Below are 115,343 nucleotides of genomic sequence, written 5' to 3' on the forward strand. Positions count from 1 at the left end.
GGCATTATCTGTCTGGATGGCGATGAGGCAACTGATCGATCAGACCTGCATCAACAAACGATCACCCTTATTCTCGACTTTTTGCGTTCTCTGAAAACAGCTTCCTGATTGGACCGAACGGTTGATCGGAGGTCGTTTGATGGGGTGCTCGTTGATCAGGATTTGGGTCCGCATCGCGATAGGCCCGCGGACCCATCCCGGTCACGCGACCAAATTCGCGGTTAAAGTTCGATTTGGTCTGAAACCCGCAGTCAAACATGATTTCGGTCACCGGCTTTGCGGTCGTTCGCAGCAGCATCTGCGCCTCTGCCACACGGTATTCGTTGACGACCTGTGACACATTGCGCCCGAACCGGCGGTTAATCGCCCCGGAAATCTGCCGGGCCGGGATCACCACCCGGCGCGCCAATCGATCGAGTGTCAGATCAGGATCGCGATACAGATGCTGCGCGCACATCACCTCATCGATTGCGGCAAGAATGGCATCATCCTCGGCGATGTCGTTGTTGTCTTGCGGGTCGTCTTTGTGCTGCGAAGGTGCGGGTTCAGTCATGCTGTCGGTCAGACGCGTGGTCTGCGGACTAAGCCGCTCCAACCGGACCATCAGCAACGCCAATACCACCAGAACAACCAACTGCGCAGAGCCGACGATTGTCGCGACGTTTGTGCCCTGGGTGATGCTGAAATCAAGGGCGATCAACCCGTCAACAAGCCCTGAGAAAATCAGCGCCCCGCCAACCACGGCAACAATGCCCCGAACCGATCCGACATCGCCCAGCCGTGCCTGCGCAAAACTGTCTTCGCCCCGGCTGGCCAGCACCATCAGTGCAATACCATATCCGGCGAATTGCACAGCAATCAGGAAATCAACCTGTATATGCCATTGCCGCCAGGTCAGGCTTGCGATGAAAATCGCCAGAACCGGGATAACATGCAGCCAACGCCATCTGGTTTGCGACCGCTCCTTCGAACCGAGTGCAGCAAAGCACATCCAGGCGATGGGCGGCAGCATGGCGGCAAACAACGGGCGCAGAAAACGGAAAACCAGCAGATCAAATTGCCAGCGCAGCCCGACCATGATCACCAGTGCCAGACTGGCGGCAACGAATATCCGCAGGCTTCGCCCAACCGGACCAGCCGGACCGCGCAGGGTCAGGCGCACCAGCAAAATCGCCAGCAACAAGGCAACAACAAAGGGCAACGGGATTTCAAACATAAGGCTGGGCACAATCTGGCAACGGGCAAACGTAACCTGATGTTTGTCCCGCGTGTCGCAGGGACGCGCAACAAAAAAGACCGCGATGACAGATCACCGCGGCCTTGGGTTTTTGTTCAAATCCCAAACGGGACGTCGATCACCGCAGCAGGAAACGGCCCAGATTGTTGTTGATCTGGCGTTCCATTTCGCGATCAAGATCCATCAAAAGGGCCGTGGTGGCGTCATAGACCGCCTGTTCGCGTTCGGAGACCGACATCGATTCCGAAAGTGTGCGTGACCGCTCCGCCATCGCCGTTACCTCACCCTTCTGCATGCCATTGGGGTCGAGCAGCTCAAGCTTGGCCGCGACCTTAAGGTCGATCTTGTCGGACTGATCGTCGGTAAAGACACCCTTGATGCCCTTGGTGGTTTTAAGCGCGTTCGAGGTCACCGAGGCCTCGGTCACGCTATAACGCAGCATGTCATTGGTGCCAGCCGTCTGGATACGATCATCGGGCCAGTTCATCGCCATGCGGCCCAGATTGAACGGCAGGGACGACTGGATCGATCCGTCCTCGTTATTTGACCAGGCCGCAACTTTTTCAATCGGACCGGCGGCAAAGACAATCGGATCAAGATGGCGCCATGTCACATCGGGATAGGTCGCAACCGGGCCGCTTGTGCAAGCCGCCATCAGCGCAAGTGCCGCCCCGGCAACAACGGCGCGCAGGCCCTTGATGGACATAACCGTCATGTCTTCGATCTCCTTTGATCAATCACACAGATAAAAAACAACGCCACCATGGCGTACAAATTCCATGGTGACGTTGCTTGATGATTAAGGCAAGGCTGTGACGAACAATTAAGCGCCGAAGCCCCTGAAGCCGCTACTAGATTTTCGGCGATGCCGCTTCGGGATCATCTGCCTTGAGCTGGCGCAGCTCCGCCTCGTTAAAGCCATAACGCGTGTTACAGAACTGGCAGGAAACACCAACCTCGCCGGTATCGGCTTCGCGCATCGACAAAAGCTCATCAAGCGGATAGGTCACAAGCGCGCCTTCGATCTTTTCGCGCGAGCAACGGCATTTGAACTGAAGCGGTGTTTGTTCAAACACGCGCGGTTCCTCGTCATGGAACAGGCGCCAGATCAGGCCATGGGCCGAAAGCGAAATATCAACCAGCTCGTTCTCGGTCGCACTGGCCATCAGGATGGTCGATCTGTTCCAGTCTTCAGATACCTTTTCGGCCTCTTCCGGGGTGCTCGCATCGCCCGATGCGCTGACCGGCATTTTTTGCAGGAACAGCCCGCCGACCCACCAGTCATCCGCGGTCTCGCCGCGATGCACTTCGAGCTTGAACGATGTTTCAAGCTGTTCGGACTGGCGGAAATAGGCCTCTGCACATTGCGCCAGCGTCTCGCCCTCAAGCGATACAATCCCCTGATAGCGTTCGTGCTCATCGCCCTGATCGACCGTGAAGGCAATATGGCCCCGGCCCATCAGTTTCAGGACCTGACCACGCAATGCATCCTCGCCGCCTTCTTCGGCTGCGATCATGGCGTTGAGGCGTTCTTCATCGACCCGAAGGCAGGCGCGCACATTGCCATCACTATCGACATCAACCACCAGCATGCTGATCGGCCCGTCGGAGCTGGTCTGAAGGGTAAACAGGCCTTCATATTTAAGCGACGAGGACAACAGCACGGCAAGACCGATGATCTCGGAAAGCAGATGGTTGGCAAGCGCAGGATAGGTGTGCTGCCCGATGATGGTCTGCACCGTCGGGCCCAGGCGCGTGAAGCGGCCACGGATGTTGGAATGATCCAGCGTGAAGGGCTGGCAAAAATCGACAGCAATCTGCATTTTCAGCTTCCGCGTTTTTACGTGTTGCGGGGCGTATAACAACTGCACCCCCGCATTGTCGAGGTGCCAAGGTAAAGACCCTGGACGAAAACACCTGACAGCATAGCAAAGGGCGGCCAATGCCGCCCTTCAAATTCGATATGGCTTATTTAGGGGCCATAACCCGGATGGCAAGCCTTACGACGGCAAACCATTCAGGCAATACAGCAAAACACCCTTTTGCGCATGCAGGCGGTTTTCCGCCTCGTCAAACACAACCGACTGTGGCCCGTCAATCACCGCGTCGGTGACTTCTTCGTTCCGGTGGGCTGGCAGACAATGCAGGAAGATCGCATCATCCTTGGCCTGTGCCATGGTGGTTTCATTGATCTGATAAGGCGAAAGAGCCTCCATCCGGGCGTCATAGTCTTCATCGCCCATCGAAACCCAGCAATCGGTGACCACAACATCGGCACCGGCCAACGCACTGTCCATATCGGTCAGACGCACTTTGCCGCCTTCGGCATTGGCGGTTTCAATCAGACCCTGATTGGGGCGATAGCCCGCCGGGCATGCCATATCGAGTGCAAAGCCGAATTTCGGCGATGCATGAATGAACGATGCCGAGACGTTATTGCCATCACCAACCCAGGCAAACTTGAGGCCTTCAAGCTTGCCCTTGTGTTCCTTGACCGTCATCAGATCGGCCATGATCTGGCACGGGTGGCTTTGATCGGTAAGCCCGTTGATCACCGGCACGGTGGCATATTGCGCCAACTCATGCAGTTTGGATTCATCGGTCGTCCGGATCATGATCGCATCAACAAAGCGCGACAAAACGCGCGCGGTATCGGCAATGGTTTCCCCACGGCCAAGCTGGCTGCTGTCAGCATCAAGCGTCACCACGTCGCCGCCAAGCTGGCGCATGCCAACTTCGAACGACACGCGCGTACGGGTCGATGGCTTTTCAAAAATCAAAGCCAAGGTCTTGCCCGCAAGCGGTTTTACCCCGAACGGGGCCTTCCCGGCCTTCTCGGAGTCGCCAAGGGCCAGAATATCCTTAAGCTCGCTTGCCGACATTTTGTCGAGATCGAGAAAATGGCGAATATCAGTCATAGTCAAATTTCCTTCCGCGCCCTTATTTGCGCATTATTTACCAAGGGCGGCAGCGGCTGCGTCAATGGCAACCAGCGCTTCGTCAACATGGGTTTTGGTGATGTTAAGCGGCGGAATGATACGCACCACATTGTCGCCTGCCGGCACGGTCAAAAGATTGAACTCGCGCAGTTTGGCAACAACATCAACATTGGCCGGTTTGGTTTTCATCCCCAACAGCAGGCCCATGCCACGCACTTCTTCGATAAAGCCCGGATGCTTGCGTGCAATCACCTCAAGGCCATCAACAATCAGGCGGCTCATTTCCAGAACATGGTCCATGAAACCGGGTTTCAGAACCTCATCCAGCACCGCATTGGCAGCCGCCGTTGCAAGCTGGTTACCGCCAAAGGTCGTGCCATGCATGCCGGGCGTAAAGGCAGCGGCTGCCTTTTCATTGGCAAGCAACGCCCCGATCGGGAAGCCACCGCCAAGTCCCTTGGCCGAGGAAATGATATCAGGCTCCATGTCCGACCATTGATAGGCAAACAGTTTGCCGGTTCGGCCAATACCGGTCTGAACTTCGTCAAACATCACCAGCATGCCAAACTCATCGGCCGCCTTGCGCACACCCTCAAGATAGCCTTCCGGCGCACGGCAAATGCCGCCTTCGCCCTGGATCGGCTCAAGGATAATGCCGCCGGTATTGGGCGTGATCGCATTGCGAAGTTCGTTCAGGTTGCCAAACGCCACACGATCAAAGCCATCGGGCATCGGCCCGAAACCTTCGCGATATTTCTCGCTATAACCCGCGGTCAGGGTGCCAAGGGTCCTTCCATGAAACGCATTGGTCGCAACCAGAATGCGGTTCTTTTCCGGATGGCCCGACACATACTGATACCGACGCAGCATCTTGATGCCCGCTTCGTTGGCCTCGGCACCCGAATTACAGAAAAACACCGTATCAGCAAAGCTGTTCTCAATCAGCCGCTTGGCCAGCTTTTCCTGCCCCGGCATCTGATACAGGTTCGAGGTATGCCAAAGCTTGCCAACCTGCTCAGTCAGTTTCGCCACCAGATGCGGGTGCGAATGACCAAGCGTATTGACCGCGATCCCCGACCCGAAATCAAGGAATCGTCGGCCGTCCTGCGCATAGAGATAAGGTCCTTCACCTTTCTCAAAGGCCAAATCGGCCCGCGCGTAGGTCGGCATGACGGGAGTAATCACTTTCTTATTCCTCAATTCGGGTAAAATTCACATTCCTGACCGATTGGTCAAGCTCCAGCGGACTGCTGGGAAGCCGAGGAGTATCAAGAGATTCACCGACCCTGTCAACGCCGCAAAAGCACGTACGACACTGATTTAAAAATGGTCATCAAAATGAAAAAGGACGGCATCCGCATCAGAATACCGTCCTTTGTGGTTTGGCAATCGGATCGGCGCTTAGGCCTTAAGCTTGTAGCCGGTTTTGATCATGCGATAGCACAGCAGCCAAAGGGCCGCATTGACCAGGGCAAGAACCACCACACCGGTCATGATCGTGCCATCGGAAATCCCGGTAAAGCCATAACGGAACCCGTCAATCATGTAGAAGAACGGGTTGAAATGCACCAGAACCTGACCGGCTTCAGGCAGGCTTTCCGCACTGTAAAACGTGCCCGACAGGAACGATAACGGGGTCACGACAAAGTTGGTCACGACTGCGATATGGTCAAACTTCTCGGCCCAGACACCACCAGCAATCCCCAGAAGCGACAGCATCAAGGATGCCGAAATCCCGAAATACAGGATCGCCCAGATGTTATGGATCGCGACATCGACAAAGAACGACATGAAGATCGCTGTGACCAGACCAACGATCATGCCACGCGTCACCGCGCCAAAGGCAAAACCGGCAACCATTTCGCCAGCCGACAGCGGCGGCATCAAAACATCGACGATATTGCCCTGTACCTTGGCAATCGTGATCGAGCTTGAGGAATTGGCAAAGGCGTTTTGCACCATGGTCATCATGATCAGACCAGGGGCAAGGAAGGTGGCAAACGGGATGCCATTGACCATTTCAACCGCACGGCCAAGGGCCAGCAGGAAAACAGCAAGAAACAGCAGGCTGGTGACAACCGGCGCACCGATGGTTTGCAAATGCACATTCAGGAACCGACGGACTTCTTTGGCATAAAGGGTCCAAAGTCCAAGCCAGTTCACAGCCCCCATATAGCGCGGGGCAAGAGCACGTTGCTCTGACTCGTTCATGGAATTTCCTTCGGAAAAATGCAGACAATTGCGCGTAAAATAGGGAGAGTGGGGGCATACTTGCAAGGGTGTGAATTCATTCATAGTGTCAGTCATGCACGACAAACATCGCCAAAGCCCGGAAACCAGCGACTCTGCGCGCGAAAAAAAGCCCGCCGGCAATGCGCGTTTTTCCAACCAGTCCGGCAAAAATTCGAAAACCCGCTCGCACGAACCCAAACGCCCGCGCAAGGTCACCCGCGACTATCTGATGAATTATGCCACCTGGTATCTCGAACGCTTTGCTGCGTCGCGCGCCCGGCTTGAAACATTGATGCGCGGTAAAATCCGCCTCTCGGTCGCCGAACATGGAACCGACCCGGACGAAGCCGTCGAGTGGATGAACTCCGTCCTTTCGGCCTGCGAAAAGGCCGGTTTCATCAATGACGATGCCTATGCCAAGGGCCGGGCGCGATCGCTGCTCAGGCGCGGCAAGGCGCTTCGCGTCATTGCTGCTGATCTGTCATCGCGCGGCATTGCCAGTGATCAGGTCGATGCCGCACTGACCGACCTTCGGGCCGAGGCCGATGACGCTGCCTATGAGGAAGTGCGCGGCACCGATCCCAACATTGCCGCCGCCGCCGCCTATGCCCGTCGTCGGCGTCTTGGCCCGTGGCGCCGCCCCGACATCCGCGACGAAAAACGCGAAAAGGATATGGCCGCCCTCGCCCGTCAGGGCTTTGGCTATGACACCGCCACCCGCATCATCAATAGCGAGATAGACGAGCTCGAAGACCTGCTCTCGATGATCGACGGGATTTGATTGCATCCCCAAAGACCGCTATCAATGAACAAATCCATTTTGATACGGAGACCCAACCATGATGGTCCGCATCTACCATAATCCGCGCTGCTCGAAATCGCGCCAGACTCTGGCCCTGATCGAAGAACAGGGCATCACACCCGACGTGATTGCCTATCTCGACACCCCGCCAACCCCGCAGGAACTCTCTGGCATCCTTGATATGCTCGGCATGAAACCCGAAGACATCCTGCGCAAGAAGGAAGCCAAAGAAGAAGGCATCGCCGATCTGCGTGGCGATGAGTTGATCGAGGCTCTCTGCGCCCATCCACGCGCCCTTGAACGCCCGATTGTGGTCAATGGCGACAAGGCCGTTCTCGGCCGTCCGCCGGAAAACGCATTGGAAATTCTGTAACGCGCCATCAACAGGTTCCCGCCTACGCGGGAACGACGGGATTTGGTTTATCGTCATGCCCGCGAAGGCGGGCATCCATGCCGTGCTAAAAAGCAAACAATCTCAAACGCCTGTGCCCACCCGGCACGGGCGTTTTGCGTAATTAATAAAAGTAGAACACCCCCAGACATATTATGTCTTACGCAGAAAAACATGCATGTGCCTGTGGGGAGGTTTTTGATGATTGCTGCTTTTGCCCTGATCCTTGTCTGCCAGCTGTTTGGCGAGGTGGTCTCGGAACTGTTTGATCTGCCGGTTCCCGGCCCGGTCATCGGTCTGGTGCTGCTGTTTATCGGCCTTCTGATCAAACGCAACCCGCCTAAGGTGCTGACAGATGCGGCCGACAATCTGCTGATCCATTTCTCCTTGCTGTTTGTTCCAGCCGGTGTCGGCGTTGTCACTCAGATTGATCGTCTTAAGGGCGACTGGCTGCCGATTGCCGCCGCCCTGATCATCTCAACCCTGCTCGCCATGGTGCTGACCGCCCTTTTGATGTCTAAACTGCTGCCCAAGGCCAAACCGGGCGAAAGTCTGGAGGACGGGCAATGAACGAGACCGATATCACCCAGCTTTGGGTTTACCTGTCGGCCAAACCGCTAACGGGTCTCACCATCACGCTTGTCGCCTATGCCATCGGCTTCTGGCTGTATCAGAAAAGCGACCGCAACCCGATCTGTAATCCGGTGGTCATCGCCATTGCCCTGATTGCCCTGTTGCTCAAAGTCACCGGCACGCCCTATGCCACCTATTTCGAAGGCGCGCAGTTCGTCCACTTCCTTTTGGGTCCGGCCACCGTGGCCCTTGCCGTACCGCTGTTTCGTCAGACCGAAACGCTGAAACGCGCGCTGCCAGTCATCGCATTCGGGGTCCTGTTCGGATCACTGGTTGCGAGTGCCAGCACGGTCATTCTGGCCTGGGCATTGGGCGCAAGCCCGGAAACACTGGCATCCCTGGCCCCGAAATCCGTCACCACCCCGGTCGCCATGGGGATTGCTGAAAATATCGGCGGTGTTCCGGCCCTGACCGCGGTTTGCGTGATTGCGACGGGCATTGTTGGCGCCACCCTTGGCCCGATGGTGATGAATATGGCCCGTCTTAAGGACTGGCGCGCACGCGGTTTTGCCATGGGGGTGGCATCACACGGCATCGGAACAGCGCGGGCCTTCCAGGTCAATGAAACCGCCGGGGCCTTTTCCGGCCTCGCCATGGGGCTCAATACCCTTGCCACCGCATTGACCATCCCGTTCCTGTGGCACTGGATATTCGGGTAAACAAAAAAGGGTGGGCATATGCCCACCCTTTTTCTATTTGGTTCCACGGCAGGTATCCCGCCGCAAACGTGATCCGATCAGCCTGCGCGCAATTGCGACAGGAAGTTCGACACGGTCTTTTGCAGACTGTCGATCTGCTTGGCCATCGCACCAACATTCTGATCAAGTTCACTGGCGGCTGCCCCACTGCTGGCGGCGGCTTCGTGAATCTCGTTGATGTTGGCGACAACCTCGCTCGAGCCGGACGATGCACTGGTCGCACTGTTGGCGATTTCATTGACGGCGGCGTTCTGTTCGCTCACTGCCGAAGAAATGCCTGATGCGATTTCGCTGATCGACGAAATCGTATGCGTGACCTTTTCAATTGCCTCGACTGTAACCCTGGTCTCGCCCTGAATCGCCCCGATCTGCTGGGCGATTTCATCGGTTGCCTTGGCAGTCTGGTTGGCAAGGTTTTTGACCTCTTGCGCCACAACCGCAAAGCCCTTGCCGGCTTCGCCAGCCCGGGCGGCCTCGATTGTCGCGTTGAGCGCCAAAAGGTTGGTCTGGGCCGCAATGTCGTTAATCAGGCTGACAACTTCACCGATGCGCTCGGCTGCTTCGGCCAGCCCGCCGACCATTTCGTTGGCACGCGATGCTTCACCAACGGCGGTTTCGGCAATCGCTGTTGATTCGCGGACCTGATCACCGATGCCGCTGATCGAGGCGGAAAGTTCTTCGGTCGCGGCTGCAACCGTTTGAACGCTCTGTGCCGAATCATTGGCGGCCTCAGACACCCGTTGGCTTTGGGTCAGAGAATGATTGGCCGACTCACGCATCAGTTCGGTGGATTTCTGCATGCCGGTCGACGACTGGCGTACAGATGCAACGATCTGACCGATGGATTGTTCAAGTTCATGGGCCAGACGGTTACGCTGTTCCAAACGTTCCTTTTCGGCACGTTTTTCGGCTTCCACCCGGGCGGCCTCGGCCTCACCCATTTTTTCAGCCGTTTCACGCCAACGCAAAAGACCATTGGCAATCACGCCAATCTCGTCCTTGCGATCGGTAAACGAAACTTCTTCGGAAAAGTCACGTTCGACAAAGCGGGAAATCGTCTGACCAAGATCACGCAGCGGTCCAAGCTGCCAGCGCAGCAACAGGAACAGCAAGACAGCAGACGCGATGGCAACAATAATACCGACAATCGCGATCCGCAGTTCGATCTCGGTCGCCACTTGGGCAACCTGTGCCTTCTCGATACCGACATACAGGATACCAAGCGTATCACCGGTCGGCGATTTGATCGGCGAATATTGCGTTACATATTGCGTTCCAAGAATAAGCGCCTCACCCCGGAACGTATTACCCGACATGATCGGCTGATAGGCCGCACTGCCCTTGCCAAGCATGGTGCCAACCGCACGCTGACCGTCCGGCTTGATAATGTTGGTCGAAACACGCACGAAGTCCTGCTCTGCCGGGACGAAGGCAAACACGGTTGCCGTCTGACCGGTGGCAGCCCCGATCGAGTCAATCATTTCGTGTGACGACAGGTCCGGGATTTCGGGAATGACGAGATCGGAGGTTTCACCATCCTCACTGATTTTCATGGAAAATTCGGGATAATTATCCTTGAAAATCATCGCAGCTACGCGAAGGTTCAGTTTCTGCGATTCAAGACTGTCACTTGCCACCTTGTCATCGATGCGCTGCATGATCAGCAAGCCCAGAAGCGCGATGCCCGCAATCAGGATCGCAACGGCGGCGAGAGCCACCTTGAAAATCAAACTTTTCGACATACTCACTCTCATTTCATCGTTGGTCACCGACGAGCCCCTCTAGCAACTAGATCGGCGGTTCAGCATCTTCCCGGGTCTTGGTCGCCTGGTTCAGCAGAGATATAAGATATACAATCCTATAAATTAAACTTTAGTATAGAGCAATACTATCGTACAGACTTTTCGCAACCTGAACGCGAGTCAGCCAACTAAAGATTAATTAATAGTGTAATTACAGTTCGTTACCGATAGGTGAACACCTACCCATAAGATGAACAACCATATCAATAAGCGTCATATGGGGAGTGGTAGACAGAAAACCGAAAAAAATTTCGCCTGTGCACCGTTTTTTTACAAGGCGGTCCAGGAAGGATGAAATGCGCACAGGTAATGCGCAAAGGTCAGGCTGAATATTCGTCTGCTGAATTTATCTCAGACGCTGAACGGATCTCGATCTGATCGGGTGTCAGTAATCGACCTTGACGAAATAAAGCCCGTCGGCCGGTGCGGTCGGGCCGCCGGCACTGCGATCCTTGGCCTCAAGGGCCGTTTTAACGTCAATTGGCTTCCAGGCGCCCTTGCCGACGAGAACAAGTGTGCCGACCATATTGCGCACCTGATGATGCAGGAAAGACCGGCTTTCGGTATGGACCCGAATTTCAAGCGGGTTTTCGATCCCGCGCGTGACTTCAAGCTTTTCCAGCGTCTTGATCGGACTTTTGGCCTGACATTCACTGGCCCGGAAGCTCGTGAAATCAAACGTCCCGATCAGGTGTTGGGCCGCTTCATTCATCGCATCAATATCAAGCGGCTTATAAACGCCCCAGGCCAACCCCGCCTCAAAGGTCAGGGGGGCGCGGCGATTGATGATGCGATACATGTAGTAGCGTTTCTTTGACGAGAAGCGCGCATGGAAGTCCTCGGTGACTTCCTCGCATTCCTTGATCGCCACCGGATCGGGTTTGAGGTGATGGTTGATCGCGTTCATCACCGCATCCGCCGGGTAGTATTTCGGCAGATCGAAATGCACCACCTGCCCCAGCGCATGAACGCCCGCATCGGTTCTGCCCGAAACATAGACACGCACAAATTCACCGACGAATTTTTCGATCGCGATCTCAAAGACCTTCTGAACCGAAATGACTTCGTCCTGATACTGCCAACCGTGATAGGGGCGGCCATCATATTCGACGGTACATTTATAGCGCTGCATGGGCTGCTTTATATCGTCTGATCCAAAAGAAAACGAGGGGCAAAAATGCCCCTCGCTTGCTTGTCCACAATTGCTTGCGGAAACTTACTTCATGCCGTCGCGGTCAAAACCAAGACGCAGACGAAGCGCATTCAGCTTAATAAAGCCTTCTGCATCGCGCTGGTTATAGACGGTGTCGGCTTCGAACGTGACATGCTCTTCAGAGTAGATCGAGTTCGGCGACTTACGGCCGGTGACGGTGACGTTGCCTTTGTACAGGTCAAGGCGCACAACGCCGTTCACGGTACGCTGGGTCTCGTCGATCAGGCGCTGCAGGGCCTGACGTTCCGGCGACCACCAATACCCGTTATAGATCATCTCGGCATAACGCGGCATCAGCTCGTCCTTGAGGTGACCTGCGTTACGGTCAAGGGTGATGCTTTCCATCGCACGATGTGCAACCGACAGGATGGTACCGCCCGGGGTTTCGTAAACGCCGCGCGACTTCATGCCGACATAACGGTTTTCGACCAGATCAAGACGACCAATGCCGTTCTTGCCAGCAACTTCGTTGAGTTTGGTCAGCAAAGTGGCCGGGCTCATGCGTTCGCCGTTGATTGCAACCGGGTTGCCCTGTTCGAACTCAACCTCGATCGTGGTGATCGCATCCGGTGCGTTCTGCGGGGAAACGGTGCGCTCGAACATGCCTTCGTTCGGCTTGACCCACGGATCTTCCAGTGCCTTGCCTTCGTAGGAGATGTGCAGAAGGTTCGCATCGGTCGAATAGGGCGGCTCGTCACCACCAAGCTTGTCAGCCGAAATCGGAATCTGGTGTTCGCGGGCAAAGTTCAGCAAAGCAGTACGCGAGTTCAGCTTCCATTCACGCCACGGTGCGATGACCTTGACGTTCGGCTTAAGCGCGTAATAACCCAGCTCGAAGCGGACCTGGTCGTTGCCTTTGCCGGTGGCACCGTGGGAAACGGCATCTGCACCGACTTCTTCGGCGATTTCGATCTGGCGCTTGGCAATCAGCGGACGTGCGATCGAGGTACCGAGCAGGTAAACGCCTTCATAAAGGGCATTGGCACGGAACATCGGGAATACGAAGTCGCGGACGAATTCTTCGCGCAGATCGTCGATGAAGATCTGTTTGACGCCGAACATCTCTGCCTTTTTGCGGGCCGGTTCCAGCTCTTCGCCCTGGCCGAGGTCGGCGGTGAAGGTCACGACTTCGCAGTTATATTCTTCGCGAAGCCATTTCAGGATGATGGAGGTATCCAGACCGCCTGAATAGGCAAGGACGACCTTTTTGACCTGATCGCTCATGGGAGTGACGCCTTTCTTCTTCCGATGTAATGCAGGTGGCGGCTTGGTTGGGCCGTCCATCCCTGTTGTCTATGCAACATTGTCGTTGCGTTCAGTCCCGAACGACCCATTGGACCGTTCGACGGCTCTTTGCGCAAATTGCAGGGCAGCTTGCGCAAAGAGCCCTAGACCTTGAGCGCGGAGTATAGGAAAACACTACTAAGGGGCAAGACCCAAGATGGGCTTGGCCCGAAAAAGGCACAAAAAGATCGCACTTTTTGCCTCTCTTTTGGAAAAATCCGCGCCGAATGCTCAAGAATACCGAAGAAACCGAGATCGATATGCCCAAAATCGGCCCGCTGCCGGTGCGATTGCGGCCAAGTGCGCGCGCGACGCGACTCAAATTGCGCATTGATCCGGCATTCGACGGTGTCGAAATCGTCGTCCCCAACGGGGTGTCGCGCAAAATGGCGATTTCGATGCTCCATCAGCATGGCGATTGGGTGGCGGCCCATATGAACCGCCTGCCCGAACGGGTGCAATTCATGCCTGGCGCGTGGATTCCCTTCATGGGCCATGATCACGCCATCCGTGCCGTGCCCGATGCAAAACGCGGAGTCTGGGTCGAGGCGGGCGTGATCTGGGTCTCCGGTCAGCCGGAACATACCAACCGCCGGGTGACCGATTTCCTTAAAAAACAGGCCAAGCTTGAAATCGCCCCGCGCGCCCATGCTTATGCCGAACAGATCAACAAAAAGGTCAATCGCATCTCGCTCAAAGACACCCGCACACGCTGGGGCAGTTGTTCATCGTCGGGCAATCTGTCGTTTAGCTGGCGACTGGTACTGGCCCCGGAAGATGTGCTGGATTACGTCGTCGCCCACGAAGTCGCGCACTTGCAGGAACTAAACCACTCCGCACGTTTCTGGGCCGTGGTCGATGATTTGTATGGCCCCTCGAAAAAGCAGCAACACTGGCTTAAGAAACATGGCGCGGCACTGCATCGCTATGGGGCTGGAAGCGCGTAAATATTGAAATGTGAGCAATCCTCACATTTACTCCTAAAGGACGTAAACCATGCTGATCCCATTGGAAACCTTGGCGATTTTCATCCCCACTGCTCTGGCGCTCAACATGACGCCGGGCAATGACATGCTGTTTTGTCTGGGTCAGGGCATCAAATCCGGGCCGATGGCGGGCAATGCGGCAAGCTTCGGGATTGCAACCGGTGCGCTGATCCATACAGCTTTGGCCGGGCTTGGACTGGCAGCCCTTGTTGCCGCCCATCCGGTGGCACTTGATGTGTTGCGCTGGGCCGGGATTGCCTATCTGGTGTGGCTGGCGATTGGCGCATTTCGCAGCACCGATCAGCGCCTGAAACCCGCACAAACCAAGCGATCCGGGGCTTTTACTGCCTGGCGGGACGGGATTGTGGTGAACTTGCTTAATCCCAAGATCATTGTCTTTGTGCTGGCGTTTATTCCGCAGTTTGTCGATGCGTCGCGCGGGTCGGTTTTGTTGCAGTTCCTGATTTTCGGGCTGATTTTGAATATTGGCGGGACGATTATCAATTGTCTGGTTGGCAGTTTTGCCGGGAAAATCGGCCAGGTTCTGTCGCGATCGGCGAAGATTGCGCGCGCCTTTCAGATCGCCACCGGCTGTATCTTTTTAGGCCTTGCAGCCAAGCTGGCCTTTGACCGGAAATAGTGAATAATCAGGGTCATTATTCAAATTCAGTGAATAATAGGCCGATTCCGGCGTATCGCCCCAAATAGGGCCAAATCAAATCCTCATACAATACAGCCGCTGGCGCGCAGATTTGGCAATTCGGCGCGCAGAAATGCGAGAAACCGTTTTTCCACCGCACTCAGTTCACGTGACGCGGTAAACAGTGCCACATCCCATTCGATGGTCGGGGTCAGGGTGCGGGCGACAACCTCGTTGGTGTCGACCAGAAGGGCTGCGAACGGATCACTGACCGAAATGCCGACATTGCGTTCAACCAGACGCGAGATCGTGCGGATCGTGCGGGCCTCGACCGCGATTTTGCGCGGCCAGCCGGCAATCTGGAAAATATAGTCGATCTTGGTGCGCAAGGGCGATCCGATGGAGAGTTCAACAAAGTCTTCACCGCGCAGCAAATCGATATCGATGGTTTCAAATTTTGCCAGCCGGTGATCGACCGGCATCAGACAGACGGCACGCGATTGCGCAAGTGGGGTGATCACCACATCCGGGTCTTGCAGATCAAGGGTAATGCCGATGCCAAGATCGCACTGCCGGGTGGCAATCATATCCAACATCCCTTCGAGGCCCGTATCGGTAATACTGATCGAAACCTTGGGATGGGCCTGTTTGAACTTGGCAACAACATCAAGCAGATAGGTATCAACATAGATCGGCTGGGCGGCGATGCGGATCGCACCCAACTGATCATTGGCAATCGCACGCGCCTGGGTTTCGACCTCGCGAAAGGCATTGAGTGATCGCAACACGGTGGCATGAAACTGCTGGGCCTCGGAAGTGGCGATCAGCTGGTTGCGTTTGCGGGTAAACAGTTCAAACCCGACCGATTTTTCAAAATTGTTCAACAGCCGGCTGACCATCGGTTGGCTGATATTCATCGCCTGCGCCGCGCCCGTCACAGAACCGTGGGTCATAAAGGCATTGAAGCTTTCGAGTTCGCGCAGTTTCATCGTGCTTTCCCAAATCCGGATTTCGGCCGCAGAACGCTGTTCAGTATGTAAATTAGTTATACTGGAATTAATTTTTTGCGTCACCGGTTATAGTTTGTCTATGCAAGAAGGCACAAAAACAAAAGACAGAGTGAAAACCAGTCTGAGCTTCGGCAATTCTGCCACCACCACCCAGGGAGACATGAAAATGTTTCACAAGCTTAAGAAAGCAGCCGGGATCGCAGCCGCAATCCTTGCAACCACATCCATGATTTCGACCGCGCAGGCAGACGCCTATCCTGAAAAAGCCATTACGCTGGTCGCACCTTATGGTGCCGGCGGTGCATCTGACCTGGCCGCCCGTGCGCTGGCAGAAACCGCAAGCAACTATACCGGCGGGCAGCCGGTTGTTGTCGTCAACAAGACCGGCAATGGCGGCATGAATGGCGCGCGCTTCGTTTCCGAAGCCGACCCGGATGGCTATACCCTTCTTTTGTCGCGTGTTGGCATGGCGCTTTATCCGGCTGTCTATACCGACAGCCCGGTTGGCTGGGATGCTTACACCTTCCTTGGCATGCTTGAAGCAACCCCGATGATTTTGGCTGTTAACGCCAATTCCGACATCCAGACCATCGACGAGCTGATTGCAAAAATCAAAGACAGCAACGGTGCCACCACCTATGCCGCATCCGGCCCCACCGCGATTGACGGCTTTACGGTTCAGGCATTGCTGTCTGACGTTGGTCTTGACCCGCTGACCGCATCCACCCTCGTGCCATATAAAGGCGGCTCTGCACTGGCCGCTGCCCTGCTTGGCGGTCACGTTGATTTCCTCGCCATTGCTGCTGGTTCGCTGATGCCCCACATCGAAGCCGGTAAAATGCGTCCGCTGATGGTCTATTCGCCGAAACGTATGGCTTCCCTGCCCGACGTCCCGACCGCGAAAGAACTGGGTTATGCCCAGGCCGGTCAGGTTGGCGGCTGGAGCGGTTTGTATGCGCCCAAAGGTCTTCCGGAAGATGTCGTCGCCAAATGGACCGAGATCCTTGGTCAGGTTGCGACCGACGAACAGTGGCTTGATCTTGCCGAGAAGCGTGGTTCGACCTCGATCATCGGCGATGAAGACCCGGCTGCCTACGTCAAAAGCCAGTTCGAGCTTTATAACGGCATGGCCAAGAAGTTCGGCTACATCCAGTAAGCGTTAGGGTCCTGACCCTACCAACGTCGTTTAGTTCAGACTTTTGATGCGAGACGGAACCATGAACCAAAATCGTGATTTCTATGCCGGGCTGGTGGCAACGGTCTTCTTTGCCGTCATCCTGTTCGTTCTGATCCCGATCTATGTGAAGGTTCCGTCTTTCATTCCGGGCTTTGCCCCGCCGCCCGATATGTGGCCACGGGTTGTAGCCATTGTCGGACTGGTGATGGGTGTTCTTGCGCTTGTTCTGGCATTCCCGAAAATGCGCGAAGCTGGCCGTGACCGGGTCGAAGGATTTGGCAACCGCATCCTTGGCAACAAGACCCATCTGCTGCGTTTTGCCGGCATCCTGATCGTGTTTGCCGCCTTTGTGTATGGCATGCCGCTGATCGGGTTTGTCCCGGCGACGGTGTTGTTGCTTGGCGTGCTGTTTGTCATGACGGGCAATTTCGAACGCAAGTTCTGGATGATCGGCCTTGCGGTCATTTTTCCGGTTCTTTTGTATCTGCTGTTTACCGAAGTCACGCATACGCCCTTCCCCAAGGGCAAGCTGTTGTCGGCGAACATTTCCCACCTGACCACCCTGATCTGATTGAGAGTTCATCGTTATGTGGAATGAATTGCTTTACGCCTTTCAGGAGGTGGCAACGTTACCGAATTTTCTGGCGATGTTTGCCGGGATCTGGGGCGGTGTGATCATTGGCGCGATCCCGGGCATGACCGGGACCATGGCCGTCACCCTGGCCCTGCCGTTTACGTTCTATCTGTCCCCGGTTACGAGCATTTTGCTGTTGGTTGCGCTGTACAAAGGCTCGACCTATGGCGGATCAATCTCGGCCATCCTGATCAAGACGCCGGGCACGGCATCGGCCGCCTGCACGGTGCTTGACGGTTATCCGCTGGCACGCGCTGGCAAGGGTGGCAAGGCGTTGAACATGGCGTTGATTTCAAGCTGCATCGGCGATTTCATTTCCAACATTTCGCTGTTCTTCCTCGCCATCCCGCTGGCGACATTTGCGCTGCGTGTTGGTCCGCCGGAATTCTTTATGCTGATGGCGTTTTCGCTCACCATTGTGGCGAGTATCTCGGGCCGGTCGCTGGTTCTGGGCATCATTTCGGCTTGCCTTGGCTTGCTTTTGGCGACCGTTGGCGAAGACATGTACGGATCGTTCCGCTTTGCGCTTTCCGAAGACATGAAATCGGGTCTTGGCATGGTGCCGGTTCTGATCGGTCTGTTTGCCCTGCCCGAACTGATCAAGATGATTGTGTTCCGCCCGGAAGATAATGCGGCAGCGATGAAGCTGGGTGATAACCGCCTGACCCTTGCCGAGTTTCGCGGATCAATCAAATCGATCTGTCGCGGGTCGATCATTGGGGTGATCCTGGGCGCGATCCCCGGCATCGGTCCGTCGACCGCAGCGTTCTTTTCCTATAGCGAAGCGCGCCGGACCTCGAAAAACGGGGACAAGTTCGGCGAAGGCGAGCTTGAAGGCATTGCCGCGTCCGAATCTGCCAATAACGGTGCGTGCGGTGCGACCATGATCCCGCTTCTGGCCCTTGGTGTGCCGGGTGATGTGATTACCGGTGTGATGCTGGGTGCGTTCATGATCCATGGCCTGACACCGGGACCGCTTCTGTTTCAGAACAATCTGGGCGATGTCTATGCGCTGTTTATCGGCATCCTGTTTAGTTCGGTCTTCCTGTTTGTCGCCGGCAAGGCGACGGCCGGTGCCTTTACCAAAATCTCGCGCATTCCCCAGACGCTGCTTTTGCCCTGCATTCTGATCCTGTGCGTTTATGGCATCTATTCCATCGGGGCGAGCCCGTTTGATGTCACCGTCCTTCTGGTGATGGGTGTGGTTGGCTTTGCCATGATGTTGCTCAATATCCCGGCAGCCCCGTTCCTGATCGCCTTTATCCTTGGCCCGATGTTTGAAGACAATATGCGCCGGTCGCTGGCGATTTCGCGCGGTGATCTTGGTGTCTTCTTCCAGTCATGGATTTCATGGGGCTTCTTTGCCCTGACCGTTCTGTTCGTCATTCTGACCATTCGCCGCGAATGGAAGAAATGGCGCGACAATCGCGATGCCACCAACGCATCCGCGCATTAAACCGAGTAACAAGAAGATAAAAATGTCCAAACCAAACATGTCCCGCCTTCATCATGCCATCGATCTGCTTGGCAAACTGGTGGCGTTCGACACGACGAGCAAAAACTCCAATCTCGGTCTGATCCATTTCGTCCGTGACTATCTGGCGGAATACGGCGTTGAGTCCACGCTGTTCCACGATGAAACCGGGCAGAAAGCCAACCTTCTGGCGACCATCGGCCCCAAAGGGGTGGCGGGTATTGCGCTTTCGGGTCATACCGATGTGGTACCAGCCCTTGAGACCACCTGGGAAAGCCCGGCATTCGAGCTGACCGAGCGTGATGGCAAGCTTTATGGGCGTGGTGCTGCGGACATGAAGGGCTTTTCGGCCTGTGCACTGGCGATGATCCCGGAACTGGTCAAGCGTGATCTTGAAATCCCGTTCCATCTTTGCCTGTCCTATGACGAGGAAGTCGGCTGCATCGGTGTCGGATCGATGGTCGACCATCTGGCCGCAATGGACACGCCGCCGCGTTTGGCCGTGATTGGCGAGCCGACCAACATGAAGGTGATTAACGGCCAGAAGGGCAAATATTCCATGCGGGTCGGTGTCACGGGTACGGCCGGACACAGTTCCTTTGCGCCCAATCACGTCAATGCCATCGAATATGCATCACGTGCGATTAATCTGATCGCCGAACAGGCCCGCGAATTCGAAGAAAACGGCCCGTTTGATGAAGATTTCACCGTGCCGCACAGCACGATGCTGACCACCACCATCAGCGGCGGGACCGCAACCAACGTCACCCCGGAATATTGCGAATTCACCTTTGAAATTCGCCATCTGCCCGAACATGACGCCGAAGCCGTGATTGCAGGTCTGCAAGCGACCATCATGGACACCCTTGATGCCGAGATGAAGGCCAAGGCAGATGACACCGGGTTTAGCTTCGAGAAGATCTTTTCCTATCCGGGCATGGGTGATTGCACCGATGCGGAAGCCTTTTCCTATGTCAGTAACATCATCCCGGAAATTTCCGGCAAGGTGTCATATGGCTCCGAAGGCGGCGTATTTGAAAAGCAGGGCAACATCCCGTCGATCATTTGCGGCCCGGGCAGCATCCGTCAGGCGCACAAGCCCAACGAGTTCATTGAAATTTCGCAGATCGAGGAATGCCTGGAGTTCCTCGAAGCGCTCACAGATCAGGCTGCTGCAGCCTGATCTCACCATGACGACGCGCCACCCCGCACCGTCGGTTGGTACCCCGCAGTAGAATGTCTCCCAACCCGATGCTGCACCAACGGGGTTCTGACAGGTGAGAAACTCCCGGCCACATCCCCCCCCGGATGTGGTCATAGCAAGCCAACTTGAAGACCGGCTCGTGAAAGCGATGCCGGTCTTTTTTTGTGAATGTCATCACAACAAAAACAGCAGGCAACAATGATGCTGCTTGGCGTAGCCGAAGCCTAGAAAACGGGGAACCGCAGGAATTATCTGAGCAAAACTTTCTGTTGAAAACGGTGACGAATTAATGAGCGCCGTGTAAACAAAAAACCAAGACAGGCATCAACCTGAAGTTGCTTATTGTATAAATATAAATTAGTATTTGGTTCATAAGGCTAATCACATGAACGCCTAACGGGAGACTTTTTGAGCAGTGAAGTGTGCTTTCGCTGACCTTCATTGCGGTGCAACTCAATCACATCTTTGGGGAATGCCAATGATAAGAGTTCTGTTCTTTTTACTTTGCTTCCTATCAACATTGCCAGTTTCAGCGCAGACGTGGATTGGTACAGCCCCCTGCGGCGTCCCGATGGCACTAGCTCCAAACCCTCAGGGAGCGTCGGCAACGATAGCGTGGGGGCAGCCCGTCATCATTATTGACCCAAACCAACTAGGCAATCCGCTCTGGGAAGAATTTTTGATGGCACACGAATGTGCCCACCACGTGATTGGGCACACGCTTCCGACCGGGATGTGGTGGCGTTCTATGGCGGTCTGGGCGACCGCTGCACAGGAACTCCAAGCAGACTGCTGGGCAGCTCAACGAGTTTCAGCGCAGGCGGCTAGGTTAGCAGCAAACTATTTTGCTCAAGCACAAGGACCAATGCCATCAGGACCAGGTTACCCTACTGGATTTCAGAGGGCCCAGAACATCATACAGTGCGCGGGGTTATGACGAACAATAATGGATGACATTATCAAGCGCCAATTGGCAATTGAGGAGCGTCTTGATCAGATACAGCAAGAGCAAGAACGAGAAAAAGGATTGATCTCCCGGTTATCAAAGGCCGGTGGTTTGATTGCGCTCATTCTCTCAATTGCTGCTGGTGCATACAGCCTTTACGACATCGCGTTTTTATCCGACAGAAAAGCCCTTTCCCAAGACCTGATCAGACTTGATAGTATTGCGAAAGATCTCGTTCAGGCTAACAAAGATGCCATCAACTTGAATTTAAGCGGCCAGTCTGAAGCGGCTATGACCTTGAACTTAATGAAGATATCAATGACGGACCGGGCAAAGGAGATTATTGATCTCCGAAAAGAACACATTAGCGCACCAATACTGACCACAATCGCCCTCGAGTTAATCAACAATGGTGACTATACCACCGGGGTACAATACTTAGAAATCGCGTCTAATAAGTTCAAAAATCCATTTCTTAAATTGGAGACTAACCGACAGAAAGCGTATGGGTTTTACTCTTCAATGCTACCTCTCGAGATTGAAAAGGGTCGTAAACTATTTTCTGATACTTTGGAACAAAGCAAAGCCTTGAAAGGCACACAAGCATTCTGGGTTCAATCAAATTCTATCCGCGACTGGGTGCAAGCAGAAGCGATGATTGGCGAATGCGAAATGGCGCGTGAGGCTGCAGAGAACTTCAGACCGCTATTGCTTAATCAAACTTCACACAGAGAGGCAGCTTCCGGCTTAATCACCGCTTTGAAAACGGTAGATCTTGATGGATTGTGTCCACGAACTTCATTTAGGGATTTGCATAACCTCATTGACGTGAGGTTACAGTCTGCCATTCATAATTGACAGTACAAAGCGGATGTTTATCTGGTTCGCATAAAGAATGCCATCTACGTAAACCTAAACAACTATTATTGCTTGGTGTTGCCCGAACTGTAGCCGGCGGTGAAGTCGCGCCAGCTGTCGTCTTCGCCGATCTTTTTGGAGCGCGCGAGGGCGGCTTTGCCAAGCGATCGGACCGGGATGTTTTGGTGGGCGTGCAGCATGAAGTCGCGCCAGAGGGCGGCCGGAAGGGCACCGCCGGTGACCTGTTCATCCATCGGGCTGCCATCGTCATTGCCCATCCAGATTCCGGCGACCAGATCGGAGCTGTAACCGATGAACCAAGCATCGCGATAATCCGATGTCGTACCGGTCTTGCCCGCCGACGGGCGGTCGATGATGGCGTTGCGCCCTGTCCCCTTGGACACCACGGCGGCCAGCATGTTGTTCATTTCCCCGGCATGCAGCGGGTTCATCAAACGGACCGGGAAGTCGTCAGAGCGTTCATAGAGCACTTCGCCACCCTTGCCGGTGATCTTGCTGACCGCGTGCGGGAAGACGGCAAAGCCGCCATTGGCAACAATCGCGTAGGCACCGGTGAGCTCGAGCATCGAGACTTCGCTGGTGCCAAGGGCCAGGCTTGGTTCCGGTTTGAGTTCGGAAGACACACCCATGTCACGCGCCTTTTGAATGACTTTATCAAGGCCGACTTCAAGCGAGAGCTGGACCGCGATCGAGTTGTTCGAGGTTGCCACCGCATCGCGGATCGACATGGTGCCGTGGTGCTTGCGATCGAAGTTGCGCGGCTCCCAGCCATCAATGACGATCGGCCCGTCGCGCATCCAGTCGTTCGAGCCAAAGCCGTTTTCAAGCCCGGCGAGATAGACAAACAGCTTGAACACCGAGCCCGGCTGACGGCGGGCCTGTGTCACACGGTTATACTGGCTTTCATAGTAATCACGCCCGCCGACCATGGCACGCACGGCCCCGTCCGGCGTCATCGCCAGAAGGGCGGCCTGCCCGACATGGTGTTCCTTGGCCCCGTTACTGGCGAGCGCACGCAGAAGGTTTTCTTCGGCGATGGCCTGAAGACGGGAATCAAGCGTGGTATAAACCAGAAGATCCTGATCGACATAGCCGACATAATCTTTCACACGATCAAGCACCCAATCGGTGAAATAGCGCACCCCCGGTCCTGCCTGTGCAGCACGTGCGGTGCGCACCCGGGTCTGTTTGGCGCGTTCGGCGCGTGCCTTGGTCAGCGCACCGGTTGATGCCATGGCCTCTAACACGACATTGGCGCGTTCGGCCGCAAGTTTCGGATCGACCATCGGGTTATAGCGACTTGGTGCCTTGGGCAGGCCAGCCAGTACGGCGGCCTCGTAAAGGTTCAGACGCCTAGGGTCGGTGCCGAAATAATGGCGCGCAGCGGCATCAATGCCATAGACGCCCGAGCCGAAATAGATGCGGTTGAGATACAGCGAGAGGATTTGTTGCTTATCGAATTTGAATTCCAGCCAGATGGCCAGAAGCACTTCTTCGATCTTGCGGCCAAAGGAGCGTTCGGGGGACAGGAACAGGTTTTTGGCCAGCTGCTGGGTGATGGTGCTGCCGCCCTCGGCAATGCGGCCAGCGGTCAGGTTGGTCCAGGCCGCGCGCATGATGCCGACGACATCAATCCCGAAATGGTCATAAAACCGGCGGTCTTCGATGGAAACGAATGCCTGACCGACATAGTCGGGAAGGTTGCGGACCTCGACCGGGTTGCCATAGCGGTTGCCATAGGCCGCGAGGTTTTGGCCATCAATACTGATCACACGGATGGACGGTTTGCGTTCGCTTGCGACATCAAAGCTGACCTTATCGGGCAGACCATAGCCGTAATAGGCAACAACCCCGCCGCCCAGAACCATGACCCAGATCGAGCCCAGCACGATGAATTTGGCAATGGCTTCGGGCCCCGGAATCATATCGCCCAGGCGGGCAAAAAGACTGCCGCCTTTCTTGCCCGAACTGCTGACGCGCTTTTTCGGCTTTTTGGAACCTGTCGCGCCTTTACGGACGCTCTTTTTCCTTTTGAATTCTCTTTGGGCCACAAAAGCACCTATCGGTCTGGTCCGGGCCGTGCACACGCCAACCTGCCCGTCATATCCGCACAACCCCAAAGTGCGTCTGACAGGCGATAGCGCCGCATTTTCCGGCGAATTTCAATTTTTATGTCCCAACCGAGGAGGGAGTCCCCCGTCTCCCCGTTTTGCGACGGTTTTATCCGTTATTGTCCGTTTGCACTGTCAACTTGACCCATTTTCCACAGATCCTTGACGCCATCGCCTGCGCGACGGCGTTCAGATGATGCACGGACCATGGAACGGATGGGTAAACCATCATGCGCTTCCAGCATAAATAACCGCCACAAAGACGCAAGTTCTACCTCGCCGCGGACATCCATCTGTGACCGATTGTCATTCCCCGCCCAGACGGTTGTGATCAGATCGGACGAGAACCCGACATACCATGCATCGGTGCGGCCACCGGCCACCGTGCCGTAACCGGCAAACGGACGATCCAGACGCACTTGCGGGTCGGTGACACTGGCAAACAAAACGTAGGACGCCTGAATCCCCTCGTCGGTCAGGCGTTTTTCCTGCACTTCCTCGACCCGTTGATAAACCGGGGGTGTGCTATTATCGCCCGTATAGGACACCCGATTGATCAGGGTCATCTGGGGTGGTTTGCCGGAATTTTGCGGCAGGGCGTGAATTGCGGTGACGTCGCTGATCGTCACCGGATCAAGGCCGACGACGGTTCTGATATCGCTCGATAGCGGGCTTTTGATGCCGATATTGTGGGCATATTGGCGGACATTCAACAGACCAAAGTGATCAGCAAGGTTGGTTGGCACCGTGTTGACATCACGCACAAATGCCTCGCGCAGTGATATCATGCCCATATAGTCGTGATCCGGGTTGATCGGACGCCAGCCGCCGACCGCCATGCGGTTATCGCGCACCCATTGGGCCGGATCGCTGTTTTCATTGAGCGCATAGTAATAAGTCGCGATCTTGATCATCCGCCCGGGCGAATGCCGAACGTCGGTGACGCGGTTACGCTGGAACGGTGAATATTTCAGACCGCCGATCAGGGCGCGAATGCGGCCTTCGGGGCTGATGGACAGCAATCCCGTCTGCGACGCGCCGCGCGGCTTGAAACGCAGTTCGGCGATTTCCGGTACAATTTCCTGCGCCAGATTTTGAATTTTCCAGTCGATGCTGGTGAGCACATCAATGTCGCGGCTGCTGTAACCGACAATATCGGCGACTTCTTCGAGCACCATATCGACGACATAGCCCGACAGGACGTTTTCCTCGTACTGCACATCGAGTTTCGGTTCGAGCAAGGTCAGGGCCGACACGCGATCCGCCTCGATAAACTTGTATTGTGCGAGACGGGCCAAAATCTTGTTGGCTTCTTCGGCGGTTTCGCGCGGATAAAACAGCGGATTGAAGGTTTCCGGGTCGCTGATGGCGGCGGCCAGAACGGCGGCCTGATGCAGGGTCATGCGTTCGGCAGGCCCGCCATACCAAAGACGCGATGCCGCCGAGATGCCAAAGATACCGCGCCCGACATAGGCGCGTTCAAGGTAGCTTCGCAAAATGGTTTTCTTGTTGAAGCTCCATTCCAGCCAGAGGGCAACAAGAAATTCCTGAATATGGCGGCCGGGGCCGCTGTCCTTGGTTTTGAAAAAGCTGCGCGCGACCTTCATCGTGATGGTTGAGCCAGGCGCATTTTCGGTGCTGAACATGCGCGCAACATCCGCACCCGAAACCCCGAGATGATCAAAAAACGTCGGGTCGGTGGCGGCGACAAAGACGTTCTGAACCCGTTCGGGCAAGGTGGTCAGCGAGACATCCTGGCTATAGTGGCCCTTGATGGTTTCAAGCAGCGCACCGTCATACCCCAGAATACGGACTTCGGGGCTGCGGACCATGTTGCGGCTGAGATCAAGGTTGGACTTGATGGTAAACAGGCTGCCGAAGATGGCAAGGAACAGCAGGGAGAAGCTCAGGCCGAACACGATCATGCGTTTGCGGCGCTGACGTTTGCGGATCTCGCGCAGTTCCTTTTCGGCGATGCGTTTCATCGCTGCGTTGGCCGCTGTCCTGCCGCCTTGTTCGTTGTCGTCGTTTTCTTCTGCCACGCCGAATATCCGTTATTGCTCGCGGTTTTTGCTTATTCTCTGACAGTAAAGCGCCAAGCCGTTAATAAAGTACTTTAAATCGCCAGATTTATCATACGAACGTATGGTAACGCCGCTGCTAAGAGATGTGATGGCCGGGACCATATCCGAACGTGCGGCGGGTGACTGTGATCAATGATATGGCGATGCAGATTTTGCTTGCCAACTTGCGCCCATATCTCAATATGTCCGGGTGGGCAGGCGATGGCGTCGCCAGCGTGAAAACGATCAGAAGCACGCGCCCAATCCATCACCAACCATATCCTGAACGCCGGGATCTTGCTTTGTCGTTGTCATGACAGGGGGAGGTCTTTGTCCCTTTGCATGCGCAACGCGTAAAAAAGGGAACGCGCTTATGGATCGCCCGGAATTTTACCGTTTTCACCAAGGTGACCGCGTGCTGCCGTTTGAGGCAGCCGAATATGACGCCCGTCTTGCGGGCTTGCGCAAGATCATGAATGACACCGGTGTTGAGGCCTGTGTTTTCACCTCCATGCATAACATCGCCTATTATTCAGGCTTCCTCTATTGCGCCTTTGGCCGGCCTTACGGGCTTGTCGTCACCGCATCTGAAAGTGTCACGATCAGTGCCGGGATTGATGCCGCCCAACCTTGGCGGCGCTGTCATGGCGATAACATCACCTATACCGATTGGGCGCGTAACAATTACTGGCGCGCCATTCTTTCGGTGACCGGGCCGGGCAAGGTGATTGGTTATGAGGGCGATCACTTGACGCTCTTGCAAAAGGCGCTTCTGGATGAGTTCCTGAAACCCGCCAGCAGCAAGGACATCGCGCCGGCCACCATGCGCCAGCGCATGCATAAGTCGCCTGCCGAGATTGCCCTGATCCGGCATGGGGCGCAGGTCGCCGATGTCGGTGGCTATGCCATCCGGGACGCGATCAGGGAAGGTGTGCGTGAAATTGATGTCGCCATGGCCGGGCGCGATGCGATGGAACTTGAAATCGCCAAGCGGTTCCCGCATGCGGAATATCGCGATACCTGGGTCTGGTTCCAGTCAGGGATCAATACCGACGGGGCGCACAACCCGGTGACGGCACGCAAGCTTAAGCGTGGCGATATCCTGTCGCTTAACACGTTTCCGATGATTTCGGGTTATTACACAGCGCTTGAACGCACGCTGTTTGTCGGCGAGGTCGATGAGGCCAGCCTGAAAATCTGGGAGGCCAATGTCGCGGCCCATGAATTTGGCATGAGTTTGCTGAAACCCGGTGCGTCCTGTGCGCAGGTGACAGAGCAGATCAACGCCTTCTTTGCCGAGCGGGATTTGCTGCAATATCGCACCTTTGGCTATGGCCACAGCTTTGGCGTGCTGTCGCATTATTATGGCCGGGAAGCGGGGCTTGAGCTGCGCGAAGATATCGACACGGTGCTTGAGCCTGGCATGGTGATCAGCATGGAGCCGATGCTAACCATCGCCGAGAGCAATCCGGGGGCGGGCGGATACCGCGAGCACGACATTCTGGTGATCACCGAAGACGGCAATGAGAACATCACCGGATACCCGTATGGTCCGGACTTCAATGTGGTTGGTTAGGATAGCGTGTTTCAAGAAATGGGCCCGATAACGGGCCCATTTCCGGATTGAGTGCGCATCGGACAGGGAGACTGGATGGGCAACCCGTGCGCACCCAATACAGTCACGGTGGGCCAATCACGATGGATTGGCACTTAAAACCGTGACATTCGCGCGGGCGAGATTGAGGGGTGCGAAATCGTGATTTGGCGGCGTGTGCCCCATGGGACCAAGGGCTTCAGGGTCCAGATCGGACAATAGGGGCTGTCTGCTGTCCTTTTCGGACACCACCGGCTGCTGGCCGTAAAGCTGCCAGTCGATACCAAGATCGGGATCGTTCCAGGCGATCCCGCGATCATGGTCGGGGCTGTAATAGTTCGATGCCTTGTACATGACATGGGTGTCGGGCTTGAGCGTTTTGAAGCCGTGCGCGAAGCCCTCGGGGATCCAGAGCTGGTACCAGTTTTCCGCACTGAGTTCGATCTTGATGTGCTGACCAAAGGTCGCAGAGCGCGGGCGGATATCGACCGCGACATCAAGGATCGCACCTTGTGTCACGCGGATCAGTTTGCCCTGGGCATAGGGGCAGGTCTGGAAATGCAGGCCGCGGATGGTGTTGATCGGAACGCTGATCGAATGGTTTTCCTGCACCAGATCAATATCGCCCACCACCTCGCAAAAATCGTCATAGCGAAAGGTTTCGGCAAAAACACCGCGTTTGTCCCGATGTCGGTTGGGCACAAACAAAACCGGACCTTCGATATCAAACGCGGTAAATTCGACAGGCATTGTTCATTACTCCTTGATCGAGATCGGAACACGGATCAGTTGGCGCGGCACACGCCAGCGATCCTTGTAGGGTTTCGGGACAAGACGGACGAAAACCAGGCTGGCTTCGTCATCAACCGTGCCAAACAGACGGTCTGTGCTGTCTTCGTCGATGATCGACGGATAGGCCGAGAAGGTTTCGCCTTCTGCCGCGTCGCGTTGCAAAGGCTGGCGATAGAGCAGTTTGGGTTCCGACCAGTTTTTGAGATCCGTCGAGGACGAATAGAAGAAGCCGGCAATGTCGGGTTCGCCCTTTTTGCGGATGCGATGGAGGTAAACCGTGATGAAGCTGTTTGATCCTTCGTGGCGAACCAGACCGCGGATGGAGGAAACACCCACCGGCCCGACGCGCGCACATTCGGTTTCGCGTGCCGACCATCCCTGATCGGTCAGGGTTGCGGCCAGCTCGAAACTTGAGCCGTTCCAGACATCCCACCGTTTGGGATCATCAATCGGGGCGCGCACCAGACAATTGCGCGATTCTTCCCAGTTATCGGCACGACGCCAGACAATGGCGTAATAGTAATTCTGCCAGGAGATGATGTTGGTCACCGTCACGTAACTTGGCGCGCGTTTGCGATCATCGCGATAGGGTTCCGGCGGCGGGAACGGTGCGTGATGGGGCGGGTTGCCCAGATAGTCAAAGGTCTTGCCACCGTCACTGGATTTCAGTGTCACCAGACCATTGATCCAGCAATCGGTGCGTTTTGTCCGGCCCTTGCACGGCATGTCATGGCGATAGGGCATGAAACTGGCACTGCCCAGGGCATAAACATCGCGCCCGTCGCGGGTATAGATCGCCTGAAGCCATGTGCGATCATCAAGCAATTCGGGTACGGCTTTGCCCGCGGCCTTGAACCGGCTGTCGCAATCGGGTTTCAGACTGTTAAAGCCATAACCGACAAAGGCCCGGTTCTGAAAGTTGGGCGCAAACAGGACCATTTGGCCCTGATTATTGCGAAAGGCACGTGCTGGTGAATCGGGCAGATGATGGTTGTCACATCCGGTGACGTCGCTATCAAAGATGACGGTTTCGGTGCCAGAGACAGTTACCTCGGCCGCCCGTAAATCCGGGTTCCAGCCAAACATGCCACCGACCGACAAGCCGATCAGGAATGCCGAGAGACCTGTGATGCGTTTTGAGAAACGAAGTGTGCCCAAGGTTTCACCCGCCAGGTTTGCAATCAAATGAGAAAGTGTGGTGCGTGGCGTTACTGGGGGTTACGCCACGCACCAGACAGCAAGGTCACGCCGCCTCTGCGACGTATGGGGCCGGGGTACTGCCCAGACGGTGTGCCATGCTGTTTTCTTCAAGGAAGTTTTTCAGATCGCCAAAACGCTTCTGATAGGTCTGCTCAAACAGATCGAAATCGGCATTATCCCAAGCTTCCTCGAACGAGAATTTGTCCATGTAGCGACCATCCACGAACGGAATGCCAAGTGTGCGGACAAATTCGCGGGTGCGCGTGTCATAGGTGACATAAAGGGCCGGAACTTCGTTGGCCAAGGCCAGCAAATTGCCATGCAGGCGATAGCCGGTCACGGCATCAAGGTTCTGTTCGGCCCGTTCAAAATCAGCGACACTTTCAAACACCGAAAGCGATGATTTATAAAGGTCCAGTAACGGATCCCTGGGGCCATAGAACCACTTTTCCGCAGTCAGTTTTTTGACAGCCTCGTCCATCACAGTCGCGTCATTTTCGACCTGTTTGGATCGCGCGTAATAGATCTGCTTTTCTTCAAGCTCGCCGGCACACAGGATTTCCGTGTCATAGCGTTCAGCCAGTGTGCGCAACATAAAGCGTTGCTGGGTCTGGAAACCGTGCGTCTTGCGCCGAAGCGTAAAGCCCAGCCTTTTGATCGATGCGGCATCAACCCGGCGCAATTTCAGTTCCGGTTTGCAATGGCGGAACGCCGTCGGGCAGCCAAAGATGCGGACATTTTTGATCCCGATCGAATTCAGCGCCTTTTTTGACAGATTGCCGCGCACGCCGATGGATGCCGAGCGATCTGCAACCAGGTTCAAGAAACGCCGGGTCGATTCATTGACATAGTTTTCGGAATTGTCGGGAACCTGAACACCGATGCCAAAGGCAATCACGGGGACCTTGGTTTTTTCAAGAACCGCTGTGATCGGGTCCCATTGACCGTTGGTGTTGATATAGTTCGATCCGCGCAAAAAGATGTAATCCAGCCGATTGATCTGTTCGATCTGGGTTTCCGAAATATTGCCGTCTGAGGGCACATAGATCGGAAAAAGTTCGGAATAATCGAGAATGCGCAGCGAGGAATCATAGACAAAGCAGTCACCGATATTGGTGAACAGCGTCTTTGCCTTTTCCGGCGCATTATAGGTGTGGGTGACAACACCAAGATTGCCCTCAAGACGGCCAGCGGGCATCAATACGCCAATACGGGGCTTGCGCCCCCCGGTGGGGAGTTCGGGTGCCATTTTATGCTCCTGCGTGTTTGGTTCGTGTCATTTTTGACGTTGTGTCGAACCGTTGCTCGTGTGTGGAAGTGCAGGTCTTGCGAGGTGTGTTTAAGCCGCACTGACCTCGCGGGATTTAAGGCTTTGTTCCCAATCAAGGGCATGGCGCACGATGGCATCCAAGTCATCATGAACCGGGGTCCAGCCGAGTTTTTGGCGAATACGATCAGCCGCCGCAATCAGGGCTGCCGGATCACCGGGGCGACGGTCGGCAAGTTCGACTTCGAAATCAACGCCAGACACCTTTTTGACCGCACCGATCACTTCGCGCACCGAGAAACCGCGCCCATAACCGCAATTCATCACGTCGCTTTCGCCGCCGCGTTCAAGATATTCAAGGGCCAGAACATGGGCATTGGCGAGGTCTGAGACATGGATGTAATCGCGAATGCAGGTGCCATCGGGGGTTTCGTAATCTTCGCCGTAAATGGCCATTTGCGGACGCGTCCCGGTTGCCGCCTGGCTTGCGATCTTGATCAGATGGGTTGCCTTGCGCGAAGTCTGGCCGGAACGGCCTTTGGGATCGGCACCGGCAACATTAAAGTAACGCAGCGCGACATAGCGCAAGTCATGGGCGATGGCGGCATCGGCCAACATCTTTTCGGTCATCATTTTTGATGTGCCATAGGGTGAGATCGGCTTGAGGGCGAAGTCCTCGTTGATCGGGGTGGCTTTTGGTTCGCCGTAGACGCCCGCAGTCGAGGAAAAGATGAAATGCTTTACGCCGCTATCCACGGCAACTTGCAAGAGCGCACGCGAATTGACCGTGTTGTTGCGGTAATATTCCAGCGGATAGATGACCGAGTCCGGTACAATGATCGACCCGGCAAAATGCATGATCGCCGTCACATCATGTTCGGCGATGACGCGACGCACCAGATCTTCGTCGCCACAATCACCTTCAACGAACGCCGCCCCGGTTGGCACTGCCCAGCGATGCCCCTGACTTAGATTGTCCAGCACGACGACATCGCGCCCGCCATCGAGAAGTGCCAGTGCCGCGTGACTGCCGATATACCCTGCGCCACCTGTTACAAGTACAGTCATTGCCGTGTCTCCTTGTTGATGTTGCCTGTTTTGGTTCAGGCTGCTTTGGAAGGCACGGCCGCCCGGCGATCCCGATCCGGGTCGCCAGAACGGCCATACCGGGTGGGATCACGCGACCTTTCGCTGAGGCTGCGTATCAGCTTTCATGACATCGACCATTTTGTGATCGATGTTGTTTTCGGTCAGGAACTGCGCCATTTCGCGATAGGTCTGGAACCAGGCGCGGTTGAACTTGTCGAACAGATCCTGATTCCAGTAATCCTCGAGCACGAATTCCTTTTCCGAGAACACGTCATAGGACGGGATCTGATAGGTTTCGGCGAATTCGACCGTGCGGCTGTCATAGGTGAAGTAAATCGACGGAACACCGTTGGACAGCGCCATCAGATTGCCGTGCAGGCGATAGCCCAGCACGCAATCCTTGGTCCGGACCAGATCTTCGTAATCGGATACGACATCGGAATAGAACAGCTTCTCGCGATAGAGGCGTTCCATCGTGTCATCGAGATACCAGTTCTTGACCCAGTCGTTGTTTTTGAGCGCCTGCATGGCTTCTTCGCGCTGGGCGTTGCTGCCAAAGACGAGCTTTTTCTCTTCGGGTTCGCCCTGGGCCATCAGGGTCATGTCATCGAACCGGTCTGCGAGATGTTTGACCAGATCACGATGGAAGGTGAGATAGCGTTTGATGTCCTGTGCATAGGCCGGTGAAACTTCACGGCGCAGCGTAATGCCGACATTTTTCACGCTATCGAGCGATGGCAGCTTGATGCGCATGTCGGGATTGTTTTGCCTAAACGCGGTCGGGCAGCCGACAATGCGGACATTGGTGATGCCAAGATCCCAAAGAACCTGTGCGGTATAGGCCCCGCGCACCCCGATGGAGGTGGTGGAATCGGCCATCATCCGCAGGACCGTTTTGGTCTGTTCGGACAGTTCGATCTTGCCTTTGACCGGGGCCTGCGCACCGATGCCAAAGCCCAACACGGGAAGCTTCAGACGTTTGAGAACGTCGATGGTATTGCGCCAGTCCATATCGGAATGGATGTAGTTCGACCCGCGCAGGAAGACATAGTCATATTCCTCGCGAAGGCGGTCGATGTCTTCCATCTTGGGATCGGCAATCGGCAAGACACCAAGCTTGTCGTAATTCATCAGTTTGAGCGATGAATCGAAGACAAAGGCATCCCCGATATTGTGGTAGTGATTGATGCTCTTTTGAACATCCTGATAGTTGTACCATCGGACGCAGTCGTGGTCGTAGACTTCGCCGGACGGGATCATTACGAGAACGCGCGCCATGTTGTCTCTCCTTGGTTGATCACGTTTTTGTTCTGAATTCATGCCGTGCTTGCCACGGTTTGCGGGCTCGCAGCCTTTGCAGACATACGGCGCGTTTCCAGAACCTCCCGATACTGCGCGAGATGTTGCTCGGCGCATTCCTGATAGGTCGTCACGCTTGGTATTCCCTCGCGCATCCGATCCCAGATCTTGTTGTCGCTGAGAACTTCGATCATCCGATCCGCAAGGTCTTCGGCACTTCCGACCCGGAAATGCAGACCATTGACACCGTCGGTGATTTTTTCGGCCATGCCGCCAATGTTGGAACAGATCATCGGACGCCCGTGGAAGAAGGCTTCCTGGATCACGACTGGCGAGTTTTCCCACCAGATCGAGGGGATGATCGTCCAGTCGGCGAGTTCCATCAGCTTGGGCATTTCGGTATTCTGATAGGCCCCGTAAAAGCGGACGCGTTCGCCGGCCTTTTCGATCAGGTCATGGACCTTGTCCTGATATTCCTTGGGTTGGCGATCAAGGTTGCCGCCAAAGATCATCAGCCGCGCATCATCGCCCCAGATTTCATCAGGCACACGCCCGACCGCATCGAGAAGGATGTCAGCGCCCTTGAACATTGTGAGCTGCCCGAAGAAGGCAAAGCGCGACCGGCGGGGCTGGGTTTTGGAAAGCGGGCGATCCTTGGCCCGTTCATTGATGTCGAGACCGTTTTCGATCACCGACATTTTTTCGGCCTTCATGCCCCAGTCAATGAAGCGATTGGCGAGAAATTCACTGGGCGAGACATAGTGATCGGCCAGTTCCAGCATCGCCTTGATGAAGCGTTCACGCCGCAGGAACGACGCCGGCGAGATATTGGGGAAACAGCCATTGCAATCAATCGGACTTGCCCGGTTGCACAGCTTGGTTCCGCCGCTTTTGATCATCTGCCCGTGATTGTGGCAGATCGTCAAAAACTCGTGGAAAGTAAAGAAGATCGCAGTTTCGGGCAGGGCTTCGCGAATGGCATAGATGGTTTCGAGCCCAAGGCCGAGATAGTGGTGGAAATGCACGACATCGGGTTCGTAATCCTTCACAAAGCGCAGGAAATCACGATCAATTTCATCCGTGCTGCCGTTGGACAGCAGGAAGTGATCATAGTTTTCCGCGTGATAAAGGATTTCGTTTTCCTTTTGCCGCAGGCTCATCAGGGCCGAGGCGCCGTGTCGCGGCACGGGATTGCCAACGCGGGCGAGATAAAAGCTTTCGACCCCGTCAAGTTTGTTCAACCCTTTATGCAGGTTGTAGGAGGCCACTTCGGCCCCGCCCAGCGAGATGCTGGGATGGCCGTGCGAAATAACGAGGACGCGTAAATCAGTCGACGGCATTGTTGTGGCTCCGCAAGTTTGAAACGACCAATGACCAGCGGCGATCAAACGCCCAGCGGTCAAGACGATTGGATAGTTCCTCCCAGGCAGGGGCTTTGCTTATGGATTGTTCGCTGCCCAGTACTTCGACATCGGGGATCCAGTAGGATGGCGTCCCCGCCATGCGCAGCTTGAGTGCAAGGTCGAGGCTTTTCTCCGCCGGACCGATATAGCCACGGGTAAAGCCGTCACTGTCCTTGAAGGCCTTGCGCGGCAGAATGCAGCATTCCAACGTACCGGCACTGACTTCGCTGGGTTGGGCATCGGCAAGAACCGCGCAAGGGTAGCCGACATAGCGATCCGAAAGGTACTGCCCGCCATTGGCATTACTGTTGATCCAGGTTCCGGCCCACCGGACAGAATCGTCTTCAAACAGGATGGTCGGCGATACGAGAACCTTGTTGCCGCGTTTGATATAGGCGGCATGCAATTGATCAAACCAGCCATCATCGCGCGGCAGAATGTGTGCCGACACCAGCCCGACTGTTTCGGAATTGGTGGCATCCACACCGACTTCGAGCGCATCGCAATAGTCTTCGACCCCTTCGGCGAAAACGATCCGGGTGTTGAGTTTGTAAAAGGCGGCAAGGCGCAAGATTTCGCTGCCAACCTGATCAAAGCTTTCGACCGGCCCGGCAATGACAATCGGCAGATGGCGGGTGACACTATCAAGGCCCAGCAGGGCAATGGTGACGCCGATATCATTGATCGTGTCATCGACACCGACCACAAGGGTCACCGGCGCGTCTTCGTCAAAGTCGCCGATATCATGGATATCCACCGCATAGGGACGCTGTGCCGTCATGGCCTGTAACATCGGGCCGAACTGACGTTCGATACTGTTCGAGGCCGTGACCGACCGCGGATCAAGCGAGGGCAGAACCCGTGAAAGGGCCTGACGGGCCGATGCACGCGTCGGGTTCAGCGGGCAATAGGCCGGAAAGGCATCGGTGATGCCCAGTTCAAGATAGGTCGCCTGATCGGATGGCGGGGTGACATCCAACGGGCAAAACACCAAAAAGCCGTGATTATTCCGGGCCGGGTTCATGCCAGAGAACATCGGATCATTGGCAAAGGCATCGGTCACATCGGCGCGTGACTGGCGCGTCCAGTGATCGTCAATACGGACGACTTCACCGCCAACCCGCAGTGACACATCCTTGACCGCACGGTCGGGATCAAGCATCCAGCCGGAAATCAACACCCCGCTTCCTTCGATCAGAAGAGAGAAATCAATCCCGATGCGGACCGGGCGATCCAGTTCGGATACCGTGTCGCGGCCATCAAAACGATGTGCGGCCATTTTAAGGGTATGCAGGATTTTTTCCGGTGCCCGCACACGATCAAGGACCGAACGAATATGGGCCGGGACATCGGGCGGTGCGACCAGAACACGGTGCTGATACACCTCGATCGAATACCAGGTGTCGCGGCCGCGGAAGTAAACCCGTTTTAGTTTTTTCGGATTGATCGGCTTATCGCCCAGCATCAGGCCGGTTACACCGGATGCCTCGTCGCCCAGGTCATCGCGCTGGAAATCGGCACTGGTCAGTTCCGCCAGTATCGGAGAATCCGCCATGGCAATGACGCGGGTGCGCCCGGTGGGGAAGCCACTTGACCAGCCCTGAATATAGACATCACCCTCTTCGAGCCCGCCCAGTACTTCGATAAAGCCGTTGCTGCGTGCGGCACTTTGCACAAGTGCGGCCACCTTGCTGAGGCGTTTTTTATCCGGATCGCCGGCCAGCAGGGCTTCGATCAGGCCATCGATCACGGTGGCAAAGGCCGGACCGGATTGATCGGCAACAGAGGACAGAACCGCCTCAATGCGTTGCTGACGATTGTCGATGCGGTATTCACGCGGTTTGCCAGCCCCGCGAAACAGGGCCGTTTTCAAACGACGTGCGGACACATCCTTCATCGGCAAGAGGGCCACAAAGCCATAGGCGTTGTCGGGTTCCGCATCGTGGCGGCGCCATGAAATGATGGATGCCTGGACTTTGGCGTCAGACTGGCTGTTGAGGTAAATATCAATCGTTGCCGGCAGGGCATTCCCCACCCCGACCATCAAAGCCAGACCTTCATCGACCAAGGCGGCGACGACGGTTCTGCCATCCAGTGGCATTCCATGCTGTTCGGTCATGCCCGGGCCTCCTTGTGTTTACGCGTGTGTTTCAAAGCGAATGATTGCCGTGCCATGGCGATCACCAGACAAAGGCGCCGATTGCCAACCCGGTGGTCACGCCAATCAGGCAGGACAGGATCAGCAACGGGGTTTTGAGATCATTGGTGTGGCGTGCGGTCAGGGCTGAAAGCCGTTCGTCAAAGCCACCGAGTGACTTGTCAAAGCGCACCAGAAAGACTTCGAGTTCATCGACCCGGCTTGAAAGTTCTTCCTGACCGTTTCGCACCAGTTTCACGCCGGCCTCGATGCCGTCATCGGCGGACGCCAGTTCATCCATCCGTTTGGACGCACTGACCAGACGTTTGGCGGCTTCGCGCTGACCGTTTTGCAAGATGTGCTGTGCGGCCAGCAGGCGGTCCAGACGATCCAGAATTTTGCCAAGCGGCGCGTTCAGCGCCGTGTGGGCTTCCTGTTCGCTTTGGGATGGGATGCGCAGCGTGATTTCTTCCTTGGTGCCGGGCATGACGGCACAGACCGTCAGACTTTCGACACTGGCAACCGCGGCGTCGGGCAATTCGACCTCGAATGCGTGCTTTCCATCGCCGATACCGTTGCGGCGCAAATCGACACGTTCGTTTTCGGCGGTTTCGCGCAGCAGGGCATGACCGTTCAGGCGAACGACCACCTCGATCCGGGCATCCGGGCTTTGCGGCGACCAGACCCAGCCATAGAGGCGGTTCTGATCAATGGCATCAACCCGCCCTTCGAGGGTCGGTGCGGTTTGTTCGGCATCTTGCGCACCTGTTGGCGCCGGGGTCGGTGGCGTGGTTTCTTCCATCGTCTGTTTTTCGGCAACAGCCATAGTGGCCTCCTTGTTAAACGTCAGGCGGCAACAAAATCAGGGCGAACCATGCGGCGGATCATCGCCAGATATTGCTCGGCAACATCATCAATCCCGGCCGGGGGCCGGACATGGCCCGACAGTTTTTTCCAGAGTTTCGGATTGGTTGCGCAGTCCTTCATGACGCGCGCCAGTTCGGCCGGATCATCGGGGCGGACGTGAATGCCGTCATGGCCATGGCGGACCATTTCGGCCATGCCACCAATTGAACTGGTGATCACCGGGCGGCCATGCTGGAAGGCTTCCTGAATGACCAAAGGCGCATTTTCCCACCAGATCGAGGGCACAACGACCCAGTCGACCCGTGCCATCAGATCGGGAATATCTTCGCGTTGATAGGCGCCGATATGGCTTACCTGCGGGCCGCTTTGTTCGACCAGATCGGCAATGCGACTGGTGAACTGATCGGTCTGATACAGGGCCGCACCATGAATGCGCAGATTGAAATCGACCGCGTCCGAGGCAAGGATTCGCCCGGCTTCAAGCAGGACATCCGCGCCCTTCCACGGGTTGAGGTTGCCGAAATAGCCAAAGACATTGGGCATGCCGGCCGCCCCGATATCGCGTTTGGGCGCAGCGGGGACAGTCGGGCGACCATTGTTGATTACCGAAATCCTGTCGGGGCTGATGCCCCATTCGATATAGCGATCACGAAGGAACGCACTGGGCGAGATGAAATGATCAACCGCGCGCAGATGGTTGCGCAGATTGACCGCCCGCATCGCATGTTGATCGGGGGTAAAGCCATCAAGCCCGGACAGACGTCCAGTGGCATCGGCCCTGGTATATCGGGTTTTGGTCCCGCGATGGATCATCAGGCCGTCATTGGGGCAGATCTGATAATAGTCATGCAGGGTCATCACGATCTTGCAGTTCGGCAGAACACGACGGATCAGCATCGGCAATTCGATGCCCCACAGGACCAGATGATGGATATGCACCACATCCGGCGCCCAGCTTTTCAAAAGACGCGCGAAATCCGGGGCCACCGCATAAAGATCGGTCTGGGACATGTTGAAGCGGTCAAAATGCCCGGCCCAGAACAGCATTTCATCGCCGGCATCATTGATCGCCTGAAAACTTGTGCCCGGGCGGCGTTCGCGGTGAACATCGTTGGTCGCCCCGATGAAAAGCGCATCGCATTCCGCACGCTTGTAGGCATGAAACAGATCATGGGCGAAAATTTCAGTCCCACCCGGATGCAGATCGGGGTGATTATGGGCAAGCACCATTATCCGGGGATTCATGCGGTCCTCCGTGGTTTCTGGGCAATTAGGAAATCCTGGTAATGGGCGGCTGTTTCGCCGCGCCAGGTGCCAAAGCTTTTGGTGTGGATATCGAACCCGGCCCCGGTCAGGGCAGCCTCAAGAAACGCATCGTCAAAACCGACGGCCGCCATCGGGTTTTCACCGCGCAGGTGCCAGCAAGGCTGACCTTCGGCTTTCTCAAACCCCTTGAGACGGGCATCGCGGCCGGGATTTGACGGGTCGTCATCTTCGCGGATGACAAATGCGGTCAAAAACAGCCGACCGCCCGGGCGCAGCACACGAAAGACCTCAGAACAATAGGTTTCGATTTCGTCTGGCGGCAGGTGGGTCGCCACCGAGATCATTGCGGTGAAATCGAATGTTCCGTCCTGAAAAGGCAGTCGCATGCCGCGCCCGCTGATTTCGCCTTCGGGGTTGTAGAGTTCGTTCTTGATGTCCGAACACTCGAACCGGAAATTCGGATAGGCTGGCGTGATGGCGCGCTTGCACCACTCGATGCCGCCGCGCACCGGATCCATGCCGCGATAGATCGCCTGTTTCGGATTGAGGAACTGTGTCAGGGGGACGGCAATTCGGCCAATGCCACAGCCGATATCAAGAACATCCTCGGTGGTTTTAAGCCCGGTCATGCGGACAAAATGACCAAGGAACTCCGCCCCGATGGCGCGGTAATCGCCATCGCCGACAAAGACGTCTTCTTCGGGCGGAACCGGGAGGAAACGGTTGGAAATGATCTGTTCGCACAACCAGGAAAGATGGGTGTCACTGATATCGGATGTCAGCGGGGACTGGTGTTCGGACAGTGCAAGAACCTGGCTCATGCCGCTTCTCCGTTGGGGGTTTTTTCCGATCGGTTTTGCGGCACACCGTTGGTGTGGAGATCTTCGAGCGCATCGGCCCAGCGCGACGCATGCAGCCAGGCGTTATATTCGGCCGCAACCCCGCGCATGTAATCGGCATGGGTCGAGATGGATTTGCGTTCAAAGTGATAGAGGCTGACATCGGGGACGTATTTGATGTCGAAATCGGCCTTACGAATTTTCAGACAAAGGTCGCTGTCTTCGTAATCGCCGATGACATAGTCCTCGGTGAAGCCATCGACCGCGTCAAAGGCATCGCGATGGATCATCATGCAGGCACCGGTGACACCGGGGACCGAGCGTTCAATATTGGCATCCCGGAACTGGTCGGGCATGCCTTTGTGATAGTGATAATTCAGCCACTTGCCGCTTTCATTGCGGGCAAAATACATCCCGGCATGCTGGATCGAGCCATCTTCAAACAGAAGTTTCGGCCCGACCACCGCGACCTCATCCGGACCGCCCATTTTTGACGCCATCCCCTGTGCCCAGCCGGGCGTATGGGGGATCACATCGGAATTGAGCATTGCCAGATAATGGCCGTGTGCGTTCTGCGCACCGGCATTACATGCGCGGGCATAGCCGCCATTGCGGGTCATCACGACCAGACGCATCGGGATGCCATAGAGAACATGCAGACCGCGCAACAGATGTTCGCATTCTTCGGCCTGTTCGGGGGAGTCGAGCACAAAGACAAGTTCGCAATATTTCGCGACCCAGTCATCACAGGCAAAGGCACCGATTTGCGCGCGCAGGAAACCAAGAACACGATAGAGCGGCACAATGATCGACACATCCGGGTCTTCATGCGGAGTGCCGATGTCAATCACGCGATCAACCTTGGCGGATGCCATCAGTTTTTGCTGCAGATCGCCAATCACCGGTGCCAGGCAGTTTTCAATAATCTCTGCTGTCAGGTGTTGTGGCGGGACGGCGCGCAGGATGCGAGCACGGGCCTCGGCCGGGTCAATCGGCTGGGCGGGGGGCACCATCAGATGGCGGTTGCCCGATTTCAGGCGCATCAGGCTTCGGGGCTGAAGGATGGGGACCGGGCTTTGGATATCCTGATAAAAGCCGACAAAACCGGTTGCCGGGACAGTCTGGCCATCATCCTGTACATTGCCCTGATAACGATAAAACCCGTCGCCGAATGGATGGGCGATCCCGTTGCTATCAAGAAGGTCGATGCTGGCGATCATATCGACAGGATCGCGATACCAGCCGCCAATCAAGGTGCCGCGCGCTGTTGTGACTGCAAGATCGACTTCGCCACTGGGAAGCGATCCGCCACCTGAGACGCGCTGGCTTGAAAGCGGACAGCGGAGCTGGAATTCAATCGCGGCCTTGCTTGATTTCATATCGGCACGGGCAAGCGACCCGATGATATATTCGCGCAAATCGGCATCCGATTTGCCCTTGGTTTGCCACCAGCGCGCCAGAGACGGCAGGGTTGAGACATCGGGCAAATGGCGAATGGCAAGCGTGCGCACGCCGGTCACGACCATATAGGCCCCGGATGCGGTGCTTGGCTGGTCGGCAATCATGTAAACCAGTTTCTGTCCGCGCGGCCCGGTCTTGCTGATATGGGGAAGCTGCGTTAAGCGCTTGAACCCGGAAGGTGCGACAATAAAGACGGCCTCGATATCGTGAAAGGCATCGGGCAATGCGGTGGCCAGCAGGATCTTTTCACCGGAAAGCTTTGCGACCGCCTTGGCCGGTTTGGGCCGATCGACAATTTCGGCAACCAGTTGAAGAAGGAAACTGTTGTAGCTTTTGGACAGGCGCAGTCGAAACAGGCTGGCCCACATCCCCAGAAGGGTCGAGACCAGCGAAAGCCGCCCGGCAGGCGTCACCCCGTTCAGCAACGTTGATGCACTGGCAAATTCAAAATCGCCATCGGGATCAATTGTGATCTCGTCCTTGCGGCCCAGCGTTCCGGCCTCGGCCAGAATCGTAATCGGTTCATCCTTGGGACGGCGGATGACGCGCAACAACCGGGTCCCGCCCCCGTCAAGTGGCAACCGCAATGTGGCCTGCGGTGAAATCGCAGCACCATCAATCGTTTCAAGCCGGGGGACTTCCCACAAACGGGTGGGTGTATCCCAACTTAACAACAACGTATCAGGGTTCAGCAGGCAAACACCGGGCGCTTCGCCGGTCGTCCGCACTGCATCGGACGAGGCAAATTCAAGCATGACAATCTTTCACTAACTTGAAGTTCAGGACGGGTCGCCCGCAGCCGAAGCTGCGGACGCCGCCAACGGATTACTGGACGCTAAAGAAGCTGTCCGGATCGTCCTGTACGTCTTCGGCATCGACATTGTTAAGGGTGATGGAATCCCCATTGCCAAGATCGATGACGGTGTTGGCACCGACTTGCGTTGCACGCGCAGCGACATCATCGGCACTTGCGATGCCGGTGTCGTTGATGTTGCTGCTAATGGAAAGCATGTCTTCGCCAGCCTGGAAGTCGAGTACGACGTCGTTGCCGCCGCCACCGGAGAAGACAAAGGTGTCTGCACCGGAACCACCAGACATGATGTCATCGCCTGCGCCGCCTTCGAGGACATCATCCCCGGAGCCGCCAAGCATCAGGTCATCACCCTCGCCGCCCTGAAGCACATCGTCTCCAGAACCGCCAAGCATGACATCGTCTCCGCCACCGCCGAGAACGATATCGTCGCCTGCACCGCCGATCAGGACATCATTGCCTGATGCGCCGTCGAGAACGTCATTGTCTGAACCGCCAAGCAGGATGTCGGAATCCGCACCCCCTGACAGAACATCCTCACCGGAGCCACCCATCATCAGGTCGCTGCCGTCGCCCCCGATCAGTGCATCGTCACCCGATCCACCGAACAGGACATCATCACCTTCGCCACCAACGGCAACATCGTCGCCCGATCCGCCGAACAAGACATCATCGCCTTCTTCGCCAAACAGCACGTCATCATTACCTTGTCCGAAGATTGTATCGTCTCCGCCACGTCCGAAAATGACGTCACTGAAACGAGATCCGAGAAGCGCATCATCAAAGGCGCCGCCTTCGAGAGTTGCCATGTAATCCTCCTTCGTGTCCCAACATTAATGACATCGTGGGGATATTTCCCTCACGAGAGGATGGCCGTTCCCTCTGGACATTCTGAGCCCCGTGGAAACGACCACTCAGAAATCCTATATTTTTTTACTTTGTCATTGGAGGGTATTGTCGTGGTTTTATTTTGTCAACATTATGACTTAGTTTGAGATTCATTACATTTATTGTCTGAATACTAGTTCAATTTTACTTATTATTTGGTTCAAAATTCGATCTATACTTGAAAAGAAAAGGGTCAATCCGGCGAAAAACCGGGAAAGACCCCAAGTTAAATCCGCATGTCGCGGGGAGGATTACTCTTCGCGGAAGGCCTTTTCCATGCTTTGGGTGATAGGATCGATCATGTAATCGATGGCCTTGCGCGGGGTTTTCAGAACCAGAATGTTGGCTGGCATGCCCGGACGCAGATTGATGTCATCATGTTTTGCCAGTTCGGCCGGATCAATCGTCGCGCGCACGATGTAGTAAGACGCATCGCGCTGTTCATCGACGGTTTGGTCAGCCGCAACATAGCTTACCTCGCCATTCAGGGGGGCCAGTCGACGCTGACTATAGGCGGTCAGGCGAATTTGCGCCTTTGATCCAACCTGGACCGAGTCGATATCCTGTCGGTTGATCCGTGCTTCGATCACCAGTGGTTCATCTTCGGGGATGATATCCATGATCGGTTCGGCCGGACTGATCACACCGCCGGGGGTTCTGATCTGGATGTTGGCGACCGTTCCAGCCTGCGGTGCACGCACTTCGAGGCGATCAAGCACGTCCTGACTTGCGCGGATACGCTGGGTGACATCATTGAGCGCAAGCTGGGCTTCCTGAATTTCAGTTGCGATATCGCTTTGCCATTCCATTTCGATCGAGGCGAGATTGATCTCGGCTTCGGCCTTTTGTTGTTGGGCGGCGGCGCGCTGGGCTTTGAATTCGCCCATGTCACCGACCAGATCCGACCAGTTATTTTCAATCTCGACCAGTTGGGTACGGGTGGCGAAGCCCTTTTCGGCCAGTTGGCGAATCCCGGCAAGCTGTTCGGCGACGAGCTTTTCCTGACGTGTGCGGGCCTTGATCTGTGAGACCAGTGCCTCGGCTTCGGCCTCGAACTGTTCGATCTGTTTGGCCTGGGCATCACGTTTGGCGGCATAGACTTCCTTGCGCTTGGCAAACAGGCGTTTTTCATCGCTGAGGATATCGGCGACATAGGCCTCGTCACTGGCGAGAAGTTCCTGTGGGAAGGTGATGTTTTCCTGGCCGCGCTGTTCGGCGCGCAATCGGGCAAGCTTGGCCATCAGGCCAAAACGTTCGCCGCGTAATTGGCCGAGTTCCGACTCGCTACGTGTGCCATCAAGAAGGGCAAGGGTCTGGCCCGCGGTGACTTTTTCGCCTTCCTCGACCAGAAGCTGTTTGAGAATGCCGCCCTCGTAGTGATTAACGACTTTCTTTTTGGAATCGACAATCACCGAGCCGGTCGCAACAGCCGCACTATCGAGTTCGGCGGTAAAGCCCCAGGTCAGAAACCCGCCAAAGCCCAACACAATAACGAACAATCCGGCCAGGATCGGCTTGCGCAGGCTTTGGCGCGATGCTTCGCGTTCTTCCGAGAGGATCTTGTGCCAGGCGACTTGCGGTTCCTCGGCCGGGAGTGCCGCGCCACCGCCTTCAAGATTAATGACACGGGTCATGCCGCACCTCCGTTTTCATGTTTACGCTTTACCGGGGGCAGACTTTTGATGTCGTCGCTTTCATTGGACAGATTGCGGATCACGTCTGTTCGTTCGCCGAACTGTTTGACCCGTCCGTCCTGCATCACCAAAAGCTTGTTGGCATATTGCATGATGCTTTGACGGTGCGCGATCAGCACCACCATTGCACCGGAATCCGCAGCCTGGCGCACAGCACGGATCAGGGATGCTTCGCCCTCGGCATCAAGATTGGCATTGGGTTCATCAAGCACCAGCAGACGCGGCCAGCCATAAAGTGCGCGCGCCAATGCGATGCGCTGTTGCTGCCCGCCAGACAGGGTATGTCGACCGGCACCAATCGGCGTGTCATAGCCCAGCGGCAATCGCCCGATCATTTCATGCACGCCCGCTGCACGGGCAGCCTCGATCACCTTGCGCGGGCTTGCGTCGCGCATGCGGCTGATATTGTCGCGGATGGTGCCGTTCAGTAGCGATACCGATTGCGGCAGATAGCCGACCATGTCGCCAAATGATCCACGCTCCCAGAGATAGGCATTGTGGCCGTCAAGATAGACACCGCCCGCCGCAGGCTTTGCCGTGCCGACCAGCAATCTTGAAAGGGTTGATTTCCCGGCGGCAGACGGCCCGACCACACCCAATATATCGCCCGGCGACAGTTCGAAACTGATCCCGCGCAGCACCGGCACATTTGATCCCGGGACGGCATAGACCAGATTATCGACAACCAGCGGGCCCTCGGAACGCGGGGTTGGTTTGATTTCGCGTTCGGACTGGCTTTCTTCGAGCATCAACCGAATGCGTTTCCACGATGAAAACGCCCCGACCCATGCCCGCCAGTCGCGGGTAACATTATCAAACGGCAGCAACAGCCGCCCCATGATCACGGTCCCGCCGATCATGGCACCGGGTGTGGTTTCGCCCTGAATGACAAGGTAAGCGCCCATGGCCAGAACAATGATCTGCATGCCAAACCGGGCTGAACGGGTGATGGAATACATGCCCTTGCTGCGCACGTTGCCGACATCAAGCAACTCGCTGGCGTGGATTTGCGCCTGACGCCAGCGGAGCGCAAGGGCTGGCATCATGCCCATTGCCTCGATCACTTCGGCGTTTGAAACCGTCGATCCGATATCGCCGATATTGCGCAGATTGGCGTCGGTTCCTTCCTTGGTGACCTGACGGACCATTACATCACCGAGCAGGCTCAACCCGATCAGGGTCAGAACCGCCACCAGCCCGGCAATGCCGTAATAGGGATGCAGGGCAAACATCACGAAAAGGAAAATCGGCGACCAGATTGCTTCCAGCGGGGCGGCGATGGTGGTGCCGGTGATGAAGTTGCGCAGATCAGAAAGGTCGCGCAGGACCTGGGTGCCGTGCAGCGATCCTTTTTCAAGTGCCACACGCATGGCCGCCGAAATTGCCGGCAGGTTCAACCGGCGCAAAAGCGACTTTGCCATTTCCTGAAAGACAAGCGCGCGTACGAAATCAAGGATGCCATAGAGAATGATCGCACCGACCGCGATCACCAGAAGCAAAAGCAGGGTATCGGTGCTTTGACTGTTGATCACGCGGTCATGCACCTGAAGCATGAACAGCGGCACGGTAAGTTGAAGGATATTGATGAAGCCGCTCATGACACCGGCCCATCCGAGCCCACGCACGAACGTAAAGCGGGCCTCGCGAATGACCGATCTTGCATCAAGTTCGGGCCGGGCTTCCTTCGCATTCACGGGCGAATTCACAGGCGAATCCACCGGTTTTGCCAGCTTTTTGCGGCGAAATTGCATCGAAAATCATCCAATTAAGCAAAAGTCATAGTTTTTCCGCAATCTAATCACATAGTTGCGATGACAGGATGATCTACAATAAAATTAAATATGTCGATCTCATGTTGATGATTAGACAATGTAAAAACATTAACAATGGAAGTAATTCAAAAATAAAAACACTTTCGAATTACTTCCGGACAACGAGCAAACCTGCGGGAAGAAAGAGGCGTTCGGAAAAATTGTTCAAGAACAACGTCTTGTTATCTTCCCCAATACGAAATTTGTGTCAGGGCAATCGCGCCTTGGCATCAACTCTCGCTTGGGACCAGATAACGGATCGAAACTCATGACCGTCACTCATCTTGAACTGGCAAATACCGTCGAGCGGATCTATCGGCGGTTTGCGGATTTGTTACGGGTAGATCTCATTCGACTCGGAAAGGATGACATCAGCCCGGCGCAAGTGGCGCTGCTTTTTACCATTGGCGAAGATGAACTCTCGGTGCGCGATCTTCTTGATCGTGGCCACTATATGGGTTCAAACGCGTCTTATAATCTTAAACAGCTCGCGGAATCGGGCTATGTCGAACGTCAGGTCATGGCACGGGACAGGCGTTCTGCCCGTTTGAAATTGACCAAAAAGGGCCATGAACTCTGTCAGGCATTGCACGAATTCCACGAAGAATATCACGACGCCCTGACCAACAATCTTGAAGACCAGCAGGAGATGGAGACAGCGCTGCGTACGTTGCGCAGACTGGAAGAATTCTGGACACAGACCCTCAGGTACGGGGGCGTTCCCATTAATGGGTCCGTCGCCGTGCAGGAGGCACGAAACAGACGATGAAAATTGTCCTCGTTCATCGTCATGGACCGGGACAGTTTGTACATCTTGCCTGCCATCTGGCCGATGCCGGATGGCAGGTTTCCTTCCTGTGCGAAGCAATGAATGTGCGCCTGCCCGGTATCCGGACACTCCGCCAGCCTGTCACAGCCCCACCGCCTGCCATACCGTTTGCGCAATATCATCAGGATGTGGGACTTAAGGCCGCCAGAACCCTTGAAAGCCTTGTGCGCGAAGAAGGCGCACCGGACATTGTTTACGGCCATATTGGTTGGGGCAGCATGATGTTTGCCCGCGACGTTTTGCCCAAAACACCCCTGATCGGATATTGCGAACATTATTATCACGCCACCGGGCGTGACGTTGGCTTTGATCCGGATGATGACATCACGCTGGCGAAACGTGCCCAGCTTCGCGTGCGCAATGCGGCCCAACTGACGACACTGGATCAGCTTGATGCCGCGATCAGCCCGACTAAATGGCAGAAATCGGCGTTTCCAGCGGCCTATCACCACAAGATCGGCGTTTGCCATGACGGGATTGATACCCACCGTTGCCAACCAAATCCACAAGCCAGCCTGACCTTGCCCGATGGGCGGGTCCTTACCGCGCGTGATCAGGTGATTACCTATGTCGCGCGCGATCTTGAACCCTATCGCGGGTTTCCGACCTTTATGCGTGCAGCCGCCAAACTGGCTCAGCAAAACCCCGATGCGCAGTTCATGATCGCCGGGGGCAATGGCGTCAGTTACGGACAGGCGCGCAAGGACGGACGGACTTGGCGCGACGTGATGATGGCAGAAACGCAAATCGATCCATCCCGCATCCACTTTCTGGGCCAGATTCCGCATGACCAATTGATCCGGATGTACCAGATCAGTTCACTGCATATTTACCTGACATATCCGTTTGTTTTGTCGTGGTCGGTGCTGGAAGCCATGGCGTGCGGTACACCTGTCATCGCCTCGGACACCGGGCCGTGTCACGACATGATCCGCGATCGGCAGAACGGATTTCTGACCGATTTCTGGGACAGTGATGCGCTGGCGATGAAGATGGCATTCTGTCTTACCCATCGTGACGACCTGACACCCCTGCGTGAACGGGCCCGCAAGACGATCCTTAATCACTTTGACCTTCGACGGTGTCTGGATCGGCAAACGACCCTGATCGAGAATCTGGCGTCTGGCAGAAAAAACCGGTGACAGCATCACATGCCAAAAGCAAAGCCAAAGATGAAACTTACGTCACCTTTGGCTTTTGCATATTCGCTTCGAGCTAAATTAGTTGATTACTTAAATAGAAATTCAAACGAACAGTAATCACATCGTCATTTGCGGCAGGCCGAAGCCCTGTTCAAGAACCTCGCCAGCTGTCAGGCAGATGTCTTCGCGCCAGGGGGCGGCGACGAGCTGAACACCCGAGGGCATGTTGTTTTCAACGCCCGAGCAGATCGAGATCGCCGGAAGACCCAGCAGCGGAATGGCGATTTGCGGCAATTGTGCCTTCCACAGGCGGGTCAGGGTTGCGGGACCTTCAAGGTCCTCGTCCTTGCGGAACGGCAGTTCGGCCGAAACCGGCATCAGGACGACCGGATAATCTTCAAGGAACGCCCGCCAGTCGCGGATCAGGGCGGAACGGCGCAGGAAGAGCTTACTAAACGTGTCCTTATCAATCGCGGCGGCGCGATCAGCATAGTGTTCGAGAAGGGCAATCGCGCCCGGATCGTCTTCGGCCCGGGCGGCTTTCAGTTTGGCTTCGTGATCATCCGAAAGCCAGAGGTCGACCTGAAGATCGACGGCCTCGCGAATTTCGGGGATTTCCGGGGTTTCGACCGTCCAGCCTGCGGCGCGGAAAATCTCGGCGGCACGTTCGAGATCGGCCAGAATGCGCGGATCGGTGTCAATCCCGCCGGGATGGGTGACAAGTGCAACACGCTTGGCAAAATCGGGACCACGAAGTGGCATCGGCACGCTCCAGGGATCATCGGGGGAATAGCCCGCCATGCCTTCAAGCCCCAAGCGCAGGTCATCAACCCTGCGTGCCAGCGGTCCTGATACCGCCATCAATTGTGCGCCAATCGGACGATCACCGCCGGTCTGGTTGAACATCGGAATGCGGCCATGGGTCGGGCGTAATCCCTGAATGCCACAGGCATAGGCCGGGTAACGTACCGAGCCCGCGATATCCGTCCCATGGCCGATATGGCCCAATCCGGCCGACGTTGCGGCCCCGGCCCCGCCCGATGACCCACCCGGTGTCAGGGACGGGTTATGGGGATTAAGCGTCGTGCCATGCACCTTGTTGGAGGTAAACCAGCGATAGGAAAAGGCCGGTGTGTTGGTGCGGCCAATCACAATCGCGCCCTTGCTGCGCATGTTGCGCAAAAACGGGCTGTCCTGGGTTGCGATCAAATCCGAAGCCAAGGTCGTGCCATTGGTGGTGGCGTATCCGGCCTGATCGGAGATGACCTTGATCGTGACCGGGACGCCCGCCAAAGGTCCGACCGCGTCCCCGGCCTCGATGCGGGCATCAAGCAGCTCTGCCTCTTGCATGGCGTCATCTGCGCAATCCTGAACGATGGCATTGATGGCCGGATTGACCCGCGCCACACGATCAAGCATTTGGCGAATGACCGTGGTGGCGCACATTTCCCGGTTTTTAATGCGGCGGGCCAGTTCGCGGGCAGACAGGGAATTCGGATCGCTGGTCATGTGGGGCGCTACCTTATGGGTTTGGGTTAAGCTGTCATCGGCTCGGACTGAAGCTGGTTCCGGCGGATCGACAGAACGGTCGCCTTTGGTTCGCAAATGCTGGCGACATGGGGGGTGACGAAAACCTTGGGATGGTGCCAAAGCGGATGTCCGGTTGGCAGGGGTTCGGTTTCAAACACATCGAGCGACGCGCCCGACAAATGCCCCCGATCAAGGGCATCAACAAGGGCGGTTTCATCGACCTGCCCGCCGCGACCAAGATGGATCAGGGCGGCACCCTTGGGCAATTTTGCGAGATTTTCGGCACCCAAAAGTCCCTTGGTCTGATCAGTAAGCGGCAACACATTGATCAGAATGTCGCTTTGGGCCAGAAAGTCTTCAAACCCGCCATCGATATAATGCGTTACCCCGTCTTCGGGCGGCTTTGGGGCGGATCGAGAATAGCTTGCGACCGGATAGCCCAAGGCCACCAGCGCCCTTGCCACCGCGCGCCCCATCAGACCAAACCCCAGAACACCAATCCGCCGTGCACGTGGCGATAGTCCGGTCAGCTGACGTTCCCAATGCCCGGTTTTCTGATTGGCCAGAAGATTGCCCATATTGCGATGGTGCCAAAGCACATGGAAAGTGGCGAAACCGGCCATTTGCAGGGCCTGATCCGGGTCTTCCACCCGATGGATCGGCACACCCGGTGGCAAGGACGGGCATGCCATGATGGCATCAATACCCGCCCCCACCGAATAGATCGCGCGCAAATTCGGATAGCGCGTAAAGGCGTCTTGTGCCGGGACAAAGGTGACCATGAAACTGACATCTTCGGGCCGGTCGATCTCGCCGGGCAGGCGCAGGTCCAGTTCGGGTGCCAGGGCATCGAAATGCGGGCCGTAAATGCCCCGCAAATCGATTTTGCTACAAGACAGAACGCCAATCATGCTGGCACTTCTTCGGTTTGGGCCCAGTCCGCACCGGGAACGGCGGCGAGAAGTTGACGGGTATATTCCTGTTTGGGCGACAGGAAGATTTCATCGACCCGACCAATTTCAACCAGCTTGCCCTTTTGCATCACGGCAATGCGATCACACAGCTGTGCCGCAACCCGCAGATCATGGGTGATGAACAGGATCGACAAAGACAGGCGTTCGCGCAAATCACGCAACAGATCAAGCACCTGTGCCTGGATCGACACATCAAGTGCCGAAACGGCTTCATCGGCAATGATCAGTTCGGGTTCCATGGCAAGTGCGCGGGCAATGCCGATGCGTTGACGTTGCCCGCCGGAAAATTCGTGCGGATAGCGCATGGCGGCATCGGCACCCAGGCCTACGATTTCAAGCAGTTCCTTTGCCTTGGCCTGTGCCTTTTCCTTGGGCACACCACGGTTGATCGGGCCATCGGTCAGGGCACTCATGATCCGTTGGCGCGGATTAAGCGATGCATAGGGATCCTGAAAAACCATCTGCACCTTGTTGCGTTGACGACGGAGTTCTTCCTCAGACAGTGCGGCAAGATCAACGCCGCCGACCATGACGTGGCCGCCATCGGGTGTCACCAACCGAACCGCTGTTCGGCCCAATGTCGACTTGCCCGACCCGGACTCGCCCACCAAACCAAGCACCTCGCCACGCGAAACGGTGAGCGAGACATCATCGACCGCATGAACTTCACGTACGGGCTTGAACAATCCACCGCCCGTCCGGAAAGTTTTGCGTAAGTTTCTGATTTCAAGCGCCGGTGTATCGCTTAGTTCTCGTGCTTCCGGAAGTTTTCCGGTTGGAATGGCATCAAGCAAGCGTTTGGTGTAGTCGTGCTGCGGGTTATCAAGAACCGATGCCGCATCACCGCGTTCAACGACCTTGCCTTCGCGCATGACAATCACCTGATCGGCGATTTCGGCGACCACGCCAAAATCGTGGGTGATAAACATCACCGCCATGCCGCGCTTTTTGCGCAGATCGAGAATAAGCTTCAGGATCTGCGCCTGTGTCGTGACATCAAGGGCGGTTGTCGGTTCATCGGCGATCAGGAGTTTGGGCTCCAACGCCAGTGCCATGGCGATCATCGCGCGTTGGCGTTGCCCACCGGAAAGCTGAAACGGATAAGCGCGGATGATTTTTTCCGGATCGGGAAGCCCGACTTCACGGACAAGGTCCAATGCGCGTTTGCGGCGTTCGGACTGGGTATAAAGACCGTGTGCAGCGAACACCTCGGAGATCTGATCACCAATGCGCATCAACGGGTTGAGTGCGGTCATCGGTTCCTGAAAGATCATGGCGATCTGGGCGCCGCGCAGGGCCTGTTTGTCGGCTTCTGGCAGGCGCAAGACATCGCGGGCTTCGAACATCGCCCGGCCTGATTTGACCTCTACCCCCTGGGGCAGCAACCCCATCAGGGCATTGGCCGTCATTGACTTGCCAGAGCCGGATTCGCCCACCACGCAAAGGATTTGTCCCTTGTCGATGTCGAAGCTGACATTTTCGACCGCGAAGGGGCGATCTGCGCCCTCGGGCAGGCCGATTGTCAGCCGTTCAATTGTCAGTGTCGCACTCATGCTTTGCCCTTTCGCGACAGATGCGGATTGAAGGCATCATTGAGCCCCTCCCCGATCAGGTTGAGCGCCAAAACGGTGATCACGATGGCAATGCCGGGGAAGAAGCTGAGCCACCAGCTGGTGCGGATGACAGTGCGGGCAGCCCCGATCATATAGCCCCACGACATCGAGTTGGGATCGCCCAAGCCAAGGAATGAAAGCGAGCTTTCAAGCAGGATCGCGGTCGCGACCATAAGCGACGCCATGACAATGATTGGCGAAACGGTATTTGGCAGCACCTGCTGGATCAGGATGCGCGGTTTTGAAAGACCGGCCAGACGTGCCGCATCGACAAATTCACGCGTGCGGACTGACATGACTTCGGCACGGACAAGACGGGCGACGGGCGGCCAACTGACGATGGCAATCGCAATGGTGATGGAGGTCAAGGTTGGTTCAAAAATCGCCACCAGCACGATGGCCAGTGCGAAGTTCGGGATGGTCTGGAAAAACTCGGTGAAGCGCATTGCGCCTTCATCGACATAGCCACCATAGAACCCCGCCAACGCGCCCAACGGCACACCGATCAGCAAGGCAACCACGGTCGAAACCAGCCCAACCAGAAGGGAAACCCGCGCGCCATAGGCCAGTTGGGCTGCCACATTTCGGCCAAGTGTATCTGTGCCCAGGGGCAAACCATCAACAGCAAAGGGTGCGAGGAACGGGCGTTGAACCATTTGCCAAGGCCCATCAGAGAAAATCAAGGGGGCGATCAGCGCGATGACGATCACGGAGATCAGCAAGGCGACACCGATCATGGCGCCCATATTGCTTCTGAAACGTTTCCACATGTCAGCTACGGGCTCCGATACGGGGATCGACAATGCGATAAACAATGTCGGTCACGATGTTGAACAGGATGACCATGGCCGCCGAGACAAGGAACACGCCCAAAATCGTGTTGTAGTCACGTGCAGCCAAGCTTTCGAACATCAGGCGCCCAATACCGGGCCAGGCAAAGACCGTTTCGGTCAGAACCGCCCCGCCGACAAGTTGACCGGCCTGTAAGCCTGCCAGGGTCACCACCGGCAAAATGGCATTGCGCAGGATGTGACGACGGCGAATGACCGCATCCGACAGGCCCTTGGCCTTGGCGGTTTTGACGAAATCAAGCTGCGAGACTTCGAGCATGGAGGCACGCGCCATGCGCATATAGACCGCGGTAAAGAACAGCCCCAATGTCAGGGCCGGCAGGATCAGGTGGCTGCCAATATCAAGGACGCGTTCCAGACCGGTATAATTGGCCCCGACAGTTTCGTAGCCAAAGCCCGGCAGCCATCCAAACCACACGGAAAACACCAGAACCGCCATAAGGGCCAGCCAATATAGCGGTGTTGCATAGAATAAAAGCGCCATCGTGGTCAGGACGGTATCAGACGGTTTGCCAACGCGTGCGGCAGCGGCAACCCCAAAGGCGATGCCCAAAACCAGCGAGACAACAAAGGCCGTTAATGTCAGCAGCAAGGTTGCCGGCAACCGATCGGCAATGAGTTCGGCCACAGGCGCGCCCTGGCGGAAGGAATAGCCAAGATCAAGTTGCGCAATACCGGCGACATATTTGCCAAGCTGGACATAAAGCGGCTGATCGAGGCCAAAGCGTTCGCGCAGCTGTTCGATCATCTGCTCGTCAGCGGCACCGGCTTCACCGGCCAGCACGACAGCCGGGTCGCCCGGCGCGGCATGGATGAGGAAAAAGTTCAGAATCGCAATGGCCAACAAGGTCAAAATAGCCTTGGATAGCCGCGACACCACGACAGCGAATATGGTCATAGGTCCCCGTAGCATCCCGTATTTGAAATCCCGCCTAAATGCGGGCAATCAGGAAAAGAAGGGGGCGGACCGGCAATCGGTCCGCCCGCAATGTTACTTCTTGATCCAGGCGTTACGTGGACCGTCATTGATACCGATGGCCGTGGTCACCAGATCGTTGACATTGCAACGGTAGATCGTCGGGAAGGTCAGTTCCTGCATCCAGGCGACCGGAACGTCATCGACGATTTCCTTCTGGATTTCGGCATAGGCTGCTTCGCGTTCTTCGGGTGTTACCATCGTCGCAGCAGCGGCCCATTTTTCATCGAGTGCCAGGTTTTCATAGCCTTCGACATTGTTCCACGGGCTGCCTTTTTTGATGCGGTCGGCGGTATAGTTGCGCGACACACCAAGGGCCGGATCACCGTACTGATAGAGATAGGTGAAGGCCATGTCGTAATCCCACTGGGACGTTTTTTCGTTCCACCCAGCGACATCAGAGCTGTCGATTTCGGCATTGATGCCGACTTCGCTGAGATTCTGACGCACTGCCTCGGCCCAGCGTTGCCAGGTTTCACCATATGGCAGCGGCAGGATGCGGACAGGTTCGCCGTCATAGCCCATCTCGGCCAGAAGTTCCTTGGCCTTGTCCGGGTTGTGATCATAAATGGTCACGTCATCGGAATAGAAATTGGTGCTCGACGCAATCGGACCGGTCGCAACTTTACCAAAGCCGTTCCAGACCACGTCGCGCATGAATTCACGATCCATGGCGTACATGACGGCCTGACGGAACTTCTCGTTGGCGGTCGGGCCTTCGCGGTTGTTAAGCCACATCCACGCCAGCGGTGCGAGGAATTCCCAGCCCTTTTCGGTGACACAAACACCATCCATTTCGGCCAGACGCGGGATATCCCAGTTTTCAACCGAACCGCCCGGCAGAACATCAACTTCGCCGGTCTCGAACGCCACCGCACGGGCAGCCGCATCCGGGATCACACGGTAAAAGACTTCATCGAGATACGGCAGGCCATCGACATAGTAGTCCTCGTTCTTAACAAGGTGGATGTGGCTGCCCTTGACCCATTCCTTGAACTTGAACGGACCGGTGCCAATCGGGGTGGCGTTCGCCGGGTTGTTGGCAAAGTCAGTGCCTTCGTAGATGTGCTTGGGCACGATCGGCATGGTGCCGTTTTCAAAGGCGTTGATAAACGGACCAAACGGTTCCTTGAGTTTGAAGACAACCGTCATCGGATCCGGTGCGGTGATGCTTTTGACATAGGCCAGCGACGCACGCAGACGCGCATGGGTCTCACGCAGGAAAACATCGGCAGAGAAAACGACGTCATCGGCGGTGAACGGCTCGCCATCGTGCCATTTGACACCTTCATTAAGCTTGAAGGTGTAGGTCAGACCGTCGTCGGAGATTTCCCAGCTTTTGGCCAGGCTCGGCATCGGGTTCAGGTCGCTGTCATAGCGCAGCAGACTTTCATAGATGTCGCCTGCAACAAGCTGGGTCGGGCCATTCTGCACGAGGCCGAGCATCAGTCCCGGTGGTTCGGGCTGAACAACGATATCAAGCCGACCGCCAGCTTCCTGTGCCGCCACTGGCGAGGCCAGGGCGGCGGCGATGAGAAAAGTAGTCACCTTTAAATATTTCATAGCATTCCCTGATTGTGTTTTGCATTTAGGTTCTTGTTTTTATTGGTGTTACGCACGTTTTGTTTTACCAAAGGCCACAGGCGTGACCCAGGCGCACAGGTTACCCGAGGTAACCCGGGGCGCTGGCATCAAGCCGGCGCAGTTGGGCGGCCCATTCCGGGTCTGGTTTGCCCTTTTGTTCATAAGAATCGTACATCGACTGGTATTGGGAGGCCGTGTGCTCGGCAACGTCATGGCCCAGCACAACCGGCGTCAGGCCCATTCCCAGCGCGGCCACCTGCGCCTTGCAGGACCGTTCAAGGTTCAAGGCCAGCTTGACCGCCTCAGCGACTGAGCGACCCAAAAGCAGCGTCCCGTGATTGCGCAGCAACATAACCGACTTGTCGCCGAGATCGGCAACGATGCGGGCGCGTTCCTCAAGATTAAGCGCAATGCCTTCGTAGTCATGGAAGGCAATCCGGTCATAAAACTGTGCCGACCACTGATTGAGCGGCAGCAATCCTTCCTGGTTTGATGACACCGCCACACCCGCCACCGTGTGGGTATGGAGCACACAAACTGCATCATGACGCGCCATGTGAACGGCCGAATGGATGGTAAAGCCAGCGGCATTCACCCCCGCACCATAGGGGTCATCAATCACGGCACCGGTTTCATCGACGGTTACCAGATTGGCCGCGGTGACTTCGTCAAACCGCAGGCCGAACGGATTAAGCAGAAAGCGTTGCTCGCCCCCCGGTCCGGATGGGAGCCGTGCGGAAATATGGGTGTAGATGCCGTCATCCATGCCCTCGAGCGCGATCAACCGATAGGCCGCAGCCAGATCGCGGCGGATTTCGGATATCGATTGATCACTCATAGCATCGCGCATTAATGCCGCCCTTTCGTTATGTCGCTTTTTTGATTGCTTCAAGGCTGCGGGATGATCCCGGCGCAGTCAAGTAAATTGTCGACAATCTACAATTCGTTGCCTAGACTGACCGGAGTCATGCATCTTTCTTTGGCGTCTGTTGCGGGCTTAATTCAAAGAATTCAAATCCACCTTCTGCGGGCTTACATATGACACAGACACAGCCGTCCTCCGGCTTCCAACAGATTGATCGTGAAGGGCTCGTACAGCGGGTTGCCAAGTTGCTGAGCAAAGCAATCGTTAGCGGAAAACTTGCACCGGGTGCGCGGTTATCCGAATCGGTCGTCGCCCGCGAACTGGGCGTCAGCCGGGCACCCGTCCGTGAAGCCGCAAGGTTGCTTGAAAGTTCGGGACTGGTCAGATCCGAGCCGAACCGGGGATTTTTTGTGCGTCAGATTTCGATAAAGGCGCTCGATGATCTGTATGAGTTGCGACTGGCGATCGAGACGGCCGTGGTCGAACGTCTGGTGCAGAACTGGAACGACGAGATCGAGGAAGCGCTGAGCGCACAGGTCGCCGAGCTTCACCGGGTTGCCACCGAAGAGGCCGATATTTTCACCCAGGTCGAGGCCGACATGCAGTTTCACCGGCTGATGTGCACTGGCAGCGACAACCCGAAATTCCTGCAGGTGTTCGAACAGGTCGCCATAGAAACCGAGTTCAGCATCATGCTGATCGGGCAGTTGTATGACGATCCGACCCGCATTGCAGAAACACACGAACCGATTCTTGAAGCCCTGCGGGCACGTGATGCCACCAAGGCCGTTTCGGCCATCCGCTACCACATTTCGGAGGCGCAACGCATCGTGATCGATCAGTTCCGCCTTCTGGAAGAAGGCAAAACGTCGACATGAAATGCTTCTATGCCCCAGAAACCGAAACACACGATCCGATCTTTCGGCTGACCTATGGCAAGATCCAGCGCAATGCCGAGCAGGCCGAACGCGCCAAGCTTTTGCTGGCAGGTCTTGACGCGCTTTCCCTGTCGGTCACCGAACCCGAACGCGCCCCGATTGAAGCCCTTGAAACCGTTCATACCAAGCGGTTTTTAAAGTTCCTCGAAACCGCCTGGGATGAATGGCAAAAGCAGCCCGATGCAGGCCCGGAAGTCGTCCCCAACGTGTTTCCGCGTGCCGCGACATCATCCTATCCACACACCATTCTGGCCCAGGCGGGCTGGCATATGGGCGATACGTCTGCGCCGATTGGCCAGTACAGCTGGCAGGCGGCCCTGCGTGCCGCCGATTGCGCCATTGCCGCGACCGATGCCGTGCTGGCGGGGGATGACAAGGCCTATGCGCTGTGTCGGCCTGCAGGGCATCACACCAGTGGCGAAATTGCCGCCGGGCATTGTTTGCTAAACAATGCCGCCATTGCGGCCGCACGCCTGCGCACCGCACATGATCGCGTCGCCATATTTGATATTGATGTCCATCACGGCAACGGCACGCAGGATATCTTTTATGATCGTAACGATGTCCTGACCGCCTCTATCCATGCCGACCCCACGGACTATTACCCGTTCTTTACCGGCTTTGCCTATGAGACCGGATCGGGTGATGGCGAAGGATATAACCTTAATCTGCCCCTGCCTCGCACCACCACGGATGCAGCCTGGCTTGCCGCAATCGATACCGCCCTTGACCGTATTGCCGAGTTCAATCCCGGTGCGCTGGTTCTCAGCCTTGGGCTTGATACGCACGAAGACGACCCGTTGCTTGGCATGAAAGTCAGTTGGGACGGACTGCGCCGTGCCGGTGAAAAAATTGCTGCGGCGGGCTATCCGACGGTTATTGTGCAAGAGGGTGGATATCTGACACCATCACTGACCACGTCGCTGACATCTTTTCTTTCGGGTTATTTGGGCGCAAAAATACCCGCACTTGAGAGAAACTGACCCGCATCAGCCACCAATGGCGGGTTTGATCGCAACCGCATATACTGCAGAACAAAATGGCCGCCCCATATCAGGGCCTCATCATCAGAACGGGAGTTTCACATGAACCATCGGCCGAATTCGCTCCACATGTCCGACATCGCGCATTCGATGCATCCATACACCAATATGCGATTGCACGAAGAAAAGGGCCCGATGATCATGGCCGAGGGCAATGGCGCCCGCGTCACCGATAGCGAAGGCAAGGAATATATCGAAGGTCTTGCCGGGCTTTGGTCAGTTGCGGTTGGCTTTTCTGAAACCCGTCTGGCCGATGCCGCCTATGCGCAGCTTAAACGCCTGCCCTATTACCACAGCTTTGCCCACAAGGCGCACGAGCCATCGATCCGTCTGGCCGAAAAGCTGGTTGAAATGACGCCCGAGGGCCTGAACCGTGTGTTCTTTACCAATTCCGGGTCGGAAGCCAACGACACTGTCGTCAAAATGGCCTGGTTCCTTAATAACGGTTTGGGTCGCCCGGAAAAGAAGAAGTTCCTGTCGCGCACCAAGGCCTATCACGGGATTACGATTGCATCGGGCTCGCTGACCGGGCTTGCTGGCAACCAGAAGGACTTTGACCTTCCGGCCATTCCGGTGACGCATCTGAGCTGCCCGCATTTCTGGCGTTATGGCGAAGAGGGCGAGACGGAAGCAGAATTCACCGCGCGCCTTTTGAAGGAACTTGAAGACACCATCATCGCCGAAGGCCCGGAAACCATTGCGGCCTTTATTGGCGAACCCGTGATGGGTGCCGGTGGTGTGATGACGCCGCCGGAAGGCTACTGGCCGGGTGTGGTCGAGATCTGCCACAAGTACGACATTCTGGTCGTTTCTGATGAAGTCATTAACGGTTTCGGCCGGACTGGTGCGCGTTTTGGCTGTGAAAAATATGGCTTCACCCCGGACATTCTGGTGACTTCCAAACAGCTGACCTCGTCCTACATGCCGCTTGCGGCCATTGTGGTGAATGACAAGGTCTATAACGCGATTGCCGATAACACTGCCAAGCTTGGCAATTTCGGCCACGGCTTCACCGGCACCGGACATCCGGTTGCCTGTGCGGTTGGCCTGGAAAACCTCAATATCATCGAAGAACGCGATTTGATGGGCAATGCCAAACGTCTGGAACCGATGTTCCAGGATGGCTTGCGCGCCTTTGCCGATCATCCGTTGATAGGCGAAATTCGCGGTGTCGGCCTGATTGCCGGCCTTGAGATGGCAGACAAGAAAACCAAACAGCCGTTTGGTAAACCCGGCACTGTTGCCGCCAAGGTCGTGGCCCTTGCCGCCGAGGAAGGGCTTATTTGCCGCAATGTCTATGACACGGTGGCACTTTGCCCGCCGCTGATCGTGACCGAGGATGACGTGCGCGAAATCCACGCCCGCCTCGGCCGTGCACTCGATCGGGCGCTTGATTGGGCGAAGTCCGAAGGGATGCTCTGATCTGAAAATCGCCGCGCAAAATTAGCACGCGAGGCGCACCAAAGAAAAAGCCGGAGATGGTTTTCCCATCTCCGGCTTTGTTTTTCTTGGCGTGATCTTACAACGTCAAGGTCGCTTATACGTCGAGGTTCGCGACCTTTAGTGCATTCGACTGAATGAAGTCGCGGCGGGGTTCGACGACGTCGCCCATGAGGGTCGAGAAGACTTCCTCGGCCTCGTCGGCGTGGGCGACTTTGACCTGCAGCAGCGAACGGACGTTCGGATCGAGCGTGGTTTCCCAAAGCTGATCCGGGTTCATTTCGCCCAGACCTTTATAACGCTGGACCGAAATGCCGCGGCGGCCATATTCCATCACCGCATTGACCAGATCGACCGGACCGTTGATTTTCCAGGTCTTGTCCTTGGCAACGAATTCTGCGCCCTTTTCAAACAGTTCGCGCAGTTCGCCAAGGATACCGGCAATCGCACGGGCCTCGGCCGAGCGCAGGATGTTGCCATCAATCACGTGACGTTGTTCAACGCCGCGCAACATGCGCCAGAGCACGATTTCATCAAGCGGTGCTTCGCCGTGCCAGCCGCGATCATAGTCTTCTTCAAGGGTATCAAGATGTTTGGCGAGCGTTTCGGCCGCTTCGAGGCGTTTGCCATCGTCATCGAGCAAAGCCGGGTTCAACGCGCCAGCAAGGGTTGCCTGTTCGAGCACCGAAATCGGAAGCTTGATCGATAGCGGCTCCAGGAAGCCCTTGGCCTTACGCGCCAGTTCGACCACACGCACCAGATCCGGACCGGCAAGCTGTTGGCCACCGGAAAGGGTAAGCACGGCTTCTTCGGTGCCCTGTGCGGTCAGGTATTGCTCCATCTCGCGGTCGTCCTTGAGATACTGGACCGAGTTACCGCGTTTGGCGCGATAAAGCGGCGGCTGTGCGATATAGAGATAGCCGCGTTCGATCAGTTCGGGCATCTGACGATAGAAGAAGGTCAGAAGCAGGGTTCGGATATGCGCACCATCGACGTCGGCGTCAGTCATGATGATGATTTTGTGGTAGCGGGCCTTTTCGATATTGAAGTCATCGCGGCCAATACCGGTGCCCATGGCGGTAATCAGGGTGCCGATTTCCTGACTTGAGAGCATCTTGTCAAAGCGTGCGCGTTCGACGTTGAGGATCTTACCGCGCAGCGGAAGGATGGCCTGGAAACCACGTTCGCGGCCCTGTTTGGCCGAACCACCTGCGGAATCACCCTCCACGATGAACAGTTCGGCTTTGGACGCATCGCGTTCCTGACAGTCAGCCAATTTGCCCGGCAGGGACGAGATATCAAGCGCGCCCTTGCGGCGGGTCAGTTCGCGGGCCTTACGGGCCGCTTCACGGGCAGAGGCCGCTTCGACCACCTTGGAGACGATCTTGCGCGCGTCCTGCGGATGTTCTTCAAGCCATTGGGCAAGCTTGTCATTGACGATGTTTTCAACGACTGGGCGGACTTCGGACGAGACCAGCTTGTCCTTGGTCTGGGACGAGAATTTCGGGTCCGGAACCTTGACCGAAATCACGCAAGACAGACCTTCACGGGCATCATCACCGGAAAGGGCGACCTTTTCCTTTTTGGCGATGCCGCTTTCCTGGGCGTAGCTGTTGATCTGACGGGTCAGAGCAGCACGGAAACCGGCCATATGCGTCCCGCCATCACGCTGCGGGATGTTGTTGGTAAAGCACAGCGTGGTTTCGTGGTAGCTGTCATTCCATTGCAGGGCGACTTCGACGGTGATGCCGTCTTTTTCGCCTTCGATGCAAATGGCTTCTTCGATCTGACGGGCCTTGTTACGGTCAAGATATTCGACAAAGGCGCGAATACCGCCTTCGTAATGCAGTTTCATTTCGGTCGGTTCGCCACTGCGTTCATCACGCAGCGTCAGGATCACGCCAGAGTTCAGGAAGGCCAGTTCACGCAGGCGGTGTTCCAGCGTCGGCAGGTCGAAATCGGTCATGGTGAAGATTTCGGCATCCGGGTAGAAGGTCACTTCGGTCCCCGAAAGCGGCGTGCCATCCGCGGTCAGCGGTGCATCACCGACAACCTCAAGCGGCTTGATCGCGTCACCACCGGAAAACTCCATGTAGTGTTCTTTGCCGTTACGCCAGACGCGGAGCTTGAGCAGCGTCGACAGCGCGTTCACCACCGACACGCCCACGCCGTGCAGACCACCGGAAACCTTGTAGGAGTTCTGGTCAAACTTACCGCCGGCATGCAGCTGGGTCATGATGACCTCGGCGGCGGAAACGCCTTCTTCCTTGTGCATGTCGGTCGGAATGCCACGGCCGTTATCGCGGATGGTGGCAGAGCCATCGCCGTTAAGCTGGACCCAGACGGTATCGCAGTGACCGGCCAAGGCTTCGTCGATTGCGTTATCGACGACTTCGTAGATCATATGGTGCAAACCGGTACCGTCATCGGTATCGCCGATATACATGCCCGGACGTTTGCGCACAGCTTCAAGGCCCTTAAGAACCTTGATCGATTCTGCGCCATACTCCTGCGACTGTTCACCAGTGTTCGGCGTTTCGGTTTCGTTGGTCATAGGGTCAGAACCTCGGCATTCACTAAGTGGTTTCAAGGGTCAGTGTGGCATCTTCCACGCGGAAGAATTGCGCACGACCGTCCAAACCTTCAAACAGCGCCCGGTCCGTGCCTGTCATCCAGGCCTGGACGCCAAGCGCCACGATTTCATCAAACAAGTGGCTGCGGCGTTCTGCATCGAGATGCGCAACCACTTCATCAAGCAACAAGAGCGGGCCAGCCCCGCGTGCCTTTGTCTGCAGGCGGGTATTGGCCATAATGATCGACAGCAACAACGCCTTTTGTTCCCCGGTGGAACATTGATCCGCCGACTGGCCCTTTGCATCGTGCCAGACCAGCAGATCACTGCGTTGAGGGCCGACCACCGCCCCGCCATAGGTCGCATCACGTGAACGTCCGTCGCGCAATGCGGCCCGCATTTTGTCTTCGACCTCGACCGCTGGCAGGTTTTCCAGCCAGTCTTCAAGGTCCCCGGTCAGCGCCAGACGGGCGGCCGGAAATGGTCCGATGGCCATGGTCCCGGCACGACGCAACCGTTCGAGCAATTCTGCACGTGCGACCGCAACCGCAATGCCATGGCGCACCATCGAATCCTCGATCGAGGTCAGCCATTTATCATCCGCCTTGCCTTCCTTAAGCAACTTGGCGCGTGAGCGCAGCGAATGCTCGTAGGCGGCAACGCGGCTGCTGTGGTCGGGATCAAGGCCATATACCAGCCGATCCAGAAAGCGCCTGCGGGCCGACGGACCATCCAGAAACAGTCGATCCATTTGCGGCGTCAGCCAGACCGCGGCACAAACCCGGCCCAAGGCGGCCTGACCACGCTGGGCCTGTCCATCGATGCGGACAGCACGCCGTTCGCGACCCTGTTCAAGGGCGGCCGGATCAAGACCGGTGCCCAATTGAAACGCCCCGTCCGGCGTATCGACATCTGCGGCCACGGCCCAGGCCCGAAGTGCGCCGTTATCGGTTGGCGGGGTGCTTCGGGCAATTTCGCCCAGCTTGGCCCTGCGCAATCCACCGCCCGGTGCCAGAAGCGAGACCGCCTCAAGCAGGTTGGTCTTGCCCGCCCCGTTTGGCCCCGTCAGCACGACCGGCGAGCTGTCAAGCGACAGACGCAGGCCTTCGTAACAGCGAAACTCGCTGAGCTGGATGCGGGAAACAGCAAGACGGCTTGTCATCGACACCCCGTCTTTTGGCATGAGGTTATTGGCAAGAGCAGCCACAGCTTGATCGTACTAACCGTCAAACACGCATCGGCATCAGAACGTACAATGCCGAAAGGTCGTCGGTGTCACGCAGAATGGTCGGGCTGGATCCGTCCGACATCAGAAGGTTCAGGGTGTCGCCCTTTACCTGCTTGGCGATGTCGAGCAGATAGCGCGAGTTAAAGCCGATTTCGATATCCTCGGCGTCGTAGTTGATTTCAAGCTCCTCGGACGCGGTGCCGTGTTCGGGGCTGGAGGCCGAAAGGGTCAGGGTATTGCCCGACAGAACAACCTTTACCGCACGGGATTTTTCAATCGAGATGGCCGACACACGGTCGACCGCATCGGCAAATGCCTTGCATTCGATATCAAGGGTCTTGTCATTGCCCGACGGGATCACGCGTTCGTAATCCGGGAAGGTGCCGTCAATCAGCTTCGAGGTCAGAACCGCATCGCCGAAACCAAAGCGGATTTTGGTATCAGACAGCGCGATATCGACGGCTTCGCCGGTTTCCTCGATCAGTTTGCGCAGTTCACCAACGGTTTTACGCGGCACGATGACGCCCGGCATGTTTTCCGCACCATCAGGCAGCGGCGCCTCGACGCGCGCCAGACGGTGACCATCGGTTGCAACCGCGCGCAGGATCTTGGTGCCTTCGGCGTCGGTGGCATGGAAATAGATACCGTTGAGGTAGTAACGGGTTTCCTCGGTCGAAATCGCGAACTCGGCACGATCAATCAGGCCGCGCAGCTCAGCCGCAGCCAGACCGAAGCTGACCGGAAGGTCGCCACCGGACATTACCGGGAAATCATCAACCGGCAGAACGGCAAGATTGAACTTCGAACGACCGGCAGAAAGGGTCAAGCGGCCCGCACCCGGCTCAAGCGAGATTTGCACCTGGGAGCCTTCGGGCAGCTTGCGCACGATTTCATAGAGGGTATGGGCAGGGGTGGTGGTCGCGCCCGGTTCGGACACCTCGGCCGTCGTGGTTTCGATGACTTCGAGATCCATATCGGTCGCGGTCAGCGCAAGACGATCATTCTCTGCCCGGAGCAAAATATTGGACAGAATCGGAATGGTGTTACGTCGTTCAACAACGCTTTGAACATGGGTCAGCGATTTCAACAGCGCCGCGCGTTCGATGGTCAGCTTCATGCCCGTCCTATCCGTCTGTCAGTATTCGTTTAACAAATTGATTTTTAATCGGTTTTCTTACCTGACCCACACCCTTTCGGGTGCGGAAATCGCATTATAACATGCTGGCTTGGAAATCGAAGGATTTTTACGGCCTAAACCCAAGCAAATAAAAGGAGTCGGCGGACAAAAATACGCCCCGAACGCGCAAAGCGGCGCAAACCGCGCGACTCGCAGTTTCGACGATAAAATTGCAGCTAAAAATCCAGCTGTTTCAAAAACAAAATCCGCCGGAAAACACGGCGGATTTCATCTTGAACAACAACATTTCGACAGGCTTTTACGCGCAATCAGCTTTCGAGCATCCGACGCAGAAGATCGATATCTTCGCAGAGCGATGGATCCGTTCCGTGCAGTTCTTCGATCTTGCGCACCGCATGCATTACCGTTGTGTGGTCACGACCGCCAAACTTGCGGCCAATTTCCGGCAACGAGTGGGTGGTGAGCTGCTTGGACAGATACATTGCCACCTGACGCGGACGGGCGACCGCACGCGCACGGCGGGCGGAATGCATGTCGGACACCTTGATGTTGAAATGCTCGGCCACGCGTTTCTGGATTTCCTCGATCGAAACCCGGCGCTCGGAAGCGCGCAGGACGTCATGGAGGATGTCCTGAACCATTTCCAGCCCGATCTCGCGACCAACCAGCTGGGAATGAGCAATCACGCGGTTAAGCGCGCCTTCGAGCTCACGCACGTTGGCGGTGATCTTGTGGGCAAGGAATTCCATAACACGCTGGGGAAGTTCGACACCCTGACGTTCGGCCTTGGCCTCCAAAATGCCCAGACGCAGTTCATACGTGGTGGCGTGAATATCGGCCACAAGGCCAGAGCCTAGACGCGAACGCAGACGTTCTTCGATATCTTCAAGATCGGAGGGCGATTTATCCGCAGACACAATGATCTGACGGCCCTGATCGACCAGCGCATTGAACGTGTGGAAGAATTCTTCCTGGGTCGAATCCTTGCCCGAGATGAACTGGACATCATCCACCATCAGCACATCAACCGAGCGGAACTGGTCCTTGAAATCGACCGTGTTCTTGTCGCGCAGCGCCCGGATGAAGCGATACATGAATTTTTCGGCCGATAGGTAGATCACCGTGCGGTGCGGCTGAGTGCGGCGGATATGCCAGGCAATCGCATGCATCAGGTGGGTTTTACCAAGACCAACGCCACCATAGAGGAACAGCGGGTTGAACGGCACTGATTCGGCCTCTGCCAGCCGGCGGGCGGCGGCATAGGCGAACTCGTTTGGTTTGCCCAGCACGAAGTTATCAAAAGTGTAGCGCGGATCCAGGGCAGCCGAGATGCCGTCATCAGACATGCTGGCAATGGCGGTGCGGCCCGATCCGTTTGACGGGGACGGCGCACTGACCAAGGTGTTGTTTTCCGTGGAGTGGCTTGGGGCATGGCCTGAGGAATGGGAAGTACGCGCAGATTTCGTACGCGCGGTCGTGGCGTTTGCCGATGTCGACTTGGCAGAAGAAGAACCCGAGGCAGACGCATCGTTCTGCGCAGTCGCGCCCGAAACGATATTGATTTCAACGAAATGCACATCGGAATCTTCGGCGTGCCAGAAATTCTGGATACGGTCGAGATAGTGCTGCGTCACCCAGTCACGCATGGCACGAGTCGGTGCACCCAAACGGGCCACACCGGCTTCTACCGCCATCAGGGCAACGGGCTCCAGCCAATAGCGATAGGCTGTTGCGCCAAATTCGGCGCGCAGCTTTTCGCGTACGACTTGCCAGGTTGCCACTGCGTGATCATCAAGTGCTGCGTGCTGGTCACCCGCAATCCCCCCGTTGGATTGCCCAAGTGCCGATTGTGTGTCCCTCACGGCGTGCTGCACTGTAAGAACCTTTCCCCGATATCCCGATTTCACCACCACAAAGACCGCAAAAGACAAAACGATACTGTGTCGCGTTGATCACCGCAGTGACCAACACGTTGGCCTTCCACAAAATCAGGAAGTGTACTCGCGCCTTTTGTTTTTAGTTCTTCGTCACGGGTCGCTTTGCGCGGCCTGCGAAGTTCAAACACTGTACTGATGTGACCCACATCAGGCAAGGCGATCTTTAACAGAACGTTAAAAGGATTTCGCAACCAAAACGTCCCTTGTTTTCTGCGGTTTCTTGCACCCGCGCAACCAAGGAACAAAAGGTGATTCTGCGAAATCCGGGCAGCGAAAAGGCCGCACCCGAGGTGCGGCCTTCGACTCGCCATCCCGTAAGGGATAAATTAAAGCGCTTTGATACGCGCGGTCAGGCGCGAAACCTTGCGAGCAACGGTGTTCTTGTGCAGAACACCAAGCTGTGCGCCACGCGCCATTTCCGGCTCAGCGATTTTCATCGCAGCCAGAGCAGCATCTTTATCGCCAGTGTTCAGCGCAGCCTCGACCTTCTTAACGAAGGTACGAATGCGACCGATACGTGCACCATTAACTTCTGCACGTGCGGCGTTGCGGCGAATGCGCTTCTTGGCCGATTTATGGTGAGCCATTGCGAACCTGTCTCTTCAAACAAATGTTACGTAATTCGGAGCGCGGCTTATAGCTCTGTCCGAAACCCTCGTCAACCCCCGATACCGCCATAATGCCTCAATTTCTGCGGCTTCGGACTCTTTTGCGCCGCAAGGCAGATATGCAGGCATGGAATCAGAGGTCAACTTGCCCTGATCACCTAGCAATCAGCGGTGCTTGAAGGCGGGCTTGCGTTTCTCGCCAAAGGCTTTCATGCCTTCGGAGCGATCTTCGAGTGCGAAGGTCGAATGGAATTCGCGACGTTCGAACATCAGGCCTTCGGTCAGGGTCATCTCATAGGCCTTGTTGACCGATTCCTTGACCTTCATCGATACCGGGCCCGAGAAGGAGGCGATCTTTTCGGCCAGTTGCATGGCTTCATCAAGCAGCGAGTCGGCCGGAACGATTCGCGCGACCAGTCCGGCACGTTCGGCTTCCTCGGCATCCATCATGCGCCCGGTCAGGCACATTTCCATCGCCTTGGCCTTGCCAACCGCACGGGTCAGGCGCTGTGTCCCGCCCGCACCGGGAATGGTGCCGATGGTGATTTCCGGCTGACCGAACTTGGCGGTGTCGGCGGCAATCATGATGTCGCACATCATCGCCATTTCACAGCCACCGCCCAATGCGAATCCGGCGACCGCGGCAATGGTCGGCTTGCGGCAGCTTGCAACGCGGGTCCAGCCCTTGGTGATGAAGTCGTTCTTATAGACATCCATATAGTCGTAATCGGCCATTTCCTTGATGTCGGCACCGGCGGCAAAGGCACGGTCCGACCCGGTAATGACGATGGCGCGGATGTCTTCATCGGATTCGAAATCATCAAGGGCGGCACCGATATCCTTGATCAGCGCATCACACAGCGCATTGAGCGCCTTGGGACGGTTAAGCGTGATCAGGCCGACATTGCCCTTTTTCTCGGCGATGATGTTTTCATAAGACATGCAAGTGATCCTTTTATCGCTGTTCGGCCCGTGGGACTCCGGGTGAGAGTCGCTGTGGGGTTATCGGGCCGATTCGCCTGAAACCATAATTTGATACTGTTTTACCGATTTTGATCCCGGGCCGCAACCGAACCTGTTATCGGCACCTTTAGCTACCCCGACTTTCAGAGACGGGCACCGCCCATATTATTTCTGGCAGGTTGGGCAGAAGAAGGTCGACCGTCCGGCCTGAACAATACGCGCGATGGTGCTATCGCAGCCATCGGCGATGCAGGTTTCGCCTTCGCGGCCATAGACACGGAAATTGTGCTGGAAATAGCCAAGCTCGCCATTGCTTTGGCGGTAGTCCTTAAGGCTTGAGCCACCGGCAGCAATCGCATCTTCAAGCACCAGACGGATTTCACGATACAGCCGTTCGATCTCGCCGGGTTTAAGATCCTTTGCCAGACGGTCCGGTGCGATGCCCGATCGAAATAGGGCTTCGCAGACATAGATATTGCCAAGACCAGCCACCAGTTTCTGATCCAGTAATACGGTCTTGATCGGACTTGCCCGTTTGGCGATTCCTGCCGCCAGCACATCGGCATTAAACGCATTGCCAAGTGGTTCAGGCCCGATACCGGCCAGCATCTTGTGGCTTGCGACCTCGTCGCCCGCGATCAGGGTAATGACACCGAAGCGCCGCGGATCGTTGAACCGCACCACAGCCCCATCGGCCATGACGAAATCGACATGGTCATGCTTGCCGGCTTCGGGCACCTCGACAGTCGGATCATTGTGAATGGTCATGCGACCAGACATGCCAAGATGGATCAGCAGCACCTGCCCGTCATCAAGGTAGCCCAGAATGTATTTTGCCCGCCGGGTCAGCTGATTGATGGTGCGCCCGGCCATGCGATCAACAAACCCCTCCGGGAAGGGAAAGCGCAGGTTCGCACGTCGCTGTACCACATGATTGACCACCCGTCCTTCCATGACGGGTGTCAGACCACGGGTGACTGTTTCGACCTCTGGCAATTCGGGCATATCTGGAACTCATATAAACAAGGGTGTGTGACTTTTAGACTACGGCTTGCGCGCAATTCAACGACTGAAATCGATCCCACTGGACGCGTGCACGCAAAGCCATATGATGTGCGCTGTTTTGACAGACCGCATCGCCCCCAGTTGTGCGGTCGCGCCCAAATTTGAAAGCGCCCAGATGGAATTTGGTTTTGATCTTTTGGTGATCCTGTTTGCGGTTGCCACCCTTGCCGGTTTTGTCGATGCGATTGCAGGTGGCGGCGGGTTGATTACCATCCCGGCCCTGTTATGGGCGGGTGTTACCCCGGCCCAGGCATTGGCGACCAACAAGCTTCAAGGCAGTTTTGGCAGTTTCAGTGCGTCGCTTAATTTCATTCGCAAGGGGCATGTTGATCCGCGCGATATGGTTTTGGCGATTGTCCTGACCTTTGCCGGATCAGCACTCGGTACGGTTCTGGTTCAGATGCTTGATCCCGGTATTCTGATGACCATCCTGCCGGGGCTTTTGATCCTGATTGCGCTTTATTTCCTGTTTTCGCCGCGTGTGGGTGACATTGACGCCCATCAGATGATTGGCAAAGCGACCTTTGCCTTTACCGCCGGGTTTGGCATCGGGTTCTATGACGGCTTCTTTGGGCCGGGCACCGGATCGTTCTTTTCCATCGCCTTTGTTGCCCTGCTTGGTTTCAACATGACCAAGGCCACCGCCCATACCAAGGTTCTGAATTTCACCTCGAACTTTGCATCCTTGGTGATGTTTATCGCCGGGGGTGAGGTCGTCTGGATTGTTGGTGGGGTGATGGCCGTTGGCGCATTGATCGGCGCACAGATCGGATCACATATGGTGATGAAGGTCGGCGCACGTTTGGTACGGCCGCTTCTGGTCGTCACATCAATCGCGATATCGATCAAGCTGATCATTGATCAGTATGGAACCACCATCAGCCAAAGCTGGGATCAGATTCGCCACTGGGTAAGCTGAGCTATACCGTTCATCGACCGGACAAAGAAAAACCCGTCAAGCTTGAGGCTGACGGGTTTTGTTTTACTCAGGCGCTGGCGCCGTTTTCGACAAGGACTTCGTCGCGGCGATCAAGCAAATGGCTCCAGACCGTTGCCAACAGGGCCAGAACCGCAATTCCGGCTCCCAGCCACGGGATATGCTGATAGGAAACGCCCTGGGTGATGGCGATACCGCCAAACCATGCGCCCGCCGCATTGCCAAGGTTAAAGGCACCCTGATTAAGGGTAGAGGCAAGGTTGGGCGCATCGGATGCCTCGTTCACCACGCGCATCTGAAGCGGGGACACCAGGGCAAAGGCAACCACGCCCCACAGCATCACGGTTGCGACTGCCGGAATGACCGACGTCAGCGTTTCGGTAAACAGGGCAAGAATCGCAATCAGCAAAGCAAAGGCCATGATGATGGCGGGCATCAAACGCCAGTCCCCCAAACGCCCACCGATATAGTTGCCGACAGTCAAGCCAACCCCGAACAGCAGCAACACATAGGTTACCTGACGCGGGGTAATGCCGGTGATTTCCTGCAACATCGGAGTGATATAGGTAAAGACACTGAACAAGCTGGCCGAGGCCAGAACCGAAATCAGCATCGCCAGCAGAACCTGTTTTTTGCCAAGCGACTTGGCTTCAAGCCACAGACTGCCCGTCGATGCGGCAATCTGGCGCGGCAGGGCAACATAAAGCGCGCTGGCGGCAATAACACCGATTGCCACCACTGCCCAGAAGGTCGAACGCCAGCCAAGTTCCTGACCAAGGGCCGTGCCAAACGGTACGCCCAGCACATTGGCCAGCGTCAGACCGGAAAACATCAGGGCAATCGCCTGAACCCGTTTATGTGGCGCGACAAGGTTTGAGGCGACAACAGCGCCCAGCCCGAAGAACGCACCGTGGCAAAATGCGGTGACCACACGGGCGGCCATCAAAAGCCAGTAATCAGGGGCAATCGCACACAGGAAGTTGCCGAGAATGAAGATCGAAATCAGCAGCAGCAATGCCCGCCGGCGGTCCATGCGCGCGGTGGCAATCGCCAAAAACGGCGCGCCAAACGTGACACCGAGGGCATAACCCGTCACCAGCAACCCGGCATCGGGAATGCTCACACCAAGATCAAGCGCCACATCGGGCAGAAGCCCCATAATGACAAACTCGGTGGTGCCGATCCCGAATGACGCAAGGGCGAGGGCCAGAATCGGCAGGTTCCCGAAAAATCCGGGGCGGATGACGGTATCTGTCATGTCAGAATATCCAGATCAACTTTGGCGCAGGTGGCGCGAGTGACGCGGGTGGCGCGGCCAACGTTTTGTGCAGCTGCGAGATATGCATCATGCAGCAAATTTTGAAACGATTCAATTCTGAGATAATGCGGTGAACAAATCCATCGCGAAATTTGCATGGCAGCCTGTCGCGCCCGGATTACAGCGAGGCACAGGCATGATGCAGCACAGGCAGAGATTGAGGATCGTCGATCAGGAAAGTTCGGCGACGATTTTTTGCGCCGCAGCAACTGGATCTTCGGCCTTGGTGATCGGGCGACCAATCACCAGAACGTCACTTCCCATGGCGACGGCATCGGCCGGGGTAACGATGCGTTTCTGATCGTCACTTGCCGCCCAGCTTGGGCGAATACCCGGTGTGATCAGCTTGAAGTCCGGGCCGAGTGCCTTGCGCACCGGGGTGATTTCCTGTGCGGAGCAGACAACACCGTCCAGACCGGCCTTTCGGGTCAATTCCGCCAGCTTGACCACGCGATCTTCAATCGGGCCCTTGAGGCCGACATCGTCAAGATCGCTCTGGTCCATGCTGGTCAGGATGGTTACAGCGATCACCCACGGTACATCGACGCCAGCCTTGTCGGCGGCTTCGCGCGCCGCATCACCGGCACGTTTCATCATCTCCAAACCACCGGCGGCATGGACATTGACGATCCTGACACCCAATGGCGTCACAGCACGAATGGCCCCGGCCACCGTGTTGGGGATATCGTGATATTTGACATCAAGGAAGATCGGCATGCCGGTTTTGGCAACCGCCCTGACCCCTTGTGGCCCGTGGGCTGCGAAGAATTCCTTGCCAAGCTTGGCCCCGCCAATAACACCCGACAGCTTCGATGCCAGATTGATTGCATGATCAAGATCGGTGGTATCAATCGCGCAATAGATGCGGTCTTTGGCGGCAAGGGTCTGGGTCATGGGGTCCTCCGGCGGGCTGGCAATGGGTCATGGCCCAGCTTTTCGCAGCAAATTTCATAGCGGACCGGACATGGCTTAGCCGATTTGGCCACAAAGGCCAATGTCAAATCGGCTTTCGAACAGACATTGACGCCATGCGGCAAAAAGCAAAAGGGCCCCGAAACGGAGCCCTTTGACTTGATCAGCTTTGGCCGATGGCCTTTTGATCGGTATTTGGGGTGGATGGCGTGGTGTCATCCGTCTTGATGCGCTTGAGTTCGCTATCCATGCGCCGTGCGGCACGGCGGTGCTTGCCTTGCAGCAACCATTCAAAGGCAAAGCCGATCCCAAGTCCGATCAACAACGCAACCATGATCGGCAGGAACAGCGGCAGGTCGATTTCAAACGGCAAGGGCCAAAGCGAAATCGTGACCAATGCCCGGTTGGAAACTGCAAACACCGCAATCAATACGGCAAGCGGGATGGAAATAATCCAGTAAAGGAAGCGCATTACCTAGCTCCTTGTGCCGGTGGCTGTCCCCCCCCCCGAAAACAGGATGGTTCAAAACCCGGCAGCAGGTCTCGTTTGATCAATATTCTGATCAGTATGGGGCAAGAACCGGACAAAAGCCATGGCAACGGTCACACAGTTTTTGTGTGTTGCATGCTGGTCGTATCGGGCGGGTTGCGGGTGGCGCAGGCCCGATTGCCGGTCAAAACAAATCAGGCAGGAATCAGTTCAAACGTTCGCGAAGCTGTTTGCCGGTTTTGAAATAGGGAACCTTTTTCTCACCGACAGGAACCGCATCCCCGGTACGCGGGTTACGGCCGACGCGGGCCTCACGCTGTTTTACGGAAAATGCGCCAAAGCCGCGAAGCTCGACCCGGTCGCCGCGCGCAAGCGCGTCTGTGATCTCGTCAAAGATCGTGGCGACAATCCGCTCAACGTCGCGCTGATAGAGATGCGGGTTCATCTCCGCAAGGCGGGCAATCAATTCAGATTTTGTCATTTCCAGGCCCCATCCTGTTGGTGCTGACAGTCTCACTCAACCACGGATTAGATTATGTCTTAAAGAAGCTCTCACTCAGGTTGCCAGACCGTCAGCAAACCGTCAAGTTTAAGCCCCTCAGATGACAGCACTTTTCCAAGGCTTCCCTCGAGAACAGCACTCATCAAATCGTCTTCCGGGTATTCGATTTCAAGCGGCACTACCTGTGCATCCGTCGTGATACCGGCTTCCTCTTCGAGCCAGCGCAAGGCTTCACGACGGCCTCCAATTTCGTCAATCAATCCGTTGGCAACAGCCTGCTGTCCGGTATAGACGCGGCCATCGGCAAGAGTCGTAACTGTTTCGACCGACATATCGCGGCGGGTCGCAACCATTTCAACAAACACGTCAAACATGTCCGAAATCAGGCCCTGCATGGCCGATTTTGCAACATCATCAACAGGTTCGAACGGATTGGGTGCAGCTTTCAGCGGACCGCTTTTTACCGTCAGCGGTTCAACACCAAGCTTTTCAAGCGTTCCATTGAAATTCATCGACTGGAAAATCACCCCGATCGAGCCGGTGATCGTTCCACGGCGGGCAATGATGTGGTCGGCGGCAATCGCGGTCATGTAACCGCCGGACGCCGCAACAGTCCCCATCTCGGCAACGATTGGCCGGGTTTCGCCAATACGGCGCAGCGCCTCAAACAGCGTTTCGCCACCAACCATGGTGCCGCCCGGGCTGTTGATATGGACAATCACGCCGACAACGTCGCTGTCTTCTTCAATCGCGCTGAGCGCATCAAGGAGATAGGGGTCTTCGGTGATTACACCTTCGATGGTGACTTCAACAATGCGCGGACCCAGTCCGCCCAGAACACTGTCCTTAACACCCGTGCCAGACAAGCCGATCACGATCACCGCGATCACGGCAATCACCGCCACCACACGCCAGCGAAAGATGGATTTTTTCAAGCGGCGTCGATCCAGCAGGATATCGGCATCAAGTGCCATCGGCGTGTCCGTTTCCAATTGTTCAATCAAATACTTAGACGAGTGTGATCGCTCAAACCCGTCTCTTCAAATGGTTTTTATCGACCCGGAAGGCAAGAACAAAAAGCGTTTAAAATCAAAATTTTCGCGAAAAATGCCGATATCGGCAGAGTCGGGCTAAAATTCAGCCCCAAAAAGCAGATGATATACAATTTGGCGTCCTTTGAAGGTCTGCCGGACATTGGGCGGATATATCGGCCATCCACCGCGCATCAATTTGCCAGATCTAGAATCCGGACAAAAGAAAACGGGCCGCGCACTGCGCGACCCGTCTTTTCGTTCTGCAAGGTTGCAGAGCGTATTCGTCGGAGGGTGGCTTATTCGCCGCCTTCCTGTTTCTTGCGCAGAGCTTCGCCGAGGATGTCGCCGAGCGATGCGCCGCTGTCTGCCGAACCGTAATCCGCCATTGCTTTCTTCTCGTCAGCAACTTCAAGAGCTTTGACAGAGAGGGAAACCTTGCGGGTTTTGGAGTCGATTGCAGTAACGCGTGCGTCGACTTTTTCACCAACTGCAAAGCGTTCCGGACGCTGTTCAGAACGCTCACGCGCCAGCTCAGCTTTACGGATGAAGCCTTTGAGTTCGGTGTCGCCAACCGAAACCTCGATGCCACCGTCGTTAACTTCGGTAACTTCACAGGTTACAGCGTCGCCACGTTTGATGCCGACAACGGCGTCTTTGAACGGATCACCAGACAGCTGTTTGATGCCGAGCGAGATGCGTTCTTTTTCAACGTCAACGTCAAGAACCTTGGCTTTGACGATGTCGCCTTTTTTGTATTCTTTGATGACTTCTTCACCAGCGCGGTCCCATGACAGGTCCGAGAGGTGAGCCATACCGTCGATACCGCCCATGAGGCCAATGAACAGACCGAATTCGGTGATGTTCTTGACTTCGCCTTCGATCTCGGACTCGACCGGATGAGCTGCCAGGAAGGCATCCCACGGGTTCGAGGTGCACTGCTTGAGACCAAGCGAGATACGGCGTTTCTGGGCATCGACGTCGAGCACCATGACTTCGACTTCCTGCGAGGTCGAAACGATTTTGCCCGGGTGGATGTTTTTCTTGGTCCAGGACATTTCGGAAACGTGGACCAGGCCTTCGACACCAGCTTCGAGTTCGACGAATGCGCCGTAATCGGTGATGTTGGTGACACGACCTTCGAATTTCGAACCGACCGGGTATTTGGCTTCGACGCCTTCCCACGGATCAGCTTCAAGCTGCTTCATGCCAAGCGAGATACGCTGGGTTTCGCTGTTGAAGCGGATAACCTGGACTTTAACAGTCTGGCCGATCTGGAGCGCTTCGGACGGATGGTTGATACGTTTCCAAGCAATGTCGGTAACGTGCAGCAGGCCATCAACGCCACCAAGATCGACGAACGCGCCGTAATCGGTGATGTTTTTGACGACGCCGTCAAGGATCTGACCTTCCTGAAGGTTCTGGATCAGTTCAGCACGCTGTTCTGCACGGGTCTCTTCGAGAACGGCACGACGCGAAACAACGATGTTGCCGCGCGAACGATCCATTTTCAGGATCTGGAACGGCTGCGGGTTGTTCATCAGCGGGGTGACGTCACGAACCGGACGGATATCAACCTGGGAACCCGGAAGGAACGCAACTGCGCCCGACAGGTCAACGGTGAAGCCGCCTTTAACACGACCAAAGATGGTGCCGTCGACGCGTTTGCCTTCGGAGAACTGTTTTTCCAGTTCAACCCAAGCTTCTTCGCGGCGCGCTTTTTCGCGCGACAGGACGATCAGGCCATCCTTGTTTTCATAGCGGTCGACATAAACATCAACGGTATCGCCAATGTTTACTTCGCCTGCGCCAAATTCTTTAAGCGGAACGCGGCCTTCGGATTTCAGGCCGACATCGACGATGGCATCATCGTCAGTTTTTTTAACGACCGAACCGGTCATTACGCGGCCAACAAAACCTTCGTCTTCAGAACCAAGGGTTTCAGCCAGCAGGGCGGCAAAATCTTCGCCAGTCGAGAATTGTGCTTCTTCAGCGGTGGTCATAAACCAGACTTCCTTTCGAGTATCGTCACTATATTCTGGCCAACCGGTTGTGTCCGGTGGTCTTTGCCGCAAAATCGCGGCGATTTGTCATTCAGTGTTCAAACCCGAACGCATGTGAAGGCGAACCTTCCATACACGAAAAGGTGAACGCACAAGTCGTTCACCTTAGGAACAGGCCAAAGGACCGGTACCTCGGGATCGTTCAACGCCTGACGGTTAAAACGCCTTTTGATCAGTCATCCGCACCCATATGGGTATGGATATGTGCCATGACGGCATCGAACACTGCGTTGGCATTCAGACGGTCCGTATCAATATGGATTGCGTCATCTGCCATCTTGAGCGGTGCGACATCGCGAGCACTGTCTCGGGCATCCCGTTCTTCAAGCTCTTTAAGAACGCGCTCGTATATAGCAGCGGGATTTTTTTCCTGCAACTGTTTGAACCGACGGTTTGCACGTTCTTCGACACTGGCTGTTAGATAAAACTTGATCGGTGCTTCCGGACAGACGACCGTTCCGATGTCACGACCATCCAAAACCGCACCGCGTTTACCGCCCGGCGGGGTGGTGGCAAGAGTGCGCTGAAAATCAAGCAACACCTCGCGAACCCTTGGAATTGCTGCAACTTTTGAGGCAGCGGTCCCGACTTCCTCGCTGCGAAGGGCCTCACCTTCGAGATCGGATGCGCTCAGATTTTCGGCCGCGGCCACGGCGGCGGCTTCATCAGCAGGGTCGCCATTTTCGGCCAGAACTTTCGCACCGGTGGCACGATACAGCAGGCCGGTATCGAGATAGGCATAGTCCATTGCTTCTGCGACTCGACGTGCCAAGGTCCCCTTGCCGGACGCGGCCGGCCCATCAATGGCGATGATCATATGCGTCTCTCCCTGTGATTATATCTGGTGCATCCATAAGTCCCGAATGGTGACTTATATATTGGTGGGCCCGATCAGGAATGCAGCGCAAATTTCGCGCCCATATCCGCCATCAGGGTTTCAAAGTTCGGGAAGCTCGTGGCAATCGGGTTTGCATCATCGACCGCAACCGGCTTTTCCGCGCCAAGCCCCAAAACCAGGAACGACATCGCAATGCGATGATCAAGATGGGTTTCCACCATGCCACCGCCTGGCACCACACCGCCAGTGACAATCAGATCATCGCCTTCGATGCGATGAATGACGCCATTGGCTTCAAGACCAGCCGCCACCGCCGCCAGACGATCCGATTCCTTCACGCGCAGCTCTTCAAGATCACACATGCGCGTTTCACCCTCGGCATAGGCCGCAGCCACAGCCAGAACCGGGTATTCATCAATCATCGAAGGTGCACGTTCAGCCGGGACAACAATGCCCTTAAGGCGGTTCTTGCCGGTCACCACCAGATCGCCGATGGTTTCCCCGGCTTCTTCGCGCTCGTTGGTGATCGTGATGTCACCGCCCATTTCAATCAGGGTGATGATCAGGCCCGTGCGCAGCGGGTTCAGGCAAACATCACGAATGGTGACGTGGGAATCCGGATTGATCAGGGCCGCCACCATCGGGAAGGCGGCCGAACTTGGATCGGTCGGCACAACAATATCGGCGGCCTTCATTTCGACCGGGCCGGTCAGACTGACCGTGCGGCCGCCATCGTCATTGACCTTCACATCGACCTCGACCCCGAAGTGGCGCAGCATGCGTTCGGTATGATCACGCGATGGTTTGGGTTCGATCACCGTGGTGGTGCCCGTCGTGTTCAACCCGGCCAACATCACCGCCGACTTCACCTGGGCCGATGCCATCGGCAGGGTATAGGTCACCGGTTTGGCTTCGTCGGTGCCAATCACCGCCATCGGCGGGCGACCGCGATCACGGGTGATGAATTGCGCGCCAAATTCGGACAATGGATCGGCAACACGGCCCATCGGACGTTTGCAGAGTGACGCGTCGCCGGTGAAGAACGTCGTGATCGGATGGGTGGCAACGATGCCCGCCATCAGGCGAATGCCGGTGCCGGCATTGCCCATGTCAATCACGCTATCAGGTTCACGAAGTGCGCCGACACCAACACCGGTGACATGCCAGGTGCCATCTTCATCGCGGGTGACGGTCGCACCCAGTTTGCGCATGGCGTCCGCCGTTGCCAGAACGTCTTCGCCTTCCAGAAGGCCGGTAACCTTGGTTGTACCGATTGCCAAACCACCAAACATCAGGGAGCGATGAGAAATAGACTTGTCACCCGGAACCCGGATATCGCCCGAAAGCGGCCCGGCCTTGGCCGAGGAAAGCGGACGTTTGGTTTGCGAAGAACTCATGGGCTCGTACCTGCCAGTCACTGTTTTATCATCAACAAAAGGCTGATTGAAAATGCACTGCGCTGCGGCCATGTTTTCAGGCGCGCGCGGGCCTTTCAATCAGGGGACCAATGCTCTAGCACAAGCGGTTGGCAGGCACCAGTATCGAACCCGAAATTCGGTGTAGGAAATTGCACGAATGTGCGGCAGATTTGTCCCATCGCCCTGCCAAAGGGAAAAACGCGCAATTTCCTTTTGACAAGGTGCTCGCAAGATGGCAATTGGGCCTTTCGGACAAGACGCTTTGCGTAGCCTTGCTGCGCTTTTGCGACACAAAGTCTTTTTCTTAATTGATAACGGTAATTAAGAGGATTTGCCGTAATGTCAGCACGCGGTAAGAAACGTCACTGCCTCGCCTGTGGTACCAAGTATTACGACCTGAATCGTACCCCGGTTGTCTGCCCGAAATGCAAAACGCCGGACGGGGTGACAAAGGTCAAGAAATCCGCGGTTGCAAAACCGGCACCGGAAGAAGACGAAGACGTCGATGACGTCACCGATCTTGACGATGATGTCGATACCGATATCGACGATGATATTCTTGAAGATGCTTCTGATCTTGGCGAAGATGATGATGATCTTGGCGAAGTCTATGAGCATGTCGAATCAGACGACGACGATCGCTAAGAAATTTTGAAAAAGGGTCTTGCCAACATTTGGCGAACCTTCTAAATATGCGCCGCGCCGCAGAGCCTGCCATGCAGACTGCGTCGCGGACAAAGTGGGGCCGTAGCTCAGTTGGGAGAGCGCTACAATGGCATTGTAGAGGTCGTCAGTTCGATCCTGATCGGCTCCACCATTCAAAACCCGTTGCCTTTGGCGACGGGTTTTGTTGTTTCCGGGCGTGCTCAATTTGCCGGTTTCGTGAACATGCTGACGATATCCGCCCCCGGCGCCAGTGTTTCGGCCAGCGAAGACAGATATTCCGGCGACCATTTCCGATACACCCGCGTCACAGTTTCCCGTGTTGTCGCGGTCATATCCGAAATCTGATCGATCGAATGTCCGGCCATTGCCCGCCATGAAATTACCGAGTGTTTCAGAACGTACGGTGATACAAAAACCGCCCCCGAGACCCGAAAAGCGAAATAACCGCGTGTTTGAATGAGAATTTTCGACGCAAGCCGCCTATACTCGCGAGTAGATGAAACCCATCCACAAAGTCGTTAAGGTTGATTCATCCCACACCCTGACCTTGGAAAATGGAAACATGGCAAACCTTGACGAGTTCATCCTCCAGACATTTCGCGACATCCATCGCGCAGTGCAGTCGTTCAATGAGGAAGCTGGAGACAACATTGCTGCGCCTGCTCAAGATCAACGTAATCCGGACGTCAATCAGGCAATTCAACGAGCCGGCTACATGCACCTTGGCCGCAGTTATGCGATCAACGTCGATTTCGACGTTGCCGTCACAGCCGAGGACACGACCAGTGCCGATGCCGGTGCAAGAATTGACATTAAGGTCCTTAGCATTGGCGCGGGTGTAGATGCCGAAAACCGCGCCGAAACTGTGAGCCGCACAAAGTTTCGTATTCCCTTGAAACTCTGACACCCAAACCCAGCACAGTTGGCTTTGACCGCTTACCCGACTATGCCCGCACAACGAGGAGCTCAAGCAACCATGACATCCCTGAAAGACTTCATCGAACAATCGCTGACCGAAATTGTTGAGGGTCTTGAGGCATTTGAGAAAAAGACCGACAAAGCCACGGCAAATCCAACTCTGTCTAACGACAACCCGCCTGTTGAAGTACTTAAGTCTGCTGGTCTGATCTATTTGGGTCTGACTGATGAAAACACCCCGGACCTCGCTCGCAACAAAAAATTCCGTTACGCGACCATGCTCGACTTCGATGTCGCGGTGACCGTTAGCGCTGCTAAGGCAGGTGATGTTGGCGCCAAGGCTTCCTTGCAAGTCGTCGGTGTGAACATTGGAGGAGGTGCGAGTGGCACGGCCAGCCATAGCAACGCATCTGAACAACGCCTCAAATTCCGTATCCCTCTCGAATTGAAAATCACGAAAGACCCCGGCGTCGCGTTCTAAACCCATGGGGGCCTTGCCCCCAAACCCCCGCGTTTCGTCAACGGGCATGCTTGACATCGCCCTACCCATCCCTGAAGACTGCCGCCCAGCAAATCCAACTGGGAGAAGACCATGAGCAAGGTTTGGACCGTTTATTTGTCGGGCGAAATTCACAGTGACTGGCGCGAGCGCATTGAAACTGGCGTCAAAGAAGCCGGCCTTCCGGTCGAGCTGGTTGCCCCCATCACCGTGCATGAAGATTCTGATGATTGTGGCGTTGCCGTTTTCGGTGCTGAAGAAAACAAGTTTTGGCATGACCGCAAAGGCGCGCAGCTCAATGCCATGCGCACCAAGACCCTCCTGTCACAGTCCGACCTTGCCGTCATTCGCTTTGGCGAGAAATACAAGCAGTGGAACGCGGCCTTTGATGCCGGTTACGCGGCCGCCCTTGGCATTCCATACATCACGCTTCATCCCGCCGAGCATGATCACGCGCTTAAGGAAGTCGATGGCGCGGCCAATGGTGTGGCGCGCGAACCCGAACAGGTGGTTGCGGCACTGGCCTATATCATCCGGGGTGATATGCCCAAGGCATAACAAACGCCCAAGGCCGAGCCTTTACGCCGACTTCTCGGCAAAGGCCCGGATGCGTTTGATGGCTTCGCGGAGTTCTTCGTCTGGCACGGTCAGCGCCACACGGATCAGGTTCTTGGCGTTTTCGCCAAAGGATGCGCCGGGCATGACGGCAACGTTTTGATCATCCAAAAGCGCCCAGGCGAATTCTTCGCCGTTCATGCCAGTGGCACCGACATCAATCATGGCAAACATGCCGCCGGATACCTTGCCCGGTTTAAGCACATCGCATCCGGCAAGTTCCGTTTCGATCATGTCAACGCGTGCCGCATAGCTTTTGCACATGCGCGCCGCCGTATCGAAATTGCCACGCAGGGCGACCTCGGTCGCATCGGCGATGAAGGGCTGATTGCCAAACAGGATGGTTTCGGAAATCGGCAGGACCTTGGTACAGAGTTCCTCGGGGCCAACGGCCCAGCCACTGCGAAAGCCGGTGGCGGCAAAGGTTTTCGAGATCGAGGATGTGACGATGGTGCGATCACGCAGCTCTTCGATTTCAAGCGGGGAGGCAAAAGTGCCTTCAAACACCAGATCCTCATAGACCTCGTCACAGACAATCCACAGATCATGTTCGATGGCGATCTTGCCAAGTTCGACCAGTGTTGCGCGATCCAGAAGCGCGCCAGATGGATTGTGCGGCGTATTGAGCAGCAACACACGGCTGTCCTTGGTGATCGCAGCACGCAGATCACCCGGCTGCATGATAAAGCCGTGCTCAATCGATAACGGGACGGATTGCAATTCCGCACCGGATGCTCGGATTACCCCGGCATAGGTCGCATAATAGGGATCACCGACCAGCACGCCTTGCCCGGCATCCACCAGCGCCGTCATCACAGTATAAAGGGCGGTCTGCGTACCGGGGAAACAAAGGATGTTTTCCGGCGTAACATCCGGCCAGACGGGTTTGTATTTTTCGACCAGCGCATCAAGCAACCCGACCTCGCCCCGACCATTGGAATAATGGGTGCGGCCACGCCGCATGGAGGCCTCGCAAGCGTCGATCAGGGCCGGGTCGACGGGAATGTCAGGTTCGCCAATTGTCAGTTCGATGATTTTCGTACCTTGGGCCTCGCGATCACGGGCGGTGTTGTGAACGGCCCATTTGGCCCCGCCCAGTTCGGCAAGACGGTTGGTAATCTCGGCATATCTCATGACGGCTTACTTTGTTGTTCGGGGTGTGCACGGTGGCGTGCCGATTGAAGGGCAATATCGGGTGCGGACAACGCACCGGTGGGCAATTCAAGCAAGCGTTCGGCGGCACCTGTGATCAGATCAGGCAGGATATCCTGGGCGTAAAGGCCGGAATTCAGTGCCCCTTCCATCCAAAGCCCATCAATCAGGCCATTGAGTGCAATCGCATGGTTGCGGCAAATCGCCACTCTGTGCGGGCAGCCATGGGTGATCAGGACCGGCTCGATCAGCGTTTCCAGGACATTGAGAAACTCGCGATAGCCATCCCGGTGAATTTCGGCAAAGTCGGGATCATGACGTACCCGGCCGATGAAGGTCGCCCAAAGCGAGACGGTTTCTTCGTCCATGTTGGGCTTGGTCAGGTTGGCGCGCAGGAAGCTTGCCAACTTGGCCTCTGGCGTGCCTTCGGTGGCGCGTGCGCTTTCACTGGCCTGTGCCGTCAGCTGGCCGACCAGATAGGCATAGGCATTGCGGATCATGTCATCCTTGCTGCCGAAATAATGGCGCACCAGCCCGACGGTCACCCCGGCTTCTTCAGTGATCCGGCGCACCGATGCCCCATGCAGCCCGTCACGGGCAATGCAGGTCAATGTCGCCTCGATCAAACTGCGACGGCGGACATCAAGCGACAGGCGTTGAAATGTTTTTCGGCTCATTGTTATACAATTGAATAATTTTGATCGGGTTTCAAGCGTACAATCGGATGTGGGTATGCTGAGCCGTCCGCTCAGTAGCCTTGGCCGCGGCTGACAGCAAGACTGAGCGGTTTGCCTGCATGCAGTTCACGGGCTGATTGCAGGGCTTGTTCGGCAACAATGCGTGGCGTTGTATCACTGGCGATATGCGGGGTGATACGCAGGCGCGGATCCGCCCAGAACGGATGATCGGACGGCAACGGTTCGGTGCGAAACACATCAAGGGTCGCGCCGCTGAGCTGCCCACGATCGAGGGCGGCAGTAAAGTCATCCTCGTCCAGATGTTCGCCACGTCCGATCTGAATCAGCCAGGCGCCCTTGGCCAGTTTTGAAAACAGCGCTGCATTGAGGATATTCTCGGTCTTGGCCGTCAGGGGCAGGACATTGATCACCACATCCTGACCAGCCACAGATTGCAGAACCGAGTCGTCACCGGTGAAATAGCACACGCCTTCGACGGGATCCGCAGGATCGCGGCGGCAGGCAACCGAAACACTAAATCCACAGGCAGCCAAGGCCTTGACAACCGATGCCCCCATGGAGCCATGACCAAGCACGGCAACCTTGAGATCACGCGGCGGCCGGATCGCAGGCGGGGCCCATTCGGCGCTGCCCTGACTTTGCTGCATACTGGCAAAGCCGCGTTCGATATGGACAACTTCATGCACTGCATAACCCGCCATCAGGTCCGCCTGATTGGGGTCGCGGACCCGACAGATTGCGACGTCATCGCTCAAGCCCGGATGTTTCAGCAAAGCATCGACGCCGGCCCCGACCGACATCGCCATTTCAATATTGGGATAAGGCGAAAACGCCGCCGGGCCCGGCAGCCAGCACACCGCAAAACGGATAAGGTCGGGGTTGGTGACTTCATCGGGGTCAAGCAGGCGGACATCGGGCGCCGCATCGCCAAAATCAAGCGAATAATAGCTTTTGAGATCCATCGCATCGCTGAGAAGAACACCGTAAATCGGTTCTGCCACCGCCATCAGTCAAAGCCCCTTACATCATCTTCTTCTGCGCGCCTGATCCCTGTTGACGCACCCAAATTGCGGGTGCCTGCCCAAGAAAATTTGCGCTTTGGTTTCATCCTCAGTTAAACAAGTGTATATCAAAGAGTAAAGCCGTTTGATCAGATCAATGGAGGTCGGCATGCATATCGCGACACAGAAGGACGCCGAGACCAGCGTCATGAGTGATCCACAAATCAGCGACGGCGAAAAGCAGTGCCGCATCGAACTAGCCGCCTGTTACCGGCTGGCGGCCCATTACAGAATGACCGACACGATCTATACCCATATTTCGGCCCGGGTACCGGGTGAACCGGGGCATTTTCTGATCAACCCCTATGGGCTGATGTGGGAGGAAATTACCGCCTCTTCGCTGGTGAAGATCGATGTCGACGGCAACAAGGTTGCGGACAGCCCCTATCGGGTGAACCCGGCAGGCTTTACCATTCACAGTGCCGTGCATATCGGTCGCCATGATGCGGCCTGGGTGATGCACACCCACACACGGTCGGGATTTGCCGTCTCCTGCCTTGAAGAAGGTTTGATGCCGCTTAATCAGATCGCCCTGCAGTATTATGGCCAAATCGGCTATCACGACTATGAGGGCATCGCGCTTGATCTTGAGGAACGCGAAAGAATCGTTGAAGCGCTTGGCGCCAACATCGCGCTGATCCTGCGCAATCATGGTCTTTTGACCGTGGGGGCAACCGCCGGGCAGATGTTTTCAAACATGTTTTATCTGAACCGGGCGTGCGAGATTCAGGAGTCTACCCTGGCGATGGGAAGACCGCTTCGGCAGATTGATGATGCGGTGATAAAACGCGTTTCCGAACAGTTCAGCCAGATGGCCTATGACGACGGTGATGTTGCCCTGGAGTGGGAGGCGCAAATGCGCCTTGCCGACCGTCTGGACCCCGGTTTCCGCGATTAGGACATCACGCCAGAAGCGCGCATTCCGCCCCTTCGCAAGCGCGGTAAATACTTGCTGGTTTTCATATTTCTGGAGCCATCCTCCAGCCTGCTCAAATCCCTGGGCGGGAAAGAGGGACATTTGTGATTAAAATTTAATCTGTTCGACTTATTGCGTAAAAGATAATCAAATCCTTCCTTGACACCCATCTGCCGACTGCTACGATTGAATTCAACAAGGTCGGGCCGGAGAATTTTCCGGTGTGTTTTGGTCGGGGTTCGGAGAAAGCCACTTTGATGGCGCACCCAATCCCAACGCATTGAAAATCATAACTTGTGCTGATGCGCGACAGTCGCGATGCGAAACGAGTTTGATGACCAAAACGGGTTGATTGCAAAAGTTGACCCTTATGACCGCCCAGCTGACAGAACGGGTCTTTGGATCGGGCCTTCTGTCATTCCGATGATGCCACCGCGTGGTGGCTTGATGCTGGGATCGCGCAAAGGTCGAGAGTGTTTCTATCAGGTTGCCCGCAGATCTTGTCGGGCATCGGGAACACGTCATGCTGCGGCATCCTTAACCGTCCCCGGCGGTGTGCCGAAGCTCCTGCTTGCCAGACAAGGAGAAGACGACATGCAAGTATCGAACACAATTGATTGCAACGGTTTGTCCCCGGCACCAACCCTTCTGCGGATCATGCAGGCGTTGGTGGGCCGTGAAGACAGCACATCCCCACTCAATGTTCTGGTCGGCGCGGACTGCAATTGTGAAAGTCTGGCAGTTTCGCTTGGCCCGCTTGCCCAAGACGTTCAGTTGGCCAGCGACGCAAAACAGTTTGCCGCCGTAAACTGAGGGGCGCTTTTGCCCTGCCCATGCCGGTGCCATTGCCGGCAATCTTCCCGTTCATGATGCCTGTATGGCGTCACGTCGCGCTCACCTGACCGCGTCAAGAATAAGATAAAACGCTGCGCATCGGCACTGGCTTGTCGATCCCGGTACCGTTTATGCGGGCTTGTCGCGCCAATTCCATCCGGTTGCCTTGTCACCGGATTCTATGGCGCTTTTTGCCATGCCTGCAGGGTTCCGCGACCGGCTGATGCGCAAGAAAACAGGAAGCATTATGCTAAAGCATGTTGCATTTAATCTGCCCCATTTTGCCGGAGATAACCATCTGTCCGGCGAGGAAGGGGCCGCAGGACGTAGCGGGGCTACGTTCAAGGGTCTTTACGCTGCGGGGCGGAAGGTTATCCCGGCCCGAAGGGTTTGTTTTTGGCGGCGTTTCGCGGCGTTACACCGTTTGACCGATGCGCCGCATCGCTCTGCACGCTGTGCCTTGCCAAACGGCACGCCAAAAACAAACATAATGGAGCAGATTAAATGCAACATGCTTTAGAAGAGAGCAGCGACACATCCAGCCCATACGCCAGTGATCCCGAAACACCAGATTTTGCCTTTGATCCCGATGATCCCTGGACACAAACATTCCAGGAAGGCTTGGCGCGCGCTGATCTGAACGGCAAAACCGTTTACGAAGTCGGTGTTGGTACTGGCATCAATGTCGCCTTTATCTTGCAAAGCTGCGGCGCCAAACGCGTTTATGGCAGCGACCTTGACCCCCGCCTTGTCGTTCTGGCAGAGCGCAACATCAAAATCCTTTCCCCCGAACATGCCAAACATTTCGAACCTGTTCACGGCAGTGTCAGTCTTGTCGATACCGATGAGGCACACGAAAAAATCGCAATGACCGATGTGGTGATTGCCTGCATTCCACAGGTCGGCGAGCCCAGTGATGAACGCCTGACAGCCTTTCGCGAAGCCCAGTCCATCGAACTGGCCGAAGGGGCCGGTGACGAGGCCGAAGACCATATCGCGCATTATTATCCCTGGAGCCTGTTTGACCAGTACCCCTACAACTCGGTCGGGCTTGGCCTGAACGAGGCGCTTATGCGCCGAATTCGCGAACACGCGCCAAAGGCCGAACTGGTGATGAATTTTGGTTGCCGCATTGGCACCGAGATTATTTGCGAATGCTTTGAGGCCAATGGCTACAAACCCGAAAAGATCGCGTCAAAGATCGTTCTGCAACATTCAGGAACGGATATTTCGTTTTTCGTGTCACTGGAAAAGGCACTGAACGGGACCGAATATGAAAAGCAGCTTGTCTGCAAATTCTATGGCGACCCGGAAGGAAAACAGCCGCTTTCGGCCACCAAGGCCCAAGAAATGATCAATGATGATCCGAATGTGCCGCTTTATCACGAGGTGGCGGTCATTCGCGGCACACCGGTCTAGAGCAATACCAAACAAAAACACCCCGCAGCCACAGGCTACGGGGTGCTTTGGATTAAGCAGTTCACAACTGCAGGTCAGTGAAGGGTTTGACCCGATGCCTGATCGGGATCGCCCGGAATGATCAGATCGCCCGCCATCAGCGCCAGTGCATCACTTGCACGTGCGACGATGACCCGACCTTCGACCGGATTGCCCTTTTCCTGACGCAGAACACCCAAAGTGTCTGACAGAACATTAAAACCACACTCGACCAGCCATTCGCTGATCGCGCGCTGGTGATGGCGGAAGCGTTGCCCGGGACCGAGATCGAACGGGAAGTTATCGCCGTGCTCGAGCGTGAATACCAGCAACCCGCCGGGCTTCATCCGGTCATGGGCGGCGCGGAGCGCAGGTACCAGATCGCCAAGATAGTTCAGAACGTCCGCCGCGATGACAACGCTGTAATCCGTTCCGATATCGGCGGGCATATCGGTGATATCGCCCGCGACCAGCGTGCGATAAAGCCCCTTGGCGCGCGCACGGTTGATCATGCGCGGCGACAGGTCGATGCCATCAATCGCGTCAACATGACCAGCGAACACTTCGCCCACAAGCCCGGTACCACAGCCAAGATCAAGCACATCCATCGGACGCAACATTTCCGGTAGATGAGTCCGGATGGCTTCGAACAAAAGTTCCGGTCCGCGATAGGCCAATCGATCACGCAGGCTGATTTCAAACCGTGGAGCGTAATCGTCAAACAGGGCCCGCACATAATCGGGCGGCAAGCGATCACGCAGGGCAGCCGCACCAAGCAATGTCAGGCGGACCTCTGCCCCCATGCGATCCTTGGGATCAAGCATCAGATATTGACGGAAAGCCTCAACGGCGTTTTCGGTTTCACCGGCACGTTCATAAATATCGCCCAGCGTAAAATGGGCTTCGTCCCAGTCACTATCAGCGGCCAATGCGGCACGCGCCACGTCAATCGCAGCGGTGTAGTCACCCTGTGATACCAGCGCCAATGCGACATCAAGACGCCGACTGGCGGACAGACGATCTTTGCTCATGCATGAAATCCGAAAAGGGGGTTTGGGCAACACGCCGAAACCACAACCAAAGATACTGCTATATCTTCCTATTTTCGGTGTTTTGCAAGATAGATAAAATATCGAAAAATCAATTGCTTATCTGTTTTGTGGAATCGGACACCAATGCAAACAGTATCTTGACCAATAGTTGGGCGCATCCGGGTACGTCTGCTTCGTTTTTAGCAACAGTTTCTACAAAGAAATTTGGCACAAATTTCCACTGACCCATTGATAAAATCAATTAATTATCATACATTAATATAAATTCTGATTTTGATGGATTGAATGATGGAAAACTTCACTCCGATTTCCGCCCTGATTGGCGGTGGACTTATTGGTCTGGCCTCTGGCCTTTATCTTTTGCTCAATGGGCGCATTGCCGGGATCAGCGGCATTCTTGGCGGTTTGTTGACCCCGACCAAGGGTGGTTCTGCTGTTTTTGAACGGCTGGCCTTTATCATCGGGCTGATTGTTGGTCCGTTCATCCTGATGAACGCAACCGAGATCGAAGCCCAGAGTGTTGTGACAAGCTCATTACCGGTCATCATCGTTGCCGGTCTTCTGGTTGGTCTTGGCACCACGATTGGCAGAGGTTGCACCAGTGGTCATGGCATTTGCGGCCTGTCGCGGTTTTCACTGCGATCGCTGGTTGCGACCCTGTCGTTTATGGCAGCGGGCTTTGTCACGGTTCTTGTCACCCGCCATCTGATGGGAGGCATGTGATGCGGATAATTGTTTCCCTGATTTGCGGCACGATTTTCGGCTTTGGGCTTTACATTTCGGGCATGATCGACCCGCAAAAGGTTCTGGGCTTTCTTGATATCTGGGCGATTGCCGATGGGGGTTGGGATCCGAGCCTTGCGTTTGTGATGGGCGGTGGGCTGGCGGTTGCCATTCCAATCTTCCAGTTTGCAAAGAACCGGACCGAGGCGGTCTGTGGCGGCGAGATGAGCCTGCCGACCAACCGTGCCATCACCACCAAACTGGTTGTTGGCGGCCTGTTGTTTGGTACCGGTTGGGGACTGGTTGGGTATTGCCCGGGTCCGGCCCTTAGTGCACTGGCCTTCGGCCATACAGACACAATTATTTTTGTGGTCGCGATGATTGCCGGCATGGGCGGCGCGCGTGCCATGGGTCTTAACAAGTAAACCCGGCCGATGCCTGAACCCAATAATCTGCGGCCGGTTTGATCCCCCAGACGCTGGCCGCAGGTTTTGCAACCGCCCGTGCTTTACGCCGGGCGGTTTCGCATTTCCGGTCAAAATTTGACTAAAATCTCGCAGCACCGGGCTTGTCTTTGGCGTTAAAATCCCATAACTCAGCTAGGGGTCAAAACCCATTCACATGACCGGCCCGGCAACTGATATGAGAGAAAAAGCTAGGAAAATGCCGCAGAGCGGGGTGATCCCCGGTCAAGGGATTTGACGACGAGGCTTTCTCTCATATCAGTTGTCCTTCGGATCACCCGGATTTGCACGGGCTATTTTGTCGTAAAATCTTGAAAGATGCATATCTTCCTGTGATTTTGCTCCGCATATCCGCGCAAATCCGGGCGACCGGGGCGATCATGTGAATGAGTTTTGACCCTTAGCGCCACATTGACGTCCATAAAGGTTTTTGCATGAAGATCGGCATTCTTGAGACCGGATTCGCCCCGGAAGAACTTCGCGACGATTTCGCCTCCTACCCCGGCATGCTCGAAAAGCTGCTTGGCGACGTGGATCCGGGTCTGGAGTTTGAAACCTGGACCGTTCTGGAAGACGTTTTTCCGGATTCAATCCGCGATGCTGACGGCTGGGTGATCATGGGGTCCAAACATGGCGTTTATGAAAACTTGCCGTGGATGATCCGCCTGCAGGACTTCCTGCGCGATGCGGTTTCTGCCGGTCAGCCGGTCTTTGGTATCTGCTTTGGTCATCAGATTCTGGCAACAGCACTTGGCGGCAAGGTCATCAAATCCGACAAGGGTTGGGGTGTGGGCGTACATGAATACGCGGTTGATGCACGCAACAGCGACTGGCTGTCAGACAGCCCGGCAAAGATCCGCATCAATGCCTTCCATCAGGATCAGGTGGTTGAGCCACCAAAGGGTGCGACTGTCTGGGCAAGTTCCGACTTCTGCCCCTATGCCGGTTTGCAATATGGCGATAATGCAGCCTCGATCCAGCCGCATCCGGAGTTCATGAAACCATACGAGACCGCCCTTTTGCAGGCCCGTTATGACCTGATCCCCGATGATGTGCATGAAGCTGCCATGCAGTCACTTGAAACACCGATCACGAGTGTTGATTTCGCGCGCTCGCTCGTGAAGTTCATGACCCGGAAGCGTATCAAGTCCGCGGCCTAAGGCCTCAGATCATATCGACATCACGCACCAAATTACAGAAAGCCACCGGAAATCCGGTGGCTTTTTTCGTGCCTGAAGTTGCAAAACACTTTATCAACCAAAGGTGTTGCATGATCCTGTTCAACCATGGACGCACCAAAATGATGTGATCGACCGCAGAATGTCGACGTTCAAGTTTGGACCACCGAGAGACCGCGCAAATGAACAATAGGCACCCGAAGCGATGATCCAGAATCTGCGGCTGTATTCCGGCCTGACCATGTTTGCCTATGTGCTGACGCATTTGCTGAACCATACGGCAGGCATCGTTTCACCGGAACTGATGGAAAAAGCCGGGGAATACATCACGGAAGTCTGGCAGTTTCCACCGCTTGAGATCCTGTTGGTGTTGTCACTGATAACGCACTTTTTGTTGGCAACCGCACGCCTGACCAGCCGCCGCACCTTGCGCCTGCGCAAATCGGAATGGGCACAGATGATCCTTGGCCTGTGCATCCCGTTCCTGCTGTTTAGGCATATCATCGCGACCCGGGTTATCGATCTGGGCTTTGATGTTGATTCACCGTTTGAGCGCGTTCTTCTGGATCTGGCCGTGTTCATTCCGCATCAGGGTATCTTGCAGGCGATCACGGTCATTGTTGTCTGGGCGCATGGCTGCATCGGCATTCATTTCTGGCTGCGGGTCAAACCGTTCTATCCGAAATGGCGCAATACGCTTGGCACGCTGGCAATTCTGATCCCGACACTTTCGCTTGCCGGTTATTCGGCCGCGGCGGCCGAGGTGATCCGCCGCGCAGAGGAAGGCGGACGCAAATATGTGTTTGGGGTGATTGATGCCGCCAATGTCAATCAGGACGCCATCACCTTCTATGAAAACGCGATTTTGCCCTTCACGATCCTGAGTATCGCCCTTGCGCTGGCACCTTTTGGTGTGCGCCAGATCCGACAGACCTTTGATCGGGTAAAGCGCGGCCCGATGTTAAGCCTGCCCAACGGGCGTTTCGTGCGTGTACCGCCCGGTGCCACAGCGCTTGAGGCGCTGCGCGATGCCGGCGTTCCGATGGCATCGGTTTGTGGCGGGCACGGGCGCTGCACGACATGCAGGATCCACTGCGGATCAGGCAGTGATCACCTTGCCCCTCCCGGCGATATCGAGGCCGCGGCACTCAAAAGCATTCAGGCCCCCAAGGGCATGCGCCTTGCCTGTCAGATCAGACCGCATAATGATCTGGCGGTCGCCCCCCTTTTGCCGCCCAACGCCACCGCGCGTGACGGACGACGTCCCGGCGGACTTTCGGGCAGTGAAAGACAGGTTGTTTGCATCTTTATCGATTTGCGCGATTCGACCAAGCTTGGCGAAAGCAAGATGCCCTATGACGTGCTTTTCATACTCAACCAGTTCTTTGCCGAGATGACCGAGGCATTGCGCGGCACAGGTGGTTATTACGCCCAGTTTACCGGCGATGGCCTGATGGCGCTTTATGGCCATGAAAGTGATGACACCGAACGCACCATCCTGCAGGCCTTTGAGGGAGCCGCCGAGATGCTGCGCCGGATTGAAGGCCTTAACCTGCATCTTAAATCGGAACTTCCACATGCGTTGCGCATTGGAATTGGCATCCATATGGGCAAGGCAATCGTTGGGGAAATGGGCCCGCCCGGCCGGGAAAACATCAGTGCAATCGGCGATACGATCAACACGACCGCCCGCCTTGAAGCCCAGACCAAGGGACACGGCGTGCCATTGGTGATTTCCAAGACGCTGTTTGATCACGGGCCGATTCCCTTGCCGGAAAACGCCGTGATGCACGAGGTTGCGCTCCGCGGTAAGGATCAGTCGGTTGCCTATTATGCGCTTGAAACGATGCCAGATCTGACACAAACCAAGAATTAGTCGATGTCTTATGTCTGTGCCGCAGGCAAGGCTTGACTATTGGCGGGAAAACCACATTTATTTAGTCAGGGTCTGAACCCACTTGAATGTTTAAAATGGCATCATAAGAATCAAGAGATGCAAGAAAATCGCCGCAGCGCGGGGTGATCCCCGCGCAAGGAGATTGACGAAGCAGGTCGCAGATTCTTCTGATGTCCTTCGGATCGGAGGCATTTGCACGGGCTATTGCGTCGCTTCACCTTGAAAGGCAGTAAGCCTTTCTGCGGTAAAGCTCCTGATATCCGCACAAATGCCTCGCGACCATTTCAAGCATTCAAGTGGGTTCAGACCCTAGATGAAACGTTCGGTGCCGAATGCCTCGGGTCGAACAATTAGATGCCCGAAACGCAGGATGCGTGGGATCTGAAAACAACCACACTCGCTCTGATGGAGGAGGTGCTGCAAATGTCACGAATTTCAATGTTCAACAGCCCGTTGCTTTTGGGTTTTGACCAGATCGAACGCGTTCTTGATCAGGTCTCGAAAACCAAGGCCGAGGGCTATCCGCCCTATAACATCGAACAGATTGGTGAAAACAAACTGCGAATCACTGTCGCAGTTGCCGGATTTGCCGAGGAAGACCTGTCGGTAACCACTGAAGACAACCAGCTGATCATTCGCGGCAAACATACCGATGATGACAGCGAACGTGTTTATATCCATCGTGGCATTGCGTCGCGACAGTTCCAGCGCTCCTTCGTCCTTGCCGAAGGCATCGAAGTCGTCGGTGCGCATCTGGATAATGGTCTGCTGCATGTTGACCTGAACAGACCCTTGCCGGAACCGGTCGTCCGTGAAATCGCGATTGGCTCGAACAAGAAAAAAGCTGTGCCGTCAAAAACCATCGACATGAATGTCGAGGACGAGGATAGCAATGCTGATCAAATAGACGGCAAAGCCTAACCAAGGAGTGGTTCAAATGACAAATCGAACAAATAACCACGATACCGAAAGTGATCAGCGGATCGGCCAGGATACCGGTCTTCTGTCAAACGGTGATTTCGCCCTGTTGGGTATTCATGATTTTGCCTATGTGCGTCCGGTTCCCAATACAGAGAACGACAGTGACGAACTGGTCTATGGCGTCTTCACCGCCGACGGTACCCATATCGCGTCGTTCGAAAACCATGCCGTCGCGGATGCTGCCATCCGCCAGCACGACATGGAGCCACGCGCGGTTCACTAATCAGGAAATGCATTCCTGTATGCCCGAATGCCCGGCCTTGTGCCGGGCATTTTTGTTTTGCCTTCGGTTCCGGGAACACTGGTCCACTCAGCGGATTTCAATCACTTCGCCGGGTGCCGCGATACGGACCTGTTCATTGCCCCTGATCATCTGGGCCATTTCCGCACGGACATTGCGTTTGACGTGATAAAGCCAGAATCGCGCGCCGGGCATATCAGAGGCCAGTTTCAAAACCGTTTCCAGATCACAGTGGGCCGCATGTTGCGGGTCATGCTTGATCAGATAGGTTTCCTGAAACACCAGATCCGCGCCCGTAAACAGGGCGGCGGTTTCTGCTGTTACGTTGCCATCACCGGAATAGGCAAATCCCTTGTCCGCGTAGCGCAGCAGGATCGCGTGATTCTGCACGCTGTGATCGGACCGCGCGAAACGGCATTCAAACGGACCGATTGAATTTGTCTCGGCAATCGAATGCCAGATGATGGTAAACGGCCAGGCCGACCCAAGCCCGGTAAAGCCGAGCTCCATCAGTTTTTCAAGATGAGTGCGCAATTGCGGGCTGCACAGAATGCGCAACGGCTTTGAACGGCCATCATCGCGCCAGTTCAGCATGACCGGCACAAGACCGAAAACATGATCGGGATGCATGTGGGTGAAATAGATCGCATCAATCGCGTCGGGATCGGGAAACTTGGCCATCAGCCGCCCGGCCACCGTTGCCCCGCAATCGATCAAGAGACGAAAATCGCCCGCAGACACCACGACCGACGAATTTTCAAAGTTCGGATCGAAGGCCTCGCCCACACCAAGAACATCAATGCGCAGATGATCGCTGTTCATTTCCTTATCGCCCCGTATTTCCCCTGCAAGCCCGGAGTATATCAGCTCCAAGTGTCTCAAGCCGACATTCTTGTGACTTCCCCCTGCTTAAGGCAAGTGGTTCCCCGCAGGATACCTTGATCATCTTCAAACTGTCATATTCCATGACAAAAGGGCGGAGCCGTTTGGCTCCGCCCTTTCAATGGCAGCTTTCGATCGAAGAAATCGGCCTTGATTAGCGCGTCAGCACTTCGGCCGCTTCGCGCGTGCGCTGTACAGAGGATGCGACCGTATCGGTCGTCGTGCGAATGGCAGCAAGGTTATCTGACATGTTTTCGACAGACCGGGCCATGTCGCGCACGCTGGTGCTGACATTTTCGGTCACCGCCGTTTGCTCTGTCACCGCCGAAGAGATGTTGGTGACATCGTCACGAACGGTTTCAACCGAACCACGGATGGTCTCCAAAGCACCGGCGACCTCGGCGGAAATTTCCTGAATACCGGTAATTTCCTGGGTGATGTCTTCGGTGGCACGTGCCGCCTGATTGGCAAGGTTCTTGACCTCGTTGGCAACAACGGCAAACCCTTTGCCAGCTTCACCCGCACGGGCACTTTCAATCGTCGCGTTCAGCGCCAACAGGTTGATCTGACCGGCAATGTTGCGAATGACTTCAACGATATTACCCATCTCATCGACCACGCCTGTCATGCGCTGGGTCATTTCGTTGGCGGTGTTGGTCTGCTCGTAGGCGCGTTCGGTTGCGCCCTGTGACTGGGCCATGCTTTGGGAAATCTCGGCAATAGAGGCGGCCATCTGTTCGGTGCTGGCCGCAACGTTACGGGTCAGTTCCATCGTATTGGTCGACGCATCAACGCTTTGAACCGTGCGCGTGTTGAGCTCGGTGATATTGTTGTCGATCTCGGTAAAGTTACCGTCGATCATTTTTTTAAGGTCAATCAGAAGCTTGGTTTTTTCGGTGATATCGGTGGCAAACTTGATCACCTTGATCGGTTTGCCAACAGCATCAAGCACCGGGTTATAGGTCGCTTCGATCCAGACTTGCTTGCCATTCTTGCCCACACGGGCGAACTGACCGGCCTGGAATTTTCCCTGGTTCAGGCTTTGCCAGAAAGCCCGGTACTCTGACGAATTTTTCTGATCTTCCGGCAAGAACATGCTGTGATGCTTGCCCTTGATTTCATCAAGGCTGTAGCCCAGCACAGACAGGAAGTTCTCATTGGCAGTCAGAATCGTGCCATCCAGATTGAACTCGATTACCGCCTGCGAGGTGCTGATCGCATCAAACACGCTTTGCAGCAACGCACGTTCGTTACGACGTTCGGTAATGTCGGTCGCAAACTTCACGACTTTGGTCACATTGCCTTTCGCGTCGAGGATCGGGTTGTAAGTGGCTTCAAGCCAAATCAACGATCCGTCACGACGTTTGCGCGGGAAGGCCCCGGTCAGAAACTCGCCTGACGCCAGTCTCTTCCAGAAATTTTTGTAATCTGCCGAACTGATAAGCTCTTCGGGGACAAACAATGAGTGATGTTTGCCGATAAGATCGCTGGCCTTGTAGCCCATCGTCCTTTCGAAGTTTTCATTCAGCGAGAGGATCTTGCCTTCCGCGTTGAATTCGATGCGTGCCATTGAGCGACCGAGCGCAGCGGTGACTTGTTGTTCATTACGCGCCTCGGACTCACCCTTAAAAAATCCAATACCCACTTTTATACCCTTTGCGTAAACGGGTTTATCCCGTTAATTCCCGTCAGCCTCGCGGGGTTATTGACCGTTTGGTCGTAAGTATGAACGCGTGAACCAGTCTCTCATACGCATGCATGATATAGCCTAGTCCTAAGAGCGTTCACTTCTCATGCGAGAGGATACGGTGAGATCTTCAACACAGATCATTCCCGGTTTTCAAACGGCTTGCGTTTGATGAGTCAGATGTTCGGAATTTCTTGCAGTTTTTCAAACTGTGCAACGGGTACGCCAGGCTCTCAGCCATACCGGGCGAAGTTTGAAATATCTCTGCCTCTGAATAATTGATCCCACTTTGAACATATGATCATTCATACTCAACCATATACTTTTGGCTGGGGCAAGACAAATTGTTTATTTGTCCTGAGTAAAACAACTTTGGATCATAAATTTTAGTAGAATCGCGGGAACGATTTTAAAATTAAACTTGCAATACAATGCACTGTTGCAATTTTTAGAGCTTACCGATTTTCGTGAGCACCATCGGAACGTCACACCCCTTTCACCAAAATATTTTTGCTCTCGCAGGGTTCCAACCCTTTGGTATAGCTACAACGAAGGGTCATATTCGCCCATTTCGTGTGCACGACGGCAGGTCAGGAAGCTTTCAACCAATTTTAATCTCGTTATTTGGCAAGAACAGATGCTGCTTCGCGGGTCTTTCTGACTGAATCTGCCACGCGGGATGTTGAAATCTGAATGGTTTCCAGATTACTGGTCAAGCCTTCCACAGACGACGCCATGATGCGCATATTATTGGTCACACCGTTGGTGACGGCACTTTGCTCCTCGACGGCGGACGAAATACTGGTTACGCCGTCGCGTACCGTTTGAACCGCCCTTTGAATGGTTTCAAGCGCACCGACAACCTCGCCTGAAATGGCCTGAATACCTGAAATCTCCTCGGATATATCCTCTGTCGCCTTGGCTGCTTGATTGGCGAGGTTTTTGACCTCATTGGCAACAACGGCAAAACCTTTGCCCGCATCACCTGCGCGCGCACTTTCGATTGTTGCATTCAGTGCCAGCAGATTGATCTGACCAGCGATATTGCGGATGACTTCAACAATATTGCCCATGGCATCAACAACCTGCGCCATGCGCTGGGTTGAATCATTGGCCGTAACCGTTTCGGCAAAAGCCCGTTCAGTCTCTGAGCGCGACTGGCTCATGCTTTGTGAAATCTCAGCGATGGAAGCCGCCATCTGTTCGGCACTGGCAGAGACTGTCTGGACCGTGTTTGATGTTTCTTCAGACATGGAAACACTCTGGTCTGCGGAACTGTTGAGCTCACCCAGGTTGCCGTCGATTTCGCTGAAGTTCGTATCGATGATCTTTTTCAGATCCAGCAAAAGCTTGGTTTGTGCGGTAATGTCGGTTGCAAACTTCACGACCTTGAAAGGACGCCCCACCGGATCAAGAACAGGATTGTAGGAAGCAGAGATCCATACTTCCTTGCCGCCTTTGCCCAGGCGTTTAAACTCGCCAGAGTTGAATTCACCGGCATTCAGGGCTTTCCAAAAATCCTTGTATTCTTTGGAGTCCCGGTAAGAAGGTTCGACAAAAATGCTGTGATGCTTACCTTTGATTTCGTCAAGCGTGTAGCCCATCACATCCAAAAACATCTGGTTTGCGGAAATAATGGTGCCATCAAGCTCAAACTCGATCGTCGCCTGTGATTTCTCGATGGCGCGAAAAACACTTTGCCACATTGCGCGCTCGACACGACGCTCTGTGATGTCAGAAGCGAGTTTGACGACTTTTTTGGGTTTGCCATTGCGATCGAGAATTGGGTTGTAGCTTGCTTCAAGCCAAATCATCTGGCCGTTTTTTTTCCTTCTGGCCATTGCGCCAGAAACGAACTTGCCAGAACGAAGCTCTTCCCAAAACGCTTCATATTCCGCCTTGTTAAAATCCGACGGCATAAACATACGGTGATGCTGGCCTACAATTTCATCAAGCTCATATCCCATCGTCTCTAGAAAGTTCTCATTGGCCCTGACGATGGTCCCGTCCATGTTGAACTCAATAACAGCCATGGACCGATTCAATGCCTCGTAAATCTGGGCTTTTTCTTTATCACCACCATTGCTGCCAAACATCACTGCCCCCTGAACCTTTCAACCTATGATTTCATTCAGGTGGTAAAGCGGGATGTTTATTACAAGGAAGGTTGCTGATCTCTGTGGCGTAATTATCCACAGTTCAGAATCAGGCAGGCCACTTCACGATGTAGCGTGTCAGATCAGGATGGGCTTCGTCTTCGGGGATTGCCATGCCACGCACGGACATGCCTGCCATAATGGCCGAGTCTGCGACACCTGTCTTAAGCGGATGCCAGTCGGGTAGTGGTTTTCCCTCTGCCATCAGGCGATAGGCACAGGTGGATGGCATCCAGGAAAGGGTTTCGACATTTTCCTTGGAAAGCTGCACACAATCGGGAACATGCTGGGTCCGATTGGGATAATCCTTGCAGCGACAGGTATGACAATCAAGCAGGCGACACGCAACCGAGGTGTAATAGACAAAATCGTCTTCTTCGTCCTGCAGCTTGTGCAGGCAACATTTTCCACAGCCGTCACAAAGGGATTCCCACTCCGCTTGCGTCATTTCAGCAAGAGTCTTGGTTTCCCAGAACGGTTCAGGTGGCAATGCGACGCGGTCTTTTTTATCCATGATCTCTCTCAGTCGGGCCGTCATTGAGACATAACATAGTCTAACCCGCACGTAATCCCCGTCGCATTCAAGTCTGACAACGGTTTGATCAACTCTCTGCGATCATGTGGAAGAAGGACCCAAAAACACTTCCATCCACCAGGCCGGCAGGGCCCAGATCCAGGCCCGTCGCCGTTTTCATCCGGCATAACGGCATGCCGTCTTCGGACAATGTAGTCGCGTAGTGAAATTCATGACCACGCAGCTTCATGCCTGCCGGACCAAACGGGGTCGGAATGCCCAACTGTGCCTCGCGATAGCCAAGATGCAGCCTGCGGTTGGCAAAGCTGGTTTCAAGCGGCAACAGACCAAGCATTTCGTGGCGCGTGCCACTGGCATCAACAAGGCCGTTGCCAAGGGTCATGTACCCGCCGCATTCGCCGTAAATCAAGATGTTTCGTTGGGCAGCATCGTGCATGCCGGCCCTGAAAACCTTGGCCGCGGCGAGGGTTTTGGCATGAAGTTCCGGATAGCCCCCGGGCAGATAGATGGCATCACAATCCGGGTTCGGGGCATCATTCGCCAGTGGCGAGAAAAAGGAAATTTTCGTCCCCGCCGCGCGCCAGCCATCCAGAAGATGGGGGTAGCTAAACGCAAAGGCCGCATCACGCGCCACCGCAACATGACGGCCAAGCGGGGCAATTGCGGGTGCGGTCGGCGTTGAACTTGCAGATTTTTTGGATTTCTTGGCCTTTCCGGCGTTTTGACTCACCAGTGCGATCAAGGCATCCAGATCGACATCTTCACTGATGATATCGGCGGCACGATCAAGAAACGTCTCAAGCTCGGCATGTTCGCCTGCCTGCACCAGACCGAGATGACGTTCCGGCAGGATCAGGTCTTCGCTGCGCCGGACAGCGCCAAGAACCGGCAGATCCGGCAGATGTTTGGTGCAGGCATCGACAATCATTTGCTTGTGGCGGTCGCTGCCCACCCGGTTAAGGATCACACCCGCAACATTGATGTCATCGCGAAATTTGGCAAAGCCGGAAATCACCGCCGCCGCAGAGGCCGACTGGCCTTTCACATCGACCACAAGAACAATCGGCCACCCGGCAAGGGCGGCAAGATCGGCGGTCGATCCATCGCCGTTGGCGGCACCATCGAACAAGCCCATGACGCCTTCGCACATCAAAAAGGCTTTGCCGTGCGTGTGATCGCGGGCCAGACCCTTGATCTGGTCTGGCGTCATCGCCCATGGATCAAGATTGATACAGGTGTCGCGACAGGCAGCGGCCTGAAAGGCGGGATCGATATAATCCGGCCCGGCTTTGGCCGCGGCAACAACATGACCTTTGCGCGTCAGTGCACGCAAGAGGGCGAGCGTAATGACGGTCTTGCCACTGTTTGACGCAGGTGCCGCAATCACGACTCCCGGAATGGTGTCAGGCATGTTAGGCTGTTCTCCGAGCCGAATTTATTTGCCATGATCATGGCATTACGCGACGGAATAATCAGCCGTTGTTTTTGACCGCCTCGGTCACGCCCTTTGCCATGTCTTCCGGGCTGGTGCCGTAATTGAAGTGGCGGACGAATTTGCCTTCGCGATCCATCAGATACACGAAGGACGAATGGTCCATCAGATAGGTATCGGTATCCTCAGGCTCACCTTCCGGGATCGCCTTCGCGTAGTAAACACGAAACGCCTTGGCGGCCGCCGTTGTCTGTTCGACGGTGCCGGTCAACCCAACCATCCGATCATGGAAATAGGGAACATATTCAGCAACCGCTTCGACCGTGTCGCGTTCGGGGTCGACGGTGAAAAAGACGGGTGTGATTTCATCTGCGATGTCCTGGGGCATCATATCAAGTGCTGTTCCCATGACCTGCAATTCGGTCGGGCAAACATCCGGGCAGAAGGTATAGCCGAAATAGGTCAGCATATATTTGCCCTTGAAGTCATCCTGAGTGACAGTTTCGCCATCCTGGTTGACAAGTGTGAAGGGACCGCCAATCGATGCCGTACCGGACGAATTTGTTTCAGTCCCCATCATCATCAGGCGATAGGTCAAACCGATCCCGAGAACCAGCGCAATACCCAGAATTGCCAGAAGCGTCTTTTTGCTCACGCGTCCATCCTTATGTCTTTGCCGGTTACGGACAACCGATCCTTGTGCGTCACAACCTGACCCGGCACTATAAATATCCCGGCGATACTTGCAAGATCAGCACCTGTGGGAAAGCTCACACTCAGTCACAATCCCATTTAAATGCCGACCTTCTGCAAACAGTTCGAAGCGCCGGTATCGCTTATGCAATCGTGGTCGCTGCCAGTGCGAACAGGATTATCCCGTTAATGATCATAAGCCCGCGCCCGACCGGCACCATCAGGGCCCGGAACCGCTGTGCGGCATATTGGCCGACAAAGCCTGTGACAAACAACATCGGCACCGTGCCAAGGCCAAATACCAGCATCACCGCACCGCCATTAAGCGCCGCACCGGTGGCGGCCGCCATCACAAGCGCGCCATAAACCAGACCACAGGGAATAAAGCCCAGCATCACGCCCAGCAAATATCCCCGCCAGCCATAGGGGGCCTGGAAAAGCCCACGCGCATGATTGCCAACCAGCTTGTTCCACCAGCGTGATTCGCCGGTCGATGGCAGCAACCCGCCAAGATGAGGCATCAGGCCCAAAATACCGAAAAGAAGGAAAAACACACCGGCCGCAATCAGCAACACCGGCCCGATCCACCAAACTCTGGTCAGGGCACTGATGCTGTCGGTGAAATAGCCGGCCAGCACGCCCAGCAAGCAGTAGGTCGACAAACGCCCGAACTGATAGGGCAGGAGTGCGGCACCGGTCAGACGGCGAAACTCGCTCATTTTCTCGACCGGGAGCTGTTCCATCCGGCTGGTGACCTGACTGATCACGAACGGGCCGCACATGCCGACACAGTGGGTCGCACTGCCCACCAGTCCCGCCACCAACGCAGTCAGAAGCACCCCGCCATCCGTGCGTACGATATCGGCACATTGCGCCCAACCGCTTTCAAGGATGCGTATCAATACCTGCTGTTCGTCCATGATCCATCCAGGTCAAAACCTTTGCGCGCGATTGTACAGTCGCGCGTACCACCGGCAACGATATATATCAATCTGTTGCCGCCTTTTCGGGCGGGACCGACGTTCAGTTTTTGAGGGGATCTGCCGGTGCGGTGATCAGATCAAGCACCTGTTCGAACGGCACATGGCGCACCGCGGTCACATCGTCCTGCGGCGACAGCCAGTTCAGGCGATCCCGCAGACCGACAACCTTGCCCAGAATACATACCGCAGGCGGCTCAACACCTTCGCGTTCGACATCATCAGCCGCCTTTTCAAGGGTGGTGATCAAAATGCCCTGTCCCGGTGTGGTCGCCTGACTGATCACGGCAAGCGGTTCATCCGCGGCCCGGCCATTTGCCATCAGTTCCGACGAAATCCGGCGCAGATGTTTCATGGCCATATACATGACAAGAACCGGTGCACCCTTGGCGAGGGCCGCCCAGTTGATGTTGTCTGGCACTTCACCACTGGATCCGTGGCCGGTGACAAAGGTGACCGACGAATTGCAGTCGCGGTGCGTAGTCGGAATACCGGCATAGGCCGCACCGGCGATCCCGGCGGTAATGCCCGGCACCACCCGGAATGGCACATTGTGATCAACAAGGGTCATGCCTTCTTCGCCGCCGCGTCCAAACACGAACGGATCGCCGCCCTTGAGACGCAAAACACGCAGGCCCTGTTTGGCCAGTTCAACCAGCTGCAGGGAAATATCGGTTTGTTTCGAAGATGGACGGCCACCGCGCTTGCCCGCATAGATGCGTTTGGCATCGGGACGCAAAAGGTTCAAAATCCGTTCATCGACCAGTGCATCAAAGACAACAACATCGGCCTGTTGCATGGCGTTGACGGCATGAAGCGTCAGAAGACCGGGATCACCAGGTCCCGCCCCAACAAGCCATACCCAACCCGGTTCAAAAACCGGAAAATCAACACCAAGGTTCGTCATCGCGCGATACTTCTACTTAAATGAAATGCAGCCATCTGTGCAGGACCGCATCAAGAGGATATGTTAAACAGCAATCAAACGATACGCACAACATATTTCCGATATTTTTTCGTATAACTTTTTAAATCACATAAATATTGATGTTTAATTGAATTTCCCAATCGGATCTCATCCCCGCCCTCAATAGCGAAAACACCGACAGGATTAACAGGAAAAAAACCGACTGATGGCAAGAAAACCGGAAGGACCACTGCGCAAGGGATGGACGACGGGGGCCTGTGCCACCGCCGCAACCCGTGCCGCGTGGCAGGCATTGCTGTCCGGCGACTTTCCCGATCCGGTCACTATTACACTGCCTGGCGGAGAAACGCCGTCCTTTCAGTTGATCAAGGCGGAAAAGGGCAATGGCTGGGCGCGCGCCAGCGTGATCAAGGATGCCGGCGATGATCCCGACGTCACCCACGGGGTGGAAATCATATCGACGGTGCGTGTCGGCAAACCCGGATGCGGCATCACATTCCAAGCTGGCGACGGGGTTGGTACGATTACAAAGCCGGGCCTGCCATTGCCGCCGGGTGAACCCGCGATCAATCCCAAACCGCGCGAAATGATGGTCGGACAGATCGAAGCACTTTGTGACCAGTATGGCGCAAGCCCCGATGTCGAGATCGAGATTTCCATTCCCGGGGGTGCTGAAATTGCCACCAAAACGTGGAATGGGCGATTGGGCATTGTCGGCGGTTTGTCGGTTCTGGGCACCACGGGGATTGTCATCCCGTTTAGCTGTTCGGCGTGGATCCATTCGATCCATCGCGGGATTGACGTCGCCCGTGCGACCGGGCGCGAACATGTTGCCAGCGCAACCGGCAAAACGTCCGAGGCGGCCATTCGTGCATTCTATGGCCTGCCGGAAGAAGCCATTCTTGATATGGGCGACTTTGTTGGCGGGATGCTGAAATATCTTCGCAAAAACCCGATTGCCTTTGTCAGCATCGCCGGTGGCTTTGCCAAACTGGTCAAACTTGCCCAGGGGCATCTCGATTTGCATTCAAGCCGATCACAGGTCGATTTTGATCGACTGGCAGCAACGATTGCAGCGTGTGGCGGCGATGAAACGCTGCAAGACCAGTGCCGCACGGCCAATACCGCCAAACAGGTTCTGGAACTTTGTCAGGCGGCGGACGTTAAGATTGAAGATGCTATTGCCCGTCAGGCCTGCGAATCCGCACGCGCCACATTGGACGGCGCATCGGCCGTTGAAGTCGTTATTACCGACCGCAACGGCACCATCATTGCCCGCCACGGGATTGGCGAATTTGATCAATTCCGACCGGTGGCATCGTAAGCAGCAGTTCGTTAATCTGTTCCTGTGTCTGCGCAACAAACAGGCCATCCAAGGTCATAAAGCAACAACAAGGTTCTTTGCCCATGTCCCTCTCCCGCCCCGCCGAACGTCCAAAACGCATTCTTATTTTTGGCGGGACCGGAGACGCAAATCGCATTGCAGAGGACCTGATGCATGAGTTTGGCCGGGATGTTCGTTTGCAACTCTCGCTCGCCGGGCGCACCAGCGCGCCCAGCCTTCCTGATGGCGTCCCTGTTCGCATAGGCGGTTTTGGCGGGCCAGAAGGCATCATCACCCATCTCAAAAACGAACAGATTGATCTGGTGATTGACGCGACCCACCCCTATGCCACCGAGATTTCACACAATATCGCCAAGGCCAGCCATGCGGTTGCGATGCCTTGCATTCAGTATCACCGTCCGGCCTGGGAACAGACCGAAGATGACAACTGGATCATGGTAAAATCGATTGAAGAAGCGGCCAAAATCCTGCCTGACGTTGGCAATCGCGCGCTGATCGCAAGCGGTGCCAAGAACCTGCATGCCTTTGAAGGGCTTGAAAAAACATGGTTGCTTGTACGCACTGTTGATGCCCCGCGTGATCCGTTTGATCTGGAATTTGGCGAATGGCTGTTTGCGCGCGGCCCGTTCAGTGTTGAAAGCGAGACCGAGCTTCTTGAACGCAACGAAATTGATGTGATCGTCAGCAAAAATAGTGGCGGTGATGCGACCTTTGCCAAGATCGAAGCCGCACGGAACCTTGGCATTCCGGTGATCATGATTGAACGCCCCGGTGGGGAGCCGGTCATTCAGGCTCCGTCGCGTTCTGAAATCATCGATACCGTTCGTGAGACCCTCAAGAAGATCTGATCGCGGCTCGTGTTCTTGGCACCTTCGAGACAAGAAAAAACCCCGCCAAAAGTTTGGCGGGGTTTTCTTTTTGATCGTCTGATCAGCCGTGCGCCTTAGACGAAACGGCGGAACTCACCGGATTTACGCGGCGGGCAGAACCGTTTGAGGTATGACGGCGCAATTGCTTCGAGGCTGTTGGGCGTAATGCCAAGTTCGGCAAAACCGTCCGCACCTTCGGAAACGACGTTATCGGTCTTGAGCAAACGCACCTGATCCGGGGTCAGCGGCGGGACCGGCAAGAACTGCAGGAAGAATGCCTTGATCGACGCCAGCCAGAACGGAACCGGCATCAGAATGGCGCGCTGACGGGTAATGCGCAGCATGTCCTGCAAAAGCGCCATGAAGGAATAGGTTTCCGGCCCACCAAGTTCATAGGTTTTGCCAGCCGATTTACCTTCGGTGAGTGCGGTGACAAAGGCATCGGCAACATCGCCAACATAGACCGGCTGGAATTTCGGACCGCCTTCGCCGTGCAGATCTACCTTGCCTTCACCCAGATCAACTTTCGGAAGGCCCGGTGCGCCAACAACCGGCAGCATCGGCGAGAAACGCGCCATGGTGGCAAACTTGTTCAGGAAGTTATCATTCGGGCCAAAAATCACCGACGGGCGGAAGATCACCGCATCCGGGAACACTTCGCGCACGGCCTTTTCACCGGCCAGCTTTGACGTCGCATAGTTGGCAGAGGTGTTTTTATCCACACCCAGTGCCGACATATGCAAAAGCGTCTTTACACCGGCTGCCTTGGCTTCCTCGGCAATGCGTTTGGCGGCCTTGACGTGGATATTGAGAAAATTCTTGCTGCCGCGTTCATAGAGAATGCCAAGCAGGTTGATCACCGCTTCGGAACCCTCGAGCGCGCCCTTGATGCTGTCTTCGTCGCGCACATCGCAATGGACCGGCACGACCTGCCCCAGATTGCCCATCGGTTTGAGTTTTTTGACGCGTTCAAAGCTTCTGGTCGGGACGCGAACGATAAAATCACGCTCCAGCAGACGCTTGACGATATGACGTCCGACAAATCCGGTGCCGCCAAAAACGGTTACGATACGACGATCCATGCTTGCTCTCTCCTTGCCGGTCGGGACTATGCGGACGATGCCCGCATCAGATGCCCGTGCTCGGTGGCCTTGGGGTCCGGAACGCCAAGACGATCCGGTCCGAAACTGATCCTGTGGAAAATCATATGGTGCCTGAACATACGGTGTCCAAACAGACGACAATATGATTTTCCGCAGGCTCTTGGGTTATATACGACCCGCTATTGTGGTCAACAATGCGGTTTTATGAAACGTTTTCGTCTCTGCCCTGCAATTTGGCCAGTATTTCATCATGCAGGGCCAGCAAACCGGCCCGATAATCCGGATAGCGCAGCTTAACACCCAATTCCTGTTTGATCCGCGCATTTGAAACGCGTTTATTGTCTTCATAGAAACTGGCAGCCATCGGGCTTAGCTTTGCAGTAGCAAAATCCTGTTCGGGTGGTGGATCGATACCCAGCAAACCGCAGGCATGGGCAATCACATCCTGCGGCGGGGCCGCATCATCATCACAGACATTATAGGCCGCCCCGCAATTGGGCTGTTTGATGGATGCCAGAACCGTCTGGGCGATGTCATCAACATGGATGCGCGAAAAGACCTGACCGGGTTTGACGATCCGGCGTGCACGACCTGACCGGACGGTTTCAAGCGCATTGCGACCGGGGCCATAAATGCCCGCCAGTCGGAAGCTTTGCACACACAAATCATGACGACGGCCAAGATCAAACCATGCCTTTTCAGCCGCCACGCGTCTGCGCCCGCGCTTGCCACTTGGCAAAAGATCATCATCCTCGGTGACTTCGGCACCATCCCGATCACCGTAAACCCCGGTGGTCGACAAATAGCCAATCCATGTGCCCGCGGGCAGTGCCGCAAGATCACTGCCATGATGATGGATCACCGGATCGCCCATCCCGCCGGGCGGGGCAGATGAAAGGACATGCGTCACGCCTTCAAGCGCGCTGGCGATATCGGCAATCGGTTGACCATCGGAAAAAATGAAGGGTTCGATGCCTTCAGATTTCAGCTGTTCGGCCTTGTCCGCGCTTCGCGTGGTTCCGGCAATTTTCCAACCTTCTGCCTTAAGCTCGCGGGCAACAAGGTGGGCGGAAAATCCCAATCCGAAACAGAACAGCTTATTGGTCATCAAGGCACCTTTTGTGACGGCAAATTCGTGTGAAGGGCACAGTAACGGCCTTGCCACACACAAACAAAGTCTTTTGGCAAAACCTTTTGGACCATGATTTGTTCCCGCAAACTGTGGCTTTCGGGAACAACAATCATCTTGTTGCCGTTTTCATGGTGTGAGACTTCACGAATATGCGTTTTCAGATATGCGCATTCAGCCATGGTGGATTGATCATGTGATCTTCTATGGTGACTGCCAGAAACTTTGCCAAAGACGGAGCTTTTTCATGTCACGACTTTTCGCGACCTCGTTCCTAGCGCGCGCCACAGGCTTGCTGTGTCTGGCGGGGTTTGTCGGCATCTATGGCGCAGGATTGCCTTCCGCCAAGGCCCAGACCGAAAGCAACGGTGGCATGACACAGGAAGAAAGCCAGCAATATCGTGACTGCATCAAGCTGGCCCAACTCAAACCCGAAGACGGATTTGAAAGCGCGATTGCCTGGCGCGATCTGGGCGGTGGGGAGCCAGCCCGCCACTGTGTTGCCGTCGCACTGATATCGCTTGGCAAATATGAAGAAGCCGCCACCCGTCTTGACGCACTTGCCAAGGACAGCACGGCCGGACCGGGTGTCGTTGCCGGAATGCTGGCCCAGGCAGGCCAAGCCTGGATGATGGCCGATAACCTTGAATTCGCCTGGCGTGATCAAAGCCGCGCGCTTGAACTGGTGCCCAACAACCCGCAGCTTTGGGTCGATCGTGCCATGGCGCTTGGCCTTGCCGGGCAGTATTGGGAGGCGATTGACGACCTCAATGCCGCACTTGATCTTCAACCCGATCATACCGAGGCGCTGATTTACCGGGCATCGGCCTGGCGACTACTTGAAAGTTACGATTTGGCAATGACTGATATCGAACAAGTTTTGAACCGGGAACCCCAGAATGTTCAGGCACTTTTCGAACGCGGCAAGCTCCATCAGATTGCCGGTGATAACGATCTTGCACGGCAGGACTGGTTAACTGTCATAGAACTTTCAAATGGAACCCCTGTTGCTGACGCGGCAAAAGCGAATATAGAGAAGATGGATGTTCGCACCGGATCGAACTGACGGGGACCGTCAGTTTAGAAAACAGGTTCACGGTGACCGATTTCCTTGTATATGACCGGTAGAACCATTTGCCGGACCATCACCGGATACGTTTTGGGGGACGAAATGCGTCGCACGTTTGCCTTGGCTACCCTTGCCGCATCGATGGCACTTCTGACATCACATGCCGCAATGGCCCGCGATCAGATCAGGATTGTCGGATCTTCGACGATCTTTCCGCTGACCACCAAGGTCGCCGAACATTTCGCCAAAACCACCGGCGCACCCGCCCCGGTGGTTGAAAGCACCGGTTCAGGCGGCGGCTTCAAGTTGTTTTGTGGCGGCATTGGTGCAGAGTTCCCGGATATCGTTGATGCATCGCGCCCGATCACCGGGTCGGAAACCGCAATTTGCGCGGCAAATTCTGTGCGCGACATCAGCGAAATCAAGATCGGCTATGATGGCATTGTCATGCTGGGTTCCCGCGAAGCACCGGGTATGGAACTTACCGCCCGTCAGCTTTATCTCGCCCTGGCGCGGACCGTTCCCGTCAATGGTGCCAGTGTGCCAAACCCGCATGAAAAATGGTCCGATATCGATCCCAGCCTGCCGGACCTTAAAATCCGCGTTTATGGCCCGCCGCCGACTTCGGGTACGCGCGATCTGATGGGGCAGCTGTTGCTTGATCAGGGTTGTGCGACGTTTTCTGACATCGCAAGCCTCGAGGCAACCGATCCTGACAGCTTCCGCCTGTTGTGCCGGACCCTTCGTGAAGACGGGGTCTATATTGAAGCCGGAGAAAATGATCGTCTGGTGATCAGCAAGCTTGAAAAAGACCCGACGTCTTATGGCGTGATGGGCTTTAACAATCTGGAGCGCAACCGCGAACGTCTTCAAGGTGTTCCAATCAACGGCATTGAGCCGGATTATGAAACCATCCTTGATGGCAGCTATCCGGCATCGCGTGCGCTTTATCTGTACGTCAAGGATGACCATCAACAGCTGGTCCAGAGCCTGGGTGACTTTATCTCGACCTATGTTTCGGAAGCGGTGATTGGCGAAGAAGGTCTTCTGGCTGATAACGGTCTGGTGCCGCTGACCAATGAGGAACGCGCTGAAACCATGACCAGTGCCGCGAAATTCGCCGGTAACTGAACAGCTGACGGATCAACACCACTAGACGCAATTGAGCGGCCGGGCATCAGTCCGGCCGTTTTGCCATCCAGACCTGGTTGCTGGCATATTTCGGGGGATTGCCCTGGAAATCCGAAAATTCCGATATCGAAATGAAACCGGATAGCTCCAACATCAGCCGCATTTCACTGCGATGAACCCAGCGCAGATGATGCCAGCAATCCTCGCGCGTAATCACATCGCCCTGATCGTTGATTTCTTCAAACCGCCAATGTTCGCTGAACTTCTGGGTCAGGGGATCATTGGTGCGTTCCATCGCCGTGATGCGAAGCCGACTGCCCGGCTGCCCAACACCATCAGGCATCGGAAAGATCGGCAGTTCGACGTGCTCCGGGTCACCTTCTGGAAGACAATAACGCAAATCCGGATCCATCAGATCAAGGGCGATCGCCCCACCGGGTTTCAGATGGGCAAAGGCCCGTTCAAGGGCGCGACGCTGACCCTTGGCATTGGTGACTTCCTGAAGGCCGCGAAACGGGATGATCACCAGATCAAACTGCCGCCCCAGATCAAAGTCGCACATATTGCCAAGATGCCATATCAGATCAGGGTAATTGGCGCGTGCCTGACCCAGCATGGCGGGTGACAGATCAAGGCCTTCGACCGCGACACCAAGTTTGGCAATCGCGGCACTGATCCGGCCCGTGCCGCAGCCCAGTTCAAGCACGCCGTTTTGATGCGCAAGGCTGGTTGCCAGACGGGTATAAAAGGGAATGGGGTCTTCAAAAATCTTGCGATCAAGATCAGCGCGAAGATCGTAACTGGCAGTATTTAAACCGCCTTCAGGGTAGAATTCATCAGATATGGATGAATCCTTCATTCAAAATCCAGTTCCGCGTAATGGCTTGATGGTGGGAAACTTGCCTGCCGATCCGCCAGAATATCGCGCATGGCAGGGCGGCTTTTGATCCGCATGTACCAGTCCTTGGCACGTGGATGTTTTGACCAGTTGATATCGCCCATATAGTCGATCACGGACACCTGTGCGGCAGCTGCCAGATCGGCCATGGTCAGATGATCACCGGCAAGCCAGTTCCGGCGTTCAAACAACCAGCCGATATAATCCATGTGATAGGCGCCATTGGTGCGCCCGGCACGCAGGACCTTGGTATCGGGGGTGCCGGTCGAGAAGAAGCGTTTCAGGAGCTTCTCACCGAGCAGATGGTCAGTGACCTCGCGATTGAATTTGCCATCAAACCACGCGACAAGACGGCGGATTTCGGCGCGTTCCTTGGGGTCGGATCCAAACAGTTTCGGCTCGTCCTCGTACACCTCGTCGAGATACTCGCAGATGACGCTGGAATCACACAGCACCGTCCCGTCTTCTTCCTTAAGCACAGGCACTTCACCGGCCGGATTAAGCAGCAGGAAATCGTCACGCCGTTCCCATACCGGTTCAGCCGTGAGTTCGAAATCGAGCTTTTTCTCGGCCAGGACCAGACGGACCTTGCGCGAAAAAGGTGAAAGCCAAAAATGATATAACTGACGCATGAGCGTGAAGATACCCGACCAAGATGAACGTTTCGCAAAGACCCGGCATGGGGGCGCAAACATTCCATAAACCGCAACGAAGCCGGTTCGTTTCCAACCCGGAACTGCAAGATATCTCAAACCATGCAACGCGCACGAAGTAAAGACCTTCAAGTGCGCGAAAGTGCAATTTTGCTATACGTAACGCTCATGCCTGACAGAAAGCTTAAACACGCCCTGTCAGGCCCGGCTTTTTGCCAGTTCCAGCATACCATCGAGATCAAGGCAGGCTTCAAGATGATCGGCCAGTTCATCAAGGGCCGCGTCAATACTGGCCTCAAAATGCGTCATTTTATGTGCCTCGTCCGATCGCAATGCCGCCAGAAAGGCATGCCGGAAATCATCACTGCCAAACAGCCCGTGCAGATAGCACCCCAAAACCCGCCCATCACCACTGATCGCGCCATCCACCACACCATTCAGGTCAAGCCAGCTTCGCGCCCGATCCGGGCCATCGGTCCGGCCCATATGGATTTCATAGCCATCGACGGGTGTTCCGGCGGCAAGAACAGCATGATCGCCAACCGTCAGCCCGGTTGTTTTGCGCAGCGTCTTGTCGCCCGCCATAATGGTTTCAACATCGAGTAAACCGAGGCCAGCCTCGCTTCCCGGCGCGCCTTCGACCCCGTCCGGGTCATGGACCATACGGCCCAGCATCTGATACCCGCCGCAAATGCCGATCACATGGCCACCCCGCCTGTGATGGGCCAAAATATCGATATCCCAGCCCTGATCTTTGACGAACCGAAGGTCTGCCATGGTCGATTTTGACCCCGGCAGAAGCACCAGATCACAATCCGCCGGGATCACTTGCCCCGGCTTGATCACCAGCAATTCAACATCATCCTCGGCGGCCAGCGGATCAAGATCATCAAAATTGGCAATACGGGGCAGATGCGGTACCGCAATGCGCAGGACTGCGTCCCCCTCATTCCCGGCATTGCGTTGATATTTCCCGGCCTTTTCAAGCGCCACGCCATCTTCGGCAGGCAGCTTATAGGCATTCGGCCAGTATGTTGCGATACCGTAACTTTTAAGACCACAGCGCTCATGAATGATGCCGGTGGCCGGTTCAAACAGCGACACATCGCCACGAAACTTGTTGATCACATAACCCTTAAGCCAGCAGCGATCATCGTCGGACAGCAACGCATGCGTACCAACGATCGAGGCAATCACCCCGCCACGATCAATATCGCCGACCAGAATAACCGGAACGCCTATGGCCTCGGCAAAGCCCATATTGGCGATGTCGGAGGCCCGCAAATTGACCTCGGCAGGTGAGCCGGCACCTTCGATCAGGACAAGGTCGGCATCACTTGCCATGATCTCGAAGCTTTCGACCACCTTGGGCAGCAGATCACGTTTGAGGCGATAATAATCACGTGCCTTGGCGCTGGTCAGGACCTTGCCCTGCACCACGACCTGCGCCCCAATGTCGCTTTGCGGTTTGAGCAAGACCGGGTTCATATGAACTGATGTGGCAACGCCCGCCGCACGTGCCTGAAGCGCCTGCGCGCGGCCAATTTCGCCACCATCATCGGTAACGGCGGCATTGTTGGACATGTTTTGCGGTTTGAACGGACGCACCCGAAGGCCACGACGCGCATAGGCACGGCACAATCCGGCGACCAGCAAGGATTTCCCGACGTCGGAGCCGGTACCTTGCAACATCAGGGCGGGGACGGATTGCGCACTCATTCCGGTTTCAAAACTTTCTTGTAAGTGATCCGCTAAATGATCAAGGCCGGATCAGAACTCGACACCAATCTGTGCCTTGATGCCCTGTTCGCGGAACGGGTGTTTGACCATGGTCATTTCCGTGACCAGATCGGCCGCCTCGATCAAGGTATCCGGGGCATTGCGCCCGGTAAGCACGATATGCTGATCAGGCAGTTTGTTGGCGAGTGCTTCAAGCACATCTTCAAGCGGCAGGAAATCATAGCGCAGAACGATATTGATCTCATCGAGGATCACCATCGAATAGCTTGGATCACGCAGCATTTCCAATGCCTTGTTCCAGGCTTCACGGGCCAGGGCGACATCCTGTGCCCGGTTCTGGGTTTCCCAAGTGAAGCCCGCCCCCATGGCGTGAAACTCACAAAGATCGGGGAATTTTTTAAGAAGCTTTGCCTCACCAGTTTCCCAGCCCCCCTTGATGAACTGGACAACGCCGACTTTCATATCATGACCGACACAGCGCATCGCCATGCCAAAGGCCGAGGAAGACTTGCCCTTGCCTTTGCCGGTATGGACAATGATCAGGCCCTTTTTATCGATCTTCTGGGCCATCATCTTGTCGCGTGCGGCCTTGATTTTCTTCATTTTTTCATCATGCCGCGCATTGATATCGACGTCTGGCTGGCTTTTGTCGGTCATTGTTTCTTCCCTTTGAAATGCCGGCCCAGAATGCGGCGAAAGTCCTACCGGGATCAAGGGCAGTTTTGCGGAGTTTGATCAAGATCCAAGTGGGCGATCACACCCTGAAATCCATGCTGCTTCGCCGCCGGGCAAAAGGCGTTGGCATCGGCCCCTTCGTCAAGATATTCGACGGCGAAAACCGGCTTATCTTGAGAGACATAAATATCAAACTCATGCATGAAGCGAAGTCGATGGGCCGATTCCAACAGGGCGAAATCCATCTGATCAACAAGATCGGGCACAAGATCGGCAACATTTTTCTGCCCGATGGCAAGACCGCGCTTATGAGCCTCTGTGATCAGCCAGTTCACATATCGCAGCTGATCATCGCGCGTGATGTCAAAACCGGTTGGCTTACTGCTTTGGTCGGCTTCAAAGGCATCAATGTTATCAGGCTCGACCGCCAGAAACCCCTTGTCACGGCAAAGATCAAGACGGGCGCTGATCACATTGGCAAAAAGCTCAAACCGGCTGATATCAAGCCACTTTTCCCCATCCCACCCC

General features: G+C 55.7%; 104 protein-coding genes and 1 tRNA gene (2 of these 105 running past the window's edge). 38 read left to right on the forward strand and 67 right to left on the reverse strand.

Annotated features, from left to right (window positions below):
- Positions 1 to 108: the end of an alpha/beta hydrolase family protein gene (locus tag WBY09_RS00525; protein WP_336231767.1), read on the forward strand. The gene continues 948 nt to the left of window position 1, outside the view; the window shows 108 of its 1,056 coding nt (coding positions 949-1,056); the start codon falls outside the window, past its left edge; the stop codon is at positions 106 to 108.
- On the opposite strand, the gene WBY09_RS00530 is transcribed toward WBY09_RS00525, so the two are convergent.
- The 6 genes from WBY09_RS00530 to WBY09_RS00555 all read right to left on the reverse strand — a co-directional run bounded on the left by WBY09_RS00530 (position 68) and on the right by WBY09_RS00555 (position 6,387).
- A complete protein-coding gene (locus WBY09_RS00530; protein WP_336231768.1) occupies positions 68 to 1,216 on the reverse strand; it encodes a helix-turn-helix domain-containing protein in 1,149 nt (382 codons plus the stop codon). The two genes, WBY09_RS00525 and WBY09_RS00530, sit on opposite strands and share 41 nt — an antisense overlap.
- Before the next feature lie 139 nt (positions 1,217 to 1,355).
- Positions 1,356 to 1,952, reverse strand: a complete 597-nt coding sequence (locus WBY09_RS00535) for a hypothetical protein (protein ID WP_197146463.1) — start codon at positions 1,950 to 1,952, stop codon at positions 1,356 to 1,358.
- A 136-nt stretch (positions 1,953 to 2,088) separates the two neighbouring features.
- Positions 2,089 to 3,060: an Hsp33 family molecular chaperone HslO gene (gene hslO, locus WBY09_RS00540; RefSeq protein WP_336231769.1), complete on the reverse strand. Its 972-nt coding sequence runs from the start codon at positions 3,058 to 3,060 to the stop codon at positions 2,089 to 2,091.
- A 177-nt stretch (positions 3,061 to 3,237) separates the two neighbouring features.
- The gene (argF, locus tag WBY09_RS00545) at positions 3,238 to 4,155 is read right to left on the reverse strand and encodes an ornithine carbamoyltransferase (RefSeq protein ID WP_008889025.1); all 918 of its coding nucleotides are present in this window, start codon (positions 4,153 to 4,155) and stop codon (positions 3,238 to 3,240) included.
- 33 nt (positions 4,156 to 4,188) lie between these two features.
- Positions 4,189 to 5,346: an aspartate aminotransferase family protein gene (locus tag WBY09_RS00550; RefSeq protein WP_197147618.1), complete on the reverse strand. Its 1,158-nt coding sequence runs from the start codon at positions 5,344 to 5,346 to the stop codon at positions 4,189 to 4,191.
- Positions 5,347 to 5,577: 231 nt separating this feature from the next.
- Complete coding sequence (locus WBY09_RS00555) at positions 5,578 to 6,387, reverse strand: ABC transporter permease (protein WP_008889022.1); 810 nt, start codon at positions 6,385 to 6,387, stop codon at positions 5,578 to 5,580.
- 94 nt (positions 6,388 to 6,481) lie between these two features.
- Between WBY09_RS00555 and WBY09_RS00560 the strand changes: the two genes are divergently transcribed.
- The 4 genes from WBY09_RS00560 (at position 6,482) to WBY09_RS00575 (ending at position 8,893) form a co-directional block, all read left to right on the forward strand.
- Positions 6,482 to 7,189 carry a regulatory protein RecX gene (locus WBY09_RS00560; protein WP_336231770.1) on the forward strand — a complete coding sequence of 236 codons (708 nt, stop codon included), beginning with the start codon at positions 6,482 to 6,484 and terminating at the stop codon, positions 7,187 to 7,189.
- 58 nt (positions 7,190 to 7,247) lie between these two features.
- On the forward strand, positions 7,248 to 7,583 hold the full coding sequence (gene arsC, locus WBY09_RS00565) for an arsenate reductase (glutaredoxin) (protein WP_008889020.1): 336 nt from the start codon (positions 7,248 to 7,250) through the stop codon (positions 7,581 to 7,583).
- 219 nt (positions 7,584 to 7,802) lie between these two features.
- Positions 7,803 to 8,171, forward strand: coding sequence for a CidA/LrgA family protein (locus WBY09_RS00570; RefSeq protein WP_336231771.1), 369 nt, complete (start codon positions 7,803 to 7,805; stop codon positions 8,169 to 8,171).
- Positions 8,168 to 8,893: an LrgB family protein gene (locus WBY09_RS00575; protein WP_063085879.1), complete on the forward strand. Its 726-nt coding sequence runs from the start codon at positions 8,168 to 8,170 to the stop codon at positions 8,891 to 8,893. The genes WBY09_RS00570 and WBY09_RS00575 overlap by 4 nt, the downstream gene beginning before the upstream one ends.
- Positions 8,894 to 8,970: 77 nt before the next feature.
- On the opposite strand, the gene WBY09_RS00580 is transcribed toward WBY09_RS00575, so the two are convergent.
- From WBY09_RS00580 to WBY09_RS00590, 3 genes are all read right to left on the reverse strand, one after another.
- The gene (locus WBY09_RS00580) at positions 8,971 to 10,674 is read right to left on the reverse strand and encodes a methyl-accepting chemotaxis protein (RefSeq protein ID WP_336231772.1); all 1,704 of its coding nucleotides are present in this window, start codon (positions 10,672 to 10,674) and stop codon (positions 8,971 to 8,973) included.
- Positions 10,675 to 11,119: 445 nt separating this feature from the next.
- A complete protein-coding gene (gene truA, locus WBY09_RS00585; protein WP_336231773.1) occupies positions 11,120 to 11,866 on the reverse strand; it encodes a tRNA pseudouridine(38-40) synthase TruA in 747 nt (248 codons plus the stop codon).
- Between the two features lie 84 nt (positions 11,867 to 11,950).
- Positions 11,951 to 13,171, reverse strand: a complete 1,221-nt coding sequence (locus WBY09_RS00590; protein ID WP_336231774.1) for an argininosuccinate synthase — start codon at positions 13,169 to 13,171, stop codon at positions 11,951 to 11,953.
- Positions 13,172 to 13,458: 287 nt separating this feature from the next.
- On the opposite strand from WBY09_RS00590, the gene WBY09_RS00595 reads away from it, so the two are divergent.
- Together WBY09_RS00595 and WBY09_RS00600 are read left to right on the forward strand one after the other, a co-directional pair.
- Entirely contained in the window at positions 13,459 to 14,178 is a 720-nt protein-coding gene (locus tag WBY09_RS00595; protein WP_336231775.1) for a M48 family metallopeptidase, read from the forward strand.
- Positions 14,179 to 14,227: 49 nt separating this feature from the next.
- Positions 14,228 to 14,857: a LysE family translocator gene (locus WBY09_RS00600; RefSeq protein WP_336231776.1), complete on the forward strand. Its 630-nt coding sequence runs from the start codon at positions 14,228 to 14,230 to the stop codon at positions 14,855 to 14,857.
- Positions 14,858 to 14,940: 83 nt separating this feature from the next.
- Here WBY09_RS00600 and WBY09_RS00605 read toward each other — a convergent pair whose 3' ends face one another.
- A complete protein-coding gene (locus tag WBY09_RS00605; protein ID WP_336231777.1) occupies positions 14,941 to 15,846 on the reverse strand; it encodes a LysR family transcriptional regulator in 906 nt (301 codons plus the stop codon).
- Between the two features lie 187 nt (positions 15,847 to 16,033).
- Here WBY09_RS00605 and WBY09_RS00610 point away from each other — a divergent pair, with 187 nt between their 5' ends.
- From WBY09_RS00610 to WBY09_RS00630, 5 genes are all read left to right on the forward strand, one after another.
- Complete coding sequence (locus WBY09_RS00610) at positions 16,034 to 17,023, forward strand: Bug family tripartite tricarboxylate transporter substrate binding protein (RefSeq protein WP_008889011.1); 990 nt, start codon at positions 16,034 to 16,036, stop codon at positions 17,021 to 17,023.
- A 61-nt stretch (positions 17,024 to 17,084) separates the two neighbouring features.
- Positions 17,085 to 17,615, forward strand: coding sequence for a tripartite tricarboxylate transporter TctB family protein (locus WBY09_RS00615; protein WP_336231778.1), 531 nt, complete (start codon positions 17,085 to 17,087; stop codon positions 17,613 to 17,615).
- Positions 17,616 to 17,631: 16 nt separating this feature from the next.
- Positions 17,632 to 19,134 carry a tripartite tricarboxylate transporter permease gene (locus WBY09_RS00620; protein WP_336231779.1) on the forward strand — a complete coding sequence of 501 codons (1,503 nt, stop codon included), beginning with the start codon at positions 17,632 to 17,634 and terminating at the stop codon, positions 19,132 to 19,134.
- A gap of 22 nt (positions 19,135 to 19,156) precedes the next feature.
- Positions 19,157 to 20,335 carry an acetylornithine deacetylase gene (gene argE, locus WBY09_RS00625; protein WP_336231780.1) on the forward strand — a complete coding sequence of 393 codons (1,179 nt, stop codon included), beginning with the start codon at positions 19,157 to 19,159 and terminating at the stop codon, positions 20,333 to 20,335.
- A gap of 967 nt (positions 20,336 to 21,302) precedes the next feature.
- Positions 21,303 to 22,160, forward strand: a complete 858-nt coding sequence (locus WBY09_RS00630; RefSeq protein WP_336231781.1) for a hypothetical protein — start codon at positions 21,303 to 21,305, stop codon at positions 22,158 to 22,160.
- Positions 22,161 to 22,225: 65 nt separating this feature from the next.
- Here WBY09_RS00630 and WBY09_RS00635 read toward each other — a convergent pair whose 3' ends face one another.
- Positions 22,226 to 24,106 carry a transglycosylase domain-containing protein gene (locus WBY09_RS00635; protein ID WP_336231782.1) on the reverse strand — a complete coding sequence of 627 codons (1,881 nt, stop codon included), beginning with the start codon at positions 24,104 to 24,106 and terminating at the stop codon, positions 22,226 to 22,228.
- Between the two features lie 302 nt (positions 24,107 to 24,408).
- Positions 24,409 to 26,334, reverse strand: a complete 1,926-nt coding sequence (locus tag WBY09_RS00640; protein ID WP_336231783.1) for a transglycosylase domain-containing protein — start codon at positions 26,332 to 26,334, stop codon at positions 24,409 to 24,411.
- Positions 26,335 to 26,728: 394 nt separating this feature from the next.
- Between WBY09_RS00640 and WBY09_RS00645 the strand changes: the two genes are divergently transcribed.
- Complete coding sequence (locus tag WBY09_RS00645) at positions 26,729 to 27,931, forward strand: M24 family metallopeptidase (RefSeq protein ID WP_336231784.1); 1,203 nt, start codon at positions 26,729 to 26,731, stop codon at positions 27,929 to 27,931.
- A gap of 117 nt (positions 27,932 to 28,048) precedes the next feature.
- Here the strand turns inward: WBY09_RS00645 and rfbC are convergent, their stop codons facing one another.
- From rfbC to WBY09_RS00715, 14 genes are all read right to left on the reverse strand, one after another.
- A complete protein-coding gene (gene rfbC, locus WBY09_RS00650; protein WP_336231785.1) occupies positions 28,049 to 28,699 on the reverse strand; it encodes a dTDP-4-dehydrorhamnose 3,5-epimerase in 651 nt (216 codons plus the stop codon).
- Between the two features lie 6 nt (positions 28,700 to 28,705).
- Positions 28,706 to 29,899: a hypothetical protein gene (locus tag WBY09_RS00655; RefSeq protein WP_336231786.1), complete on the reverse strand. Its 1,194-nt coding sequence runs from the start codon at positions 29,897 to 29,899 to the stop codon at positions 28,706 to 28,708.
- Positions 29,900 to 29,984: 85 nt separating this feature from the next.
- On the reverse strand, positions 29,985 to 31,190 hold the full coding sequence (locus tag WBY09_RS00660) for a polysaccharide pyruvyl transferase family protein (RefSeq protein WP_336231787.1): 1,206 nt from the start codon (positions 31,188 to 31,190) through the stop codon (positions 29,985 to 29,987).
- 90 nt (positions 31,191 to 31,280) lie between these two features.
- Entirely contained in the window at positions 31,281 to 32,276 is a 996-nt protein-coding gene (gene galE / locus WBY09_RS00665) for a UDP-glucose 4-epimerase GalE (RefSeq protein WP_064780357.1), read from the reverse strand.
- 108 nt (positions 32,277 to 32,384) lie between these two features.
- On the reverse strand, positions 32,385 to 33,575 hold the full coding sequence (locus WBY09_RS00670; protein ID WP_008888997.1) for a polysaccharide pyruvyl transferase family protein: 1,191 nt from the start codon (positions 33,573 to 33,575) through the stop codon (positions 32,385 to 32,387).
- Positions 33,576 to 33,613: 38 nt separating this feature from the next.
- A complete protein-coding gene (locus WBY09_RS00675) occupies positions 33,614 to 34,936 on the reverse strand; it encodes a glycosyltransferase family 4 protein (protein ID WP_063085926.1) in 1,323 nt (440 codons plus the stop codon).
- Positions 34,923 to 37,118 carry a hypothetical protein gene (locus WBY09_RS00680; protein ID WP_336231788.1) on the reverse strand — a complete coding sequence of 732 codons (2,196 nt, stop codon included), beginning with the start codon at positions 37,116 to 37,118 and terminating at the stop codon, positions 34,923 to 34,925. Before WBY09_RS00680 ends, WBY09_RS00675 begins: the two co-directional genes overlap by 14 nt.
- Positions 37,119 to 37,179: 61 nt before the next feature.
- Positions 37,180 to 37,962 carry a hypothetical protein gene (locus tag WBY09_RS00685; protein ID WP_336231789.1) on the reverse strand — a complete coding sequence of 261 codons (783 nt, stop codon included), beginning with the start codon at positions 37,960 to 37,962 and terminating at the stop codon, positions 37,180 to 37,182.
- 20 nt (positions 37,963 to 37,982) lie between these two features.
- Positions 37,983 to 39,248 carry a glycosyltransferase family 4 protein gene (locus WBY09_RS00690; RefSeq protein WP_336231790.1) on the reverse strand — a complete coding sequence of 422 codons (1,266 nt, stop codon included), beginning with the start codon at positions 39,246 to 39,248 and terminating at the stop codon, positions 37,983 to 37,985.
- Complete coding sequence (locus WBY09_RS00695; RefSeq protein WP_336231791.1) at positions 39,245 to 40,090, reverse strand: class I SAM-dependent methyltransferase; 846 nt, start codon at positions 40,088 to 40,090, stop codon at positions 39,245 to 39,247. The genes WBY09_RS00690 and WBY09_RS00695 overlap by 4 nt, the downstream gene beginning before the upstream one ends.
- On the reverse strand, positions 40,087 to 42,324 hold the full coding sequence (locus WBY09_RS00700) for a glycosyltransferase family 2 protein (protein ID WP_336231792.1): 2,238 nt from the start codon (positions 42,322 to 42,324) through the stop codon (positions 40,087 to 40,089). The genes WBY09_RS00695 and WBY09_RS00700 overlap by 4 nt, the downstream gene beginning before the upstream one ends.
- 70 nt (positions 42,325 to 42,394) lie before the next feature.
- Complete coding sequence (locus tag WBY09_RS00705; protein WP_336231793.1) at positions 42,395 to 43,189, reverse strand: calcium-binding protein; 795 nt, start codon at positions 43,187 to 43,189, stop codon at positions 42,395 to 42,397.
- A 330-nt stretch (positions 43,190 to 43,519) separates the two neighbouring features.
- Positions 43,520 to 44,902, reverse strand: coding sequence for an HlyD family type I secretion periplasmic adaptor subunit (locus WBY09_RS00710; RefSeq protein ID WP_336231794.1), 1,383 nt, complete (start codon positions 44,900 to 44,902; stop codon positions 43,520 to 43,522).
- The gene (locus tag WBY09_RS00715) at positions 44,899 to 46,713 is read right to left on the reverse strand and encodes a type I secretion system permease/ATPase (RefSeq protein ID WP_336231795.1); all 1,815 of its coding nucleotides are present in this window, start codon (positions 46,711 to 46,713) and stop codon (positions 44,899 to 44,901) included. The genes WBY09_RS00710 and WBY09_RS00715 overlap by 4 nt, the downstream gene beginning before the upstream one ends.
- Before the next feature lie 328 nt (positions 46,714 to 47,041).
- On the opposite strand from WBY09_RS00715, the gene WBY09_RS00720 reads away from it, so the two are divergent.
- Together WBY09_RS00720 and WBY09_RS00725 are read left to right on the forward strand one after the other, a co-directional pair.
- Entirely contained in the window at positions 47,042 to 47,542 is a 501-nt protein-coding gene (locus WBY09_RS00720; RefSeq protein ID WP_008888987.1) for a MarR family winged helix-turn-helix transcriptional regulator, read from the forward strand.
- Entirely contained in the window at positions 47,539 to 48,744 is a 1,206-nt protein-coding gene (locus tag WBY09_RS00725) for a glycosyltransferase (protein ID WP_336231796.1), read from the forward strand. The genes WBY09_RS00720 and WBY09_RS00725 overlap by 4 nt, the downstream gene beginning before the upstream one ends.
- A gap of 117 nt (positions 48,745 to 48,861) precedes the next feature.
- On the opposite strand, the gene WBY09_RS00730 is transcribed toward WBY09_RS00725, so the two are convergent.
- From WBY09_RS00730 to WBY09_RS00760, 7 genes are all read right to left on the reverse strand, one after another.
- On the reverse strand, positions 48,862 to 50,253 hold the full coding sequence (locus tag WBY09_RS00730) for an amidase family protein (protein WP_336231797.1): 1,392 nt from the start codon (positions 50,251 to 50,253) through the stop codon (positions 48,862 to 48,864).
- Positions 50,254 to 50,279: 26 nt separating this feature from the next.
- The gene (locus tag WBY09_RS00735) at positions 50,280 to 51,185 is read right to left on the reverse strand and encodes a 2-hydroxyacid dehydrogenase (protein WP_336231798.1); all 906 of its coding nucleotides are present in this window, start codon (positions 51,183 to 51,185) and stop codon (positions 50,280 to 50,282) included.
- Complete coding sequence (locus WBY09_RS00740; protein ID WP_336231799.1) at positions 51,182 to 52,801, reverse strand: ABC transporter ATP-binding protein; 1,620 nt, start codon at positions 52,799 to 52,801, stop codon at positions 51,182 to 51,184. Before WBY09_RS00740 ends, WBY09_RS00735 begins: the two co-directional genes overlap by 4 nt.
- On the reverse strand, positions 52,798 to 53,631 hold the full coding sequence (locus tag WBY09_RS00745) for an ABC transporter permease (protein WP_336231800.1): 834 nt from the start codon (positions 53,629 to 53,631) through the stop codon (positions 52,798 to 52,800). Before WBY09_RS00745 ends, WBY09_RS00740 begins: the two co-directional genes overlap by 4 nt.
- A 1-nt stretch (position 53,632) precedes the next feature.
- Positions 53,633 to 54,610: an ABC transporter permease gene (locus WBY09_RS00750; RefSeq protein ID WP_336231801.1), complete on the reverse strand. Its 978-nt coding sequence runs from the start codon at positions 54,608 to 54,610 to the stop codon at positions 53,633 to 53,635.
- Positions 54,611 to 54,703: 93 nt separating this feature from the next.
- Positions 54,704 to 56,236: an ABC transporter substrate-binding protein gene (locus WBY09_RS00755; RefSeq protein ID WP_336231802.1), complete on the reverse strand. Its 1,533-nt coding sequence runs from the start codon at positions 56,234 to 56,236 to the stop codon at positions 54,704 to 54,706.
- Between the two features lie 115 nt (positions 56,237 to 56,351).
- Positions 56,352 to 57,122 (reverse strand): class II aldolase/adducin family protein, encoded by a 771-nt coding sequence (locus WBY09_RS00760; RefSeq protein ID WP_063085955.1) that lies wholly within the window; start codon positions 57,120 to 57,122, stop codon positions 56,352 to 56,354.
- Between the two features lie 188 nt (positions 57,123 to 57,310).
- On the opposite strand from WBY09_RS00760, the gene WBY09_RS00765 reads away from it, so the two are divergent.
- From WBY09_RS00765 to WBY09_RS00775, 3 genes are all read left to right on the forward strand, one after another.
- Entirely contained in the window at positions 57,311 to 58,015 is a 705-nt protein-coding gene (locus WBY09_RS00765) for a GntR family transcriptional regulator (RefSeq protein ID WP_336231803.1), read from the forward strand.
- Positions 58,012 to 59,058, forward strand: a complete 1,047-nt coding sequence (locus tag WBY09_RS00770; protein ID WP_336231804.1) for a histone deacetylase family protein — start codon at positions 58,012 to 58,014, stop codon at positions 59,056 to 59,058. The genes WBY09_RS00765 and WBY09_RS00770 overlap by 4 nt, the downstream gene beginning before the upstream one ends.
- 102 nt (positions 59,059 to 59,160) lie before the next feature.
- Entirely contained in the window at positions 59,161 to 60,540 is a 1,380-nt protein-coding gene (locus WBY09_RS00775; protein WP_336231805.1) for an aspartate aminotransferase family protein, read from the forward strand.
- Between the two features lie 115 nt (positions 60,541 to 60,655).
- Here the strand turns inward: WBY09_RS00775 and gyrB are convergent, their stop codons facing one another.
- The 7 genes from gyrB to mutM form a co-directional block, all read right to left on the reverse strand.
- Entirely contained in the window at positions 60,656 to 63,112 is a 2,457-nt protein-coding gene (gene gyrB, locus WBY09_RS00780) for a DNA topoisomerase (ATP-hydrolyzing) subunit B (protein WP_336231806.1), read from the reverse strand.
- A gap of 22 nt (positions 63,113 to 63,134) precedes the next feature.
- Positions 63,135 to 64,292: a DNA replication/repair protein RecF gene (gene recF / locus WBY09_RS00785; protein ID WP_120224631.1), complete on the reverse strand. Its 1,158-nt coding sequence runs from the start codon at positions 64,290 to 64,292 to the stop codon at positions 63,135 to 63,137.
- A gap of 64 nt (positions 64,293 to 64,356) precedes the next feature.
- Positions 64,357 to 65,475 (reverse strand): DNA polymerase III subunit beta, encoded by a 1,119-nt coding sequence (dnaN, locus tag WBY09_RS00790; RefSeq protein WP_008888966.1) that lies wholly within the window; start codon positions 65,473 to 65,475, stop codon positions 64,357 to 64,359.
- Between the two features lie 329 nt (positions 65,476 to 65,804).
- Positions 65,805 to 67,370: a chromosomal replication initiator protein DnaA gene (gene dnaA, locus WBY09_RS00795; RefSeq protein ID WP_336231807.1), complete on the reverse strand. Its 1,566-nt coding sequence runs from the start codon at positions 67,368 to 67,370 to the stop codon at positions 65,805 to 65,807.
- A 389-nt stretch (positions 67,371 to 67,759) separates the two neighbouring features.
- Complete coding sequence (gene rpsT / locus WBY09_RS00800) at positions 67,760 to 68,020, reverse strand: 30S ribosomal protein S20 (RefSeq protein WP_008888964.1); 261 nt, start codon at positions 68,018 to 68,020, stop codon at positions 67,760 to 67,762.
- A gap of 186 nt (positions 68,021 to 68,206) precedes the next feature.
- Positions 68,207 to 68,983, reverse strand: a complete 777-nt coding sequence (locus tag WBY09_RS00805) for an enoyl-CoA hydratase (protein WP_336231808.1) — start codon at positions 68,981 to 68,983, stop codon at positions 68,207 to 68,209.
- 186 nt (positions 68,984 to 69,169) lie between these two features.
- Positions 69,170 to 70,009 (reverse strand): bifunctional DNA-formamidopyrimidine glycosylase/DNA-(apurinic or apyrimidinic site) lyase, encoded by an 840-nt coding sequence (gene mutM, locus WBY09_RS00810; protein WP_008888962.1) that lies wholly within the window; start codon positions 70,007 to 70,009, stop codon positions 69,170 to 69,172.
- A gap of 175 nt (positions 70,010 to 70,184) precedes the next feature.
- Between mutM and WBY09_RS00815 the strand changes: the two genes are divergently transcribed.
- The gene (locus tag WBY09_RS00815) at positions 70,185 to 70,988 is read left to right on the forward strand and encodes a TSUP family transporter (protein WP_287443524.1); all 804 of its coding nucleotides are present in this window, start codon (positions 70,185 to 70,187) and stop codon (positions 70,986 to 70,988) included.
- Between the two features lie 67 nt (positions 70,989 to 71,055).
- Here WBY09_RS00815 and WBY09_RS00820 read toward each other — a convergent pair whose 3' ends face one another.
- From WBY09_RS00820 to aroA, 8 genes are all read right to left on the reverse strand, one after another.
- Positions 71,056 to 72,264 carry an MFS transporter gene (locus WBY09_RS00820; protein ID WP_336231809.1) on the reverse strand — a complete coding sequence of 403 codons (1,209 nt, stop codon included), beginning with the start codon at positions 72,262 to 72,264 and terminating at the stop codon, positions 71,056 to 71,058.
- Between the two features lie 231 nt (positions 72,265 to 72,495).
- On the reverse strand, positions 72,496 to 73,218 hold the full coding sequence (gene pyrF, locus WBY09_RS00825; RefSeq protein ID WP_336231810.1) for an orotidine-5'-phosphate decarboxylase: 723 nt from the start codon (positions 73,216 to 73,218) through the stop codon (positions 72,496 to 72,498).
- A 181-nt stretch (positions 73,219 to 73,399) separates the two neighbouring features.
- Positions 73,400 to 73,708, reverse strand: a complete 309-nt coding sequence (locus WBY09_RS00830) for a LapA family protein (RefSeq protein ID WP_008888958.1) — start codon at positions 73,706 to 73,708, stop codon at positions 73,400 to 73,402.
- Positions 73,709 to 73,931: 223 nt separating this feature from the next.
- Complete coding sequence (gene ihfB, locus WBY09_RS00835) at positions 73,932 to 74,207, reverse strand: integration host factor subunit beta (protein WP_008888957.1); 276 nt, start codon at positions 74,205 to 74,207, stop codon at positions 73,932 to 73,934.
- 71 nt (positions 74,208 to 74,278) lie between these two features.
- Positions 74,279 to 75,202 carry a signal peptide peptidase SppA gene (gene sppA / locus WBY09_RS00840; protein WP_008888956.1) on the reverse strand — a complete coding sequence of 308 codons (924 nt, stop codon included), beginning with the start codon at positions 75,200 to 75,202 and terminating at the stop codon, positions 74,279 to 74,281.
- Between the two features lie 356 nt (positions 75,203 to 75,558).
- Positions 75,559 to 77,262, reverse strand: coding sequence for a 30S ribosomal protein S1 (rpsA, locus tag WBY09_RS00845; RefSeq protein ID WP_008888955.1), 1,704 nt, complete (start codon positions 77,260 to 77,262; stop codon positions 75,559 to 75,561).
- A gap of 232 nt (positions 77,263 to 77,494) precedes the next feature.
- Entirely contained in the window at positions 77,495 to 78,139 is a 645-nt protein-coding gene (cmk, locus tag WBY09_RS00850) for a (d)CMP kinase (RefSeq protein WP_063085978.1), read from the reverse strand.
- A gap of 74 nt (positions 78,140 to 78,213) precedes the next feature.
- A complete protein-coding gene (gene aroA / locus WBY09_RS00855; protein ID WP_336231811.1) occupies positions 78,214 to 79,557 on the reverse strand; it encodes a 3-phosphoshikimate 1-carboxyvinyltransferase in 1,344 nt (447 codons plus the stop codon).
- 360 nt (positions 79,558 to 79,917) lie between these two features.
- On the opposite strand from aroA, the gene WBY09_RS00860 reads away from it, so the two are divergent.
- The 5 genes from WBY09_RS00860 (at position 79,918) to WBY09_RS00880 (ending at position 82,219) form a co-directional block, all read left to right on the forward strand.
- On the forward strand, positions 79,918 to 80,223 hold the full coding sequence (locus WBY09_RS00860; protein ID WP_008888952.1) for an FYDLN acid domain-containing protein: 306 nt from the start codon (positions 79,918 to 79,920) through the stop codon (positions 80,221 to 80,223).
- 96 nt (positions 80,224 to 80,319) lie between these two features.
- A tRNA-Ala gene (locus WBY09_RS00865) sits at positions 80,320 to 80,395 on the forward strand.
- 411 nt (positions 80,396 to 80,806) lie between these two features.
- Positions 80,807 to 81,148: a hypothetical protein gene (locus WBY09_RS00870; protein ID WP_286791328.1), complete on the forward strand. Its 342-nt coding sequence runs from the start codon at positions 80,807 to 80,809 to the stop codon at positions 81,146 to 81,148.
- 72 nt (positions 81,149 to 81,220) lie between these two features.
- A complete protein-coding gene (locus WBY09_RS00875; protein WP_336231812.1) occupies positions 81,221 to 81,643 on the forward strand; it encodes a hypothetical protein in 423 nt (140 codons plus the stop codon).
- 111 nt (positions 81,644 to 81,754) lie between these two features.
- A complete protein-coding gene (locus tag WBY09_RS00880) occupies positions 81,755 to 82,219 on the forward strand; it encodes a YtoQ family protein (RefSeq protein ID WP_286791330.1) in 465 nt (154 codons plus the stop codon).
- Between the two features lie 21 nt (positions 82,220 to 82,240).
- Here WBY09_RS00880 and WBY09_RS00885 read toward each other — a convergent pair whose 3' ends face one another.
- From WBY09_RS00885 to WBY09_RS00895, 3 genes are all read right to left on the reverse strand, one after another.
- Complete coding sequence (locus WBY09_RS00885; RefSeq protein ID WP_286791331.1) at positions 82,241 to 83,410, reverse strand: pyridoxal phosphate-dependent aminotransferase; 1,170 nt, start codon at positions 83,408 to 83,410, stop codon at positions 82,241 to 82,243.
- A complete protein-coding gene (locus WBY09_RS00890; protein WP_286791332.1) occupies positions 83,407 to 84,105 on the reverse strand; it encodes a TetR family transcriptional regulator C-terminal domain-containing protein in 699 nt (232 codons plus the stop codon). The genes WBY09_RS00885 and WBY09_RS00890 overlap by 4 nt, the downstream gene beginning before the upstream one ends.
- Before the next feature lie 71 nt (positions 84,106 to 84,176).
- Positions 84,177 to 85,133, reverse strand: a complete 957-nt coding sequence (locus WBY09_RS00895) for an NAD(P)-dependent oxidoreductase (RefSeq protein ID WP_286791333.1) — start codon at positions 85,131 to 85,133, stop codon at positions 84,177 to 84,179.
- A 163-nt stretch (positions 85,134 to 85,296) separates the two neighbouring features.
- On the opposite strand from WBY09_RS00895, the gene WBY09_RS00900 reads away from it, so the two are divergent.
- From WBY09_RS00900 to WBY09_RS00915, 4 genes are all read left to right on the forward strand, one after another.
- On the forward strand, positions 85,297 to 86,085 hold the full coding sequence (locus tag WBY09_RS00900; RefSeq protein WP_336231813.1) for a class II aldolase/adducin family protein: 789 nt from the start codon (positions 85,297 to 85,299) through the stop codon (positions 86,083 to 86,085).
- A 612-nt stretch (positions 86,086 to 86,697) separates the two neighbouring features.
- Positions 86,698 to 86,916, forward strand: a complete 219-nt coding sequence (locus tag WBY09_RS00905; RefSeq protein ID WP_008888946.1) for a hypothetical protein — start codon at positions 86,698 to 86,700, stop codon at positions 86,914 to 86,916.
- Positions 86,917 to 87,118: 202 nt separating this feature from the next.
- Positions 87,119 to 87,457 carry a hypothetical protein gene (locus tag WBY09_RS00910; protein WP_286791335.1) on the forward strand — a complete coding sequence of 113 codons (339 nt, stop codon included), beginning with the start codon at positions 87,119 to 87,121 and terminating at the stop codon, positions 87,455 to 87,457.
- On the forward strand, positions 87,442 to 88,356 hold the full coding sequence (locus WBY09_RS00915; protein WP_286791336.1) for a 50S ribosomal protein L11 methyltransferase: 915 nt from the start codon (positions 87,442 to 87,444) through the stop codon (positions 88,354 to 88,356). The genes WBY09_RS00910 and WBY09_RS00915 overlap by 16 nt, the downstream gene beginning before the upstream one ends.
- Positions 88,357 to 88,430: 74 nt before the next feature.
- On the opposite strand, the gene WBY09_RS00920 is transcribed toward WBY09_RS00915, so the two are convergent.
- A complete protein-coding gene (locus tag WBY09_RS00920; protein WP_064780332.1) occupies positions 88,431 to 89,405 on the reverse strand; it encodes a class I SAM-dependent DNA methyltransferase in 975 nt (324 codons plus the stop codon).
- Between the two features lie 309 nt (positions 89,406 to 89,714).
- Between WBY09_RS00920 and WBY09_RS00925 the strand changes: the two genes are divergently transcribed.
- From WBY09_RS00925 to WBY09_RS00950, 6 genes are all read left to right on the forward strand, one after another.
- Positions 89,715 to 90,149: a YeeE/YedE family protein gene (locus WBY09_RS00925; RefSeq protein ID WP_286791337.1), complete on the forward strand. Its 435-nt coding sequence runs from the start codon at positions 89,715 to 89,717 to the stop codon at positions 90,147 to 90,149.
- On the forward strand, positions 90,149 to 90,574 hold the full coding sequence (locus tag WBY09_RS00930; protein ID WP_063085999.1) for a DUF6691 family protein: 426 nt from the start codon (positions 90,149 to 90,151) through the stop codon (positions 90,572 to 90,574). Before WBY09_RS00925 ends, WBY09_RS00930 begins: the two co-directional genes overlap by 1 nt.
- A gap of 473 nt (positions 90,575 to 91,047) precedes the next feature.
- Positions 91,048 to 91,773, forward strand: a complete 726-nt coding sequence (locus WBY09_RS00935) for a type 1 glutamine amidotransferase (RefSeq protein WP_336231814.1) — start codon at positions 91,048 to 91,050, stop codon at positions 91,771 to 91,773.
- 223 nt (positions 91,774 to 91,996) lie between these two features.
- The gene (locus WBY09_RS00940; protein WP_336231815.1) at positions 91,997 to 93,667 is read left to right on the forward strand and encodes an adenylate/guanylate cyclase domain-containing protein; all 1,671 of its coding nucleotides are present in this window, start codon (positions 91,997 to 91,999) and stop codon (positions 93,665 to 93,667) included.
- 444 nt (positions 93,668 to 94,111) lie between these two features.
- Complete coding sequence (locus WBY09_RS00945) at positions 94,112 to 94,609, forward strand: Hsp20 family protein (RefSeq protein ID WP_040822570.1); 498 nt, start codon at positions 94,112 to 94,114, stop codon at positions 94,607 to 94,609.
- Positions 94,610 to 94,625: 16 nt separating this feature from the next.
- Positions 94,626 to 94,892: a DUF1150 family protein gene (locus WBY09_RS00950; protein ID WP_008888938.1), complete on the forward strand. Its 267-nt coding sequence runs from the start codon at positions 94,626 to 94,628 to the stop codon at positions 94,890 to 94,892.
- 87 nt (positions 94,893 to 94,979) lie between these two features.
- Here WBY09_RS00950 and WBY09_RS00955 read toward each other — a convergent pair whose 3' ends face one another.
- The 8 genes from WBY09_RS00955 to cobA form a co-directional block, all read right to left on the reverse strand.
- On the reverse strand, positions 94,980 to 95,732 hold the full coding sequence (locus WBY09_RS00955; RefSeq protein WP_008888937.1) for an MBL fold metallo-hydrolase: 753 nt from the start codon (positions 95,730 to 95,732) through the stop codon (positions 94,980 to 94,982).
- 214 nt (positions 95,733 to 95,946) lie between these two features.
- The gene (locus WBY09_RS00960) at positions 95,947 to 97,437 is read right to left on the reverse strand and encodes a methyl-accepting chemotaxis protein (RefSeq protein WP_336231816.1); all 1,491 of its coding nucleotides are present in this window, start codon (positions 97,435 to 97,437) and stop codon (positions 95,947 to 95,949) included.
- A gap of 662 nt (positions 97,438 to 98,099) precedes the next feature.
- Entirely contained in the window at positions 98,100 to 99,575 is a 1,476-nt protein-coding gene (locus WBY09_RS00965) for a methyl-accepting chemotaxis protein (protein ID WP_336231817.1), read from the reverse strand.
- A gap of 109 nt (positions 99,576 to 99,684) precedes the next feature.
- A complete protein-coding gene (locus WBY09_RS00970) occupies positions 99,685 to 100,149 on the reverse strand; it encodes a YcgN family cysteine cluster protein (RefSeq protein ID WP_008888934.1) in 465 nt (154 codons plus the stop codon).
- 88 nt (positions 100,150 to 100,237) lie between these two features.
- Positions 100,238 to 101,581, reverse strand: coding sequence for a cobyrinate a,c-diamide synthase (locus tag WBY09_RS00975; RefSeq protein WP_336231818.1), 1,344 nt, complete (start codon positions 101,579 to 101,581; stop codon positions 100,238 to 100,240).
- A gap of 61 nt (positions 101,582 to 101,642) precedes the next feature.
- A complete protein-coding gene (locus WBY09_RS00980) occupies positions 101,643 to 102,257 on the reverse strand; it encodes an SCO family protein (protein WP_008888932.1) in 615 nt (204 codons plus the stop codon).
- Positions 102,258 to 102,438: 181 nt separating this feature from the next.
- Complete coding sequence (locus WBY09_RS00985; protein ID WP_064788029.1) at positions 102,439 to 103,215, reverse strand: sulfite exporter TauE/SafE family protein; 777 nt, start codon at positions 103,213 to 103,215, stop codon at positions 102,439 to 102,441.
- Positions 103,216 to 103,318: 103 nt separating this feature from the next.
- The gene (gene cobA / locus WBY09_RS00990) at positions 103,319 to 104,182 is read right to left on the reverse strand and encodes a uroporphyrinogen-III C-methyltransferase (protein ID WP_008888930.1); all 864 of its coding nucleotides are present in this window, start codon (positions 104,180 to 104,182) and stop codon (positions 103,319 to 103,321) included.
- Between the two features lie 226 nt (positions 104,183 to 104,408).
- Here cobA and WBY09_RS00995 point away from each other — a divergent pair, with 226 nt between their 5' ends.
- Together WBY09_RS00995 and WBY09_RS01000 are read left to right on the forward strand one after the other, a co-directional pair.
- Positions 104,409 to 105,527: a cobalt-precorrin-5B (C(1))-methyltransferase gene (locus tag WBY09_RS00995; protein WP_286791343.1), complete on the forward strand. Its 1,119-nt coding sequence runs from the start codon at positions 104,409 to 104,411 to the stop codon at positions 105,525 to 105,527.
- A gap of 83 nt (positions 105,528 to 105,610) precedes the next feature.
- Positions 105,611 to 106,396, forward strand: coding sequence for a cobalt-precorrin-6A reductase (locus WBY09_RS01000; protein ID WP_286791344.1), 786 nt, complete (start codon positions 105,611 to 105,613; stop codon positions 106,394 to 106,396).
- Positions 106,397 to 106,491: 95 nt separating this feature from the next.
- Here the strand turns inward: WBY09_RS01000 and WBY09_RS01005 are convergent, their stop codons facing one another.
- Positions 106,492 to 107,499 carry a complex I NDUFA9 subunit family protein gene (locus WBY09_RS01005; protein ID WP_064780318.1) on the reverse strand — a complete coding sequence of 336 codons (1,008 nt, stop codon included), beginning with the start codon at positions 107,497 to 107,499 and terminating at the stop codon, positions 106,492 to 106,494.
- A gap of 223 nt (positions 107,500 to 107,722) precedes the next feature.
- Positions 107,723 to 108,628, reverse strand: a complete 906-nt coding sequence (locus WBY09_RS01010; protein ID WP_064780317.1) for an SDR family oxidoreductase — start codon at positions 108,626 to 108,628, stop codon at positions 107,723 to 107,725.
- A 268-nt stretch (positions 108,629 to 108,896) separates the two neighbouring features.
- On the opposite strand from WBY09_RS01010, the gene WBY09_RS01015 reads away from it, so the two are divergent.
- Both WBY09_RS01015 and WBY09_RS01020 read left to right on the forward strand, forming a co-directional pair.
- Entirely contained in the window at positions 108,897 to 109,715 is an 819-nt protein-coding gene (locus WBY09_RS01015; protein WP_286791345.1) for a tetratricopeptide repeat protein, read from the forward strand.
- Positions 109,716 to 109,820: 105 nt separating this feature from the next.
- Positions 109,821 to 110,849, forward strand: a complete 1,029-nt coding sequence (locus WBY09_RS01020) for a substrate-binding domain-containing protein (protein ID WP_286791346.1) — start codon at positions 109,821 to 109,823, stop codon at positions 110,847 to 110,849.
- Positions 110,850 to 110,895: 46 nt separating this feature from the next.
- Here the strand turns inward: WBY09_RS01020 and WBY09_RS01025 are convergent, their stop codons facing one another.
- The 5 genes from WBY09_RS01025 to WBY09_RS01045 all read right to left on the reverse strand — a co-directional run.
- Entirely contained in the window at positions 110,896 to 111,708 is an 813-nt protein-coding gene (locus WBY09_RS01025; protein ID WP_197146408.1) for a class I SAM-dependent methyltransferase, read from the reverse strand.
- Positions 111,705 to 112,379: a glutathione S-transferase family protein gene (locus WBY09_RS01030; RefSeq protein ID WP_063086819.1), complete on the reverse strand. Its 675-nt coding sequence runs from the start codon at positions 112,377 to 112,379 to the stop codon at positions 111,705 to 111,707. Before WBY09_RS01030 ends, WBY09_RS01025 begins: the two co-directional genes overlap by 4 nt.
- Before the next feature lie 219 nt (positions 112,380 to 112,598).
- The gene (locus tag WBY09_RS01035; protein WP_197146407.1) at positions 112,599 to 114,119 is read right to left on the reverse strand and encodes a cobyric acid synthase; all 1,521 of its coding nucleotides are present in this window, start codon (positions 114,117 to 114,119) and stop codon (positions 112,599 to 112,601) included.
- A 51-nt stretch (positions 114,120 to 114,170) separates the two neighbouring features.
- Positions 114,171 to 114,797: a cob(I)yrinic acid a,c-diamide adenosyltransferase gene (cobO, locus tag WBY09_RS01040; RefSeq protein ID WP_008888919.1), complete on the reverse strand. Its 627-nt coding sequence runs from the start codon at positions 114,795 to 114,797 to the stop codon at positions 114,171 to 114,173.
- Between the two features lie 53 nt (positions 114,798 to 114,850).
- Positions 114,851 to 115,343, reverse strand: the 3' portion of a protein-coding gene (locus WBY09_RS01045; RefSeq protein WP_252724019.1) for an endo alpha-1,4 polygalactosaminidase. Its footprint extends 329 nt past the window's final position; the window shows 493 of its 822 coding nt (coding positions 330-822); the start codon falls outside the window, past its right edge; it ends in the stop codon at positions 114,851 to 114,853.

The sequence above is a fragment of the Thalassospira sp. CH_XMU1458 genome, assembly GCF_037027205.1.
Lineage (GTDB): Bacteria > Pseudomonadota > Alphaproteobacteria > Rhodospirillales > Thalassospiraceae > Thalassospira > Thalassospira tepidiphila.

What these genes read in the sequence shown, in the direction of transcription:
- WBY09_RS00530 (WP_336231768.1), bottom strand. Translation starts at nt 1,216, where the DNA reads ATGTTTGAAATCCCGTTGCCCTTTGTTGTTGCCTTGTTGCTGGCGATT.
- WBY09_RS00535 (WP_197146463.1), bottom strand. Translation starts at nt 1,952, where the DNA reads ATGACGGTTATGTCCATCAAGGGCCTGCGCGCCGTTGTTGCCGGGGCG.
- hslO (WP_336231769.1), bottom strand. Translation starts at nt 3,060, where the DNA reads ATGCAGATTGCTGTCGATTTTTGCCAGCCCTTCACGCTGGATCATTCC.
- argF (WP_008889025.1), bottom strand. Translation starts at nt 4,155, where the DNA reads ATGACTGATATTCGCCATTTTCTCGATCTCGACAAAATGTCGGCAAGC.
- WBY09_RS00550 (WP_197147618.1), bottom strand. Translation starts at nt 5,346, where the DNA reads ATGCCGACCTACGCGCGGGCCGATTTGGCCTTTGAGAAAGGTGAAGGA.
- WBY09_RS00555 (WP_008889022.1), bottom strand. Translation starts at nt 6,387, where the DNA reads ATGAACGAGTCAGAGCAACGTGCTCTTGCCCCGCGCTATATGGGGGCT.
- WBY09_RS00560 (WP_336231770.1), top strand. Translation starts at nt 6,482, where the DNA reads ATGCACGACAAACATCGCCAAAGCCCGGAAACCAGCGACTCTGCGCGC.
- arsC (WP_008889020.1), top strand. Translation starts at nt 7,248, where the DNA reads ATGATGGTCCGCATCTACCATAATCCGCGCTGCTCGAAATCGCGCCAG.
- WBY09_RS00570 (WP_336231771.1), top strand. Translation starts at nt 7,803, where the DNA reads ATGATTGCTGCTTTTGCCCTGATCCTTGTCTGCCAGCTGTTTGGCGAG.
- WBY09_RS00575 (WP_063085879.1), top strand. Translation starts at nt 8,168, where the DNA reads ATGAACGAGACCGATATCACCCAGCTTTGGGTTTACCTGTCGGCCAAA.
- WBY09_RS00580 (WP_336231772.1), bottom strand. Translation starts at nt 10,674, where the DNA reads ATGTCGAAAAGTTTGATTTTCAAGGTGGCTCTCGCCGCCGTTGCGATC.
- truA (WP_336231773.1), bottom strand. Translation starts at nt 11,866, where the DNA reads ATGCAGCGCTATAAATGTACCGTCGAATATGATGGCCGCCCCTATCAC.
- WBY09_RS00590 (WP_336231774.1), bottom strand. Translation starts at nt 13,171, where the DNA reads ATGAGCGATCAGGTCAAAAAGGTCGTCCTTGCCTATTCAGGCGGTCTG.
- WBY09_RS00595 (WP_336231775.1), top strand. Translation starts at nt 13,459, where the DNA reads ATGCTCAAGAATACCGAAGAAACCGAGATCGATATGCCCAAAATCGGC.
- WBY09_RS00600 (WP_336231776.1), top strand. Translation starts at nt 14,228, where the DNA reads ATGCTGATCCCATTGGAAACCTTGGCGATTTTCATCCCCACTGCTCTG.
- WBY09_RS00605 (WP_336231777.1), bottom strand. Translation starts at nt 15,846, where the DNA reads ATGAAACTGCGCGAACTCGAAAGCTTCAATGCCTTTATGACCCACGGT.
- WBY09_RS00610 (WP_008889011.1), top strand. Translation starts at nt 16,034, where the DNA reads ATGTTTCACAAGCTTAAGAAAGCAGCCGGGATCGCAGCCGCAATCCTT.
- WBY09_RS00615 (WP_336231778.1), top strand. Translation starts at nt 17,085, where the DNA reads ATGAACCAAAATCGTGATTTCTATGCCGGGCTGGTGGCAACGGTCTTC.
- WBY09_RS00620 (WP_336231779.1), top strand. Translation starts at nt 17,632, where the DNA reads ATGTGGAATGAATTGCTTTACGCCTTTCAGGAGGTGGCAACGTTACCG.
- argE (WP_336231780.1), top strand. Translation starts at nt 19,157, where the DNA reads ATGTCCAAACCAAACATGTCCCGCCTTCATCATGCCATCGATCTGCTT.
- WBY09_RS00630 (WP_336231781.1), top strand. Translation starts at nt 21,303, where the DNA reads ATGGATGACATTATCAAGCGCCAATTGGCAATTGAGGAGCGTCTTGAT.
- WBY09_RS00635 (WP_336231782.1), bottom strand. Translation starts at nt 24,106, where the DNA reads ATGATTCCGGGGCCCGAAGCCATTGCCAAATTCATCGTGCTGGGCTCG.
- WBY09_RS00645 (WP_336231784.1), top strand. Translation starts at nt 26,729, where the DNA reads ATGGATCGCCCGGAATTTTACCGTTTTCACCAAGGTGACCGCGTGCTG.
- rfbC (WP_336231785.1), bottom strand. Translation starts at nt 28,699, where the DNA reads ATGCCTGTCGAATTTACCGCGTTTGATATCGAAGGTCCGGTTTTGTTT.
- WBY09_RS00660 (WP_336231787.1), bottom strand. Translation starts at nt 31,190, where the DNA reads ATGGCACCCGAACTCCCCACCGGGGGGCGCAAGCCCCGTATTGGCGTA.
- galE (WP_064780357.1), bottom strand. Translation starts at nt 32,276, where the DNA reads ATGACTGTACTTGTAACAGGTGGCGCAGGGTATATCGGCAGTCACGCG.
- WBY09_RS00670 (WP_008888997.1), bottom strand. Translation starts at nt 33,575, where the DNA reads ATGGCGCGCGTTCTCGTAATGATCCCGTCCGGCGAAGTCTACGACCAC.
- WBY09_RS00675 (WP_063085926.1), bottom strand. Translation starts at nt 34,936, where the DNA reads ATGCCGTCGACTGATTTACGCGTCCTCGTTATTTCGCACGGCCATCCC.
- WBY09_RS00680 (WP_336231788.1), bottom strand. Translation starts at nt 37,118, where the DNA reads ATGACCGAACAGCATGGAATGCCACTGGATGGCAGAACCGTCGTCGCC.
- WBY09_RS00685 (WP_336231789.1), bottom strand. Translation starts at nt 37,962, where the DNA reads ATGGCTGTTGCCGAAAAACAGACGATGGAAGAAACCACGCCACCGACC.
- WBY09_RS00690 (WP_336231790.1), bottom strand. Translation starts at nt 39,248, where the DNA reads ATGAATCCCCGGATAATGGTGCTTGCCCATAATCACCCCGATCTGCAT.
- WBY09_RS00695 (WP_336231791.1), bottom strand. Translation starts at nt 40,090, where the DNA reads ATGAGCCAGGTTCTTGCACTGTCCGAACACCAGTCCCCGCTGACATCC.
- WBY09_RS00700 (WP_336231792.1), bottom strand. Translation starts at nt 42,324, where the DNA reads ATGCTTGAATTTGCCTCGTCCGATGCAGTGCGGACGACCGGCGAAGCG.
- WBY09_RS00705 (WP_336231793.1), bottom strand. Translation starts at nt 43,189, where the DNA reads ATGGCAACTCTCGAAGGCGGCGCCTTTGATGATGCGCTTCTCGGATCT.
- WBY09_RS00710 (WP_336231794.1), bottom strand. Translation starts at nt 44,902, where the DNA reads ATGACCCGTGTCATTAATCTTGAAGGCGGTGGCGCGGCACTCCCGGCC.
- WBY09_RS00715 (WP_336231795.1), bottom strand. Translation starts at nt 46,713, where the DNA reads ATGCAATTTCGCCGCAAAAAGCTGGCAAAACCGGTGGATTCGCCTGTG.
- WBY09_RS00720 (WP_008888987.1), top strand. Translation starts at nt 47,042, where the DNA reads ATGACCGTCACTCATCTTGAACTGGCAAATACCGTCGAGCGGATCTAT.
- WBY09_RS00725 (WP_336231796.1), top strand. Translation starts at nt 47,539, where the DNA reads ATGAAAATTGTCCTCGTTCATCGTCATGGACCGGGACAGTTTGTACAT.
- WBY09_RS00730 (WP_336231797.1), bottom strand. Translation starts at nt 50,253, where the DNA reads ATGACCAGCGATCCGAATTCCCTGTCTGCCCGCGAACTGGCCCGCCGC.
- WBY09_RS00735 (WP_336231798.1), bottom strand. Translation starts at nt 51,185, where the DNA reads ATGATTGGCGTTCTGTCTTGTAGCAAAATCGATTTGCGGGGCATTTAC.
- WBY09_RS00740 (WP_336231799.1), bottom strand. Translation starts at nt 52,801, where the DNA reads ATGAGTGCGACACTGACAATTGAACGGCTGACAATCGGCCTGCCCGAG.
- WBY09_RS00745 (WP_336231800.1), bottom strand. Translation starts at nt 53,631, where the DNA reads ATGTGGAAACGTTTCAGAAGCAATATGGGCGCCATGATCGGTGTCGCC.
- WBY09_RS00750 (WP_336231801.1), bottom strand. Translation starts at nt 54,610, where the DNA reads ATGACCATATTCGCTGTCGTGGTGTCGCGGCTATCCAAGGCTATTTTG.
- WBY09_RS00760 (WP_063085955.1), bottom strand. Translation starts at nt 57,122, where the DNA reads ATGCGCGATGCTATGAGTGATCAATCGATATCCGAAATCCGCCGCGAT.
- WBY09_RS00765 (WP_336231803.1), top strand. Translation starts at nt 57,311, where the DNA reads ATGACACAGACACAGCCGTCCTCCGGCTTCCAACAGATTGATCGTGAA.
- WBY09_RS00770 (WP_336231804.1), top strand. Translation starts at nt 58,012, where the DNA reads ATGAAATGCTTCTATGCCCCAGAAACCGAAACACACGATCCGATCTTT.
- WBY09_RS00775 (WP_336231805.1), top strand. Translation starts at nt 59,161, where the DNA reads ATGAACCATCGGCCGAATTCGCTCCACATGTCCGACATCGCGCATTCG.
- gyrB (WP_336231806.1), bottom strand. Translation starts at nt 63,112, where the DNA reads ATGACCAACGAAACCGAAACGCCGAACACTGGTGAACAGTCGCAGGAG.
- recF (WP_120224631.1), bottom strand. Translation starts at nt 64,292, where the DNA reads ATGACAAGCCGTCTTGCTGTTTCCCGCATCCAGCTCAGCGAGTTTCGC.
- dnaN (WP_008888966.1), bottom strand. Translation starts at nt 65,475, where the DNA reads ATGAAGCTGACCATCGAACGCGCGGCGCTGTTGAAATCGCTGACCCAT.
- rpsT (WP_008888964.1), bottom strand. Translation starts at nt 68,020, where the DNA reads ATGGCTCACCATAAATCGGCCAAGAAGCGCATTCGCCGCAACGCCGCA.
- WBY09_RS00805 (WP_336231808.1), bottom strand. Translation starts at nt 68,983, where the DNA reads ATGTCTTATGAAAACATCATCGCCGAGAAAAAGGGCAATGTCGGCCTG.
- mutM (WP_008888962.1), bottom strand. Translation starts at nt 70,009, where the DNA reads ATGCCCGAATTGCCAGAGGTCGAAACAGTCACCCGTGGTCTGACACCC.
- WBY09_RS00815 (WP_287443524.1), top strand. Translation starts at nt 70,185, where the DNA reads ATGGAATTTGGTTTTGATCTTTTGGTGATCCTGTTTGCGGTTGCCACC.
- WBY09_RS00820 (WP_336231809.1), bottom strand. Translation starts at nt 72,264, where the DNA reads ATGACAGATACCGTCATCCGCCCCGGATTTTTCGGGAACCTGCCGATT.
- pyrF (WP_336231810.1), bottom strand. Translation starts at nt 73,218, where the DNA reads ATGACCCAGACCCTTGCCGCCAAAGACCGCATCTATTGCGCGATTGAT.
- WBY09_RS00830 (WP_008888958.1), bottom strand. Translation starts at nt 73,708, where the DNA reads ATGCGCTTCCTTTACTGGATTATTTCCATCCCGCTTGCCGTATTGATT.
- ihfB (WP_008888957.1), bottom strand. Translation starts at nt 74,207, where the DNA reads ATGACAAAATCTGAATTGATTGCCCGCCTTGCGGAGATGAACCCGCAT.
- sppA (WP_008888956.1), bottom strand. Translation starts at nt 75,202, where the DNA reads ATGGCACTTGATGCCGATATCCTGCTGGATCGACGCCGCTTGAAAAAA.
- rpsA (WP_008888955.1), bottom strand. Translation starts at nt 77,262, where the DNA reads ATGACCACCGCTGAAGAAGCACAATTCTCGACTGGCGAAGATTTTGCC.
- cmk (WP_063085978.1), bottom strand. Translation starts at nt 78,139, where the DNA reads ATGATCATCGCCATTGATGGGCCGGCCGCGTCCGGCAAGGGGACCTTG.
- aroA (WP_336231811.1), bottom strand. Translation starts at nt 79,557, where the DNA reads ATGAGTTCTTCGCAAACCAAACGTCCGCTTTCCTCGGCCAAGGCCGGG.
- WBY09_RS00860 (WP_008888952.1), top strand. Translation starts at nt 79,918, where the DNA reads ATGTCAGCACGCGGTAAGAAACGTCACTGCCTCGCCTGTGGTACCAAG.
- WBY09_RS00870 (WP_286791328.1), top strand. Translation starts at nt 80,807, where the DNA reads ATGGCAAACCTTGACGAGTTCATCCTCCAGACATTTCGCGACATCCAT.
- WBY09_RS00875 (WP_336231812.1), top strand. Translation starts at nt 81,221, where the DNA reads ATGACATCCCTGAAAGACTTCATCGAACAATCGCTGACCGAAATTGTT.
- WBY09_RS00880 (WP_286791330.1), top strand. Translation starts at nt 81,755, where the DNA reads ATGAGCAAGGTTTGGACCGTTTATTTGTCGGGCGAAATTCACAGTGAC.
- WBY09_RS00885 (WP_286791331.1), bottom strand. Translation starts at nt 83,410, where the DNA reads ATGAGATATGCCGAGATTACCAACCGTCTTGCCGAACTGGGCGGGGCC.
- WBY09_RS00890 (WP_286791332.1), bottom strand. Translation starts at nt 84,105, where the DNA reads ATGAGCCGAAAAACATTTCAACGCCTGTCGCTTGATGTCCGCCGTCGC.
- WBY09_RS00895 (WP_286791333.1), bottom strand. Translation starts at nt 85,133, where the DNA reads ATGGCGGTGGCAGAACCGATTTACGGTGTTCTTCTCAGCGATGCGATG.
- WBY09_RS00900 (WP_336231813.1), top strand. Translation starts at nt 85,297, where the DNA reads ATGCATATCGCGACACAGAAGGACGCCGAGACCAGCGTCATGAGTGAT.
- WBY09_RS00905 (WP_008888946.1), top strand. Translation starts at nt 86,698, where the DNA reads ATGCAAGTATCGAACACAATTGATTGCAACGGTTTGTCCCCGGCACCA.
- WBY09_RS00910 (WP_286791335.1), top strand. Translation starts at nt 87,119, where the DNA reads ATGGCGCTTTTTGCCATGCCTGCAGGGTTCCGCGACCGGCTGATGCGC.
- WBY09_RS00915 (WP_286791336.1), top strand. Translation starts at nt 87,442, where the DNA reads ATGCAACATGCTTTAGAAGAGAGCAGCGACACATCCAGCCCATACGCC.
- WBY09_RS00920 (WP_064780332.1), bottom strand. Translation starts at nt 89,405, where the DNA reads ATGAGCAAAGATCGTCTGTCCGCCAGTCGGCGTCTTGATGTCGCATTG.
- WBY09_RS00925 (WP_286791337.1), top strand. Translation starts at nt 89,715, where the DNA reads ATGGAAAACTTCACTCCGATTTCCGCCCTGATTGGCGGTGGACTTATT.
- WBY09_RS00930 (WP_063085999.1), top strand. Translation starts at nt 90,149, where the DNA reads ATGCGGATAATTGTTTCCCTGATTTGCGGCACGATTTTCGGCTTTGGG.
- WBY09_RS00935 (WP_336231814.1), top strand. Translation starts at nt 91,048, where the DNA reads ATGAAGATCGGCATTCTTGAGACCGGATTCGCCCCGGAAGAACTTCGC.
- WBY09_RS00940 (WP_336231815.1), top strand. Translation starts at nt 91,997, where the DNA reads ATGATCCAGAATCTGCGGCTGTATTCCGGCCTGACCATGTTTGCCTAT.
- WBY09_RS00945 (WP_040822570.1), top strand. Translation starts at nt 94,112, where the DNA reads ATGTCACGAATTTCAATGTTCAACAGCCCGTTGCTTTTGGGTTTTGAC.
- WBY09_RS00950 (WP_008888938.1), top strand. Translation starts at nt 94,626, where the DNA reads ATGACAAATCGAACAAATAACCACGATACCGAAAGTGATCAGCGGATC.
- WBY09_RS00955 (WP_008888937.1), bottom strand. Translation starts at nt 95,732, where the DNA reads ATGAACAGCGATCATCTGCGCATTGATGTTCTTGGTGTGGGCGAGGCC.
- WBY09_RS00965 (WP_336231817.1), bottom strand. Translation starts at nt 99,575, where the DNA reads ATGTTTGGCAGCAATGGTGGTGATAAAGAAAAAGCCCAGATTTACGAG.
- WBY09_RS00970 (WP_008888934.1), bottom strand. Translation starts at nt 100,149, where the DNA reads ATGGATAAAAAAGACCGCGTCGCATTGCCACCTGAACCGTTCTGGGAA.
- WBY09_RS00975 (WP_336231818.1), bottom strand. Translation starts at nt 101,581, where the DNA reads ATGCCTGACACCATTCCGGGAGTCGTGATTGCGGCACCTGCGTCAAAC.
- WBY09_RS00985 (WP_064788029.1), bottom strand. Translation starts at nt 103,215, where the DNA reads ATGGACGAACAGCAGGTATTGATACGCATCCTTGAAAGCGGTTGGGCG.
- cobA (WP_008888930.1), bottom strand. Translation starts at nt 104,182, where the DNA reads ATGACGAACCTTGGTGTTGATTTTCCGGTTTTTGAACCGGGTTGGGTA.
- WBY09_RS00995 (WP_286791343.1), top strand. Translation starts at nt 104,409, where the DNA reads ATGGCAAGAAAACCGGAAGGACCACTGCGCAAGGGATGGACGACGGGG.
- WBY09_RS01000 (WP_286791344.1), top strand. Translation starts at nt 105,611, where the DNA reads ATGTCCCTCTCCCGCCCCGCCGAACGTCCAAAACGCATTCTTATTTTT.
- WBY09_RS01005 (WP_064780318.1), bottom strand. Translation starts at nt 107,499, where the DNA reads ATGGATCGTCGTATCGTAACCGTTTTTGGCGGCACCGGATTTGTCGGA.
- WBY09_RS01010 (WP_064780317.1), bottom strand. Translation starts at nt 108,628, where the DNA reads ATGACCAATAAGCTGTTCTGTTTCGGATTGGGATTTTCCGCCCACCTT.
- WBY09_RS01015 (WP_286791345.1), top strand. Translation starts at nt 108,897, where the DNA reads ATGTCACGACTTTTCGCGACCTCGTTCCTAGCGCGCGCCACAGGCTTG.
- WBY09_RS01020 (WP_286791346.1), top strand. Translation starts at nt 109,821, where the DNA reads ATGCGTCGCACGTTTGCCTTGGCTACCCTTGCCGCATCGATGGCACTT.
- WBY09_RS01025 (WP_197146408.1), bottom strand. Translation starts at nt 111,708, where the DNA reads ATGAAGGATTCATCCATATCTGATGAATTCTACCCTGAAGGCGGTTTA.
- WBY09_RS01030 (WP_063086819.1), bottom strand. Translation starts at nt 112,379, where the DNA reads ATGCGTCAGTTATATCATTTTTGGCTTTCACCTTTTTCGCGCAAGGTC.
- WBY09_RS01035 (WP_197146407.1), bottom strand. Translation starts at nt 114,119, where the DNA reads ATGAGTGCGCAATCCGTCCCCGCCCTGATGTTGCAAGGTACCGGCTCC.
- cobO (WP_008888919.1), bottom strand. Translation starts at nt 114,797, where the DNA reads ATGACCGACAAAAGCCAGCCAGACGTCGATATCAATGCGCGGCATGAT.